Raw genomic sequence first — 96,553 nt, 5'->3', positions numbered from 1 at the left:
CAATCGATTAGATGAGCCGATCATCAGGAATTTAGAAGCGTCGATTGCTCACACACAACTGGTGCGAGTACGTATCTTCTTGGGGCTTCGTGAATGCGTCGTCGCCAGCAGCTTCTGCAAGAGACACCGTTCAAACCCCTTCGCCCAGGCGTTCGCCCATTGACGAACGCCCTTTGCACCGCTTTCACTTAACCGCTTCAATCTTCGGAAATGGACGTGGTTTGTAAGGCTTATCGGCGATTTGCCGTTGACGGCCTTCACCTACGCTAGTGACATGCCGTAAAGGCATCAGTCACGCGCCAGTCTTCGTGGTGCCCAGTTCCCTTTCTGCAAGGTTATCGTGAAGCCCGTTCTTCTTACTGTCGCGGCAAGCGCCGCGCTCTCGCTCGCTCTCGCCGCATGCGGCGGCGGCAGCTCGTCGCCGTCCACTTCAGGTGGCGTGTACATGGGTCCCGTTGCGAACGCAGCGGTGGCGGTGTATCAACTCGCCGCCGACGGCACCGTCTCCGACAAGCCGCTCGCCACTGCCACAACCAACAACGACGGCACCTTCGCGCTCAAGGGCAGCCTGCACTATCCGCTCTTCGTGCGCGTAACGGGCGGCAGCTACCAGGAAGAAGCGACCGGCACCGATACGAGCCTTTCCACCGAAATCGACGCCGTGTATCTCAACGCGCCTTCGCAGATGGTCGTCTCGGCGTATTCGAACGCAATCGTCGCCGATGCACGCGCGGCCGGCGGCCTCAGCGCCGACAACATCAACGCCGCAGTCGCGCGCGTGAACGCGTTCGCGGGCGACATCGACGTCCAGCAGACCACGCCGACGCTCGTCACCGCAGGCACGACCGGAACGGTCACGGATGGCGCCAAGATGAGTCTCGCGCTCGGCGCCGAATCGCAGAGCCGCACGACGGATGGTTCTTCCATCGATACCAGCACGCAGAACATCGTCGCACAGGCAGCCAATGGCGATACGCTCGCGTCCTGTCACGCAGGCTCGGGCGATATCGCCGATGACGGCACCGTCGCCGCGCCCTCGGGCGGCAACTGCACGATCACGCAAGGCGCCGCGACTTATGCGGGCAGCGCGGGCAACCGCTCGGGCATTACGTCGATGGCGCAGTTCGCGCCGGTCGTGCCAGGCGCGGCGCAAACGGCTATTGGCAGCGCGGCCACTTGCGGCGACCGCATCGCCTTGCTCAGGGACAACGCCGCGATCTTCGCGGGCCGTCAGAACGACGTGCAGGCAAAGCTCACCGGCGGTCTTACCAAGACCAATTGGGCGACCTATCTGACCGCCAGTAGCTGGGGGCCGCTCGCCGCTCAGTACGGCGCGATCAAGGCGCCTGCAGGATGCACCGATACCGACACGTTTTATCGCGAACTCGTGATGGCGGTGGAAAACTTCTGGGTCGATCAGGACATCAACTATTGCCATCATCATGTGCCGGGCTGGCTGCCGCCGGACGATTCGGGCGGAACCGATCCGAAGTACCGCAATTCGTCGGCGGGCAGCACATCGGGTGCGGCCGCGAGCGCGAGCGGCGCCAAGACGCCAAAGTACGGCATGACCTGCACCGGTCAACGCAGCGCGACCGGTTCGCAGCAGATCCAGGCGAGCGGTGTCACCGCCACGAACACGCCGGCTTACAAGCCTGCCGAGGTCATGTGGCATGGCGTGGATTGCTCGGACTTCACGTCTTGGGTCTACAACTTCGCGGGGCTCACGGGCAGTACGGAAGTCGAAACCGGCGTGACCACGCAAGCGTGCATGACGCCCGCGGGCGCAACCAGCACGCCTGATTGGGCGGGACCGAAGCAAGCGGGCGTTCTGCTCGATATCAACAGCGGCAACTTCGACACCACGTCGCAGTATCTGCTGCCGGGCGACTTGCTCTATATCACCGCGTCGCCGATCGTCAAAGGCAAGATGGTTCCCTTTACGCCGACGAGCACCATTGGCCTCACGCACGTCGTGACCTGGACCGGCAAGAAGTGGTCCGATTTGCGCAATGGACCGGATGCCTGGCGCTACGATCCGGCGCATATCGGCGAGCCGGGTTCGCGTCTTGGCGGCGATCTCGCGTCCATCCTCCAGAACGACAACGTGCTGGAGGCGCTCGACAAACTCGATCCGTGGATGATCATCGACAGCCACTATGCGGGGCCTTCGTATCGCCCGTTCATTGGCTGGTATCGGTCGAGCGTGTCGGATGTCCGGCGGATCATCGGTCAGGACGCGGCGCGCGCGAATCCCGATCTCAAGAATCTGATCATCGAACAGCAGCCGACTAAGGCCACGCTGGCCTCGAAGACTCAGTTGGGACAGATCGTGCTCGCCTCGAAGCAAGGGCTCGCGAACGGCTACATCATGCACTACACCCAGGTGCCGAAAAACGGCTTGCCGACGTGCGAGCGCGTGGGTATTCCGAAGTAAAAGCGCCGAAAAAAAAACGCATGATGCGATGCGCCACTCCGGCGCTTCGCATCAAGGCAGATGCCGTCCGATGGCAATCGCCACTGGCGCGGGCGGCGTCTCGCCCTGATTGACCGCGATAAAAATCGCCGCGTCTTTGTGCGGATTCACGAGAATTACCGAGCTGAATCCCGCCGTTCCACCGTTCTTCAGAATTTCCGGATGCAAGCCGGGCGAGCCGTTGCCGTTGTTCGTGACCCACGCCATGCCTTGCTGCGCGATGCCGTTCGGCAACGTGTAGCGCGGCGCTTGAGCCGCGTGCATCGCCGAGATCAGTTCGGCGGGCACCGGACGTCCGTCTATTTCACCGTGTCCGAGATTGGCCTCGCCGAAGCGCAACATGTCGGCGGCGGTGGAGCGCATGGCGCCTGCCGCGTACCACGCGTAGAGCGGCCATTGCGGCGCGCGCTGCCCGTCTCGAAGATGCCCTTCGGCCGTGCGCCCTGGCACGTCGACTGGTCCCGAGAACGAACTCGTCATGCCGAGCGGTTGCAGGATATCCGTCGATAGCTGATCGGCCCACGCGCGCCCCGTTGCCTGCACGAGCGTCACGCCGAGCACGCCGACGCCTGCGTTCGAATACATGTAGGGACGTGGCAGGGGACCGTCCGGCGACCACGACGATACCCAGCGAAAGAAGTCCGCCGATGTGTAGTGGTCGATACCGCGATAACGCAGATTGCGCGGTGCGTCGGGCGGATTGTCGGGCATGCCGGAAGTGAAGTCGGCGAGCTGCATCGGCGTGACGTTCTGCGCGGCGCTTTGCAGCGTGACGCCGTTGGGCATGTAGCGCTGTATCGACGAATCCGGAGCGATCTGATGCCGGCCGATGGCGAGCGCGAAGAGCGTGGTCGTGAAGACTTTCGTGCACGAGCCGATCTCGACGATGCTATCGGCCGTGAAGGGCGCGCCGTTGTCGTTGGCCGAGCCGTATGCGTAGTAGTAACGCTTGCCGTGCAGCGACACGCCGACGATCGCCCCCGCCGCCTGATGCGACGAGAGCAGCGGCTGCAGGTAGGTATCGACGACTTGCCGGATGGCGGCGCTGTCGTCGGCGGGTTGCTGGGCCGCGGCGGGAAGCGTGGCGCAGGCGGTGAGGAGAAGGGCGAGGGCGGTGTGGCGCATGGTCGTTGTTGTGGCTGCTTGAGGCGGTTTGGCTCGTGGGGTCAGCTCATGATCATCACGGTAGGCTGGCTCGGCACCAGCACGACGCCGATGGCGTTACTTTGATTTTGCGTCGTCGGCGAAGTAAGCCGAACGGCGGGATTGCCGGCCACCATTACCTTCATGCTGCCCTCGGTGAAGCGCGCCGGGCCCATGATCGTGCCCGAGGCCACGCCGCCTGCCACGCCGGCCTGATCGCCATTGGTCAACGGAATCTCTGAGCCGAGATTGAGTGCGGGCGCTCCGCAGATCAGCACGGTCTCGGCCGGCGGCGTGCCCATCATGGGCATGGCGATATTCGGAAACGGCGTCGGTACCGGTCCAGCGGGCGTCGGCACTTGGCAGACATCGGGTTCGGCGATCATCTCGCCAGCAGCTATGGTCACTGCAAACACGGCATACCTCCGTTTGTGCGATTGTCTCGTCGCGTCTTGTCGACTGGGGCCGGGCCTCAGCCCAGTTCTATCTTCGAGCCGTCGATGCGCGTCATCTCGTCGGAGACGAGGGTCGTGTGGCGAGTGTGCAAGTGCGCGTCGCCGCTTACGCGCCAGCGAGCCGTGCCCGCACGCAATTCGTCGTTACCCTCAATCCATCGCGAACTGTCGTTTGCACGGAAGATGGCACGTCCGACGGTCGAGAGAAAATGGCGCGCGACTAGCGTAAGACGTTCGATACCCGCGTCGAGCGACGCTATGCGCGCGCTGGCCTGGTGGCTCGTGACCGCTGTCGAAACCGCGTCGAGCGAGAACGCGCGCGTGCTGGCATCGACGGCCTCCTCGCCGTTCAGCGCGATACGCGTGGCACAAAGCCGCAAGTCGCCGTCGGCGGATTCGATCCTTGCGCCGCCCGGCAGCATCATGGTGCCGGCGTCGGGTTGGGCACGGGTCAGCACCGCGAGGAGATACGGCACCGTGGTCGTTGCCGTCACGCCGTCGGCTGCAGCCTGTGCGGGCAACGCGCCGCAGACGAGGACAAGATCGCCCGCTTGCGGTTCGAGCAGACAGCTTTGAGCCTGCAAGGCACGCTCGGCGTGACTGTCGAGCAAAAACCATGGTCCTGCGCGACCGGTCACCGTGGCGGCACGCAGGGTCGTGCTGACTGCTGGCGCGCAGCCGACGGGAACGTCGTTAGGGGTAAGTGGCAGCGTATCCATGTCGTGCTCCAAGACAGTAGAAGTCAAACACCCCAGGTTTCGGCGCGCAGCCGAACCGGATCGGTGGGACGTGTGTGGTTGCGCGACGCGCCCGCCCAATGCGTACGCGAGTCGATCAGCGCATGGAAGTCGGCATTGCCGAAATCCGCGCGTGCGCAATCGGATTCCGTCAGATCGACGTGTGACAGATCGCAGTCCGTGAAGCGTGCCGCCGTCAACGTCGAACGTTGCCAGATGGCGCGCGTGAAGACCGCCTGCGTCCAACTCGCGCCGTCGCAGCGCGACCCGGTCAGCGTCGCGCCGCTGAAATCGGCCACGACGAATTCGGCATCGGTCAGATCGGCACCGGACAAGTCGGCTTGCGCAAAGCGCGCGAATCGGCCGGATGCGCCCGCAAAGCGCGCCGCGTTGAGCTTCGCGCGATCAAAACGTGTCTGCACGAGCTCTGCACCGGTGAAATCGGAGCCGGAAAGGTTCGCATTCGTGAACTGGCACTGATGGAGGTTGCATTGGTCGAAGCGCTGGCCGGCAAGATCGCCGTTCAGAAAGAAAGCTTGTACGAGTTCAGTGCGCAAGAACGTTACCCGCGCGAGCGCGGCGTCGCGGGCCGTAAAGCGCGTGAGATCGGCGTCGGTGAAGTCGGCGCCGTCGAACTTGCAGGCAAGCGCATCGCTGCGATAGACGCGAGCGCCGGCGAAGGTCGCGGCGCTCAAATCGCAGCCGTCGAACATCGCGCGCTCGATTTGCGCGCTCGTAAAGTCGGTGCGTCCGAAGCCGACACGCGTAAAGAACACCCGTGTGGCTTGCGTCTCACGCAGACTCGCACCGGCAACTTGCGTGTTGTGCCATTGGGAACCATCGAGAACGCTGGCATTCAGATTCGCACCCGAAAGATCGCATTGGCGGATGCGCGCCCCATTCAGCTTCGTGCGCGAAAGGTCGGCGCCGCGCAAATCGACGCCCTCCAGCAGACAGCCGCTTAGGTCGCGCCCGGCGAGGTCCGCGCCTGCCAGGCTGGTTCTGGACAGCGCCGCGCCCGGCACGAGTTCGGGAAGCGCGCTCATAAGCGCACCTCACCTTCCACGCGGCCGGGAATCTGCAGCAGCGTGCGATCGACGTTGGCGCCGTCGAGCACGCTGTTGCCGACCGTTGATCCGTAGCATTGCGCACCGTAAAGATTGCTCGAGACGAAGCGCACGCCGTCGAGGCGGGCGCGTCGCAAGTTGGCGTTCATCAGGTTGGCGCGGCTGAAATCGGCACCGCTCAAATCGGCCTTGGACAGACGGATAGACACCGCGCGCGCGTTGACGAAGCGCGCGCCACGGGCTATGACGCCGCTGAAATTCACGTGATCGAGCGCGCTTTGGTCGAAGTTTGCCTGAGATATGTCAATGTCGAGCCATACGGCCGCGTTCAGCCGCGCGCCCACGAAACTCGCGCCGCTGAGGTTTGCGGCGAGGCCCGCGCGCGATTGCGAGAGGTTGGCGTTGTCGAAACGCGCGCCCGCGCCCTGAGTGCCGAACAGACGGAGAACGGAGCAGTCCGCATCGACGAAACTGGCGCCCGCGATTGACGCATGATCGAATACCGCGTTCGCGAGATTTGCCCCGGTGAAGTCGGCGCCCGCAAGGACCGCGCGCGAAAAACTAGCTTTCGCCGCGCCGCATCTGGACGCCTTCACGCCCATCATCTTCGCGTTGCTGAAGATGGCGCGGGCGAGTTGCGCGCCCTCCAGATTCGCCGCCGAAAAGTCCGCGTCCGCGAAGTCACTCGCACTTAGAGACGCGCGTTGCAACTGCGCACCGCCGAAGTTGGCGTTGCGGGCGCTGACGTTGTCGAGCTTCGCGTCGTGCAGTTGCGCCCCGACGAGATCGGCGCCAGCGAGCATCGCGCCCGACAGATCGGTGCCGGAGAGCCGCGCGCCAGTGAGACGGACGTCGTTGAGCACGGCGAGGCGCAAGTCGGCGCGCTCGAGCATCGCGCCTGACAAATCGAGGCCGCTCAGATTCAGGCTGGCAAGCGAATGACCAGCCGCGGCGCGCGCTATCACATCGTCGCGATTCAGCCGTAGCGGTAGAGGCGGCTGCGGCGCTCCGAGCACGGCGCTCGCGGGCGCTTGCGTCGCGGGCGCAGCAGCGGTCGGAGACGCGCCAAGGGTCGAAAGCGCGCCCACGATGCTCTCGAAGTCGATGCTCGCCGCTTCGTTCAGTGCGGCGACCGTCTCAGGGTCGGTGACCTGTGCGGCAAGACCGGTGATCGAACTGCCGCGCGCCGCGAGCGCCTGTTGAGTCTGTGCGAACGCTGCGCGCAACTGCCCGGCGAGCGTCGCCGCGTCGGCGGGAGCGCTGGCGCCGTTCGCGCCGAGCACGGGCGCGGTTAGTTTCTCGACATCGGCTGGCGTGAGTTCGTAGCGCTTCATCAGATCAGCGGCGCTGCTTTCTAGCGTTTGCGTCAGCGATTGAAGGTCACGCTGCATGGATGCCGCATCGCCACCCGACTTGATGTCGAACGGCGGCATGCCCGCTTGCGGTAAGTGTGCTTCGAGCTCGCTTGCTTGTATGCCGTGCTTCGACAACAGATTCTGAGTCGTCGATTCGATCTGCGCGGTGAGCGATTCGAGTTCGGCGAACGCAGCCGGATCGCTCGGTCCCGCTACGGCGGGTGCATCGGGTGCTTTCAGGGCAGGCGGGGTGGCGACGGCCGCCGCAGGGGCGGGCGACGCACTTGCGGCGGCTGGCACGGGAGGCGTCAGACTGAGCCGCGCTTGCAGGCGATCTCGATAGTATTCGGCGGGTAACGGCGCGCTTGTCATGCTCTCGAAGTCGACCATCAACTGCGCGATGTCGTCCGCGTCTTCATCGCCGAGCGCTGCAACCGCGCGATATAACACGATGCCCTGTCCGATCTCCGGCAGGATCCAGACGGTTTCCGGGCGCGCGGCGCACTCCTCGAAGCGCATATCGCCAGCAATACGACGGGTCACGAAGCAGCGCGCCCTGAGTGCCGGAAGGCGCGCCGCCAGATGCGGCTGATCGGGATGCATGTAATCGACAACAATGCGCTCGTCGCCTTGCCAGAATCCCGCGATACGCTGGTCGTGCGGCGCCGTGCAAAAGTAATCGGTCCGGGTGTCAGCCGGAAGATGCGGCCATTGCTTTGCGAGCCAGTCGTCATCGAAGGCGCCGAGCAACGCGGTCCGTTGCGGCGACGTGGCGGGCAATGCCCAATATCCGGCGGGTTCGCGGACATCGCTGGGCGAGGCGATCAGCGCGTCCGGCGTCTCGACGTTAGGTAACATGCGGTCCGAGTCGCCGGCGAACACCGCGCCGCGCCCGGCGGGATTGGCGGCGTGTTCAGGACCGCCGAACGCGCGCGTGGCATCGAGCGGCATGCGGTGGAAAGGCTCGGGGGCCGAGATCGTTCCGAGCGGGCCGAAGCGGCGATCGCCATACACAAAGAGCGATTTTTGCGAAGCGCCTACTTGCACGGTCGTTTCGACGAGTGTCGCGGTCGTGCCTGCCGGCGCGTGGGCTGCGCCATAAGCGAGCCATTCGCCGCATGGCTTCGGGAAGCCGGCATCGAGCGGGCCGTCTCCCGTCGCGCCGGCGCCCGCCTTCCACAAGTCCGGTTCGGAGGCGAGACGTGGCGGTCCATCGTGCGGCGCATCGAGAGCGAACATCACGAGCACGCCCATGGAAAGTAGATCGCGCTCGTTGAAACGCAACGTGCGATAGACGAGTCCGGCGGTATCTGGTTTGAGGATTTTCATGATCGTTCGTCGCCTAGCCGAGCTTGATGAATGCGGAATCGGCCTCGATCGCCTCGGGGCTGATTAGCATCATGGCGCCGGGCGCGGACGCGACGAACACTTCCTGAGCCATGTTGAGTGTGCAACCCGACGACTCGACGAGAAAATCTTCGGGTGTCATGTTCAGAGCGCTCGCGCCGACCTGCGCCGTCAACGTAGCGGGCGTAACGAGCACGCTGCTGTCGCCGCCGCGCAGGGTTGCCTGGTCCGGGCCCATCAGCAACGAAGATGCGCCTGCTGGTCCAGTGAAGTCGAGCGACGAAGCGCCGTCGCTGAAATTCAGCGAGCCTGTGTCGATGCCTACACGCTTGAACCCCGCAGTGGCATTCGTCAATGAGATGGAACTCTGGCCGGCCGGCGTGGTTCGTGTCAGCGTGGTTTCTGCAAGCGACATTCCGAGCGTGCTCTGGGAAGCTGGCAGAAAGTCCGTTCCGAGCGACACGCCGGTCTGTCCCAAGGTCAGGGTCGATGTCTGGCGCAGCGCCTCGCACAGTGTCGAGAGTCGCTTGACGACGACGACCAGGAGCGCGGTGAGCAGCGCATTGCTCACGCCTATGGACGCGGCCTCGGCCGCTTGCTGTTTCACCTTGTCCTTGCTGACGTCGGTGGCGTCGAGCACACCGAGCGCGGTGCCGTACACGAGATTAATCGCGACAGTCACGCCGATCAGCGCCTTGGTCGCCGTCATCGCGGCCTTGAGGATGGCGAGTGCGGACATGCCGAGAGGATGAATGCCGCCCTTGAGGGCTACGGTTCCTTGTGCCTGCGTGGAGGTGGAGTCGCTAAAATCGACCGTTGCACCGTCCTGCATGCCCAGCGTGGTCCCATAAGTCCATGTGACGTTGTTGCCGAGCACTGCAGCCAGATATGTGCCGAGCGTCACCGAATTGTTGGTCGTTGCTGTGAGTGCGGTTTGGCCGGTACAAAACGCGGAGTTGACTTCCCCGACCGCGAGGTTGTTGGTGGTTCCGACCGTCATCGTGTTGACGTCTTCCAGTGTGAACTGAGTGAAGCTCATGACTGTTATCTCCTGAAAGCGCAGATGCGTGGCTGTCGATGCAATGAAAGGAACATGGAAACGCGTGCCTATCGCGCCTTAGTCGCGCGCGCCGATAAAAATATGTGTCGCGCCGTTCGGCGAGAAAAGATGGATCGTCTGGCCACCATCCTTATCTGACATCTCCAAGATGTTTCCACCCTTCGTCACCATTCGATTCATCGCCGGGTTCCCCTGATTCACCACACTCGAATTCACCGAATTCGGCACCGTCCCGACAATCACCGGCTGATCCGGATCGCCGTCGCTGAATGCAAGCAACACCTCCGCGCCCTTCAGCAGCGGAAAATGCATGCCGTGTCCATCGCCGGAATAAGGCGTCGCCATGCGAACGCGCGCCGAGCCTTTCGCCGCCGCCTTGTCCGTGCGGTCGAACGGCAACTGCACCGTGTACTGTCCGTATTCGTCGAGCTCGGCGTATTCGCCGCTGCCCTCCGCATCGACGGTCGCGTTCAGCGTGCCCGCGATAGTCGGCCGCGCCGTGTCGCGCGGCGCGCGATACTGAACGTCCGCCTTGATCGCCGAAAACGTGTTGCGGTAGATGATCTCTTCACGCGCCGCACCGTTTTCGCTAAACGGCGTCTTGATGCCCGCGAGCAGCGCGCCCGCCTGCGATCCTTCATGCGTGATCTCGGTCACGAGATAGCGGCCGTTGAAGTCGTCGCGATAGTGATGCGACATCTGCATGAAATAGCCGCTGCGCAAGCCCACCGCGGTGGCCTGACCATGAAAACGGACGCCGCCGCAAAGAATCCCCTCTGCGCGCAGCTTCGCGTAACGCGTGCCTTCGTCGGCGTCGCGGAAGTTGTCGCCGTAGAACATCGCTTCGCCGAAACCTTGCGCGGATACATCCGCCTGCGCGACGAGCGGCAACGACGCCTTGCGATAGTTGTAGTCCTGCAGCACCACCTTCGCGGGCAGCGGCTTCGTGCGGCACACGAAGCTCTGCACCGAGTCCGGCGCGACGCCCGTATCCAGTTCGTCGGCGGGGCGGTAGTTGACCGGCAGCGCATCGGCGGCGTGCATGGCGCGGTCATCGACGATGGTCAACGTGTCCGCCTCGCCGCTCTGCGCGAAGTAGTAGTACATGCCTTCCTTTTCCATCCAGCGCGACACGAAGTCGAAGTGGCTTTCCTGGAACTGGCACACATAGCTGCGCGGACGATACTCGCCCGTCAGCTTCAGATCGACGGCGTTGCCCGTGAGTTGCGCGTCGCGCAACACGCCGCCCAGAATCTGCGGAATGGTCTGCTCGTTCAGATAGACCTCGCAGGTGCGCGTAAGCGTAAGCCGCCACGCACGCGGCACGAGCACCGCGCGATAAAACGTGTAGCCGCCCGCATGATGCAACTGGTCGAATTCGGCGAGCATGCCGGAATATGGCGTGGTGCGCGAACTGTCATCGGGTGCGCCGATGCTGAAGGTCGCGTTGTTCTGCAACATCTTCGTCAGATCGATGGCGGCGTCGTCGGCGACGAGCGTCACTTCGAAGCGAAAGAGTTGCGAGATCGCCTCGCGCCCGTGCATGCGCACCACCGAGAACGTGTCGGCCGCGTAAGCATCGGAGACGAAGCTGAAGCGCTGATTGTTGGCGAGTCGTGCGGAGAGCGAAGTCATGGCGTTTTATCTGCCGTTCAAGCGAGGAGCGCGCCGCGGTCAGGCCGCGGCGCGACGCGTTACATCAAGCCTTGGGAGCAAGCCAAGAATCTTCGGCTTCAATGCCGTCCGGCTCGTACGTCCACGTGATTTTTTCGTAGGTGAACGCGAGGTCTTCCATGTGGCCCATCTGACGGTTGTTCGGGTCCAGGCAATTGGGCGTCCACGACTGCATGTGCGTGAGGATCGCGTTTTCGAGCTTGGCCGTGTAGTACTTTTCTTCCGTGCCCTTGGGCGAAATGCGGTAGAACTCGAGCGTCACCGACTTCAATTGTTCGCCCGAAGTCAGCGCCTGATACAGCTTCGGGCTCGACTTGTCGATTTCCTTCGTCACCGTCATTGCGCCATGCACGCGCTTGCCGGTCGGCAGACCAGTTTGCGGGCTCTTCGGAATTTCGATGGTGTGATCCACGGCTTGCACGAGGATCTTGCCTTCGTGGCCTTGAACCTTGGTGGAGCCTTCGATCTTTCCTTGGTTCTGGCCTTCGAGGGTGAGGTAGCAGGGCATCGGCATGATTAATCTCCAGTTAGTTTGGGTTGGCGGCGCGCTGTTTGTTTGCCTGGCCGCTTGCGCCTTCGATCTCGTTCAGCGCATGAGTACAGATTAAGGTCGCCGCGTTGCGGCTTCGTTTCGAGTGGGGCGCGGGTTTGTTACATCCGAAACATGGCGGTGTTATCCGAGCCGAACGATCGTCGCTTCGACGTCGTCGCCTTCGGGATAAGGCATGAGCAGCAGCGTGGCCGGGCAGCCGCGCACGCGCACGAAGTACGAATCGTCCGGGCCGATCGCATTCCTCACCGCCCAGCTCACGTAATCCGTGCCGCCAATCTGCATGCCCAAACCCTCCTGTGCGTATTCGAGCGTGGTCTTTGCCGGCAGCGCGCCGCGTGCACCGACCGCCTGAAAGTCGATCGATACTTCGTCGCTGCGCGGCACGCCGAACGCGAAGCCCGCAAGCGGCCCTTCGAGCGAGCCGATCTCGAACCACTGACCGATGTTCTCGTCGCCCCACAGCGTCAGGCGATAGCCGCCGAGCGCCGCCAACGGCGCCTGCTTCGGCGCGCGTGCGAGCGCGGCGACGAGCTTCGCGGGCCACGCGGCGTTCCGATCGGCGAAGGTGAGCGCACCGGCGAACAACGGTGGCGGCACGGTATCGCCCGAAGCGGTGAGGAACAGCACCGGCGGCGCCGCGCCGCGCGATGCCTGCAGGCTCGCGTACAAAAGCGACAAGCCATAGCGCACGGATGGTTTGGCGAGCGTCGCTTCATCGACGAGGACGATCCACGCGTCGGCCGCCTGCATCGCGTCGAGCACGACACGCGCGACGGCCTTGTCCGGTTCGTCGAGCCATACGTGGCCTTGCGCCGCGATTCCGTAGCGCCTGAGCGTCGCCGCCACTTGCGCGATGCGCGCTTCGTCTTTGGCGAGCGCCGTGACCCATACCTGCTTCATTGCGCTTCTTCCTCGATGACAGCGGCTTTCGCCTCGGCAGGCTCGAAACCGAACGACACGACGAACACGCCTTCGTCGTTCACATCGAGCTCGGCGTGCGTCGGCTGCTCGGCTTCGCTCATGCGGATAAGGATCTCGTGCGAGAGCATCGGCATGACGGTGCCGCGCAGAATGAAGTCGATGTTGCGCGCGCCCGTTTCCACTTCCGTGCAGCGCGCGGCGATGGTGTCCACGACCTCGTCCGTGTACGCGAGACGAATCTTGTTGGCGCCCAGGAGACGCTTCACGATCTTGTCGAGCTTCAGGCGCACGATGCCCGCGAGCGCATCCGTCGGCAGCGTGTAGTACGGAATCACGGTCATGCGCGCGAGCAGCGCGGGCTTGAAGTGCGCGGAGAGGATCGGCCGCACGGCGGCGAGAATGGTCTCGTCGTCGGGACGCTCGCCGTTCGCCGTGAGTTCGGTGATGACATCGGTGGCGAGGTTCGAAGTCAGGAACACGACCGTGTTGGAGAAGTCGATTTCCTTGCCTTCGCCGTCCGAGAGCATGCCCTTGTCGAACACCTGGTAAAACAGGTTCATCACGTCGAGATGCGCCTTCTCGGTTTCGTCGAGCAACACGACCGAGTAAGGACGCTGACGCACGGCTTCGGTCAGAAGACCGCCTTCGCCATAGCCGACATAACCCGGCGGCGAGCCGATCAGACGGCTCACGTTATGGCGCTCCTGGAACTCGCTCATGTTGACGGTGACGGTGGACTTCTCGTCGCCGAAGAGAATGTCGGCGACAGTCAGCGCCGTTTCCGTCTTGCCGACGCCCGACGGTCCCGCGAGCAGGAACACGCCCATCGGTTGCTCGGGGTCCTTCAACCCCGCCGCCGACGACTTCAGCACTTCGGCGATCTGATGCATCGCGTGATCCTGACCGCGCACGCGTCTGGCGAGCGTCGTTTCCATGTTCAGAATGGTCTGCGCCTGATCGCGCTGCACCTTGCCGAGCGGAATGCCGGTCCAGTCGCTGACGACCTTCGCGACCACGTCAGGATCGACGTCCACGCGCACCATCGGCTGATCGCCCTGGGCTTCGCGCAAATCGGCTTCGGCGCGCTTGGCGGCGTCGCGCAGGGCGTCGATCTGCGCTTCGGGTTGCGCGGCGGCGCGTGCGGCGGCCACGGCTCCCCGTGCCGCGACGAGCGCCTCGCCCGCTTCCTTCTGCGCGAGCCAGCGCACGCGCAAATCCGCCGCGCGGGCTTCGAGCGAAGGCAGGGCATCGGCGATGGCGGCGAGGCGTTCGTCGTCCACCGGCTGCATGTTGTCGCGATCGCGTTCGAGTCCGCGCCGTTCGCGCTCCAACGCCTGAATGCGGCGCTCGGTGTCTTCGAGCACATCGGGTTTCGCGCTTTGCAGCACCTTGACGCGGGCGCACGCGGTATCGAGCAGATCGACGGCCTTGTCCGGCAACTGGCGCCCGGTGATATAGCGGCTCGACAATTCGGCGGCGGCCACGATGGCGTCGTCGCGCATCACGACTTTGTGCACGTCTTCGTAACGTTCCTTCAGGCCGCGCAGGATCAGCACGGCGGTCGGCAAGTCGGGTTCGTCGAGCTTCACGAGCTGGAAGCGCCGCGCGAGCGCCGCGTCTTTCTCGAAGTACTTCTTGTACTCGGCCCAGGTGGTCGCCGCGATGGTGCGCAACTCGCCGCGCGCGAGCGCCGGCTTGAAGAGGTTCGCGGCGTCCGACGTGCCCGCCTGACCGCCCGCGCCGATCAGCGTATGCGCCTCGTCGATGAACAGGATCACCGGCTTCACCGATGCCTTGATCTCGTTGATGATGCCCTTCAGCCGGTTTTCGAATTCGCCCTTGACGCTCGCGCCCGCCTGCAACATGCCCATGTCCAGACCGAGGATGGTCACGTCGCGCAACGACTCGGGCACGTCGCCATCGACGATACGCAGCGCCAGTCCTTCGACCACCGCCGTCTTGCCGACGCCCGGATCGCCCACGCAGATCGGGTTGTTCTTGCGCCGCCGCGCGAGAATATCGACCATTTGGCGGATTTCGGCGTCGCGTCCGAAAACCGGATCGATCTTGCCCTCGCGCGCCTTCTCGGTGAAGTTCTCGCAGTACTTGGCGATTGCGCTGCCGTCCGAACCGGCCGCCGCGCTCGCGCCGCCTTCCGATGCCGACGAAGTGCCCGCCGCCGTCTGCTCTATCGACGCCGCCGACGCCGCGCCGAATCGCGCGAGCAAGCTCTCGCGGTTGATCGGCCGCAGCATGTCGGCATAGCCGCCGGTTGCATAGAAAGTGGCGCGTGCAAGGAACGCGAGCAGGATCGCACCGGAACGCACGCGCGTTTCGAGCAAGTCCACCGAGGCGATCAGCCACGCATCCTGAAGCAGTTCGAGCAGCACCGGCGAGAACACCGGCCGGCCCGTATTGCCGCCGCGCAAATCTTCTATCGACTGATCGAGCGCGCGGCGAAAGAGCGCGGCATCGATGTTCTGTTCGCGCAGCAAAAGCGGGATATCGCTTTGCGGATCGTCGAGCAGCTTGACGAGCATGTGCTCGACGGAAATCTCGTATTGGCCGCGCGAGATGCACAGACCGGCGCTGTTTTCGAGCGCTTGCCGGCAGTAGCCGTTGAGCCGGCTTACCAGCGGTTTCAGATCGACCAGCAACATGGCTTGGGCTCCTCTCGTGTCTCTTGATATCGGTGGTTCAGATCGCGAAGCTGACCGGACGCGGCACGGCATTCGCGCGCGGCGCGAGCCACGTGTCGCGGCCCAGCGCGTTCCATTGCATGCCGCCCGTGCGGGCGTTCTCGGCGAGACCCGCGCGCAGTTCGAGAAGCACGGTCACGTCGAACGGTTCGGTCAGGTAATAGCGCGTGAAAAAACGCAGACGCTCGTACTCGCGCCGGCCTGGCTGCAACGCTTCGAACAGAGCCAGCGGCAGGCCGCGCAACTCGATTCGCACATGATTGTTGGCATCGCGGCTCTCTTGTCCGAGATAGCATTCGACGCCGAGCGCATGACGGCCATCGCCGAGCGTGAGACGCTGATCGTCGGGAATCGGCAGCCAGCTTTCCACGCAATTGACGATATGCACATCGGCGGGCGCGAAGGCATCGGCGAGCAGCGTTTTCAGGCCAAGCGCCGAATGCGGGCGCTGCGAGAAGAGGCCCGCGTAGCGCAGCATGTCGGAGACGCCGGGCGTGTCGTCGCGGCGCATGGAGCGCTCGTGCAGGCCGACGAACGCATACAGGCGTTCGAGCATCGCCGTGTCGCCTTCCTCGACCACGCGCACGTGCGGCCGGTACTTGACCCAGCTTTCGAACAACAGCGGATACAGCGTGTAATGCAGGATGTCGAGAAACTCGCGCATCCCGCTGCGGCCTTCGCGTTCTTCCTCGATCAGGTCTTCGGTATAGAAGCTCGGCAGCGGCGAGGACACGCCGTATAGCCCGAAGAAGTTCGCGGTAATTCGCGGCGTCGGCGCGGGCTCGGGCGCGTCGTCGTCGATATCGGCATGACGGCGCGGCAGATCGCGCTCGATCTGGTCGATATCGCTTTCGGGAAAGCCGAGCGCAAGACGCGGACGCACGCGCAGGCGTTCCGGATCGTCGCCCGCAAGACGCGCGCGGCGGCGCAGCAGCCGCACCGCCTGAAAATACGCAAAGCGTTCGCCTTGCTCAAATAGCGCGTCGTCTAGAGCAGAGCTTGTTGACCGAGCCGCGGCGTCCATCTGAATACCTCTCCGGAGAAAATGTCTTCCAGCTCGAATCGCGTATACGTGTTCATGCTTGCGTAGGCGCCGAGAAAACGGTCGAGCACGCTGCCGAACACGTAGAGATCGCCCGCGCCCGCGAAGTGATCCATCTCGCAGCGCACGCGGATCAGCTGACCGCGCAGCATGTTGCGCCCGAAGAGCCGCACTTCGGGCGTGACGCTCATCTCCTTCAGGCCCGCGATGCGTCTGCGGTTCGCCGCCTCGTGGCCTTGCTCCTGACGCTCAGAGAACACGTAGAGCGAGAGGAGGGCGCGCAGGTTGGCGGCATCCGCGAGCGAGAGGAAGTTGAGCGCGGCGTGACCGAGCAGCCGCCAACGCAACGCCTCGCCGACGGGCGGATTGACCACCGGTGTCATCGGCCGGATATTGCGGAACTTGAGGCGCTCGGGCGAACTGCTGGTTGGCTCGCTGAGATCGCCGTAACGCAGGCTCTCGGGCAGATAGCGGTTGGTGCAGGTCAGCTCGATGGAAAGCGTTTCGGTCTGCGGCGTGGCCTCGGGCGGATACGCCACCGAGAGATACAGCTCAGTCTCGTTGCCGACGGCGGCCGGGCGCAACGACGTGTGATAGACGAGATCGCCCGGCGCGCGCTGGTCTTCGCTCGCCGTCGCGGCGGATGCCGCGTGCCCGAGCACGCCGAATGGCCGGTACACGCGCTGCTGCGCCACGCCTTGCCGATACGACGTGACCTTGTCGACCGAATGAATCTGGTAATGCTGACGGTTCGCGCCTTCCGGGCTCACGCGATAGTCCATCTGCCGATGATCCAGCGTGATCGGATTGGCGTGATGCTCGAACAGATTGATGACGGGCGTCACGTTGAGCATGAAGGCGTCGGCGCTCAATTCGGTGAGCCATGCGGGCAAACGTTTGAGGCACAGCGTGACCGAGAACGTCGTGCCGGTGGCGCCGCGCAGCTTGTCGATCCCGTTCAGGTCGAGGAACAGGAATTTCTCCGGCTGCACGAAGAACTCTTGCAGACTGCGATACCCTGGAAACGCGTGGCTCGGATACGGCACGAGCTCGCTGTCGAAGCCCGACGGGACGAGCGAACGCGCGCCCAGTTCCGTCGATACCCCGCTAGCCGTCAGCCGCACCGACGTCACTTCGGTCATGAGCAGCATCAGGAGTTTGGACGCATCGCTGTAGCCGCCCGCCAGAAAGAGCCGCAGCGACTTCGTCTGCCAGCGCGCGAGATCGAGCCCGCGCAAGCTGAAGTCGAGATCGATGGAAGGCGTGCGTCCTTCGCCCGCCGAAAGCCGCGCGGCGAGCGTGAGCGGATGCACGTCCACGGCCTGGGTCGTGCGGAAACGGCAGGGCGTGCCGTCCACCGGCGCCGATGCCAGCTCCACGCCCGCCGCCACGCTCGCGGTTTCCGTGAGCGCGCCGCGCGGCTCGAACAGCACCATCGTCGTCGCGGGAACCGGACGCAGATAGTGCGGAAACAGCAGCGTGGAGAGTTCCTGGATGAACTCCGGGAACTCGTCGTCGAGCTTCTGGCGCGCAAGACCCGTGAGGAAGGCCACGCCTTCGAGCAGGCGTTCGACGTCCGGGTCGGTCGAGCGGCCTGCGAGCATCGGCGCGAGCGCCGGATTGGCCTCGGCAAACTCGACGGCAAGCGTCTTCAGCTTGGTGAGTTCGTTTTCGTAATAGCGATTGAGCATCGTCGGGATCGGTCGCGGGCCGTCAAGGCGTCAAAGCACGGTGACGCGGCCATCGGAATTCACGGTGGTGGACAGGCGCAGTGGAATCTCGCGATCGTTCACGGCGAGCGTGCCATCGAGACTGAAGCGGATCGACATTACGTCGCTGCGGTCGCTCAAAAGATGCACTTTCGGGTTGAGCACGCGCGGTTCGTAACGCGACACCATGCGTTGAATCTCTTCCTCGATTTCGCCCGTCGATCCGCCTTCCAGACCGCCCGCGATATTCGTGAAATCGGGCACGCCGAATTGCGGATCGAGCTGCACGCTGCCCTGTCTCGTATTGAGGATGCGCGACAGATGCTCCATCACGGATCTCACGAGCACCTCGGTGCTGGTCTCGTTGGTGCGCACCGCGCCCTGTTCCCAGCCGGATATGCGTTCCAGCAGCCTGCGCTCTCTCATCGACGGTCCCGATCGACGCAGCGGCGTAAGTCCGCCGCCGCGTCATGCGTGATTTGGAATGCGTCAGGCCTTCGGCGCGAGCCACGAGTCTTCGGCTTCGATGCCGTCCGGCTCGTAGGTCCACGTGATCTTTTCGTAGGTGAACGCGAGATCTTCCATGTGACCCATCTGTTTGTTGTTCGGGTCGAGGCAGTTCGGCGTCCAGGACTGCATGTGCGTGAGGATCGCGTTCTCGAGTTTGGCGGTGTAGTACTTCTCTTCCGTGCCCTTCGGCGAAATGCGATAGAACTCCAGCGTCACGGTCTTCATTTGCTCGCCGGAGGTGAGCGCCTGATAGAGCTTCGGGCTGGACTTGTCGATTTCCTTGGTCACCGACATCGCGCCATGCACGCGCTTGCCCGTGGGCAGACCCGTTTGCGGGCTCTTCGGGATCTCGATGGTGTGATCCACGGCCTGCACGAGGATCTTGCCTTCGTGGCCCTGAACCTTCGTGGAACCTTCGATCTTTCCTTGATTCTGACCTTCGAGGGTCAGGTAGCATGGCATCGGCATGGTGGCCTCCAGTTGCCGTTATGGTTTGTCCGCGTGTCGCTTCTTGACTTGATGCATCGACTCGATGCGCCCATTTACGTGTAGGTGTCGGAGCGCATGAACACAGTGTGAGCGCGGGCGGTTACCGCCTCGTTGCAGGTGACCGCCCGCGTGTTACGGATGAAACCTGGCCGAAGCGCCGCTTATGTTCGCGGCTGCCTCGAACCCGATGCGCGCGTCAGGCAGTTTCCAGCTTGCCGACGAGCGACAGCGTGAACGACGCGCCCATGTACTTGAAGTGCGGACGCACCTTCATGTCGACCTTGTACCAGCCCGGTTCGCCTTCCACGTCGAGCACGTTGATTTCGGCCTGACGCAACGGGCGGCGGCTGCGCACGCCCGGACTCGGGTTGTCCATGTCGGCGACGTACTGGCGAATCCAGTTGTTGAGTTCCTTCTCCAGATCGCCGCGCTCCTTCCACGTGCCGATGTTCTCGCGCTGCATCACCTTGATGTAGTGCGCCATGCGGCTCATGACGAACATGTACGGCAATTGCGTGCTGAGCTTGTAATTGAGCTCGGCCTCCTTGCCTTCTTTCGACTGGCCGAAGAACTTCGGTTTCTGCGCCGAGTTGGCGGAGAAGAACGCGGCGTTGTCGCTGTCCTTGCGCATGGTGAGCGCCATGAAACCTTGCTCGGCCAGTTCGAACTCGCGTCGTTCGGAAATCAGGATTTCGGTCGGAATCTTGTTCTGGATCTCGCCCATGGATTCGAACGAATACACCGGCAAGTCCTGCACCGTGCCGCCGCCTTGCGGGCCGATCACGTTGGCGCACCAGCGGTAGTCCGCGAAGCTTTCGGTGAGACGCGTGGCAAACGCGAAGGCCGCGTTGCCCCACAGGAACTGGTCGTTACCGCTCGACACGTCTTCCTTGTAGTTGAATTTCTTCGAAGGCGCCGTTTCCGGGCCATACGGCACGCGCAGGAGGAAATGCGGCGCGGTCAGGCCGACGTAGCGCGCATCTTCGCTTTCGCGGAAGGCGTTCCACTTGACGTACTTCGGACCTTCGAAGATGGACGACAGATCTTTCAGGTTCGGCAACTGATCGAACGAGTCGATGCCGAAGAAATCCGCGCCGGCGGCGGCGACGAAAGGCGTGTGACCCATCGCGGCGACGCTTGCCGAATATTGCAGCAGCTTGACATCGGGCGCGCTTGCATTGAACTCGTAGTTAGCGATGATCGCGCCGAACGGCTGGCCGCCGAACTGGCCGTATTCGGCCGTATAGACGTTCTTGTACAGCCCTGACTTGGTGATCTCGGGCGCGTCCTGGAAGTCGTCGAGCAGCTTCTGCTTGCTCACGCTCATCAACTGAATCTTGATGTTCTCGCGGAAGTTGGTGCGGTCCACCAGAAACTTGAGCGAGCGCCACGACGATTCCAGCTTCTGGAAGTCATCGTGATGCAGGATGGCATCGACCTGCGCGCACAGCTTGCGGTCGAGGCTCGCGATCATGTCGTCGACGGTCGCGGCGGTGACACGCTCCACCGAACGCTGCGGTTCGAGCAGTTGCGCGACGAACGCCTGAATACCCTGGCGCGTGATCGAGTACGCTTCGTCGCCCGGCTTGATGCGGGCCGACTCCACCAGTTGATCGAGCAGCGAGACTTCGCCCGCCGCGGCCTCTGCCGGCGCCGCTGCGCCGGATTGCTGTTGTTCGTCGCTCAATTCAATCTCCTTCATCTACGAAGTGCTGGTTCCGCGTTACTTGTCTTGTGCGCCGAGTTCGCCGAGCAGCCGCGCGCGCACGCCTTCGTCCTGGATCAGCTCTTGCAGACGCTTGCGGAAGTCGGGCAGATTGCCGATCGGGCTTTTCAGCGCCTTCAGGGCGTCGCGCAGTTCGAGCATCTGACGCAGCTCGGGAATGCGTTCCGCGAGCGCATCGGGCGTGAAGTCGTTGATCGAGTCGAACTTCAGGTCGAGCGAGAGCACGTCGTCGGGACCGGCTTTCTCGTCGAGCTTGTTCGGCACCGAGAGTTGCAGGCCGAGCTTTTGGCCTTTCAGCACTTCGTTGAAGTTGTCCTTGTCGACGTTGATCGGCTTCATGTCTTCGATCGGTACGTCGTCCTGACGCAACGTGAAGTCGCCGAGCACGAGCAACTTGAGCGGCAGTTCCACTTCTGCCTGCGCGTCTCCCGTGGCCGGGCGATAGACGATATTGACGCGTTCCTTCGGAGCAACCGAACCATCATTTGCCATTTCCATCTCCAGATTCACGGCGCCGCGCTGGCAGTGCGGACATCGATGAAAACGCGTCTCGCGCACCGTGCGACTGACGCGGGCCGCCGCCACTGCATACGCTCGGGCGGGCAGCCATCGCCTGAGCACGGGATAACTAACGAAATTGCGTGATACGGAATGCGGGGTGCGGCGCGGGGCGGATGTGAGCCGCTTCAGACTGTCGGATGCTCTGCCCGCGATTGAGCGAAAGGATCGGCGAGTCCGGATGGGAAACGGTCCTTGAGGCTTGAGTGCCTGTCCCGGAATTGAGTGCGAGCCATTATAAACAGACGTATCTCAAAAACCCAACGCATTTTTATCAGTTCATATGCTCTAAAGATCGTCCTCGACAAGCCGTATACGGCGGCCTCCGAAGACGCGGCTTCAGCGCTCGAAAACCCTTGTGCGACAAGGCTTTCGAGCGTATGTCCAGCGGCTGTCCAGGTGGCTCAGGCCTTCGGCGCGAGCCATGAATCCTCGGCTTCGATACCGTCCGGCTCGTAGGTCCAGGTAATCTTTTCGTAGGTGAACGCGAGGTCCTCCATGTGTCCGATCTGCCGGTTGTTCGGGTCGAGGCAGTTCGGTGTCCATGACTTCATGTTGGTCAGGATCGCGTTCTCGAGCTTGGCGGTGTAGTACTTTTCCTCCGTGCCTTTCGGCGAGATGCGATAGAACTCGAGCGTGACGGTCTTCAACTGTTCGCCGGACGTCAACGCCTGATAAAGCTTCGGGCTCGACTTGTCGATCTCCTTGCTCACCTTCATCGCGCCATGCACGCGCTTGCCGGTGGGCAGTCCGGTCTGCGGGCTTTTCGGAATTTCGATGGTGTGATCCACGGCTTGCACGAGGATCTTGCCTTCGTGACCTTGCACCTTCGTGGCGCCTTCGATTTTTCCCTGGTTTTGACCTTCGACGGTCAGATAGCACGGCATCGGCATGATTCACCTCTTCTAGGTTGTTCGGGTTGGAGCGCCGTTCTCTTCAGGTCCGGCGCATGTTTGTAGTGTCGGCGGGCGCCGTTGCAGCCGTGTTGCGCCAAGGGCGCCGCTTGTTTCATCCGTAACGAACGCGCAACTGCCTGGGTTCGCGAACGTTCGGTCGCCTGTTGCGCGATTTGTGCGCTGCGTTGTGCGTTGCTTTAGCCCGCATTACACTTGCGACCATTTCTAAGATAAATCTCAGGTCGTATCGGAATGCTTATCGCCGATGCGCTCGCTCAACCGGGGGCCACTGTGACCAATGACGTTCGTGCGGCCGCCGCCGCGCCGCACGGTCTGCCCGCTACCGGCGCGCGTCACTATGTGGCGGGCTTGCGGCGCGCCCTGTTTTTGGGCGTGGTTTACGGCGTCCTTTCGACACCGCTCGACACGCTCGGCACCGGTTCGGCGTTGGCGGCGGTGGTGTGGCCCGCCCCGGCGATGGCGGTGGCCTATCTCTGGCGTCGGCCGCTCGGCGAATGGCCGGCCGCGCTCGTCGCGATCTTCATCGCGATGGTCATCGTCGGTCAGTTCGACGTGTTCCCGCTTTGGGTCGATGCGTCCTTCGCGCTCGTCAACGTGCTCGGCGTGGGCGTGGGCGTCGGGCTTGCTTGGCGCTTCGTGAGCCGCCGCGCGCGTCTCGATACCACCGCGCGCTTCACACGCTTCTTGCTATTGCTGCCGTTTGGCACCGTTTTCGCGATGGCGCTCGCGGGTAGCGCGCTATCGCATGCGATCGGCGGTCGCGATCTCATCGATGTCTGGCGCACCATCATGGGCAGCAACGGTCTGGCGATGCTCGTCCTCGTGCCCGGTCTGCTCGCGTGGACTACGCCGCCCGATCCGGATGCGCGGCCGGTGCGCGCGTGGGTCGTCGTCGTGCCGGCGCTGTGCGGCGCGGCGCTGATGATCGAGGCGTTCCGCATCCAGCTTCCTGACGAGACCGAGCATTTGCTGCTGATTCTGCTGCTCGTCTGGGCGGCGGTCGCCGGGTCGATCCGCGCGGCGACGCTCGCGGCTTTCGTCATCGTGACGACGGGCGTGGCGCTCACGGTGACGGGCAATGGTTCGTACCATCAAAACGGCATCGTCGGCGTGCGGCAGTTGCAGATCGACCTCGCCGTGCTGTGCACGCTGGTGTTTTACGTGGCGGTCGCGCTGCTCGAACGGCGTGGTTACGAGGCGCGTCTGCAACGCGTGCAAAAGCTCGAATCGCTCGGCCTTTTGGTGAGCGGCATTGCACACGATTTCAACAATGTGCTGGGCGCCGTGCGCGGCCACGCCGAATACGCCGATGAACTTCTTCCCGCCGATGCCGATGCGCGCCGTCCGCTGCAACACGTGCTGGCGGCAGTCAGAAGCGGCACCGCGATGACCGAGCAGATGCTGCTCGCGGTCGGGCGCGGCAGTCCGCGACGTAGCGAACCGGTGTCGATGCGCGTGGTCATCGACGAGGCGGTGGGTTTGGCGACGGCGGATCATCGCGGGCCGGTGACGATTGCCGTGGAATACGACGGCGTTCGCCTGGGCGCCAGCGGTATCGATGCGTGGCCTGTCGCGGGCGATCATGCGCAGCTCGTGCGGGTGCTTTTGAACCTGCTGCGCAACGCGGCGCAGGCGGCGCGCAGCTGGGTGATCCTGCGCGTGTCGGCGGGCGTGCCGCGCGAGGAAATCGCGGATGTCGGGCGCGTGCCGGAGCGCACCGCGGTGATTCTGGAAGTGCACGACGATGGGCCCGGGATTGCGCCGGATATCGCATCGCGGATTTTCGACCCGTTCTTTTCGACCAAGCGCAAGCAGAGCGGGCATGGGTTGGGGTTGTCGATCGCGGCGGGAATCGTCGCGGATCACGACGGCGGGATTGCGGTCGGAAACGGGCCGCTGGGTGGGGCGATGTTTCGGGTGTTGTTGCCGGCGAAGCGCGTGAAGGGTGTGGCGACGGGGCCGCGCGGTGGCCTAGGCGACGGGGGAATGCATGAGGCTAGTGATGCGGATGCGGCTTATGTGACGCCGCCGCGGTCGACTATCGGAACCGATGCGTCGCCGTCGGATGGAGAAAAGGCTAACGCGGTTTATTTGGCGACAGCGCCGAGCATTGCGTCCATGTCGCGAACGATGGATGCGGCTCACGCGCCGGGCACGCCCTGCACCGAGCCCAACGCTCCCATCGGCCAAGGCGAGCCCGTCCTCCTTGTCGAAGACGACGACACCCTCCGCGCGCTCCTCGAAGACTGGCTCGCCGAATCCGGCTTCGAGCCTGCGAGCTACGCGTCGCCCGCCACCGCGCTCGACGCATTGCAAGCCGATCCGCACGGCTTCGCGTTCCTCGTCAGCGACATCGAAATGGATGACCTGCGCGGCGACGAACTCATCGTCGCCGCGCGCGAACGCAGTCCCGCGCTGCCCGCGCTCTTGATCAGCGGGGCGCGGCAGGGCGCGCATATCGCCGCGGGCGTGAGCGTGCCGTTCCTCGCCAAACCGTTTGGCCGCGCCGATTTTTCGCGCGCGGTGCAGGCGCTTTATCACTCACACGAAGCCACGCGCTAACGCCATGCCGAGTTCACCCCGCATATTGATCGTCGACGATGACCATTCCTTGCGTGTTCTGCTCGTCGAATATCTAGCCGGACACGGCATGACGACCGAAGGCGCGGCATCCGCCGCCGAAGCGCGCGAATGCCTCGCCGCCGATACCTTCGATCTCGTGTTGCTCGACCTCGGCCTGCCCGACGGCGACGGCCTCGAACTCGCGCGCGAATGGCGCGCGGGCGGCGAGGGCGGCGCCATGCCGATCATCTGCCTCACGGGCCGCACCGAGGAAGCCGACCGCGTGATGGGCCTCGAACTCGGCGCGGACGATTACGTCACCAAGCCGTTTTCGCCGCGCGAAGTGCTCGCCCGTGTGCGCGCCGTGCTGCGGCGCACGGGCGCGGGCACGGCGCAGGGCGCGCCGATCACGCGCGGAAAGCTGCCGCGCGCGTATCGCTTCGGCGGCTGGACGCTGAATCTGAACACGCGCCGCCTCAAGTCGCAGGACGACGAGACCGTTACCCTCACCAACGCCGAGTTCAATTTGCTGGTCGTGCTGCTCGGCGCGCCTAATCGCGTGGTGTCGCGCGAACACATGATCGAGCGCACCCGCGCGTTCGACGATGTCTATGACCGCGCCATCGACGTCCAGATTTTGCGGCTGCGTCGCAAGATCGAGGAAGATGCGCGCGCGCCCAAGCTGCTGTGCACGGAACGCGGCGCGGGCTACTACCTGAATGCGGAAATCGAGGAAGTGTGGTGATCGACCTTTACGTGTTTCCCGATTTATCCTCGACGAATAAGCCATGAGTCCTCCTTTCGATACGCTCGGTTCCGCGCCCATTACGCCGGACAACCCCGCTGGCGACGATGTCCGCGACGATCCCGACTTCGATCGCCTGCAGACCGAGATCGACAAACTCAACAGCCCGAGCGCGGCGGCCGGCACGGACTGGGACGTGGTGCAGCGCGCCGCCACCGTGCTGCTCGCCGAACGCGGCAAGGACTTGCTCGTCGCGTGTTATCTCGCGGGCGCACTCATGCGCCGTTCCGGCCTCGAAGGCCTTGCGAGCGGCTTGACGGTCATCGACGATCTGCTCGCCAATTACTGGGAAACGCTGCATCCGGGCCTCTCGCGCTTGCGGGCGCGGCGCAACGCGTTGTCGTGGATTTTCGAGCGGGCGGTTCAGTTCGTCGTGGACAAGGTGGACCGCGATACGCAGCAGGAGCGCGCATTGATCGATGCGTTGCAGACGCGCCTCGAAGCCATCGATACGCGTCTTGCCGAGAAAGACCCGGACGCGCCGAGCGTGCGGCCGTTGCTCAATCAGATCCGCACGTTGCCGGTTCGGGAAGCTGTGCCCGAGCCCGTGCCTGCTGTAGACGCGCCTGTCGCGTCGGCGGAGACACGACCAGCACAAATCTCGCGTCCTTCTGCGCCGGCCGCTGCCGCATCGCTTGCCGTCGCGCCGCTTTCGAGCGCGGCCATTGTGTCCGATGCCGATGCCGACCGCGCCTTCGAGCAGATCGCCGAGCGGCTGGTGACGCTGGCGGGCTTCCGGCGTGGCAATCGGGCGAGCGATGCGCAGGCGTATCGGCTGAATCGGCTTGCGGCGTGGGGCGCGATTGAAACCGCGCCGCTTGCCGAGCGTGGCCAGACGCGCATTCCGGGGCCGATCGCGGAACTGGCGATTGCGCTGGACCGCCTGCAATCCGGCGATGCGCCCGAGGACACGCTCACGTTCGCAGAGGCGAACTTGCCGGCGTTTCCGTTCTGGATGGATTTGAATCGCGCGAGCGCGCAGGCGCTTGCGAATCTTGGCGAGCCGTTCGCGGACGCGCTCGCCGAAGTGAACGCGGCGACGCTGCAACTGTTGCGCCGCGCCCCGGAGTTGCCGAATCTGACTTTCGCGGATGGCAAGCCTTTCGCGGATGGCGCGACGCTCGAATGGATCACGAGCCTGCAACGCAATGCGGCGACGGGTTCGGGCGGCGGCGCGGCGCCGGATGCGCTCGCGGTGGCGCTCGGCACGGCGCGCTCGCTCGCCGCGGCGGGCGACCTCGAAGCGGCGGCAGTGGCGCTCCAGGGCGCGACGTTGGGCACGAATCCGGAACAACGCCTGCGCGCGACCATCCACTTGAGCGAATTGATGCTGGCGCATCGGCCGAACGCGCCGCTGCGGCCGTTCGCGCAGATGATCGTCGGCGAAGTGGATCGGCATGAGCTCGACCGCTGGACGCCGCAACTCGCGCTGGAGGCGTTGAGCGCGGCGCACGCGCTGTATCAGCAAAACGATGCGCATGCCGAAGCGATTGCACTGGTCGCGCGCATTGCGAAGATCGATGCGGCTGCGGCGGTGAAGTTGGCGTTGGGGGGCGTGTAGGGGAAGGCGGTCGCGCGCGACGCGTGACGACGGCCGCCTGACAACGCCTCGTTCGCTTGCTCAACGCGCGCCACCCACGGTTCCAGTAGCCCGCCTATTCAAGCCATCGTCCAGTGAGGCAAATCCAGAGAACATAGGTTGGAAACTTGGGCGCAGGCCGCCGTTCGAAGCTGCTGTGATACTGCTTATGCCAGTTGGTTGTGCTCGCAGGAGAGCTGCTGCACTGTCAGCACCCGTTCCGCGACAGGCGAACGTGCTTTAGGATCGGCGTTAGTCATATTCAGGCCGTCAAGTGAACTGGTCAGCGGGCCGCGAGTGTTAACTCCCAGCCGCGCTCCATTTACCGCTGTGGTCCCTACCCCTTCTTACTGTCTTTACGCGCGAGCTGCTTCTCACTCTCGGTCACGCGCGTCATTGCGCGCGCCTGATTCTTGAAGATCAACGCATCGAGCACGCCGCGCACGAGTTGCTGATCCTGCTCGGGCATGCGCGCAATGGTTTCGAACTGACAACGCACGACATCATCGGGGCCGCGCTCGCCTTCATCAGAAATTAGCGCATCTAAATTAACGCCGAGCCCGATAGCGAGGCATGGCACTTCATGGCGATACCGCCGCTTCGCTCTTAGCGACGAAGAATGCCGAAGCGGACAAGGACGCGCATTAAAAATATTCAGAAAATACTGGCATTGAAAAAATCAGCGGACAGCCTGATGTCTATGCGGCAGTAAGAACTTAGTTTCCGTTAATTTAGTCGAGGAATTTATTGTGAAAAAGCACGCTTATGTTGCGCATAGGCCGTTATCAAATGAAAAGGGTAAGGGCACGACGCATCACGTGGTAATCGTTGACCGAAAAGAGGTAAAGGAAACTAAAACGCAGAAAGAGGCAGCGGATTGGGCACTGTCAATGAACTACTCGGTACACGTCGCACGAGAGCGGCATTTGCAGGATCAGGATAAGCCCGCGCATTGGCGGCAGTATCCTTGAGAAGATGTAGCAAAGCGGGAATAGCTAGGTGTAGCGGCACGGAAGTTTACTCCGTGCCGCTTGAATGGCGAGAGCGCGAGACGATGCGCGACTAAGAAAGGGAAGAACTAAGAACCAGCGTCGTTGCCGGTGTCTTAGTGTATTCAGCAATAAAGAATAGCCGGCCCGTTGCCTCATCCCAAGCCCCGCCCAGATACCAAAAAACGACGAACTCAAGACCCCGCCCCCGACAACCCCGGCACTGTCGGCAAAACCGGCAAGATCGGCAACGGCGGCACGTCCGGCGCCGTCATCGGTCCTGACTGAATCGGTGCAAACGAAGGCGCCGCCGCCGTCACCAGCGGGCCGCGCGCTTCCAGCAGACTATCGAAACGCGCCTGCAGCGTCTGCGTTCCCGCCGGAGAAGCCGGCGCATTCCAGCACATCCCGATCTGCTGTGGCAACGACACGCGTAGCGGCTGCGGCGTCGTCCCGCCACCATTACCCGCCAGCTTGATCAGCAACAACTGCTGCGTCTGCGCCGCAAGCGTATCGATCGCTTGCTCGCGCAGCTGCGTCTCTTTCTGCTGCGCGTCCTGCAATTGCGCCAGCTGCGTCGCGCCATCGATGATCGCGTCCTCGCCACGGAACTCGTAACGCACCGTGATCTGGTCGATGCCGCGCTGCGCGAGCGCCGCCGCCGACGACGGAAAATCCTGCGGCGTGAACAATCGGTGCCCATCGCGGAAGTCGCGCAGGAAACTGACCACGCCCGCATCGCCGCGATAACGCTTGGAGAGCGTCAGGCCATCGAAACGAATCAGCAAACTCACCTCGCCACACTGGCCGAGTGTCCAGTTGAAAGTGTCGCTCACCGGGAAGTTGAAGTTGGTCAACGTGCGCGCGCCCGCCGCACACTGCACCGTCAGCACGGTCGCGAATGGCCGCATGCGCGCTGAAGGATTCACGTCGATAGGCTGCGCCGTGATCGTCAACGGATACGCCTTCGCCTGCGCCGCCGCAATCTGCTGCTTAACACTCGCAATGGCCTGCTCCGCATTGGCCTGCTGCTGCTTCGCCTGCTCTTGCGCCGCCTGCGCCTGCGCTGCGTCGGCTTCGGCGCGGGACTTGGCGCGCTGTGCTTCCATCAGCTGCGCGGTGCGCTTGCCGACCGCCGAATTGAGCGTCGGCAGGAACGCGGTGGTGAAGGGCACGCTGTAATCGGCCGTCTGCACTTCAGAAATCGCGCTCGCCGAATGCGTCAGGAACGGCTTGGCCGGCCCATCGACGAAACTCCACACCGAACCCTGCGGACCGTACAACTGATCGACGACCTGCGTCATGCTGGTCGCCGCCTGCAACGGCCAATACACCTTGCTGTCCCAATCCGATTGCAACGCGCACGAAGTCTCTTCTTCCGTATAAGCCAGCACGAAATGCAGCGGCCCGCCGATCAGATGCCAGATGGCCTGATCAGCCGCGCCGTTGGAATCGACTTCGTCACGCAGGCGCAGAAGGGCGCGCGCGGCATCGTGTACAGGCGATGTCTTCACCGCCGGATCGACGCCAAAGCCATGAAACGCAGCCGATACGCCATATGCCTTCGCGGTGCCATCGGTGACGGTGGCCGCGATCTGATCGATGTCCTGAAAATAGTCGCGCATCGCGGATGCCGCGCGCGCATTGACGCGCACCGCCGCGGCGCCCGCCAGCGGACTGCTCGCGATGCTGTCGCGGATCGCCTGGCCGCCGAACGAGTTGATGCTTTGCACGATGCCACCAGCACGGCTCGCGATCAGCGCGCCGGTGGCATCGCGCCGCAGGCGGCCCATGCGTCGAGCGGTCTGCAGCCAGTCGGGCAACTGGGCGTCGGCCACGCCTTCGAACTCGTCGTTGACGCGATCGAGCGCGCGCAGATAAGGGCTCGCGTTCTGCGTGATGGTCGCGAGCCGTCCGCGCCAGGCGTCGCGGCCCGGTAGCATGCGTTCGCCCTGCGGCACGGTTTGCACGAAGCTCTGCCACGCCTGAAAGCGCTCGATCTGATAGTCGTGGTCGAAGAACGCCTGTTGCTGCACGAGTTGCGCATCGTCGACGACCGCCTGGTGAATCTCCTTCAGATAGCCGTCGATATCCACCCGTCCCGCGCGTGTGTACGCGGCCGGCACCTTGATCTCCGCGAGCCGGTTCGCTTCGGCGAGTTGCGCGTCGGTGCGCGCGGCTTCCACGGCCTTCGAATCGGGCGCCGTTGCACGGCTCGACGCCGCCGTGATGCGCCCGCCCGCGACATTGCCCGCAACCGGAGCATCCACGTTTGCCAGACGCAGGGATTGCGCGCGCGCCGAGTTCGCGTCGAGCCAGAAGTCGGCGAGCGAGACATCGTGCAGATGCGGGTCGATCGGCGCAAGCTGCGTGAGCCAGTGCATGCGGTTCTGGTACAGCGCCTGGGCAAGCGTCGCCTGCTGTTGCGCCACGCGCGTCACGATGTCGCGCGCATTCGTCGCCGACCACGCGATATAGGAAATGCGCAAGTCGTTGATCTGGTCGAAGAGTTGCGACGACCACGGCGCCATGTCGCTATAAAGCGGCTGAGGCATCGCGGCAAGTTCCGGACGATCCGCGCCCGCCACTTTCGCGCGCAGCAGATTCGTCACGCGCACTTCGTTGAGGATGCTAAGCGGCAGCGTGCCGTCGGTATCGTTGACGAGATCGCGCCGCAAATCCAGATCGAAATCGCGTTCGACGGCTGGTCGGATGTACTGCAGATATTGCTGCGTGTATTGCCGGCGCAGCCGTTCCTGCAAGCGGTCGATATGGCCGGAGATCATCCAGCGCGAACGCCAGTTGCGGTTGCGGCGATCGATCTCGCGCAGCGCGGTGTTGCTGCGCGTGAGGGTAGCGGCGTCATCGACGAGCAAGCCGTCGAAGCGCTGATGAAATGGATAGCTGCGCTCGATCTGCGTCAGCGTGTTGACGTTGCGGATAAACGACATCGTGATCAGCAAGCCGAACGCAACGGCCAACATCACCCACGCGAGCATGCCTAGATGCTGGGTCGCGGCGAACCAGCGATTGACGAGCGCGGCAGGTTTGCCGACGTTGCGGTCTTGCGGCAGGATGCGGCCGAAGAGATCGTGCAGGAACACGCCGGTCGTCGAGGGTTCGTGCGGCGGCATCGGGCGCAGCGTCTCCGGCAGCACCGCAGAGCGCGCGCCGCCGGCCTGCAGGCCGCTCGAAAAGAACAGTCCGCGCAAGAACGGCGATTCCAGATACGGGCTGTTACCAAGGCACGCCTTCACGAAGAGTTCGGTGCCCGCGCGCAGGCGGTCGAGTTCGTTCGGAAACAGCAGCAGTTCCACCGCCGATTGCGGATGCCGCGCAACCAGCGCAACCCGCATCGCGTGTAGTCGTTCGACGATGGCATCGAAGGCCAGTGAGAGGAAGCGCTCGGTCGGCGGATCGTCGGCGGTGGCGGGCGCGAGATGACCCATCGCCTGATTCAACGCGGTCTCGGGCAAGAGCGTGCTCCAGCTTTCGAAGCCATAGAGCTGATCGCACTTGGTGACGAGCACGTACACCGGAAAGCGCCGCCCGAAAAGGCGGATCAACTGTTCTATGCGCGCACGGATCACGCGCGCTTCCTGATCGATCGCCTCGCGGTCCGGCGTGACGAGCCGGTCGGCGGAGATGGCGAGCACGAGTCCGTTGATGCCTTGGCGTCCGCGATAGCGCGACAGCAGGTCCAGCACCAGATTCCACTCGCGGCGGTCGGCGTCTTCGTTGTCGGCATCGACATAACGGCCCGCGCAGTCGAGCACGATGGAGCGGTCGAAGTACCACCAGTCGCAATTTTCGGTTTGCGGGACCGGCGCGCCTTGTTGCGTGTGATCCTGCAGCGAAGTGGACAGCCGCGAGCGCGCGAGCGCCGTGGTCTTGCCCGCGCCCGGTCTGCCGATCACCATGTACCAGGGCAGCACGTAGAGCGGATTGCCGAGACGCTTCAGGCTCGAACCGCGCAGGAGCGCCGCGGCATCGCGGAACTTGCGGCGCAAGGCGCCCGTGCGCGACCCGCGCTGCGCGGCTTCCTGTTCGGCACGCCGCTGCCGCGCGATGATGCTGCGGGAACGATACGCAAGCGTCAGGCGCCGCAGGAAGATCAACATGAAGAACATGCCGAGCGCGCCGAAGAAAATCGCGGCGGACGCCCACAACGGCCATTCGAGATACAGCGTCAGCCCCCAGCTGACGAGCGCCAGCACGACGAGCGCAAGGAGCCACAGCAGAACGGTGCGCAGGACTTTCATTGGATGAGCGGAAGAAGAGCGTTCACCATCTGCACGATGATCAGGTGATAGGTGCCGTAGAGCACGGCGAGCACGACCACGGGCAAGCCGAAGCCGATGAGCGTCTGCCGGCGAAGCCGCCAGCGCACCCGGCGCGCCGCCGGTTCGACGCCGGTTTGCGCCGCGCGCGCCGATTCCTCGCTGACATACGCTTGCGGAAAGAGCACCGCGCCGGTGGCGGCCGGAACGCCGCCTTCGTCGAGCACTTTCTGAAGCGTGACGCGGCGGCGTTCGTCGAGCTGACGCGAGCTGCGCTCCTGCGCATAGCGACCCTTGAAGCCGAGCGCGAGACACAGCGCAAAGACTTCGCGCACATCGGCCTGATCGTCGCGCAGATCGTCGAGACGCGCGTAGAACGAGACGCCGGCGGTCGTCGTGTTGAAGTGGCGGCGCTGCATCAGATGGCGCTGCCAGTGCGGCGCGCCAGCCCATTCGGATGAGATCAGCACTTCGTCGGCCCAGGCGAGCACGGCGAAAAGCGCGTTGTCGAAATCCGATGGCACGAAATTGTGGATGCGCGCTTCGTGCCGTGCCTGGTCGATAGCTTCGTCGATCGCTTCGGCGAGTGCGCGTGCGCGCGCGGCGTCCTCGGCGGGCGTGCCGCTCGATGCGTTCGATACACTCGCCCGTGGCGCGAGCGAAGGAAGCGGCGCGGGCGCCGGCGGGGCATCGGCGATGGCGACGGCGTTGGCGTTGGCGTTAGCGCTTGCATTGCCATTGGCGGCCATCTCGCCGATAGGCTGCGGCGCAAACGGCGAACCGCCAGCGGAAGCAGGCTGCGATGCAACCGGACGCGGCGCGGCGGGCAAGGGCCTTGGAACGGCAGGCGCCGCCGTCGACGGCCGCAAGAAGGCCGGGGCGGCGGCCGTATCGATCGTCTGCCGCACCAGCGCGATGACGGGGATCAAAGTGTCGGTCAGATGCACGTCATCTCCGCAGGATCACGATCTCGGCGCGCAGATCGGCGGGGGCATCGAGCCAGTGAAGAGCGATATCGCCTTCGCGCTCGACGAGTTCCCACTGCTCGCTCACCTGTTCGATACGGAAGTAGAACGAATGCGCGCGACGCGGCAAACCCTGCGGCGCGTGCGGCATATGAATCAGTTCGAGGCCGGGCAGGGCATGGCGCACGAGCGTCGGAATCTCGCCGAGCGCGGACAAACGCGCGCCGTTGACGATGCCATCCACCACCCATTGCGGATCTTCCTGCGTCCGCACGACGAGATAAAAGCGGTTGCGGTTGCCGAACACGCTGCGCGGCACTTGTCCGTGATAGACGCCGTCGCGTGGCTCCAGCACGACCAGAAACTCCGGCCCGACCGTGATCTCGTTGAGCAGATGCCCGATGGTCACGCGCGCGCGCCCGAAGCAGCCGTCGAGGTCGAGGTGATCGTAAGCGGGCAGACCGGCGCCGCCGTCCATCTCGCCGAGCATGGTGAAGCGCTCCGAGAACGAGCTCAGTTCGCCGACGAGTTGCCGCAACACGCCATATGCGAGCCACGGATGCACCTGTTCGCTCTCGATCAGATGGAACAGGCTCGGCGAAAAGCGATTGAGCGATCGCAACGCGAGCAGGAACAGCATGTACGACGCGTCGAACTCGGCCTTCTGCATCTCGCGCGGATTCTTGTACTCCTGCAACTGGCGGGCGCGTCCTGCAAGCTCGTCGCGGATCTCGCGTAGCATCGTGCGCAGCGCATCGGAACCGGCGAGCGCGTAACTCGGCGGGATGAAGCGGTCGGCGAGCACGACGGTGTCGCCATCGCGCACCAGCCGCGCGATGGGAATCAGCTCGTACTGATCCAGATGATCCAGCTCCGATTCGAAGAACACCTTCAGCACATAGCGCAGCGTTTGCAGCGGCGCGTCGGGGCCTTCGGAATAGAGATCGGGCGTCTCGGGAACGGACATCACCGTGGCGAAGCGTGTGGCGACGTTCGCGGCGTCGGCGAGCGTGCTAACTTCGGTGACGTTCTTTTCCTGCTCGCTCGCGCGGCGCACGCCGAGATAGACGTTGAGCGGACGGTCGCCCTGCACCCAGCTTGCCTCGAAGGTGCGCGGCGCGATCACCGCGTTCTCGGGATACTCGACATAGTGATGATCGCGGAACAGAAGACGCGCGCGCTGCACGTCGATGGTGCGATTCGCGATGGCGCTTCTCGACAGTTCGAGCGCGCCGACGCCCCAGAAATGCGGCACGCCGGCTTCGTAAAGCGGCGTCTGCGTGAAACGGCTGTGCTGATCCGCGAGCTGAAAATGCTGCGGCTGCAGAAACATTCCCTGATGCCAGTAGACGGCTTGCTTGTCTTCCACGTCGGGCTCGTCAGTTGGGGAGTTTGATGGTGGCGGTATCGGCTGCGCCGTTCGATGGCGTGAGCGGCACTTCCTTGCCGCCGCCGTCGAGCGGCACGATCTGCTGCTTCGCCTGTGCGCGTTTTTGCGCGGCGACGATCTGCGGCGGTTCCGGATTCAGACGCGCGGCGTCGCTGATCGCATCGCGTCCGAGCGACAGGCGCAACGCAAGCGTTTGCGGTTGCGCCGCATAATCGTGGCCGACGAACGCCTGATTCGATATGGCGAGCGGAATCTCGAAGAGACGCGCGCTGGACGCCGGGTCCATCGTGTAGAAGCCCGCGATCAGCCCGACCATCTTCGCTTTCGCGGCGCGGTCGATCGAGAGGATCGTGTGACCGCCCGGCTGCACGACGTAGCGCGTGAGCTGAAGGATCGCGGGATTCGGCGCCGCTTCGCCGAGCGTCGAGGCGAGCGTGCCGGCATCGGCCGACAGTTTGCGAAACGAATCGGCGTCGGCGGTCTGCACCACGCCGAGCAGGAGCGTATGCGGCTCGTTGTTGTATTCGTTGAGTAGATCGTCGGCGTCGAGCTGCACGAGGATGGCGTCGCCCGCCGCGCTCCAGTCGACGGCCGCGACGGCCTGCTTCGCGCTCGTGCCGCTGAACATGGAGCAGCCCGCGAGTACCAAGCCGAAGGCGAGCGCGCAGACGGTGAGTACGCGTTGCGCCGCGCGTCGCAACGTGGGGGCGACGCGAATCGTCTGCTCTGCTACGCTTGCGGCAAATTCGGCTTGCCTGAGAGTCGGTCTACTCATGTCCCTCGATCTTTCCCGTCGTAATCGTAGTCGTAGTCATGGTCTGGCCAAGCGATCCTTGCCGCCGAAGCCGGGCTTGCGCCGTCTTGCCGTCGCGAGCGCATGCTTGATGACTTTCGCGATGCTTTCGGCCACCGCGCCCGGATGCAGGGCCGCCGATATGGCTAACACGGTTAACGGCAGCGACACCGCTCAACCTGAGGTGCAATCGACCGAAGTTGCGCACACGGGCCTGCCCGTCACCGTGCCGGTCGTTTCCGTCAGCACGCTCACCACGACCACGCTCGCCAGTCAGCACGAGTGCCGCCCGACGCTCACCACCGTGCGCGAGTTCGAGGTGGCGCAGGCGAATGCGCGCCCGTGGTTCGTGCGGCATATCGAAGGTCTGACTGGCGCTCCGCTCGGGGCGGCGGGCGCGGCGTGGCTCGCGGCGCATTTTCTGGCGGAGCGCATTTGGATTTTGCCGGCCGCGCTCGCGGGCGGCGCCGTGGGCTGGGTGGTCGGACCGTTCGGCATCCTGCTGGGTACGGGCGGCGGCGTGCTTGGGCACGCGCTGACGCACAAGATATCGGTGACGGTCGCCGGCGGCGTGGCGGGCGGCCTGATCGGCATGGCGCTCTGGCATTTCCTGATTCCCCCGCCGAAGCCGGCCACGCCCGATTCGCCCGTCGACGTGCCGGTGGAGCACTTCGTGACGAACGACCAATGCGGCGATGTCCAGCACGCCCGCTTTCGCGGCGGCGATCTCTACAAGGTTGATTTCATGCTCGACGGCAAGCCGATGTCCGCCGATCTGCCATACGACCCGGGCAACACGCTCGCGGTGTATCCCGATGGCCAGCCGGTCGTGCGCAACTTGCCGATTCCTTGATTCCCTGATTCCGTGACCGGATGCCAGTACTCCCTAAAGACGATTTGGCGGATCGGGCAAGAGGAATTGTCTTAAAAAAGCGAACCGAGTGTAACACGCGTTTCGCTTGATTTTTGGCGGAAATCGGCGTGACGTTGCGGCGTTGCAGCCTTGATGGGCGTGTAACGGAGCTATGTTTCAGATGAAACCCCCGTGCTTCCTTTTGCTAACGCTCGTGTAACTCTGCTGGCGCAAAGTGCGCTTCATGGAGTCATTCGAGAAGCATGAGCGGGGAACATCATGAAAAAGCGTCTGGGATGGGTGGCGGGTGTGGTGCTGGCGGCGTTGCTAATAGCGGGCTTCGCGACGGTCGGCAATGACGATTTACCGTCGGCGGGGTTCTGCGTGGTGTCGTCGGATGGAGAGGTGTTGCAGGCGCTGGATTCCATGCGCGCGGTGAAGTCGGGGGATTCCGCAAGTTGAATGGATCGCGGCGTAACGCAAAGTCCGCCGTGTTGCGGGTTCCGGCCGTGATTGCGTGCGCTGAGCTCAACGCCGTAGTGAAATCCGCTCATCCCGATGCCGCGCGGATCGTGGTTTCGGAACCGATATCCGTGGTGTGGGATCGACGGCTGTTCGCGGTCGGCGATCAAAGCACGTCGCTTTGCGATTGAAGCGGGCCTTCGTCGAAAAGCCCGCTCATCTGCTTCAAATGCTCAACCCGCCACCGGCAACGCACTCAACTTGGCGATCGTATCCGCGCAAGCATGCGCCGCTTCCGCACCCTTCACGAGAAAGTGCTCCTTGAAGAAGCCGATATGCTCTTCGCCATGATGAAAATGATGCGGCGTAAGCACGGCCGAAAACACCGGCGTGCCGATTTCGAGTTGCACCTGCATCAAGCCGTTGATGACAGCCGTCGCGACGAACTCGTGCCGATAAATTCCGCCATCGACCACCAGTCCCGCCGCGACAATGCCCGCGTATTGGCCGCTTAGCGCAAGACGTTTGGCGTGCAGCGGAATCTCGAATGCGCCAGCGACTTCGTAGAGATCGATATCGTCCGCTGTGTAACCGCGCTTCTGCATGGCTTCGATGAACGAGGTCTTGCATTGATCGACGATATCGCGATGCCAGCAAGCCTGCACGAAAGCGACGCGCGCACGAGTGGAGCCTGCAGCCGATACTGCTTGGGTTTCGTTCGAATTGGAAAAGTTCATGGACATCAGCCTGTTTGGTGTGAACAGGGCGAAGGACGGCCAATGGCCTTCGCACGCGACAAAATAAGCGCGAACGAAGCGTGACGAAGCACACTGACTGTCCTGTTCTCTTTCATCCGGACTATACCGTCGGCCCCGGAATCAAACCGGGTCTGCTGACCTCTCCGACCGTGAAAGCCGGAGAGCGCTCGCGGGCTACGTCCCTTTCGTGAAAACATCGGGAAACGATTACCGCCGGTGGGGAATCTCACCCCGCCCCGAGAACTCGCTCATCGCAACCGTGCGATGAACAGGCTGGAAGTTACCATGAAACGTGGCTTTTTGTGCGGTGCGTTTCGCACATTCAAATCACGAAAAGCGATAAGCGGCAGCAGCCCGTTCACGCCAACGCCACCACCGCGATCTCCACCAGCAACTCGGGCGTTGCCAATTGCGCTTGCACCGTCGCGCGGGTCGGCGCATGCCCTTGCGGCACCCACGCATCCCACACTTCGTTCATGCCGCTGAAATCGCGGGCGATATCCGCAAGCCACACTTGTGCCGACACGAGACGCGTCTTGTCGATGCCCGCTTTCTCCAGGAAGCCGTCGATCTTTTCGAGCACCTTGGCGGTTTGCAGTTTGATATCCGGCGAATGATCGGCGGAAGTCTGGCCGCCGATAAACACGAGACCCGCTGCCTTGACGACGCGGCTCATCCGCTGATTGGTGTCGATGCGAACGATATCGCCCATGATGTTTTTCCTTGAACGTTGAGATTGAAACGAAGTCGCCGCGCGCAAACGCGCGGCATTCAATGCGCGACGAGACGCGCGGTATTCGCATCCGAAGAAGAAGCGGCCGCGCGCCCGAAGCGATCGATGGCGAATGCATCGAGTGAAATGGACGGCGCGCCATCGAGCATGAGTTCGGAGACGAGCTTGCCGCAGCCCGGCCCGAGCTGAAAACCGCTGCCGCAATAGCCGAACGAGTAATAGAGATTCGATGCCTTGCGGCTTGCCGAGATCACTGGAAGCTCATCTTCGGTGAATGCCTCGACACCGGCCCACGCGCGATTGACGCCCAGATGGCGCAGATGCGGGAACAGATCGGTGACGGTTTTAGCGCTGCGCACGAGGCGCACGAAATCCACTTCGCCATGACGCGCAAGCAGGTCCGCAATGCCGATCAGCTTGCCGCCGATCACCACCGTGCCGTTATCGAACTGCTTGAAGGACAGCGGCCGTCCCGTTGCGCCGAGTGTCGCGCGACAGAAGGGCGCGACGCGATGCGTGACCATCAGCATCAGACCTTCGGGATGCACCGGCACCGGCTCGCCCACCTGTTTCGCGAGTTCGCCGGACCACGCGCCCGCCGTGACGAGCAGCTTTTCCGCACTGAACGTGCCGTGCGGCGTGTAGGCGAACCAGCGCGCGCCGCGTTGCTCGATACGACGCACCGGCGTGCCTTCCAGAAAGCGCGCGCCGAGTTTTTGCGCGGCGAGCCGGAAGGCCGTGGTCGTGCGATACGGCAGCGCGAAGCCATCGCGCTCGACCCAGATGCCGCCCGTGACATGCCGAGCCAGAGCGGGTTCGAGTTCGAGCACGGCCTCTCGGTCGATCACTTTCTCGTGCGTGAAGCCATGCGATTCGAGCAGGGCGACGCGCTCGCGGCATGCTTCGAGTTCATCGTCCGTCTCGGCTATCTTGAGCTGGCCCGATGGCACGAAGCCGCCATCCTCGCCAATCAGATCGCGCATGCCATGCCAGATTTCACGCGACATCAGCGCGAGCGGAATCTCGGGCAGCGCGCGTCCGAGCGTGCGTACGCCGCCCGCATTCACGCCGGACGAATGACGCGCGACGTAATCGGCTTCGAGCACGATCACCTTCGCGCCGCGCCGCGCCATGTGGAACGCGCTGCTCGTGCCGTGCAGTCCGCCGCCAACCACGAGCACATCGGCTTCCTGAACGTCGGTTGCGTCATTCACCGGCGAGTTCTCCGAGCGTGAGCGGCTTGATCGGCGGACGAATGCGGTAGTAGCCGACTTCGGCGGGCGTGACGCGCCGCGCATCCGCGATGACTTCGGTCACCGTGAGACCGCACATGCGGCCCTGACACGGACCCATGCCGCAACGTCCGAACGACTTCGCCTGATTCGGTCCGACGCAACCCATCTCGACGAATTTGCGCAATTCGCCCGCCGTGACTTCCTCGCAGCGGCACACGATAGTCTCGTTGCGCGGAATGCGGTTGATATCGCGCGGACGATAAAGGCTGTCGAGAAATGGCCGGATGCGCAGCACGCCCGCCAGCGCGCGGCGCTGCCCGGCCGCTTCGGCGTCGCGCGTGGCGGCGTTCAGCGCGCCGAGTTGCGCCGCGACCGCGAGGCCCGCGAGCGAGCCCTGCAAGGCCGCCGCCTGCGCGCCGCCGATACCCGCGCCGTCGCCCGCGACGAAGATGCCGGGCACATCCAGCTCGCCCCACGCATCGACTTTGGGCGTGAAGCAAAGCTGCGCGTCGTCCCAGCGATGCGACGCCCGCAAAGCCTGCGTGAACTGCGTATTCGGCACGACGCCCTGATGCAGCAGGATCACGTCCGCTTCAAGGCGGTGCGCCGCGCCTTGCGTCGTGAAGTGAAGCGCGGCCGCATGCTCGACGTTATCCGCGCCGATGCGCCCTTCCACGCGCAGATCGTCGGCCGCTTCGAAGATCGGCACGCCGGCGTCGCGCAAGGTGCGGATCAGTTGCAGGCCCTTGCTCAGGAACGGCCACGCGCGCAACGCGGACAGCATGTGACGCTTCGCGCGCCAGCGGTCTTCGTGACGCGTGGTATCGACGAGCGCGCGAATCGGCACGCCGGCGCGCACATATTGCCAGCCGAGCAGATACAGCAACGGCCCGCAGCCCGCGAGAACCGGTGGCGCGGCAGGCACTTCGCCCGCGCTCTTCAGAAGAATCTGCGCGGCACCCGCCGTCAGCACGCCGGGCAGCGTCCAGCCGGGAATCGGAAAGGGCCGCTCCAGCGCGCCGCTTGCGAGAATCACGCGTTGCGCGTCGAAGCTGCCGATCTTGCCGTCCTTCAGATAGTTGATGCCGCGCTCGCGCGTGACTTGCCAGACGCTCGCATTGGTCACGTGACGCGCGCCCGATGCCGCGAACGCACGGGCGATCTCCGCGCCCGCCGCGTAGTCGGGGCCAAGTATTTCCTTGCGACGCGCATCGGCGTGAGCGATGCCACGATAAATCTGGCCGCCCACGGCGTCCTGTTCATCGATCAACACGGTTTTGAGGCCCGCGCGGGCGGCGCGCGTGGCCGCGCTCATGCCGGCCGGACCAGCGCCGATCACGACCACATCGACGGCTTCGGGGGCGAAATCAGCGGCCATGCGCGTTCTCCAGCGGGGTATCGGCGAGTGTCATGGGCGGCAGATCGCGCGCGCCTTCCTGCGAGCAGATACGCATGCCCGCCTGCACTTCGACCATGCAACTCTGACGGCTCGGAATGCCGTCGATTTCGACGAGGCATTCGAAGCACGCGCCCATCATGCAATACGGCGCGCGCGGCGCACCCGACACCGGCGTCGCACGAAAGCGCGAGACGCCCGCCGCGAGCAGCGCGGCCGCGACGGAACGGCCGCCCGGCACGGACAAAGGCTGGTCGTTGAAGAAGATCTCGATGGCCGCGGCGGATTCCCCCGGCAGCGGCTTGAACAGCGTGTGAGTCGATTGGGAAGTCATGTCGAATTCAGTGTGCGGGAATCGGTTCTTGAGCGTTCTCGAAGCGGCGTGCGGAGAAGGTCGGCAATTCCTCGGGCACGGGTGCACCGGTGATCCACGGCGCCACGCGCATGGCATGTGCGGCGGCGAGCGTCACGCCGCTATGGCAAGTGACGACGAACGCGCCGGGATGCGCTTCCGACCGGTCGTAGATCGGAAAGCCGTCCGCGCTGTAGACGCGCAGCGCGGCCCACATCCGCACAAGCCGCACGTGCTGCAACATCGGGAACGCGCGCACGCCGCGCCGCGCGATATCGGCGAGCACATGCGTGGTCGTGAAATCGTTGAAGCCGACTTCTTCCATCGAATCGCCGAATTGCACGCTGCCTTCGTCGGTCTGGCGCACGTTGAGCGTCGGATAGTCGAGAAACGGCGCGACGCGTTCGCTCACCAGCACCTGCCCGCGATTCGGCGCGACCGGCGCGTTCAATCCGACGAACGGCGCGAGCATGCGGTTTCCGAGGCCAGCCGCAAGCACGACACGCCCCGCGCGATACGTTCCGCGCTTGCCATGCACGACGAAGCCTTGGCCGTTCGCGTCCGGTTCGATGCGTTCCGCGCGTTCGCCCGAGACGAGCTTCACGCCGCGCGCCTGCATCGCCGAATGAAGCGCGCGCAAGAGCTTGAGCGGGTTCACATGGCCGTCCATCGGCGTGTAGCTCGCGCCGATCACTTGCGGGCCGATCTGCGGAATGCGCTCGCGAATCTCGGCGGCATCGAGCATCTGATACGGGTAGTCGCCGATCTCGGCCTTGAGCGTCGAGAGACGCTTCTCGCGGTCGGCGAGTTCGTCGTCGTTGAAGCAAAAGTGGAAGCCGCCCGGCTGGCGCAAGGCCACGTCGATGCCCGTTTCGTTCAAGAGGCTCTCGGCGAGTCCGGGCCAGCGCGTGGCCGAACTGCGCGACCAGCGTGCGTAAGGCGAGAGGCCATAGCCCTTGCCTTGAATCCATACGAGGCCGAAGTTGCCGCGCGAGGCGCGAAAGCCGCCGTCGTCTTCGTCGAGCACGGTCACGCGCGCGCCTTCGCGGGCAAGACCGTAAGCCACGGCGGAACCGACCAGGCCGCCGCCGAGCACGAGCACGTCGGGGCTGGCGGAGGTTGAAAGTGTCATCGCGCTTCTCCGATCAGAATGCGGTCCAGTCCGACCATGCGGTCGAGCAGGATCATCAGCAACACCGTGCCGACGATCAGCACCGCCGAGACCGAGGCGACCAGCGGATCGATCGTCTGCGCGATCTGGTTGTACATGGCGACGGGCAGCGTGGTCGTGCCGGGCGTCGCGACGAAAATGGTCATCGTGAGTTCGTCGAAACTCTGGATGAACGAGAGCACCCAGCCGCCTGCCACGCCGGTGCGGATCATCGGCAGGACCACGCGGCGAAATGCGGTGAAGCGGCTCGCGCCACATGAAAGCGCGGCGCGTTCGGCATCGCGATCCAGGCCGACGGCGGACGAAAGCGCAAGCCGCAATGCATACGGCAAGACGATGATGACGTGCGCGCATACCAGCGACCAGAACGATCCCGACAGATGCAGCAGCGACAGAAAGCGCAGGAACGCGATGCCGAGCACGACGGCGGGGATCATCATCGGCGAGAGGAAAAAGCTCGTGAGCGCGGCGCGGCCGGGAAAGCGATAACGCGCGATGGCCAGCGCCGCGGGCACCGCGAGCAGCACGCCGATGGTCGCCGCCGCGAACGCGAGGCGGATCGACAGCCAGAACGCCGAAACGATGTCGCCGTTCTCGACGATCGCGCGGAACCAGCGCAGCGACGCGCCATCGAAAGGCATCGAGATGAAGCCTTTGTCGGTGAAGGCGACGAGCATCACGACCACGAGCGGCGCCATGATGAAGGTCAGGAAGAACGCGTTGTAGACGAGCCCGAGAATGCCGTTCTGTTTCATGATCGTCGTCCGCGTTAGTCGAAGATATGCCGGAACCGGCGTTCGGCGAGGCGGCTGCAACCCATGACGATTGCCACGTTCGCGATCAGCAACAACACGGCGATACTCGCGCCGAGCGGCCAGTTGAGCGTGCCGAGAAACTCGTCGTAGGCAGCGGTGGCGACGACCTTCAGGCGCCGTCCGCCGATCAGCGCGGGCGTGGCGAACGCGGATGCCGACAGCGCGAACACGATGATCGATCCCGACAGCACGCCCGGCATGATCTGCGGCAGCACCACGCGGCGGAACACCGCGAACGACGAGCCGCCGAGCGAGCGTCCGGCCCATTCCACTTGCGGGTCGAGCTTTTGCATGGTGGCCCACACGGACATCACCATGAAGGGCACCAGAACGTGCGTGAGCGCGATGATCATGCCGGTCATCGTGAAGACGAGGCGGATGGGTTCATCGGTGATTTTCAGCGCTTGCGGCACGTTGTTGAGCACGCCGTTGTTGCCGAGCAGAATCTGCCAGCCAAGCGTGCGCACCACGACCGAGATCAGGAGCGGGCCGAGCACGACGAGAAGACACAGCGACTGCCACGGCTTCTTCATGCGCGCGAGCACGATAGTTTCCGGCACGCCAAGCACGATGGAGAGCAGCGTGACCGCGAAGGCGAGGCCGGCAGTGCGCAGAAAGATGGTGTGGTAGTACGGGTCGCTCACTACTTCCCAATAGTTCGTGAGCGTGTAGGCGGCGGTGACGCCGGCCGTGTCGCTGAAAACGCGAAACGACAGCACGAGCGTGAGCGCGAGCGGCGCCAGCAGCAATCCGACAAAAAGCAGCAGCGCGGGGCCGGACAGGAGCCACGGCGCGGCGCCGGGACGGTCGTCGTCAAGCGTGGCCATGAGCACCCTCCGGAGCATCTTGCGTGAGCACGCGCAGATCGTCGTCGGTCCAGGCGAGGCCGACTTCGTGACCTTCCTCGGGCGGCGGCGCACCGTGATTCGGCTGCGCGACACGCAGCTTGCCGAGTTCCGTTTCCACTTCGAGCAGCCACTGATTGCCGACGAACACGCGCGTTGCAATACGTCCGCGCACGCGCGCTGCGCCATTGGCGATATGCACCTTCTCCGGGCGGATATAAACGTTGACCGCGCCGTTCACATGACGGCCTTCGTGCGGCACGTGCAGCGTGGTGCCGAGTACATCGACTTCGGCGCAACGCGGATTGCGCCGCAGGACTTCGCCGGAAAACGTATTGGTGCGCCCGAGAAAGGTCGATGCGAACGGCGTGGCGGGACGCTCGTAAGCGTCGTATGGCGTGCTCAATTGAGCGATGGTTCCGCGATGCATCACCGCAATGCGATCGCTCATGGTCATGGCTTCGACCTGATCGTGCGTGACGAGGATCGTCGTTATGCCGAGGCGCTTTTGAATCGCCCGCAATTCGATATGCATTTCCTCGCGCAACTTGGCGTCGAGATTGGACATCGGTTCGTCGAGCAAGAGCAGTTCGGGCTGCATGGCGATGGCGCGTGCAATGGCCACGCGCTGCCGCTGGCCGCCCGACAATTCCTTCGGATAGCGATGCCCGAGTCCCTTTAGACGCACGAGCACGAGTGCTTCTTCCACGCGCTCTTCGCGTTCGCGGCGCTTGACCTTGCGCATTTCCAGACCGAAGCCGACGTTGCCCGCCACCGTCATGTGCGGAAAGAGCGCATAGCTTTGAAACACCACGCCGATGCCGCGTTTCTCCGGACGTTCGTGCGTGATGTCGCGGCCATCGAGCAGAATGCGGCCCGTGGTCGGCGTGACGAACCCCGCCACCATTTGCAGCGTGGTCGTCTTGCCGCAACCCGAAGGTCCGAGCAGCGCGAGAAGTTCGCCGCGTTCGACATCGAGATCGAGTTGTTCGATCGCCGTGAAATCGCCGTAGCGTTTCGAGATACCTTGCAGAGTCAGGAAGGCCATGCGCCTCGCTCCTTCATGCCGGTGTGGGGTTCAACGCTCGACCGAACGGTTCCAGCGCTCCGTCCACTCGGTGCGATGCTGGTTGATCGTGGTCCAGTCCATCGCGGTCAGTTTCGCGATCTGGTCGGGACCGTAAGGCACGCGCGCGGCGATTTCCGGCGTCAGCTTGACCGTCTTGTTGACCGGACCGAGACCGATGCCTTGCGCCTGCAACGCCTGCACTTCCGGGCTCAGCAGATACTGGACGAACTGCTGCGACAACTGCGGCTGCGCGTTCTCGGCGATGGCACATGCCGCCACCTGCAACGCGACCGCGCCTTCCTTCGGGTAGACGAACTTGAGCGGAAAGCCCGTGTTCTGCAGCGCAACCGCGCGACCGCTGCCGTAGGGCGCAAGCACCACGTCGCCGGATTGCATCTGACCGTCCATTTCGCCGGGCGTGGGCGCCCAGGACAGCACGTTCGGCGCGACATCCTTGGTCATCGCCGCGAAGCCCGGCTCGATATTCTTCTCGCCGCCGCCGTTCAGACGCGCGAGCATGACGAGCGTATGCAGACCATACGTGTTGGTGATCGGCGGCACGCCGAGCTTGCCCTTGATGCGTTTGTCGGTGAGCACCTTCCACGAATCGGGCGGCGGCAGACCGGCCTTCTTGAACGCTTCCTCGTTGTAGCCGATGCCTGTCGCCACCATGCCGACGCCGATCGACGTCGCGCCGAGACGCGCAAGCGGATAGACGTCCTTCATCACGGGCGCTTCGTCGAGCTTGGCGCAGAGATTGAGCTGCATCGCCTGATACATGGGCCCGTCGTCCATCACGGCGACGTTGATCTGCTGATGGCCTTTTTGCGCTTGCAACTTGGCGAGGGTATCGCTGGAATTGCCCGCAACGTAGACGATCTTGACGTCATGCGCTTTTTCGAACGGCGGGATGATTTTCTGGCGATACAACTGCTCGTTCGAGCCGCCCACATTGGCGACATAGAGCGTGGTTTCGGCGTGAGCGAGAAGCGGAGCGGCGAAAGAAAGAGCCGCGAAGGCGGTACAAGCGGGGACGGACAGACGGCGATGCAACGCTCTTTTCATGACGACGATCTCCAGATCCGGGGTGTGGGGGCGGGCTTCATGACCCGTCGTTGAAATGCAGTTTCGCGCCGCCGGACCATATCGTCCAATACGAATAAAATACCTACCTATGCATGGATGATATGGATCGGGGTTCACCCGGAGAGGGAGATCACGCATGAATCTGAAGCACATCGAGGCGTTTCGGGCGGTCATGGTCTCGGGGTCGATGACCGCGGCGGCCAAGGCGCTCTTTACCTCGCAGCCGAACGTGAGCCGGCTGATTTCGCAGCTCGAACGCGAAACCGGCTTGCAGCTTTTTCAGCGCAGCGGCGTGCGGTTGATACCCACGAGCGAGGGCACCGCGTTCTTCCGCGAGGTCGAACGTGCGTTCGTCGGCTTGCAGGGACTGGCGAACGCGGCGGCGCAGATACGCAATCTCGGCAGCGGACGTTTGCGCATAGCGGCGATGCCATCGGCGGGCATGACTCTCGTGCCGCATGCGATCAAGCGCTTCGTCGAGTTATATCCGACGGTGACCGTGTCGTTGCACGTGAACACATCGGGTACGGTCAATCACTGGACGGCGTCGCAGTTCTGCGATCTCGGCGTGGCCGTGTATGTGAGCGAGGCGTCGGATTGCGAGGTCGAGCAGTTGTCGAACGTGGCGGCGGTGTGTGTTATGCCGGAGGGGCATCGGCTGGCGTCGAAACGCAGCATCAAGCCGCAGGATCTCGAAGGCGAGTCGTTCATCTCGCTGTGTCACGGCGACGGCACGCGCACGCTGATGGACGAGGTGTTTCAGCGTGCGGGCGTGGAGCGCGTGCTTGCCATCGAGGCGCAGTACACGGCAATGTGCTGCGAGATGGTGCGTCAGGGGATGGGCGTGACGCTCGCGCATCCGATCGTCGCGCGGGATTTCGCGGGTCCTGGAATTGTCATCAAGCCATTTTTGCCGGCTACGTTGTTTCCGACTTATTTGCTGTTTCCGCCGCATCGGCCGAGGGAGAGATTGGCATCGGAGTTCGTGAAGGTGCTGAAGGGGCTGCATGCGGAGTTGCTGGGGGAGGTGGTGAAGGGGGCGAAGGTGGCTTGAGTCTTTCAAGCAACAATCAACCGATTCACTCATGCCGCCGTGCCGTGCTCGTGACCGCTCGAACCGGCTGCGTCGTTCAAGACGCATCGACGAATGCGCGCGCTCATCGGCTCATGACGAATTGCCAGAGCGCGGCGCACTGTGCGTCAGCAATCTTGTAACGCGGCATCGCCCGACGAAGCACGATGTCCGCTGGATCGACGCCATCCTTGATCGCGCGGCAAAAAGCGATGGGATCGTAATGGCTCATCGGCCCTCCGCGACGACGCGTTTCGCCAAGCAAGGACTCGCGAGTCAGCGGCGGCGCAAAGGCCGCCGCTTTCGATGTGCCCACATGGCAATTGACGCAACGAGTCGTCCACGCAGGCAACGTGCGATCGTCATCACGCAAATGCGCGGACAGCGGATGCTCTCCGTCGAAAATCGCGCAGCCCAGGTCGCGCGGTTCACATGCGGCATGGGCAACCGTTACCATCGCAACGAGCGCGAGGCCGACCAAGCGCTGCGCCATCAATGCACGCGCATGGTACGCGAGAGGCTCGGCACGCCCTTCGCGTTCAGCGCAAAAAGCATGTAATAGCCGGGCACGACGATGCCCGGATCGGACGGAATCTTCAACTTGTACTCGCCAGCGGTGCCCACCGTAAACGTCAGCGGCACGCGTCGCTGTTCGTTGTTCACCGAATGCGTGGCCGACGATGAGCGCATCAGCGCAAATGCTGTCATGCCCTTGGTCGCCGATACGACGATGGTCGTGCCGAGCAACGCATCGGTCGGCGCGGAACTCATGGTCGGTCTGGTTGCGGCGGACCCGTCCGCGTTGAGAAGATAAGGCGGCGTCAATATTTCGACATTCGTGTGATTCGTGGCGCACGAGCCGCACAATCCGCCGCCGCCGCTGAGCACGCGTCCATCGTTCAGCAGCAGCGCCATGCTGTGATAAGTGCGCGGTACGGCTTGTGGCGCGAGCCGCGAAAACGCATTCGTGGTCGGGTCCCACAACTCGGGCGTGAGGATCGCGTTGTCGTCCGAAAACGGCACGGCGAAGGTCTGACCGCCGATCACGACGACCTGCCCATTCGGCAACACGACGCTGTTGTTGAACGCGCGCTGATAGCTCATCGGTGCGATGGTGCGCGTGATCGCCGTTCCGCTGCTGATGTCGATCAGCGTCGCATTGGAGGTGGCCGTCGATTGGTCGTAGCTCGGCGCGCCACCCACGGCAAGTATCTTGCCGACGTCGTACATGACCGCGTTGCCGTTCATCGCGTCATTGTCGCTGCCCCGGTTGCCGGCTGCGGTGACGCTGCCGTTGCCTGCCGTGTCGAACCAGTGCATGGCGCGGCTCGGGCCCGCATGAAACACGCGTCCGTTGGCGACCGCGAAGAGCCAGGCGTGGTTGTCAGCGCGGAACACGCCCGCAGCGTCGTTCGTCAGGATGTAGTCGTCGAGAATGGCGCCGTTGACTTGCCAGCCCGAGCCCGAGGTCCACGTTTCGCCCGTCTTTCCACCGAGCCCGCCATTCCACGAGCCGCCCACTAGAAACACGTTACCGTTGCTCAAGGTCACGCTGCCCTGATAGCCGCGCGAAATGTTCATCTGATTGCTCGACGTCCATGTGCCGGTCGTAGGCGAATAGATGCTGGTCTTTTTCGTGCTCGATCCGCCCGTCACGAAGATGCGGCCATCGGGAAGATTGGCGATACCCGGACAGAACATGTCGTGCCCGGTGTTGGTCACGATCATTTGTTTGCTCGTGCCGGTCGATGGATTGAAGATCGCCGTGTACGTCTTGCCCGGCGTGACTTCGCCAGAGGTGAAGTTGAGGGCGCTGTCGGCCGACCAGACCAGCACGGTTCCATCGGGAAGATTCGCGGCTTGGAGCGGCACGAGCGGCAACGTGATGGGCGCCGTCCATTTCGAAGGCAATGCAGCTTGCGGCGCGGGCAAGCCGCTGACTTTCCATGTCTGCGTGGCGCTTGCGTTACACACCTGCTGCGTCAGTTGCACGCCTTGTGAGGTCGTACTCGACGCGGTCACGCACAAGCCGCTGTGTCCCGCGACGATCGCGTAACCTCCGCCTTGCGGGATCAACGAAAACGCCTGATTCGTGCCGCCACTACAGGTCCATTGAATGATAGGACCGCCGGGATCGGGACTTTGACCCGACACGTCCATGCATAGACCGCTATTGAGATTGATGAGGTTGTAGCGCGTGCCTGTAGCAACCGGCTTCCATTGCTGATTCGCGCCGCCGGTGCAGGGCCATGTAATGACTGGCGCGTTCGGTGTTTTGGATTCGCCGCTCACGTCGGCGCACATGCTGGTGCCGCTTAGCGTGATGGGCGCCGATGTCTGCGCGCGGACTTGGTGCGACACACTCGCTAACGTTAGCGCCAACGCCAGCAGCAAGACGACGCGCGCATGGCGGGCAACGTCAAGCAACACGCTCCCGGCCGAAAGGATTCGTGGCATGGTCCTGCTCCCCGTGGATAAGTCGAATAGCTATGTCAGTGCAAGCGCGCCGAGCACATCGCAGACATCGTTCACGCGTGGAAGATCGGCGCTTCTCCAGCGCAACATCGCATTGGCATCGAAGCAATAGACCTGCGTCGAATGGTCTGCGATGTCACTTGCCGATGCCTTGCTGCCCGACAGCGCCACGCGCATCTTGTCGACATCCGCAAGCGTCGGAGTCGCTGCGATCCACGAAGGACCCGCCTCGAACTGGGCGAGCCATGCGTGCAATGCCTGAGGTGAATCGGAAAGCGGATTGATTCCAATCGATAGCAACTGCACCGCATGACGAGTACGGATGCCCGTTATGCGTTTCTGTACCGCGCTGAATAGCGCGCCCTGCAAAGGACATACCGTGCCGCAACCGGTGTAGACCGTCTGCAACGCAGTCACGCCGTGACGCAACACTTCGTTCAAGCGACGCGTCTTGCCGGTCTGATCGACAAGCACGATATCGTCGAGGCGAAGCGGCGGCGTGACGAGTCCCACCGCATCATGTTGAGCGAAGGCGAAGGGGGACGCTGCACCGAGAGCGAGCGCCGCGATGTCACCGAGCAGGGCGCGACGAGTCAACGACGGGGTGCATGCACGAATGCCGGAACGCACACGATCGGGCATCGTTTTGTGACCTGCCGAACTTGACCTTGTCCACACTTTGATGATCCCCGTATCGAGCTCTATGGCTCTGACCCGCCGTTCGAATGGCCAATGACGTACGTGCCGGGAAGCGTGATCGAGCCGCTTCGCGTTCGCGTATTGGTCATGCCATTGAAACAAAGCTTAGCAGGTCAAATCAGCGTCGAACGTTCATCGCACGAATGGAAATACTCGCGTATGTGTACTCGGACACATTGCGTTTGAGCGCTTAAACAAAGGGTCGAAATTGCGGGAAGTTCTACTCGGTCGGAATTGCTGATGTTGCGATGTGGGGCATTTAGCAGAGGCGATTCAGGGGCCTTTTTAGTGCACGCTAGGTACGCGCTTGGGAGATTTATCGAAAGCCCGAAATGAGAGGACGGCCAACTTGTCGTGTCGGCCGGAAAGAAGCGCAAGCTTTCAACGCGTCATTCCCTTGACGCCATCGAACACCAACCCAAAAAACTCCCCGGCAAACGCCGAATCCAGCCACCTCACGATAACCGCCAGCCGCGTGGAAGGTTCGATCCACATGAACGAACTTCCCGCGCCCACGCCAAAATAGCTCGACTCCGGCACCGAGGGAAACATCTTCCGCCCCGTATTGAGCCAGACAAGAAACCCATAAAACGGCGCGATATCACAAGGCGTGCGCATTTTCTCGATCCACTCGCGGGACAGCACCCGCCGCCCGGAAACCAGACCTTCGTCCAGCAACATCCGCGCGATCTTCAACTGGTCGTTCGCACTGACCGACATGCCGCCGCCCCAATGCGTCCCACCGGGAACGGACTGCATGCGCCGTCCATCGATCTCGGTCCACGCATGGTCGTAACCCACCCATTGCCAACCATCGCTCATGCCGCAGGGCTCGGCAATCGCTTCACGAAACACTTCGGGGAGTGGCCGACGAAACAGATGCATCAACGCAAGCGATAACTGGTTGATCCGCACGTCGTTGTATTCCCAAAAGGTGCCAGGCATCTGCAACGGCCGCAAGTCGCCTTTCTTGCCCGCAGGCGGCTCGCCAAATGTCACCGCGCGATAATGATCCGCCTGATCCGAAAGCCCGAAGCACTCGCCTTGCCATTCGCTCGTCTGCAGCAGCAGTTGCGCCCACGTAACCGGGGCGTTATGCGCGTCGTCGAAGCCGATACCGGGCACGCGCTCGCGCACGGGTTCATCGACATCGGGCAGCAAGCCGCGGTCGTGCGCCACGCCCGCAAGCAAGGCGAGGTACGTCTTCGCAATGCTGAAGGTAAGGTCCGCGCGATCCGGCTCGCCCCACGTGGTGATCACGTGGCCATCGAGCGCAATCGCGCCCGACACCGGACCACGATCATGTACCGGTCCAAGCAGCTTGTTCCACGGCGCGGGATCGTTGATATGCACGCCCCAGTTGCCATCGACGTTCCGGTCCCACTTCGATTCATGATCGATGGAAAACTGAATCGCACGCTTCAATGTCTCGTTCATTTTCAAAGTTCCTGGCAAAGGCTTTAGCGCAACTTGATCCGCATGCGCGCCCACACGAGCGTAAAGAGGCTCACGACCGCAGCGATCATCAGATACAGTCCCGGCGCAAGGTTGTTTCCCGTGACCGCGATCAACGAAGCCACCGCGAGCGGCGTGAAGCCGCCGAAAATGGTCGTGCCGATGTTGTAGCCGAAGGCCATGCCCGTGGTGCGCGTGGCGGTCGGAAAGAGTTCGGCCATCAATGCCGGAATCGGCGCGAAGTAGGTGGCCTTGAGTAACGCGACCCAGATCACCGCGGCGAGCAAGGTCGGCAGCGAAGGATGGGCATTCATGAGCATGAACGCCGGATAAACGGTCAGAAAGAACACGACGCCCGTCACCTGCATGATGCGAATGCGCCCGAATTTGTCCGACAGGTGTCCCACCACCGGCACGAGCACCATCATGATGAAGCCCGCCGTCAACGTGGCGATGAAGCCCGACGACGGCGACAAGCCCAACTGCCGCGTCGCGTACGTCGGCATATAAAGCAGCATGTAGTTGGCCGTGGTCGTGAGCACGAGCGAGCCGATGGAGATGAGCAAGCGTTCCTTCTGCGTCTTGAGCAACTCGCGCACGGGCGACGCCAGTTTCTCGGCCTGCTCGAACTCCGGCGTTTCGTCCATGCGTCGGCGAATATACAGCCCGATCGGTCCGATCAACACGCCGAAGAGAAACGGAATGCGCCATCCCCAGCCTTCGAGCTGCGCAGGCGTGAGCGTGCTCGTCAGCACGGCACCAAAGAGCGACGCGAGCAGCGTGCTCGCGCCTTGACTCGAAAACTGCCAGCTCGACATGAAGCCACTGCGCTCGGGCGCATGTTCGACGAGAAATGCCGTCGAACTGCCGAACTCGCCGCCCGCCGAAAAGCCCTGCAACAAACGCGACAAGAAGATCAGAATGGGCGCCGCAATGCCGATGCTTGCATACGAAGGCATGAGCGCGACCATGGCCGTGCCGACGGTCATCATCGCGATGGACAGCGTAAGCGATGCCTTGCGGCCATGCCGGTCGCTATACGAGCCGAGCACGAGCGCACCGACGGGCCGCGCGAGATACGACAGCGCGAAGGTGCCGAGGGTGAGCAGCAGCGAGACGGTGTGATCCTGCGTGGGAAAAAACAGCTTCGACAATACGCCTGCGAAGTAGCCATAGACGACGAGATCGTAAAACTCGAGCGCATTGCCTATAGACGTGGCGACGATCAGACGCGCCACGTTGCGATGCTTCGCCGGCTCATCGCGCGCGGGGGATATCGTGACGGAATCAGTGCTCATGGCGTGCTTCTCCGTTCGATCGAGGCGCTACGTTGCCATCGCGCGCGCCGAGGTCCCAGTAAAGACCCGCCATGATGCGCAAGCCTTCGCGCACCACCGGCGCGAGCATGTGTTCGTCCGGCGCATGCTGCGAGCATCCGGGATACGAATGCGGCACCCATATGGTCGGCATGCCGAGCACATCGGCGAATACATCGTTGGGGAGCGTGCCGCCGAGGTTCGGCAAGAGCACGGGCGCGCTGCCAGTCGTCTGCGTCAGCGAACGGATCGACCACTGCACCCACGCGTTGTCAGGATCGACGCGCGTGGCGGGCATGCCGCGTTCCACTTCGATATCGACCATGGTGAAACCGTGCGCATCGAGATGGTCACGCACGATCCTGGCAAGCTCGCGCCAGTTCGTGCCGACGACGAAGCGAATCTGCATGTGCGCGAACGCATGCGGCGGAATGGCGTTGACGGGCTTCTCGGGATTGCCCGCGCGAAACGCCAGCACTTCGATATTGTTCCAGCCGAACACGCGCTCGGCGGGCGTGAGACCCGGCTCGCCATAGTCGGCATCGACTTCCGGTTCGCCGGGATTGCCGCCCACGACGATCCCCTCGAGCGCGCGCCGCACCGATTCCGGCACCGGCGGCGGCCGCAATCCTTCGATGACGATCTTGCCGTTCTCATCGACCATGGATGCAATGGCGTTTGCCAGCACCACGGCCGGATTGCGCAAGAGGCCGCCCCAGTTGCCCGAGTGATGCGCGCCATCGCGCAGCTTCACATCGAGACGGAAATTGATGACGCCGCGCGATCCGAGAAAGAGCGTCGGGCGGTTGGCGGCGAGGCGCGGTCCGTCGGATGCAATCAACACGTCCGCCGCGAGTTCATCGCGCAACTTGAGACACACCGCATGCAGGCCGGGTGAACCGACTTCCTCGCCGGTCTCGAACAGCAGCTTCAGATTGAAGCCGAGCTTGCCCTCGCGCGCGACGAGCACGGCCTTCAGCGCCGCGAGATTGATGCTGTGCTGGCCCTTGTTGTCGGCGGTGCCGCGGCCGTACCAGCGTTCGCCTTCCACCGTCACGCGCCACGGCGACCGGCCTTCGGACCATTGCGCGTCGTAGCCGCGTACGACATCGCCGTGACCGTAGCCAAGCACCGTCGGCAAGTCCGCGGCTTCATGGCGATGCGCGATGAGGAATGGCCCCGCGCCCGCCACCGGATTCTCGACGATGCGGCACGCGAAGCCCCATTCCTCGAGCGTGGGCGTGAGTTCTTCTTCGAGGTAAGCGAAGAGGCGCGCGCCGCTGTCGGCTTCCTGACTATCGGTGCGCCGACCGACGCGTCGCTGCAGGTCTTCGAGGAACGCGCCGGACTCATAACGCTGAGTGGCAAGCTGGATGGCGGTATCGCGGGTCACGTCGTTCTCCCTTTAATCGTGACTCATGCTGCCGCCGCCGATATTTCTGGACAATTACAATATTTCTCAAGAACCCTTGCCTAAAAGGCAAATCGAGGGTTATCCCGGAGCGAAACGAGAAGGCAAAAATGGACGAGACGGCGTTGCGTTACTTCCTCGAAATCGCGCGAAGCGGCTCGCTTAGCAAGGCATCGGAGCGGCTGTTCGTGGCGGTGTCGGCATTGAGCAGGCAGATGGCGAAGCTCGAAGAGCAGATGGGCACACCGCTATTCGAACGGCGTCCGCGCGGCATGGTCTTGACCGATGCCGGGCGCTTGCTCGCCAATCATGCGCGCCGCAGTCATCTGGAAAACGAGCGCGTGATCGATGAAATACGCGATTTGAGCGCGGGCGGCCGCGTGACGATACGCGTCGCCGCGTCCGAAGGCGTGGCGCCGGATTTCTTGCCGCAAGCCTTTGCGCGGTTTCTGGAGACGCATCCGCGTGCGCAGTTTCAACTCGATGTCTCGCCGCCATCGGTCGCCACACAGCGCGTGCGAGAAGGCACGCACGATGTCGCGGTGTGCTTCAGCGTCGCGCCCGAGAAGGACGTGCACGTGCATTATGCGCAGCGCGCGCCGGTGTTCGCATTGATGCGCGGTGGTCATCCGCTGGCGAAACGCGAGTCGGTTTCGCTCGCCGATCTCCACGAATGGCCGATGGCCATGCACAATCAGGGCGTGACGCTGCGTCAGTTATTCGATATCTCGTGCAGTCTCGAAGGGCTCGTCTTCGAGCCGGTGTTCATCGCGAACTATCACATGGCCTTGCAGAGTTTCGTGCAACGCACCGACGCCATCACGCTGACCGGCTACCTCACCGTGCGCAGCCGTTTGCAGCGTGACGATATGGCGGCCGTGCCCATCAGCAATCCCGAACTGCATCAGCGCACCTTGCAGATTCAGACGATGGCGGGACGCACCTTGCCGCAAGCGGTGGTGGCGTTCGTCGAATTGTTGACGCGGGCGATCGAGGAGCCCGAGGCGGTTCAGTAACGATGGCGCTCCATATATAAGCGCTAATCCGTGAAAAGCGCCTTGCGGATGATCGCGTGCACGCCCCAGTTGCCATCGACCACTTGCGTCACGCCGAAGTCCACGGCCACCGACATCAACGAGATCGCTTCGTCTTCGCTCAGTCCCTTGGTCGACATGAGAAAGCGGCGCGTCTTGATGAAGGCGTCGCGCATGGCCTGATCGAGCGTGGACTTCTGATAGACCTCGCTCTGCGCGCTGGTGCCGAATTCCGCGAGATAGTCGGCGTGGCTGAAGCCGTGCAACACCCATTCGTCGGCGGTTTCGACAAGCGGATACGTGAGGTCCGCAAAGGGCTGTGAGGCGAGCGTGTGCTTCTTGTGCAGGATCAGTTCGAAGTCGCCCGTAAGCGAGCATTCGATAGCCGTGCCGCACAACTCGGAGTCTCCTTGCGACGCATGCGGGTCGCCGATGGAAAGCAGCGCGCCCGCCACGCCCACGGGCAGAAACACGCTTGCACCCGGTCCCACGCGCCAGTTGTCGAGATTGCCGCCGAAGGCCGAAGGCGGGATCGAATCGATCAGACCGTTCTGGCGAGGCGCGACGCCGATCACGCCGAAATGCGGCCGCACCGGAATGGTGACGTTCTTCAGCACGTTGTGATTTTCGACGACGGTCGAATGATCGACCGGCACGCCGGGATAATCGATGATTGGATGCATCACGCCGAACGGATCGCGTTGCGGCGTCCAACGATAGTTGTAGACGGCGCGCGCATAGGCGCTTGTGTCGACGCGTTCGGTATCCGTATGAAGCTCGTAGATCGTCACGACTTCGCGAGGCTTGGGTTCGGTCAAGAGCTCGCGATAGTGAAAGCCCCACCACGCGGCGGCGTTGCTGCCAAATGCGCGGCCATGATATTTCGGGTTCGCGCAGCGGCGCGGATGAATATCGACGATCCGCACTTCGAGCACGTCGCCCGGCTCCGCGCCGGTGACGGCAATCGGTCCCGTGCAGATATGCACGCCGAAGCCTTCGCCCGCGCCGCGTCCGTAGATCGATGCGTTCATCGGTCCCGCGCCGCGCCGGTCCACGTTCTTGCGCTCGGCGGTCCAGTGGAACACGCTCTCGGCGCCGGGATCGCCCGCGATCATACGATCCCAGTCATCCGCGGCATGTTGCGTGAGCGCTTCCACGGTCACGGTGTCGCCGCTCTGTACTTCGAGCACGGGCTTCAGATCGTGGCTGAAATAGCCCCAATGCACGGTATTTGCCGTTGCGCGCAGCAGATGATGGCGCGGCTTGTCGCGTCCGAGCCGAGGTTCGATATGCACGGCATCGAGTTCTTCACGCACGGCGACGAGCGTATCGCCCGCATGATCCTGACGCGCCTGCGCGATCAGGCTCGCCGCATTGACCGGCAAGCCGCGCGAGAGACTTCGCACCAGATGACGCGCTATTTCAAGGCTCGCCTCGTGCCTGAAGGTGCGCGGCGACGCGCCGTAACGTTCGCGAAACACGCGGCTGAAATGCGCGGGGTCGTTGAAGCCCCAGCGAAAGCAGATGTCCGAGATCGATACTTTCTCGGAGAGCGGATCGGCCAGTTCCGCGCGGCATCGCTCAAGACGGCGTGAGCGCACATAGGTCGAAAAGCTCTGTCCGGCGAGTTCGAAAAGCTTCTGCACATAGCGTGGCGACACGCGCTCGTCCTTTGCAAGCGTGGCGACGCTCAAGGTCGATTCGGCGAGATTTGCTTCGATGAAGCGGCATAGCCGCGAGAATAGCGCCGCCTGCGACGGCGTGAGTCCGTTGAACGAGCCCTTGCGTTCCTGTCCCGCAAGACACGCGACGAGCATTTCCGCGAGCGCGAGTTCGGTGGGACGCAATTCATCGGCGCTCAAGGTCTCGAGGCTCTCGACCACCGAGCGCAAGAAGCCCGAAAAGATATGGCCCATGCCCGTTGCGCCCGGCAGCAGCGCCACGCGCAACGAAAGCGGCGAGAGCAAGCGCGCGTTGATCGCGCTCTTCGGCGCACGCACGATAAAGGCGCGAAAGCGCCCCGCGAAGATCAGCGACGCGCTTTGTCCCGATGCCGCATACACGATGTCATGCGGGCTAACGCGTTCGCGCAGGCCGTCGGCGACGAGCGTGGCGTCGCCATCGATCAGCAATACGAGCATGAGACTGCCGCTTTGATCGGCGCTCAGTTCGAGCGTCTGCGCGGCCGAGGCGATCGTCGTGAACTCGATGCCGCCCGCCGATACACGCGATGTCAGCGTGCCTTGAAGACCGCGTTCGCCGCCTTCTATCTTGCCGTGCCACCCCAGGCGCGCGAGCGCCGCTTTCCATTCATGTCGACGTTCGAACTCGGGATACGACTCGGTGGTGAAGCGCGACAGGTTCAAGCGAAAACTCCACGAATAGCAGGCAAGACGCGCTTTGGAAAAGCAACTCCCGCGCCATCGCGGCCATGCGGCGACGCCATGCAAGGCGTGCCGAACCACAGTGCATGCATGCGCCATCGCGGCGCATGCATGCACTCGCGCGCGACACGGCGGTACCGGCGAAAGCGGTTCTTGGACGAGCGTGCACGTGAGGACCAGCAGTTGTGCGCAGCCAGACAAGTTAGCGGGATTTCGGTCGCCTACGCTCGGGGCATCGCAAGTCAATCGTCATCAGCGGTCAAGAGCCGCCAGGAGCGTATCGATGCAAAGGAATCTCATGGGCCGTTTAGCTCGCGTGTGGCTCGGCGCTTTGTGCGCGTCGCTGTTCGCGTTCGCGGGGCAAGCACACGCCGCTTCGCCCGCCGAATGCAGCGCGTTGCAGGCGAAGTATCCACAGTTCAAGGGCAAGACGCTCACCAACGCGATCAATCCGCACACGCCGGGCTATGAAGCGCTCGATCCGAACGATCCGAGCAAGTACGTCGGCTTCGATATCGACTTGGGCGAGATGATCGCGCAGTGTCTCGGCTTCACGATGGCGTACAAGCCCGTCACCTTCGCCGCGTTGCTCACGACGCTGCAGAGCGGTCAGGCCGACATCGTCATCTCCGACATCTACGCAACCGAGGAACGCGCCAAAGCCGCCGATTTCATCACGTATTCGAAGGTGTTCGACGGCGTGCTCGTCGCGAAGGGCAACCCCAAGAAAATTACCGGCATCAACACGTCGATGTGCGGCACGACCGCCGCTGAAAACACCGGCTACGTGGAAGTGCCGCTGGTTCAGGCGCTCGCGCCGCAGTGCAAGGCGGCAGGCAAGCCGGAAGCCACCGTGCAGCTTTACGACAACAACGCCAACTGCATCCAGGCCATTCTCGCCGGCCGCGCAGATACGTATATCAACGACGTGAACACGGTCGATCAGGCCGTCAAGGCGTATCCGGACAAGCTCGAAAAAGCGACGGCGGTGACCTTGCCGTATTTCGTGGGTATCGGCGTGCCGAAAGACAAGCCTGATTTCCGCGATGCCGTGATGGCCGCGCTCGTCGCCATTCAGAAGAGCGGCGCACAGTCGGACTTGCTCAAGAAGTGGGGCCTCGGCGTGGAGAACCTAGCCGCGCCGCAATTGATCGTCGCGAAGTAAGCACGGGAAGCATCGGCTCATGGACCTGTTCCTTCACTATCTCGGCCTGCCGTATCTTCTGGACGGCATCCGCTTCACGATCGCCGTGACCTTGCTGGGACTCGCGGGCGGCCTCGTGCTGGGACTCGTGCTCGCGGCCATGCAACTGAGCCGTATCGGGCCGCTCGCGGCGATCGCGCGCGGCTACACGGTGATCTTTCGCGGCACGCCGCTGATTCTGCAACTGGTGTTCGCCTACGACGCCTTGCCGCATATCGGCATCAAACTGAGCGCGATCGGCGCGGCGGGCCTCGCGCTCGCCGCGAACGAAGCGCCGTTCATCGCCGAGATATTCCGCTCGGGCGTGCTCGGCGTGGATCGCGGACAAACACTCGCGGGGCAGGCGCTCGGCATGACGCCGGGCGTGTTGATGCGCAGAATCATCGCGCCACAGGCGATTCGTTCGATGATCCCCGCGCTTGGCAACGAAACGGTCAGCGCACTGAAGAACTCGTCGCTGGCGTCGGTGATCTCGGTCGGCGAACTGACCTTGCGTAGCACGCAGCTTGCATCGTCCACGTTCGACTTCTTTTCGATCTTCTTCGCGTCGGGGCTTTTGTATCTGTGTCTCACGGGCGCCATCGCAGCGATTCAGTTGATGATCGAACGAGCGCTCGATCTGGATCGCGCGAGCACGGGCGGCGGTTTCTGGGGACGACGCAAACCCGCGCCCGCACCGAAACCCGCGAGTCCCGGCGACTTGCCGCCTGTCTTCGCGCCGATCACGGCTGCCGAACGCGCGCGCCGCTACGACACGCTGGCTCGCAACGGCGTGGCCGTGCAGATCAGTGGCGTTCACAAGCGTTACGGCGAACAGGCCGTGCTGAATGGCTTCGACCTCGACATCCGCTCCGGCGAAGTCGTCGCGTTGCTCGGGCCGAGCGGTTCGGGCAAGAGCACGCTGCTTCGCTGCATCAACCATCTGGAGCAATGGAGCGAAGGCGAGATACGCGTGGGCGGCCGGCGTCTCGGCTTTCGCGATGACGGGCGGCGAATGAATCCGCGCGAGCTGGCGCGAGAACGTGCGAGTCTCGGCGTCGCCATGGTGTTTCAGCAATTCAATCTGTTCAGTCATCTGACGGCGCGCGAGAACATTGCCTTGCCGCTCGTATGGGTACACGGCGCAACGCTCGCCGATGCCAACCGTCGCGCCGATGCCTTGCTCGAACGCGTGGGCCTCGTGCATCGCGCGGATGCCTTGCCGCGTCATCTGTCGGGTGGCCAGCAACAGCGTGTGGCCATAGCGCGTGCGCTTGCGCCGAACCCGCGCGTGCTGCTGCTCGACGAGCCGACATCCGCGCTCGATCCCGAACTGGTCGGCGAAGTGCTCGAAGTGATCCGCCGTCTCGCGCTCGACGACGGCCTCACCATGATCATCTCGACGCATCAGTTGCGCTTCGCCGATGAAGTGGCCGACCGCGTGGTGTTCTTGAGCGGCGGAACGGTGGTCGAGGAAGGGCCGGCGCATCAGGTGTTGACGCATCCGCATCATCCGCTGACTGCGCGCTTTCTCAACGTGATGGGCGCGGGCAGCACGCTCGAAACGGTGCATTAAAACCCTAAAGCCGAGGACGATTCAATGAAGCATTACACGCTGCCCGTTTCATCATCCACCGTGCATTGGGGATACTTCAGCAAACGGGTAGAGCCGCGTCTCACGCTGAAGTCGGGCGACCGCGCCACCATCGAAACGCTGACGCATCATGCCAACGACGACCACGAGCGCATGGTCGCGGGCGACCCCGGCGCGCAGAGCGTGTTCGAATGGACGCGCGAGCACAAGGGCGTATCGCGGCGCGGTGCTGGCCCTACAGAAGGTCCGTTCAAACTGGGCGATGGCGAAGGCGTCGGCGTGCATCTGCTGACCGGGCCTGTCGAGATAGAAGGCGCCGAACCCGGCGATGTACTCGAAGTGCGCATCCTCGATGTACGGCCGCGCCCGAGTTGCAACGCGTGTCATGCGGGCAAATGCTTCGGCTCGAACGTGGCGGCGTCGTGGGGCTTTCAGTATCACGATCTGATCGAGGAGCCGAAGCCGCGCGAAGTCGTGACGATCTTCGAACTTGATACTTCCGGCGAGCCGTATGCGCGCGCCGTCTACAACTATGTGTGGACGCCGCAGACCGACCCGGACGGCATCGTGCATGCGACCATCGATTATCCTGGCGTGCAGGTGGATCATCGGCTGGTGAAGAAGCGCGAGAACATCCTGCCCGACATACGCGTGCCGGCGCGGCTGCATTTCGGCACCATGGGCGTGGCGCCCGCCGAAGCGGACTATGTCAGCTCGATTCCTCCGAGCTATACCGGCGGCAATATCGACGACTGGCGTATCGGCAAGGGTTCGAAGATGTATTACCCGGTGGCCGTTGCGGGCGCGCTGTTTTCAGTCGGCGATCCGCACGCGGCGCAAGGCGACAGCGAACTCGGCGGCACGGCCATTGAAACGTCGCTCACGGGTGACTTCGAATTCATCCTGCACAAGCAGGCGGATCTCGAAGGCACGTTGCTCGAAGGACTGACGCATCCGCTGCTCGAAACGGATCAGCAATGGTCCGTGTATGGCTTTACGTTTCCGAACTATCTCGCCGAACTCGGCGCCAACGCGCAACTCGAAGTCGCGCAACACGCGAGCCTCGACCGTGCCATGCGCGATGCCTTTCGCAAACTGCGGCGCTTCCTGATGACGGTTCATGGACTGAGCGAAGACGAGGCCATCGCACTCATGTCCGTGGCGGCGGATTTCGGCGTGACGCAGGTTGTCGATGCGAACTGGGGCGTGCATGGCTCCATCCGCAAAGAGGTGTTTGCAAACTACAAAAAGCGCTGAGTATTCCGCGCTTTTGAATCGCGATGTGTAGATTGAATGGACGGATACACTGAGATACATCGCTCCTGATCGGCTGGGATATAAAACCGTCGAGGCCACTCTTCAAGTGGACCCACGAAAATTCCCGAACCAATCGATAAGGAGGTCTGGTCATGTCAGAACCCGTCAATCAACGGCGTCGTCTTATGCTTGGGACGACGCTTGCAAGCGTCGCCCTTGCGGACTTCGGCTTCAGCACGTTCGCGAAGGCGCAATCGTCCACTGTTAGAGCGACGAGCGCGGGCGCGTCGTTTGGCCCGATCAGGCAGATCGATGCGGGCAAGCTCAACGTCGGCTATGCGGAACTCGGGCCCGCCAATGGCACGGTCGTGTTTCTGCTGCATGGCTGGCCTTACGACATCCACAGCTATGCCGAGGTCGCGCCTATTCTGGCCGCGGCCGGTTATCGCGTGATCGTGCCGTATCTGCGTGGCTATGGCTCCACGCGCTTCCTTTCCGCCGATACCGTGCGCAACGGTCAACAGGTCGTGACAGCGGTGGATATCGTCGCGCTCATGGATGCGCTCAAGATCGAGCAGGCCATCTTCGGTGGTTACGACTGGGGTGCGCGCACGGCAGATTGCATCGCTGCATTGTGGCCGGAGCGCGTGAAGGCGCTGGTGTCGGTGAGCGGGTATCTCATCGGCAGTCAGGAGGCGAACAAAAAGCCGCTGCCGCCCAAGGCGGAGTTCCAGTGGTGGTATCAGTACTATTTCTCGACGGAGCGTGGCGCGCTGGGTTATGCGGCCAATCGCGATGCCTTCAACAAGCTGATCTGGCAGCTTGCGTCACCGAAGTGGAATTTCGACGATGCCACGTACGAACGCTCGGCCGCATCGTTCCAGAATCTGGACCATGTCGCGGTGGTCATTCATAACTATCGCTGGCGGCTCGGGCTTGTACAGGGCGAAGCGCAATACGACGCGCTCGAACAGCGTCTTGCGGCAGGACCGACCATCTCCGTGCCCACCATCACGCTGGAAGGCGATGCCAACGGCGCGCCGCATCCCGAACCTGCTGCGTATGCGAAGAAGTTCACGGGCAAGTATGTGCATCGCACGCTGGGCGGGGGTGTCGGACACAACTTTCCGCAGGAAGCGCCGAGGGAGTTTGCTGATGCGATGTTGCAGGTGACGAAGTTGTGAGACGAGTGTTGCCTGTTATGGCGCGCGTGCGAGGATCGCGTTAGGAAGTCACATGACCGCCGTCGGTGGAAGCTTTGACGGCGGCCTTCTTTGGGCGCGTGACTGACTGCAGCCTCGGTAAAGATGTGGCCGATGTATCAGCGAGAAAGCCCTTTGGGTCATCAGAAAACTCCTAAAAATAGAATACTGCGTCGATATCCAAATGGCTTGTTAAGTCGATGAATCTGCAGAAATTCTTATAGTCGAGCATCGCATTGCGGAGAGATTGGCTGCGCACGAGCAGCGATTTTTTCGGCAACAATTCCTTACTGGCCTGAATTGAGTTCGACTAGCGATTCGTCGATCTCAGGGCAAAGAACTACGCAGTGCGATCAGGATGCCGAAACGCTGGATCGAAATGTCGTGCGCATCAAAAGAGATTCATAGGAGATGTATTTAGATGTCGATGGTATTGCCAAGTCAGGCCTATACGCTACAACTCAAGCCGCAGTCCTTTCCCGTCTCCGTGCTTAGATTTTCCGGCAAAGCGAGCGTCAGTGAGCTCTATGAATATCAAATAGATTTCACGAGCCCGGTCGCCGATATTCCAATGGACCAAGTCGTCGGCCGACCAGCGACATTTACCATCGATCCTGTTGATCCCGATCAAGGGTATCTGCAAAGAATGTTCGGTGAGCGCTGGAAGGACTTTAGCAAGATGCCAAAGTCGTACGTCACGCACGGGATGATCTGCCGCTTTGAGCAACTCGGAATGTCCGCCGACGAGACGCGTTACCGCGTCGTGCTCGTCCCCAGGATCGCGGATCTCGCCCGCGCCCGCAAAAGCAGGCTGTTCCAGATGCAATCCGTCGTGGAAATCATCACCGATACATTGCGCCACTACGGCTATCGCCTTGGCGTGGATTTCGATTTTCTGAAGCTTCGCGGCAAATACAAACGCCGCGAGTACGTGACTCAATATCACGAGACGACATTCGCCTTCATTCAGCGACTTTGCGCAGAGGAAGGGCTGTGGTTTCGCTTCGAGCAGAAGTCCAATGGTACCGCCATGATTTTCGGCGACGATCTCGACGCCTACGCGCGCAAACAGCGCGTCGTTCCTTATCGTCTTCATTCCGGTTTGGAAAGCGCGGGTGCTGAATCGCTTCGTTCGCTCAAAACGATCACCCGGCGCGTGCCCGAAGCAATTCAGCTCGACGATTACAACCATCGGCAAGCGGATGTCTCATTGCTAGTCGAGTCCAATGCCGCGCCTGCCGATAAAACCACTGATGGCGTGGACAACCATTGGGGCGAACACTATGAGACGCAAGAAGAAGGCAAGACGATTGCGCTGATTCGTCATGAGGCGCATCTGGCGGAGCAGATCAGCTACTCAGGTCGAGGCAATCCGTTCTCCCTCGAGGCAGGTGAAGTAATGCGTCTGGACGTGAATCCGAAGGACGCGCCGCATGGTCTCTTTGTCACGTCGGTACGCTGCGGAGGTGGACGCGGTACGTCGTATTGGTGCGCTTTCCGGGCGATTCCCGCAGATCGGAGATGGCGCACCAGCATCGACAAGATCGAGCGACCGAAGATCGCAGGAACTCTTCCCGCGCGGATAGATTCTCCAGGCAAGTACAAGTACAGCTATCTCACGGAGAAGGGCCCGTACGTCACGAAGATGCCGTTCGATTTGGACGAGTGGAGTCCGGGTGGACGCAGTCGCCCTATCCGGATGGCACGGCCGTATGCGGGACCTAACTACGGTCATCACATGCCGCTGATCGACGGAACCGAGGTGGCGCTGGTTTTTACGGCACAAGATCCAAACAGACCAATCATCGTAGGCGCGTTGCATGACAGCCTCAATCCGGACCTCGTCAATAACCTCAATCACACGCGAAATATTATCCGCTCGGCTGCGGAGAATGAGTTGCGCATGGAGGACAAGGCGGGGGTCGAGCATATCCACCTGACCACGCCGTATCAGACCAGCGAGCTCAATCTCGGGCATATGGTCGACGAAGGGCGCAAGGAGCGCGGTCGCGGCGCAGAGTTACGCTCGGATGAGCATATAGCGGTGAGAGGCGGAAAGGGTCTGCTGCTGACGGCCGAAGTGCAAAGGAAAGCTACGGGCGCGCAACTCGACATGGCTGCGGCGCAAGAGCAGTTGAAGCGCGCGATCGAGCGCATCGAGTTGCTGAACCAGGCTGTGCAGTCGGCCGAAGCCGTAGTCGCTGACCTGCAGAAGCAGAAAGCGCTCTTTAGCGACGCACTCGACGGGCTCAAACAGTCCGTCGTGCTCATGAGCGGCCCTTCGGGCATCGGGATCACGTCGGGTGAACACCTGCAGTTGAATGCAGACCAAAACTTGATTGCTACTGCCGGTGGCAACGCCGATATCGGCGTAATGCGCAATTTCACGGTGGCAGCAGGTCGCCAGGTGTCACTCTTTGCGCAGTCTCAGGGCATGCGGCTGACCGCTGCCAAGCAGGATATCGTGGTTCATGCACGCACAGGCGGCATGGAGCTGTCCGCGTCGAAGGACATGCACTTCAACAGCATCGACGGCGCTGTTACGGCACAGTCGAAAGGCGCGCTCACGCTCACGAGCGGCGGAGCTTATATCAAGATTGAAGGCGGCAACATTGAACTGGGCGCACCAGGCAGCATTCTGCTCAAGTGCGGCAGCTTCAACTGGTCAGGCCCCGGCAATCTGTCGCTCCCCATGCCCGAAATGCCGATTGGCCCGTGCAAGCAGTGTCTGATGGATGCGCACCGCGGCGTCGAAGCAATGACCGAGGTGGCGTGATGGAAAACATGATCGCGACACCTTCCGCGCAAGATGCCGATATGGATTGGGAGCAATGGCGACATCGGCTGCTGGCTCAATTCGATTCGTTCATGCACGAGCAATCCGTCAATCTATATCTGCTCGTGGATACTCGTGGCAGCCCGGGAATCGACAAGCTATTGCCGAAAGTAAAAGGCCTCGCTTGGACTTCGCTTTGGCATGGTTCCGTGCTCGACTCCTATACGGATATCGCACCGTATTTGATTCATGTCGAACGCCTGGCGCTTGACGAGCCGCAAGAGCTGGCGGGCCGACTTGCTCGACGCATCTGGATGGAAGGCGCCTCGGGATTCATGCTCACCTGGATCTGGTCACCTCTTTCGTTGACAGAGCTGGATGAGCATTTGAAACACTACACGCGTTACGCGATACCCGACAAGCGCGAGTACTTTCTGCACTTTTACGACAACCGCATTCTCGCGCGTATTCGAAGCGTCTGGACCGACGAGCAGGCACATTGTTTTATCGCGCCCTGCAGGGAAATCTGGTTTCGAGATCGCGATCAAGGCGAGATCGTCTGGCGGAGCGATGGGGCTTCGAAGCCAGCGCGAGCGGATGCGCCATTAATTCTGTCGTCGGATCAGCACGCGCGATTATTTGCGCTTGGCCATGCGGACAAACTCGCGATGCAATTGCGCGAAATGTATGGCGTGAGGCTCGACGAGAAGAGCGATTTCGCGCTGTACCTGCTTGTCACCGAGCAACTCGAACGAGCCAGCCGCTATCGTCTAAGAGAGAAAGACGACTTCCTGAATTACGTCTCGAAGGGCATCGTGCTTTCGCCTCGTTTCGACGAGCATCCGGTGATTCAGGAGCGTCTGCAACGAGCGCGAAACGGCGAGATATCGCATCGGGAGGCTTTGAGCGGACTTACTCGTGACGTGATTAAACAGGTGGCGGAGAGTTGAGCGGTTACGGGTTTGCCGTATGGATTCCTCGACTAGTGTTCTTGATACGTGCTTGCCATCGCGACGCACACTGAATTGATGAGATAAGCCAATGGGCTACAAACGAATGAACCTATCAAGGTTGTTCTGGCATTTCCTTTTTTCGGCCCTGGCAACCGTCTCTCTCGCGGGCTGCGACTTCTTTTCTTCTGAGCCAGTGTATGGCGGGTTGAGCGCGGAGGGTATGAACTACACGCCGTACAACCTGACGGAGTTTGTGGTCCGTGACAAATATGGGAATCGAGCCAGTGGAGGCGGGGATCTGCCGCCAGGGTCAGGCGAAGGAAGTTTGAGTTGTTGTTACAAGCTAAAGGGAACGGAGTTCACGGTCGAGTGGCAAGTCTATGACATGGAAGAATTCGCTAAAGACATCTATGCACCGATAAAAGAGATCAAAAAAGTAACCACGGTTCATCTTGATCCTGTGAAGAGGTCTGACCGAGCCGGCAACGACGTCTTTGCTGTGCACTTCTATCCAGACGACCATGTCGAATTCGAGTTTCGCAATGACTTTAGCGGCTCTCGAATCGAATATGGAAAGGTCGATGAGTGGTTTCAAACGAAATACGGCAAGGCTGCAAACCCAGACGATCTTGACTGGGCTGCCGCCTACCGTCGAACCACACGTGTGGCTGTTCAAGGCTGGCTGAAATACCGCTTCACCGACTCCGTCGATCTTGAGCAGTACGTGTACTACACGTTGCTTGTCAATCCGAAGTTTGACGAACACCCGGCGGTGCAGCGCATCGTCATGGAGTCGAAGGGCAAGCCCGGAGCGTTTGGTCTTGCAATGCAGAAGCTGCCTGCAGATGTTGTGCGCGAGATTAAGAGCAACAAGTTCGATCATGTGGCAAACGGAAGCAAAGTTGGCCAAGCCGATTCAATTTGATCTTGCTAACCGCGTGCGGCGTCGCTGGTTGAACGCAGTTGTTGCAAGCAAAAGTGCTTGCCCTATCTGTCTGGTGGAATGGTGAACTAACGCAATCATGCGCATACGAATGAACCTTTCAAGTTTGATGAAACACATCTTTGTTTTGCTTGTGGCAACCGTCTTTCTTGCGGGCTGCGACTTTTTTTCTTCTGAGCCAGTGTATGGCGGGTTGAGTGCGGAGGGTATGAACTACACGCCGTACAACCTGACGGAGTTTGTGGTCCGTGACAAATATGGGAATCGAGCCAGTGGAGGAGGGGATCTGCCGCCAGGGTCAGGCGAAGGAAGAATAAGCTGCTGCTACAAGCTCAAAGGCACGGAGTTCACGGTCGAGTGGCAAGTCTATGACATGGAAGAATTCTCTAAAGACATCTATGCACCGATAAAAGAGATCAAAAAAGTAACCACGGTTCATCTTGATCCTGAGAAGAGGTCTGACCGAGCTGGCAACGATGTCCTGGCTGTGCACTTCTATCCAGACGATCATGTCGAATTCGAGTTTCGCAATGACTTTAGCGGCTCTCGATTTGACTATGCTGAAGTACATCATTGGTTTAAAACGAAGTACGGCAAGGCTGCAAACCCAGACGATCTTGACTGGGCTGCCGCCTACCGTCGAACCACGCGTGTGGCTGTTCAAGGCTGGCTGAAATACCGCTTCACCGACTCCGTCGATCTTGAGCAGTACGTGTACTACACGTTGCTCGTCAATCCGAAATTTGACGAACACCCGGCGGTGCAGCGCATCGTCATGGAGTCGAAGGGCAAGCCCGGAGCGTTTGGTCTTGCAATGCAGAAGCTGCCTGTAGATGTTGTGCGCGAGATTAAGAGCAACAAATTCGATCATGTGGCAAACGGAAGCAAAGTTGGCCAAGCCGATTCAATTTGATCCTGCTAACCGCGTGCGGCGTCGCTGGTTGAACGCGGTTGTTGCAAGCAAGAGTGCTTGCCCTATCTATCTGGTGGAATGTTGAACTAACGCAATCATGCACCTACGAATGAACCTTTCAAGTTTGATGAAACACATCTTTGTTTTGCTTGTGGCAACCGTCTTTCTTGCGGGCTGCGACTTCTTTTCTTCTGAGCCAGTGTATGGCGGGTTGAGCGCGGAGGGTATGAATTACACGCCGTACAACCTGACGGAGTTTGTGGTCCGTGACAAATATGGGAATCGAGCCAGTGGAGGCGGCGACCTGCCGCCAGGGTCAGGCGAAGGAAGTTTGAGTTGTTGTTACAAGCTAAAGGGAACGGAGTTCACGGTCGAGTGGGAAGTCTATGACATGGAAGAATTCTCTAAAGACATCTATGCGCCCATAAAAAAGATCAAAAAAGTGACCACGGTTCATCTTGATCCTGTGAAGAGGTCTGACCGAGCCGGCAACGACGTCTTGGCTGTGCACTTCTATCCAGACGACCATGTTGAATTCGAGTTTCGCAATGACTTTAGCGGCTCTCGATTTGACTATGGAGAGGTCGATGAGTGGTTTCAGACGAAATACGGCAAGGCTGCAAATCCAGACGATCTTGACTGGGCTGCCGCCTACCGTCGAACCACGCGTGTGGCTGTTCAAGGCTGGCTGAAATACCGCTTCACCGACTCCGTCGATCTTGAGCAGTACGTGTACTACACGTTGCTCGTCAATCCGAAATTTGACGAACACCCGGCGGTGCAGCGCATCGTCATGGAGTCGAAGGGCAAGCCCGGAGCGTTTGGTCTTGCAATGCAGAAGCTGCCTGTAGATGTTGTGCGCGAGATCAAGAGCAACAAATTCGATCATGTGGCAAACGGAAGCAAAGTTGGCCAAGCCGATTCAATTTGATCTTGCTAACCGCGTGCGGCGTCGCTGGTTGAACGCGGTTGTTGCAAGCGAAAGTATTGCCCTATCTGTCTGGTGGAATGTTGAACTAAACGCAATCATGCGCATACGAACGAATATTTCAAGTTTGATGAAACACATCTTTGTTTTGCTTGTGGCAACCGTCTTTCTTGCGGGATGCGACTTTTTTTCTTCTGTGCCAGTGTATGGCGGGTTGAGCGCGGAGGGTATGAATTACACGCCGTACAACCTGACGCAGTTTGTGGTCCGTGACAAATATGGGAATCGAGCCAGTGGAGGCGGGGATCTGCCGCCAGGGTCAGGCGAAGGAAGAATAAGCTGCTGCTACAAGCTAAAGGGAACGGAGTTCACGGTCGAGTGGCAAGTCTATGACGCGGACGAGGCGGTAAAGGACCTGTACGCACCCATAAAAGAGATCAAAAAAGTAACCACGGTTCATCTTGATCCTGTGAAGAGGTCTGACCGAGCCGGCAACGACGTCTTGGCTGTGCACTTCTATCCAGACGATCATGTCGAATTCGAGTTTCGCAATGACTTTAGCGGCTCTCGATTTGACTATGCTGAAGTACATCATTGGTTTAAAACGAAGTACGGCAAGGCTGCAAACCCAGACGATCTTGACTGGGCTGCCGCCTACCGTCGAACCACGCGTGTGGCTGTTCAAGGCTGGCTGAAATACCGCTTCACCGACTCCGTCGATCTTGAGCAGTACGTGTACTACACGTTGCTCGTCAATCCGAAGTTTGACGAACACCCGGCGGTGCAGCGCATCGTCATGGAGTCGAAGGGCAAGCCCGGAGCGTTTGGTCTTGCAATGCAGAAGCTGCCTGTAGATGTTGTGCGCGAGATCAAGAGCAACAAATTCGATCATGTGGCAAACGGAAGCAAAGTTGGCCAAGCCGATTCAATTTGATCTTGCTAACCGCGTGCGGCGTCGCTGGTTGAACGCGGTTGTTGCAAGCGAAACTATTGCCCTATCTATCTGGTGGAATGGTGAACTAACGCAATCATGCACATACGAATGAACATTTCAAGTTTGATGAAACACGTCTTTGTTTTGCTTGTGGCAACCGTCTTTCTCGCGGGCTGCGACTTTTTTTCGTCTGAGCCAGTGTATGGCGGGTTGAGCGCGGAGGGTATGAATTACACGCCGTACAACCTGACGGAGTTTGTGGTCCGTGACAAATATGGGAATCGAGCCAGTGGAGGTGGGGATCTGCCGCCAGGTTCAGGGGCAGGAAGTTTGAGTTGCTGCTACAAGCTTAAAGGAACGGAGTTCACGGTCGAGTGGCAAGTCTATGATGCGGACGAGGCCGTAAAGGACCTGTACGCACCCATAAAAGAGATCAAAAAAGTAACCACGGTTCATCTTGATCCCGTGAAGAGGTCTGACCGAGCGGGCAACGACATCTTGGCTGTGCACTTCTATCCAGACGACCATGTTGAATTCGAGTTTCGCAATGACTTTAGCGGCTCTCGATTTGACTATGGAAAGGTCGATGAGTGGTTTCAAACGAAATACGGCAAGGCTGCAAACCCAGACGATCTTGACTGGGCTGCCGCCTACCGTCGAACCACGCGTGTGGCTGTTCAAGGCTGGATGAAGTACCGCTTCACCGACACTGTCGACCTTGAGCAGTACGTGTACTACACGTTGCTCGTCAATCCGAGGTTTGACGAACATGCGGCGGTGCAGCGCATCGTCACGGAGTCGAAGGGCAAGCCCGGAGCGTTTGGTCTTGCAATGCAGAAGCTGCCTGTAGATGTTGTGCGCGAGATTAAAAGCAACAAGTTTATCCATGCCGCAAGTGGAAGTAAGAATGGCTAATACGAACAAAATCGATGCCGCAGATCGCACGCCTCTTGAAGTGCTGGACGCGATTGGCGCCAACACGAAGGCTTATCCTTCCGATGACTGCATCCCATGCGGTGCGGTAATTCACATTGGATTCTTTTTTGATGGATTTGGTCGACACCGTGATCACGATGACGTATCGACGTCGCGATATTCGAACATCTGCCGGCTCTGGGAGGCACATCGGGAAAACGAGGATCGGCGCCGCGAAAAGACCCCCAATCAGTTTTGGTACCGACTCTACTACTCCGGCCTGGGCACGGACCTCAACAAAGAAGCCAGAGATGGCGAAATCGTATCCGCGCTGACGAGCAAGGTCTTGAGTGCGGCTCAAGGTCAGGTATCGAACGCAAAGAAGATTGGCGAAAAAATCACCGGCATCGACCGTCTCAAGCTCGATCCGAAGAGCGCCATTACCGACGGATTCAAAAAGGGTTTGGAGGAGCATTCCTATCGCCCTGTGGTGGATGCATACGATGGACTCGTCAAAGAGGCGAAGGCGTTGCGTACCAATGCCGGACGCGTCTTGCGCTTCTTCAGGACCGGCGCCGTGCTCGACCGTGGCCGCGCGGCCGGGCGCATCCTCGCCAAGGACGCGATGAGAAGCGGCCGTCAGATCCTTTTCGATCTCAGGAAGAATCCGTTGAAGGTTGGCTGGGCAGTGGCGGGCGAGCTGTTCAAATGTTCGTTCGACGTGGTTCCTGTTCTCAGGGACAACTCAGTGGTCGCGCGGCTTTTGGGCACCGGGGTTGAGCCGCGCCTTAAGGCGGCCAAGACCCAGTTTGAGAAAGCGATTGAGGACGCGAGGGCAAGGATGCCCAAGGTCCAGCACGTCAAGGTGTCTGTGTTCGGCGCGGATCGCGGCTGCGTCCTTGCGAGGGCCTTGCTGAATGACCTGAGCGCGACATACAAACATCCGAGCGAAGCCATACTGGAATACAAGATTCCAAAGGACCCGAACGGCGCCACCATTCCTATCGAGATCGTGTTCGTCGGTTTGCTCGACGCGGTGTCGTCGTTGGTCCAGGAGAATGCGCTGATCAGCATGGTGCCCTTGATCGGGGCAATCAAACAGAATTACGGCGACCAAATGCTTGGCGTGCCGCAGGCAGTTCAGCGCTGCGTTCACTTTGCCGCCGCGCACGAACTACGCTTCTATCAACGGCTCGACAGCCTGGAAAATACACGCGGCCTGCAATATCTTTATCCCGGCACGAGCGAAGACATTACTGGCGGCGCACCGCCGGGATCGCTCGGCGCGCGCGCGGAGCTTCAGCGAGTCGTCTTGCGCGACATGCTGAATGAGGCAATTTCTTATGGCGGGGCATTGGACTGCATGGAGGATTTGGCAAAGTTTAAACCTAAGACATTCCAAAAATTCACCTTGGCAAACCCCATCACTGACGGCCAGAACACGTACAAGATCTGGGAACTGATGAAGGCCTACCGTGAGATGGTGCCCTACGTCGCGCGTCTGAATTTCGTCGATCACATGCAGGTCTTTTTACGCTGGATGGCGGTTCGCTATACGTCGTCCGAATTTCGTGCCACCGTCACCAACCAGTTCGACGCGCTGGCTGCAAAGCATGAAGCCATTCTGAAAGAGCGCAACGACGCGACTGCTGCCTATCTCGCCTTGCGCAAGCAATTTCCGGTGCCGGATTCGATCACCTTAGGCAAGGCGCAGAACCGCATGGAGGCGGCAAGGAGCGCTGAAATGGAGGCGTTGCGCGACGCCAGCGCCGAGAAAGCGAGACCGTCGGTCGGCGTGTGGGAGCGTATCCAGGCGGAGTCGACGGACATGATCCAATGCGACACCGCTTTGGCCGGCATGCGCCGCGCGGTGAATCAAGCGCGCGCCGGTGTACAGATCGGCGAACAGCCTTATGACGCGGACCCGGAGTTTGGCGCATCGATTATCGAGGAACACATGGACGCGATGATCAGCGCCGAGCAGCAAAGCCTGGTTCAGGCGTGGAAGATGGGGCTGTCGGGCAAGAACCCGCTTCCGCCCAAGGTCATGGCGCTGTTCGATCTTCTCGTGCACGACACCATGCTCACGAGCTGGCAGGACCATGTGCTGTCTTCCTCGCTTTATTTCCGGTTGCGCGGAGTCGATACGTTCGGCTCGACCGACTACGAGGCCGAGGACAAAGCGCGCAAGCGTACGGAAGAGAACGCAAGCCGCGCGTCGCAGATCAACCGTGGCATGAACCCCGCGCCGCGACCTCCCGCCCGTGTTTGAACGTGGCGGTCATGGCCATGTGTTGCGTAAGCCATGACCGCTTGATTATTTCCTCCTCGGACCAGACATGCCAGGAATTATTCGCATAGGCGACCGCCATACCGGCGACGGCGCCGTCACGCAAGGTTCAGCAACCTGCGTTTTCATGGGACGCGCGGTTGCGCGCCTGCACGATCGTGTCACGTGTCCCCGCCACGGTGACAACCGTATTGCTTCGGCAACCTCAGGGGCTTTCGATAACGGTTTGGAGATCGCGCAACACAACGACCGCTGCGAATGCGGTTGTCGTCTGATCTCCTCACTTCCAAACAGCGGCAAAAGCTAAGCATGGCGCTGGACCTGGATAACCTTCCACCGGAACGCGCCGAACCGGACGAGCCGCCATCGAGGTTCGTCTGGACGGTGGTCTTCTTCGTCCTGGCTATCGCCGGAATCTTCGGCGTGATGGCGTTGTGGCCGCGCGCGGAACCAATGCAGACGCCCTTGTTCTGGACTTGCCTTTTGCTATATCCAACGGGCCTCGCCGCGTTTGTCGTTTCACGTCGGTTCAGCATTCACGAGAGGCAGTGTCTCGATGCGCAGGACTGGAATGAGGCACGAAAGCGGTACAACGAAAAGTTGTTCGCACGCGAAAGCATTCCGATGGCCGTGCTCGCCACGGCCATCCGCGTAACGGATGACGAGACAGCGAAACTCGTGACAAAGATAGAAGAAAACGCGTTGACACTCGAGGCTCAGGCATCGGAGCTCATGGAGGACGCATCGGTAACGGCGCGGTGGCTCCAACCAGACGACGCGCTCTTTGCCGTCGACGACAAGGAGCGCCACGGCCTGCTGCTGTCCTGGCTCTTCGACCAACTTATCGGCGAACTTGCGGACCGTCTCGGGTCGCTTCCGGATGATTTTCCGCTGCGCGTCTTTCTCGATATCGGGGGCTATATCGGGGAGGCAGACGCAAAAACGACCTGGGAAGGCATATGGGCGCGTCATGAGTTGCGTCAGGCGGAAACGACGTACACGCCAGTGCCCGTTGATCTGATGACGGTCGATCAATGGCTCGACGATACGAGTGGCGCCTTGCATCTCTACGCGGTCCTGCTGATTTCGGTATCGCTTCAAACCATGTTGGATGGAGCGCCCAACGCAGGCGAGGCCGAGGCGGGCGTCGCGCTTCTCGTGGCCTCGCATGGATTAGCGGCCGAGCATCGACTCATGCCCGTCGCGCACATGCATCGCCCGTTGAATTCGGCGCGGACCCATCTCGACAGCGCGCTCACACATGCGCTGCAATGGGCAAAAGCCGACGCGCCGTCGTTGGAGTCGGTCTGGATGACCGGATTCGACGGCGAATCGGTCGGGCCTTTGCACTCATCCCTGAGCCACGTTGGCGTGCGTGAGGCAGGCGAAGATCCGCTGACGGAATTCAATCTCGACGGCACGGTGGGACGAGCGGGGAGATCGGCCGACTGGCTCGCCGTAGCGTGCGGGGCGAACAGAGCGGACCGGTTGAGCGCGCCGCAACTCGTCGCCCGTAGCGCCGGCGAACACTTTCACATGGCTGTGGTGCAAAACAGCCGTAATAAGCAGAAAGACGAATGACTCGTAAATTCAAGCTAGACTTTTTAGCCACGCTATCCCTCGTGATCTTGCCCGGCATGCTGGTCTGGGTACGGCCTCAGTGGGTCGGGATCTCAGCTGACAGTCGTGGAGCTGTCATAGCAGCACTGTGCGCTATTTTCATCGTGCTATGGCTCGTGCTCAGTTATAGCGAAGCGTCGCGTGCGGCCGTGGCTTATCGCGCGGTGAAAGACTGGATGCTCAAACACGGCGGTGCTTCCGATGACGCCGCGCAGGGGGCCACGAAGCCTGACGTTGGTGATTTCAGCGATCTCAGGCAATGGCTAGTCGAGCAGCACGGCTGGCGCTGGCGTTGGCGCGAGCGTTGGATCCTGGTTGTCGGCGACGGGGAAGTAGTTCGGCGCGTGGCGCCTACGCTCTTCAAGTTCGGGTATGCCAGCGCGGGAGGCGCGGTTCTTCTTTACGCAAAGCAGACAGACAGTGCCCCAGATGTGCAGCATCTCGCCGCGTTGCGCCGATTGCGCCGCCGCCGTCCAGTGGACGCGGTCGTTGCACTGACCGTCGCCCGTGCGACGGGCCACGATATGTTCGATGTTCAAAGCGTCTCGCAAGCGCTGGCACGTGTCGCGCGCGTGCTTCGCTGGTCTGCTCCGGTGTATTTGCTGAATGCGGAGCCATTGCAGGCGAGTCCGTCTCATACAGATGAGCCGCCGGTCGGGCTTACCTGGTCGCACTCGCGTATGGTTTCCGATTTCGTCGGCTCGGCACTACATGACCTCACCGGCGAATTGGCAAACGCCGGGGTGATGCGTCTGTCGAAGAACCCTGCAGATCGATATCTGGCGGAATTGTCGCAGCACATAAGCACAGCACGGGAATCGCTGAAGCATCTCGTGACAGGCGCTTCACGGTCGCACGATGCTATTCGCGGGCTTTTCTTCACACCGCTGGACATACCCGCGGGACCGACAGAGTATCCGCGCGAGGCCGCGCGCCACCACGCCGGTGTGCCCGAAGCGTCGAATCGAACGCTATGGCAAACCATCGCGAACCACAGTCGCAAAGCTTACGGCAGGCGCGTGGGCCTCTCGTCGTCGAGTGTGGCCGCATATCTCATAAGCGCTGTCGCCGTACTATGGTTTATCGGCTCGATAATCTCCGGCATGTCGAACCGCGCAACCATGCGGGACGTTGAATCGACGTTGAGCAAGGTTTCTTCGCCGCACGACCAGACGCAAGCCTTGCTCGCCCTGGATGCTCTTGACAAGCAACTCGACACACTTGAAATACACCGCCAGCTGGGCGCTCCGTGGCTCGCTCGTTTTGGTCTGAACCGTGACGCCGCTCTTTATGAAGCGCTTTCCCCGGTTTATCAAAGCGTCGCCTCGCGCGTACTGATCGATCCGATCAAGGCAAGACTCGAATCTCGCCTTCAGCAACTCGCTTCCCTGTCCGATGCCGAAATCGCCAGCGGTGGCAACACACAGGTCCAGGCCGCGTACGACACGCTCAAGGCGTATTTGATGCTCGCCCATCCCGAGCATGCCGACGCGTCGTTTATCGCCACACAGTTGCTGACGACGAATGCGCCAGCGCGTCCGCAGAATGCGTCAGTGACGGCGGGCACTTGGGAAGATTTGCGCCAACAGGCTGTCTGGTTTTACGCGAGGCACCTTAAGCGCGGATCGGCGTCAGCCATCGCGCCTGACATCACGCTTGTCGCGGCGACGCGGCAGACGATCATCGGCGTGCGCGGCATCCAGAATTCGACAGACGCGATCTATCAGCAGATCCTCGACGAGACGAAACCGAAATATCCGCCGATGACGTTGGCAACCTTGCTCGGCGATCACCCAAGCCGAGGCTTGTTCAACACGAGCGCGACCGTTCCGGGCGTTTTTACGCGTGCCGCGTGGGACGAACGCATCCCAAAGGCGATCGATGAGGCGAGCGAACAGCGCGCGGTGACGGGCGACTGGGTGCTGTCTGACGCGAAACTTGATAACACCGCGCCGTCAACGCTCAAAACCGAACTCCGTCAACGTTACGTCGATGACTACGCGCGCGCGTGGCAGCAGTTTTTGAACAGCATTCGCTGGCAAAACGCTTCGTCGTTATCTGGCACGGTCGATCAATTGACGCTGCTCGGCGACCCGCAACGCTCGCCGCTGGTCGCACTAATGAACGCTCTCGTTTTTCAGGCAAGTGCGGACGCATCGACGCAATCAATATCGGACGCTCTGATTTCGAAGGCGCAACATCTTGTAGGCAAGGACGAAAAGGACCCGTCCAAGCAGATGCAGCCATCACTTTTGCCGCTGGCAAGCGCGTTCGGTCCTATTCTGCGTCTGACTGGCAGCGAGTTCGCAAGCAACGCACCCGCCAATGCCAGAACCACGCTGCAACTCGTGAGCGATCTGAGCTTGGCTCGCTATCTTGAGCGTGTCACCGCAATGCGTTTGAAGACGCAACAAATGATGGCCAGTCCCGACCCCGACGGCATGTCGCGCGTCGCCGCTCAAGCCGTGCTACAGGGTAGAACGTCCGATATCGCCGATAGTCGCGATTACGCGAGCCGTCTCTCTGCGAGCTTGGGCGAACAATGGTCGGGTTTCGGCCGGCTTTTCGAAGCCCCGCTTGACCAGACGTGGCAAGTGGTCGTGCAACCGGCATCGTCCAGTCTGAACGAAGTCTGGCGCACATCCATCCTTGCTGACTGGAATCACAGCTTCGGCGGCCGCTATCCGTTTGCGGACTCCGACAACGATGCATCGCTGCCCGATATGGCGCACTTCATGCGCATGGACAACGGCGTGATAGCGCAGTTCGTCACGACGCAGCTTGCGGGCGTGATCGAACGTCAGGGCGACCACTGGGTCGCCACGCAAGGCGTGAATCAAGGCACGCTCATGCTTGATCCGGCGTTTCTCGTCGCGCTCAACAAGCTCTCGCGCGTAGCAAGGGTCGTGTTTCCCTCTGGCGATGCGCGGGCGCGGTATGAACTACGCGGCGTGCCGACGCCGGGCATCACTGATTTGACGCTGGTGACATCGGGTCAACAGTTGCACTACTTCAATCAGATGGAGCAATGGGAGCCGTTCGAATGGCCGGGGCAAGCCCTGGACAACACCGCACAACTTCAATGGCAAACGGAGGCAGGCGGTTTGCGCTCGACCATGTACGCACAAGGGCGTTTCGCGCTGATTCGTCTGCTCGAACGTGCGAAGGTCTCGCAACAAGATAACGCGCGTTATCTGCTCTCGTGGACGCCGGATCAGAGTCTTACGCCGCCGCTGTCGGTTCAACTTCGCGCGGAGACGGGCGCTGGACCGCTGGATGTGCTTGTGCTACGGCACTTCGCCCTGCCTGAGCGCATCTTTATGTCAGGCGCGGCGAAGCAAGCATCTGTATCGCCGGGGCGGACGCCACCACCGTTGCCGCCCGGCGCGCTTGCCGCCGCGCAGAAGATCGGCGTCGCGTTGCCGGACAAAGAATGACGACTTCGCTGGGATCAGGTCACGAAGCGTAAGAAGACTTCAACATGCATGGATCATACGGCGATCACGACTTCGGCGCGTTACCCGCTGCCTCTTGCTTACGCATCGGCATGCCGTCGATGGTCGTGAACAATTCGCGCGATGCAATCGGCTCGCGCGATTCGAGCTTCACGCCGCCGTCCTTGCCAACGAGCACCGCGCGAAACGCGCCGGGTTTGACGCCGTATCGTCGACGCAATGCATCGGCGGAATCGCTTGCGCCTTGCACGTCGTTGCCAATTACTTCGATCACTTGCAGGTCGCGTTGCGTGTAGCCATCGCTCGCATCCTGAACCGATGCGCGTTGCTTCGCGAGTGCGGCGGAACTGACATCATCGGCGAAAACGACGAGCAGACGCTTATGCCATGTGTACTGTTCGATGGAAGATATTGCAGCGCTTCCGGCTGCTTGCGAGGTATTGATCACGCCCAAGAGCAGGCTTGCAGCTACGGTTGCGGGAATGAGATAGCGGTTCATTAGCGGCTTCCTGTGCGGTTTATTTCCGTGCACGCAGGAAGCGCGCCAACGACGTTACAGCCTTTCAAGCGTGCGCAAGCACTTGACCAGAAATCTACTTAACCGCGAGCTTGTCCTGCGTCTTCGTTTCAAAGTCGCCAGCATCATGCCGCTCATGCAACTGGCTCGAAAGCTCGCCGAAGGTCCGGTTCACCATGCGGCCGCGTTGCACGGCGGGACGCGCGCCGATCGCATCGGCCCAACGTCGCACATGCTCGTATTCATGCACGGCGAGAAACTCGGCGGCACTGTAAATCCAGCCATTCACGAGACCGCCGTACCACGGAAAGATGGCGATATCAGCGATGGTGTATTCGTCGCCCGCAATGTACCGGCTCTCCGCAAGCCTCCGGTCGAGCACGTCGAGCTGACGCTTCACCTCCATGGCGAAGCGGTTGATCGGATACTCCATCTTGCTCGGCGCATAAGCATAGAAGTGACCGAAGCCGCCGCCAAGATACGGCGCGCTGCCCATCTGCCAGAAAAGCCACGAGAAACACTCGGCGCGTTCCGCCGCGCTGGTCGGCACGAATGCGCCAAACTTGTCCGCGAGATACAGGAGGATGGCGCCGGATTCGAACACGCGCACGGGCTTGGGGCCGCTGTGGTCAATCAGCGCGGGTATCTTCGAATTGGGATTGGCTTGGACGAAGCCGCTGCCGAACTGGTCGCCGTCGCCGATCTTGATGAGCCAGGCATCGTATTCCGCGCCACTGTGACCCGCGGCGAGCAGTTCCTCCAGCATCGCCGTGACCTTGACGCCGTTGGGCGTGGCAAGCGAATAAAGCTGCAGCGGATGCTTGCCGACCGGTAGATCCTTGTCATGCGTCGGCCCCGCGATTGGACGGTTGATGCTTGCAAACTGCCCGCCGCTTTCCTTGTCCCAGGTCCAGACCTTGGGCGGTACGTATTCGGGTGAATCGCTCATGCTGCAGCCTCCTTCGCGTCAGGTTTTCAATGTCGCCCGAGGTTAGCAGGTCGGGTAAAAACCTGCTCGACACGAAGGAGGCTCGGCCGTTCAAGCGTGCAAGAAGCGGTGCGCTTGCAGCGCTTTCCAGTACGTGATGAAGCGTCCCGCGAACATCCCGGCGACGACGCCCGACACGAGTGCGTCGATGGATGCATAGGTTCCGAGGAGCGCCGTATCCGTCACCGTTGCCATCTCGAAGCCGAGCCAGAACTTGGCGGCGAAGATGGCGAGGATCAGCAAGAGCGGCACGACCGAACCCGGCAGCGTGACGGTGCGCGCCACCATATCGACGGAAAAGCGCGTGCGCGTCGCGTTGAACACGCCCGCCGCGATGCCCGCAAAAATCCCGACGATCCACGCGCTCACCGCAAAGAGGCTCGCGTGCGGATTGTGAGCCAAATGCACGAGGCCGAAGCCCGCAAAGATCAGCGGGATGATCGCCAGCTTGGACAGCGGCGTGGTACCGCCTTTCATTGCCTTCACGCCGCGCGAAACCAGATAAGCCAGCAGCAGCCAGACCCAGACCGGCGTGCCATGAACGATCATTTGCAGTGTCATTTTCGTTTCTCCTTCAGTCGGATGATTCGTTGTCGAGCAGATGAAGGCATCGTAAAGCGGCTGAATTAGAGAAGAATGAGAGCGCGCGAGCGTTCGCGGCGCGGTCGTTTAACATGATCGCCATCGCTCGAACGCGTCAAGGAGACTGCCATGAAGAAGCTCATCAACAATCCCGCCGATGTCGTGCGCGAGATGCTCGAAGGCGTCGCGCGGCAGTCGCCGCATTTAGCCATCCTCGGCAATGAAAACGTGCTCGTACAGCGCGCGCAGCACGAGGCGAAGGACCGGCAGGTCGCCGTCATCTCGGGCGGCGGCAGCGGTCACGAACCCGCGCACGGCGGGTATGTCGGCGCGGGCATGCTGAGCGCGGCGGTATGCGGTGAAGTCTTCACCTCGCCGCCCACGGATGCCGTGCTCGCCGCGATCCGCGCTTGTGCCGGTCCGCGCGGCGCGGTGCTGATCGTGAAGAACTACACGGGCGACCGCCTTAACTTCGGTCTCGCGGCGGAACTGGCGCGCGCGGAAGGCATTCCGGTCGAAGTGGTCATCGTGGCCGACGATGTCTCGCTGCGCAAACAGGCCGCGCGCAATCAGCGGCGCGGTATCGCGGGAACCGTGCTCGTCCACAAGGTCACAGGCGCGGCCGCCTCGCGCGGATCGTCGCTCGAAGAGGTCGCGGCGATCGCGCGCCATGCGGCGGCCAATCTCGGCACCATGGGCGTCGCGCTCGATGGCTGCACGCTGCCGGGCGTCGAAAAGTCCAGCTTCACGCTCGCCGACGACGAGATCGAACTCGGTCTCGGCATCCACGGAGAAAAGGGCGTGGAGCGCACCGCGCCGCTTCCCGCCGACCAACTGACCGACGTTCTGCTCACGAATATCGTCGACGATCTCGCGCTCGAAAGCGGCGAGCGCGTCGCACTGCTCGTGAACGGCCTTGGCGCGACGCCGCAAATGGAACTGGATGTCGTGTTGCGCGCCGCCTTCGACAATCTGTCGCGGCGCGAGATTCACGTCGAGCGTGCATGGTCGGGCACGCTGCTGTCGGCGCTCAATATGCCGGGCTGCTCCGTTTCGCTGTTGCGTGTCGATGACGCGACGCTCGGTCTTATCGATGCCGCGACCGAATCGCGCGCGTGGCCGGGCGGCGGCGCGGTCGGACGGGAAATCCGTATCGCTATGGCGGCGGATACCGTCGCGGAGGGGCACGGAATCGCGCGGGAAAGCGACGGCGGCCGGGCGCGGGTCATCGAGCCGGCGCTTCAGTCGGTGGCGCGTGCGCTGATCGACAACGAACCGCGCCTGACCGAACTCGATTCCCTCGCCGGCGACGGCGATCTCGGTGCGAGCATGAAACGCGCGGCGGACGCGATCCTCGGCGTGCCGGGATCGGCGCTCGGCACGCCGGACGGCGCGCTTGCCGCGCTCGGGGCGTCCTTGCGCCGGGCGATAGCGGGAAGCTCCGGCCCGTTCTACGCGACGGCGCTCTTGCGCGCGTCGCGCCATCTCGCGGGAGTCGCGCAACCGAAGCCGGCCGATTGGGCCGCCGCGTTCAGGGAAGCGGTGCAGGCCATCAGCGACCTGGGCGGCGCGAAGGCGGGCGACCGCACCATGCTCGACGCGCTGTTCCCCGCATCGGCGACATTCGAAGCGGTATTGAACGAAGGAAAGTCCGCGCGAGACGCCTGGGAAGCGGCTTTATCGGCCGCTGAAGAGGGCGCGCAGGCCACGGCGAGCATGACGCCTCGGGCGGGTCGCGCAAGCTATCTGGGCGAGCGCGCCGTGGGTTCGCCCGATGGCGGCGCGGTCGCGGTGACGTACTGGCTCCGCGCGCTCGCGCCGCATATCGGCGTGCGGTGATCCGCCGCGCGCGGCCGTAACGCGAGGTCCGCGTAACGTAGCAAGCGCCCATTGCTTTGGTTTCCTCATGCCGCCCGAGCCTTGCCCGGCGCGGCTTGCAGGCAATCGGCGACCCGTGCGCCGCAATTGGCACGGTCTCTGCATTGTCTGGTGTGCACCGTAGCGCTAGCAACCTGAGAGGCTTGGCGCTAATAAAAACCAGACAACGCACGGATAACAAGATGATTGCCGCCACCCTCCCGAGCCTCGACGCCGACCGTACCGCGACCCTTATCGACGAATGCTATGCGCAGCGCCATCCGTTGCAGATCGCGCTTTGCCTGCGCAGCCTTCTGTCGCGCGGCGACTTTCTCACCGTGGAATTCGAAGGCGGGCAGATCGTGACGCAGGTCCTTGACGTCGATTCGCGCAGTGCGCGCTTTGTCTTCGATCTCGGCTGCTCGGATTCCAGCAATGCCGCGCTTGCCCGCGCGGACGCCCTGACGTTGCGCAGCCAGCCATCGGGCATCCAGACGGAATTCACGACCGGGCCGGCCGTAAAAGTGCTTTTCGATGGCCGTCCCGCGTTCGAAGCGCCGATGCCCACGCTGCTGTATTACGTGCAGCGGCGGCAGTATTACCGGGTCGAGACGCCGCTCGTTAATCCGTTCGTCGCGCACGGGCGTGACGAAGCGGCGATGCCTTCCACTTCGACGTAAAGAACCTTTCGCTCGGCGGCGTGGCCTTGCGTGTCTCCGATGATCGCTTCGAAACCGCCGAACGTGGCGGCGTCTGGCGAGGCGTCACCCTGCGGATGGGCGCATTCGGCGAAGTGAGCGTCGACCTCGAGATCGCCGCGCCGCGTTACGAACTCATGCAGACCGGCGAGCGCCGCGCGATTCTCGGTTGCCGCTTCGTCGACCTGAGCGGCTGCGCTGAACGCGCCTTGCAGCGAACCATTACGCAGCTCGAACTGAAGCATCTCGGGCGCGGCGTCTGAACCCGTGACACACCGATAGCCGACTGTCACCTGACGGCACGCTTGCAAAGTGGCAAGCCTGCTCGTTGTCTAATCGATCATGTAAGCGTTCCCCAAAATCGGGCATGTGATGTGCTGTTCATACGGAGTCAGAAGGCAATGCACGCCGCCTTCCGCAACCGATGCACGGCCCACTGCCTAATCTTTTTTTGGGGTACTCACTCATGAGCACGACCAGCCTGAGATATCGATCGCGGACGGCGACAGCCCTCTTCGATTTACTCAATCCCATTCCCTACGGACTCTTCGTCGGGACGCTGATTTTCGACATCATCTTCGTCATCACCGCCAACGTGTTCTGGGCGAAGGGCGCCGCGTGGCTCGTCACGACGGGGCTCATCCTCGCGATCATTCCGCGCTTCATCAATCTCGGGCATGTGTGGTTCGGCTCACGCCACGTCGTCACGCGCACCGAGAAGCTCGACTTCTGGCTCAACCTGCTCGGCATCATCGCGGCGGTCGTCAACGCGTTCGTGCATAGCCGCGACGGTTATGGAATCGTGCCGCTCGGCGTGATTCTTTCGGTTATCACCGTGGTGCTGTTGAGCGTTGGACATATCGCGCTTGCCTTCGATAAATTCGGCTTCCAGGAGGCGGCTCGTGACTAAGCAAACCACTTTGACGAGCGTTATCGCGCTCTCTATTGCAGCACTCTTTGCGGGATGCAACGAGCACGCCGAATACGACAGCGCGCATCAGGCTGGCGCGAATCCGCCACTGCCTACCGCCAAGAGCTTCTTTACTCCGCCGATGCAAGTCCCGAAGTTCGCGGGCTGGAAAGACAACGAAACGCCCAAGGTCGCGGACGGACTGAAGATCGAGAAGATCGCGTCTGACCTCGAGCATCCGCGGCAGGTGTATGCGCTTCCGAATGGCGACATTCTCGTGGCCGAATCGGGCAGCCCGAACGCGGAGCCGGTCACCACGCCGAAGCAGTTGATCGCGGGCATGGTCCAGAGCCGCTCAGGCAAGGAATCGAAGGGCGCGAACCGCATCACGTTGCTCAGAAAGCGTGGCGATGGCAGCGGGGAATGGGAAAAGCACGTGTTCATCGACCATCTGCATTCGCCCTTCGGCATGCAGTTGATAGGCGACACGCTCTATGTCGCCGATACGGACGCGCTGCTCAAGTTCCCGTACACGACGGGCGAAACGAGCATCTCGGCGGAAGGCGTCGAGCTCGCCGATCTGCCTGATCGCGTGAACCATCACTGGACCAAGGCGCTGCTCGCGAGCCGCGATGGCAAGAAACTTTATGTGGGCGTCGGGTCGAACAGCAACGTCGGCGAGAACGGACTCGACGTGGAGTATCGGCGCGCGAACGTGCTCGAAGTGGATGTCGCGACCGGCGCGAGCCGTATCTTTGCGGCAGGCATTCGCAACCCGACCGGCTTGCAATGGGAACCGAAGACGGGGCAACTCTGGACCGTGGCCAACGAACGCGATGAGATTGGCGCGGACCTCGTGCCGGACTATCTGACTTCGGTAAAGGATGGCGCTTTCTATGGCTGGCCTTATAGCTACTACGGCCAGCATGTCGATACGCGCGTCAAGGAGCAGCGTCCCGATCTCGTCGCAAAGGCTATTCCGCCGGATTACGCAATCGGTTCGCACGTCGCGCCGCTCGGGCTGATGTTCTATACGGGCAGCAATTTGCCGGCGCAGTATCGCGGTGGCGTGTTTATCGGCGAGCATGGCAGTTGGGATCGCTCGCCGCTGTCGGGGTATGCGGTGACGTATATCGCGTTCGAGAACGGCAAGCCTGTAGGCACGCCCAAGCCCGTGGTAACAGGCTTCGTTTCCGATGATGAGAAGGAACTGCGCGGCGCGCCTGTCGGCCTGACTCAGGACAAGGACGGCGGACTCGTCTTTGCGGACGATGCCGGCAATACCGTTTGGCGCGTGACGGGCGCGGGCGGCTAGCCTGCGAGCTTGTTGCAGAGACGCCGCATGCCGTTGAAAATCGCTTCGGCAATGTCCATCGGGAAGTCGCGGGGCAGCACGCTCGCGACTTCATCGACGACTTGTTCGGTGCGCGCCGTGACTTCGGCGATCAGCGCTTCGACTTCCGGCGCGGCGAGTCCGACTGTGCGCCCTTGCGCGATCCAGTGACGCGGCAAAATCTCGGCGATGACGTAATGAATGTTCTTGCCATGCACGGCCATGGCGAGTTTCGCGCGCTGCGCGGCAAGCTGATTGCGTCCCCGTCCGATGATCGGATGCGCGGACAGCACGTCATAAAGCGGCGTCGATTCGTAACGATTGCCGGGCAGATGCGCGATGCTGAAGTTCTTCGCGTGACCATCGGTGGCGGCGAGCAGCCAGAAAACCAACTGCGCCATGAAGAAGTCGCGCCGGTCGTCGGCCGCGCGCCCCGAGCCCGACAGCACTTCCATGACATGGCCGATTCCCGGTCCGCCATCCGCTTCGTACTTTTGTAGCGCGGGCGTGCCGGTGGCCTGACACATATCCTCTTGCGGGAGCCGCAAAATCCAGCGCTTGTCGCTCGACAGACGGCGATCGAACCGTTCGACGACGAGCACTTTCTGATCTTCGAAGACTTCGATCTCGCACCGCGCGATAGCCAGCCCGAATGCCGCGACGATCTTCGAGCAAAGCCATTCGTTCTCCACCGATGTCCGCATGTCCGCTCGCATGTTGCCGACGAGCCCAAGCGGCAATTTGAAAATGTGCGTGGTCGGCGTGCTGCCCTCGGGCAATAGCCACTGCTTGCCGCGCCGAAGCAGGGCGGTCTTTTCTTGCGCGCCTGCTATCGAGAGACGCAGGTCATCGAGCGGTTCGTGTTGTCCGAGTTGCGGCGTGGCGGTCGTCTCGCGCAGCAGCCGGGCGATCTGCGATTCGCTCATCGCGCGTCCCGTTATGCTTTCGAGATCGACCGGCGTCTCTCCGGGCGGCAGCATTTGAAGGGCGCCGACGCAGTCGCGACCCAACTGCGCGAGCAGCTGAAACGGCGCCGTGCCGCCCGTTCGATAACGCATGGCAATGCGACGGCGGATTGGCTCGCTGTCGGGCAGAAGGTTGTCGAAAAAGTTCGCGACGACTTGCCCGCGATACGGCTGGTTGCCCGGCGTGAACGGCAGCGACAGCGAGAGCGGACGGCCTTGCGGGTCGGCAATCCACTCATCGCGATAGACGAGGCGCTCGCCACCAGTGCTGGATTCCCAGTGGCCTACGGGCAGTCCGTTCATCCAAAGGTCGAGCCGGTTCGAGTCGGTGCGGCGCGCCATGCTTACCAGTTCTCCCGCTTTTTCGCGGCTCTGGCCCGCGCCGACGTTGCCTTCGCCGCGATTTTCTTCGTGATGGGCGGGACTTTGTCCGCTATGACGCCATCCGTCAGCATCATCTCGACGCCCAGCACGCGCAAGACTTTGAACATGCGCTCCATGCTTGCCGCAGCGGGATTGGCTTCCAGTTGCGCATAGGTCTGCTGCGTCACGCCCAATTGCGCGGCCATGCTTGCCTGAGTCAGCCCGGCGGCTTTGCGAAAGCCTTTGAGGATGGGCCGCAATTGGCTGAGCGTCTTTACCGGATAGTCCACGAAGATCCCTACAGTCTTAAGACTGTTAAGCGTTTATACAGTTTATGACCTGTTAAAGCAAAAAACAAGTTTTAGACTGTAAATAGTAAAAACAGCCTAAAACCTGTTTTTCGAAAAAGTCTGACCCAATTAAGCATTTTCAGAAAACCTTAGCCCGTGCCGGTTAAAATTCGACGTTTTTCGCCCGCATCGACAGACCACGACACGCCACGACATTCAAGGACCGCCTTTCATGCTTGCCCGCATCACCCGCCTGTTTCCGCTCTGGGCCGTTCTGGTCTCCGTTGCCGCCTACTATTCGCCTTCGTCCGTCACGGGCATTGCGCCGCATGTCACCACGCTCCTGACCATCATCATGCTGTCGATGGGCGTAACGCTCTCCGTCGACGACTTCCGGCGCGTCTTCACGCGTCCCGCGCCGGTAATCGCGGGCATCGTGCTGCATTACCTCGTCATGCCGCTTGCCGCGTGGGCTATCGCGAAGGCGTTGCACATGCCGCCCGATCTGACGGCGGGCATGGTCCTGGTTGGCAGCGTGGCGAGCGGCACGGCGTCCAACGTCATGATTTATCTGGCGCGCGGCGACGTCGCCTTGTCGGTGACCATCAGCGCGCTCTCGACACTCGTCGGCGTGTTCGCGACGCCGCTGCTCACGCGCCTTTATGTCGATGCGTCAATCTCGGTCGATGTCCACGGCATGTTGATGAGCATCCTGCAGATCGTCGCGCTGCCTATCGTGGTCGGACTTATCGTGAATCATCTGTTCGAGAAGTTCGTGCGCAAGATCGAATGGCTGCTGCCGCTCGTGTCGATGGTATCTATTCTGCTCATCATTGCCGCCGTGGTCGGCGGGACGCAGAAGAGTATTGCGTCGGTCGGGCTCGTGGTCGCGTTCGGCGTGGTGATGCATAACGGCATCGGGCTCCTGAGCGGCTATTGGGGCGGTCGCTTGCTCGGCTTCGACGAGGCCGTGTGCCGCACGCTCGCTATCGAAGTGGGCATGCAGAATTCGGGGCTCGCGGCTACGCTCGGCAAGCTTTATTTCACGCCGATAGCGGCCTTGCCCGGCGCCCTGTTCTCCGTGTGGCACAACCTCTCGGGCTCGATGCTCGCGGGTTATTGGGCCGGCCGTCCGGCGAAGGGTTCGACACGCGATACGGATACGGCCGCGGTCGTCGCTGCAAAACGAAACTGACTTGCACGATGCGTGGTGCGCTTCGAGGCGCGCTAGTTTTTGGCGCCCCGACCTTTCCACGTCGCGATGGCCACACCGAGAACGGCGACGCCCATCGCCCACCAGGCCATTGTCGGCAACACTTCGCCGAGAATGAAGTACGACATGATTGCCGCGCCGGGCGGCACGAAGAAGAACAGCGCCGCTACTTGCGACACCTTTCCGGCGCGTGTCAATGCGAGCAGCAGCGTGATCGCGATCAGCGAGTTGCCGATCACGAGATAAGCGAGCGTGACGGCGAGCGTCGGGTTCCACTGCACTTCCGTGCGCTCGAAGAAGAACGCCATCGGCGCACAGCACGCGAAGCCCACTGCATATTGAACGAGGTTCGACGTGAGCGGGTCCTGCGCGGTGCCCGCGCGTTTCTCGTACAACATCGCGGCCGTGATGCCGATTAGCGCGCCCACCGCGAGCAATACCGGCCCGAGTGCCGATGCGTGCAGCGTGCCGCGCGACAGGATCACGCCGGCCGAGCCGCCGAGCGCGAGTATCAAGCCCAGCCATTGCCGCACGCCAATACGCTCACCGGTCAGCGATGGCGCAAGCACGCTCACGAGTATCGGCTGCAACGAAACGATCAGCGCAAGCCATGACGTTGCAATGCCCGCTGTCATCGACAGATAGCTGAGGCCGAAGTACATCACCTGCACGAGCAGGCCCATGACGACCAGGTAACGCCAGCTTCGCATGTCGCTTGGCCAGAGCGGCCGTCTGAACACGCACACGCCGATGAGCACCGCGATGCTGAGCGCAAAGCGTATCGAGAGAAACGTGAGCGGCGAGGCGTAGTGCAGGCCGGTCTTGGCGACGGGAAAGCCCGCGGACCACAAAAGCAAAAAGACAATCGGACCGCCGATGGCAAGCCAGCGTCCGCCATCTTGTGCTGCTTCCTGCGTGACGCGATGCGCGTTCGGCCCCTGTGCCATGTCTCGCTTCCCTTTAGGTTTTGATCGTCTTGCGACCGGAGCAAACGCGCGTTCGACAAGACGTGGACGGTTCAATGCCTTCCACGTATGGCTTTGCCGGGAACAACGTCTGCTCTTGCTTACGAGCTAAGGCACTGTTGAAAGCCTTCGCATGACGAGCACTTTCTCTCACAAAAATAGCATTAGCCGCGTCTTGCACATTCGCGAAGACATTCTCGCGAACCCACGCGCGGACTGCCTACGGAGCCCACCTATGCGTGACCTCGACCTCGATCATAACGTCCGACCCGCCCTTCGAACGCCCGCCCCGAAACTCATGCGTCGTGCCGCATTCGGTGTGGCTGCTTGCTTGTCGTTCTCTCTTGCAGCATGCAACAGCGCACCGGACAAGCCGTCACCCGTGGCGAACGCGGTCGCCAATGCAACCGCGGCCGTGCGCGCGGACGACGACATGAAGACCGTGCTCGACGCTTATGCGGCACTCGATCCGAAGGCCATCGAGAAGGTCGATGTGCCGACGGCGCGCGCTCAACCTACTATCGCCGATGCTGTCAACTCCGTGTTGAAGACGCAGGGTCGCAGCACTTCGCCGCAAGCGTTGGTACCGGGCGTCACGAGCCGCGACATTACCGTGCAGGGCGCGGCCGGCAGCTTGCCCGCGACGGTGTACAAGCCCGCAGGCAATGGCCCGTTTCCCGTCGTGACGTATTTTCATGGGGGCGGCTGGGTAATCGCGGATCGCAAGGTCTATGACGGCGGCGCGCGCGGACTTGCGAAGGCGGCCAATGCAATCGTCGTATCGGTCGATTACCGGCGTGCGCCCGAGGCGCGCTTTCCCGCCGCGTGGGATGACGCCTTCGCGTCGTACAAGTGGGTGGCAAGCCACGCCGCTTCGCTTGGCGGCGACCCGAAGAGGCTTGCGCTCGCGGGCGAAAGCGCGGGTGGCAATCTCGCGGTCGCGACGGCCATCGCCGCACGCGATGCGAATGCGCCGAAGCCGCTTGCCGTGATCGCCGTGTATCCGGTGGCGCAAACGGGCAGCATGAACACGGAGTCGTATATCGAGAACGCAGTGGCCAAGCCGCTCAACAAGCCGATGATCGCGTGGTTCCTCGACAAGCTCTTGCGCACGCCGGCCGACAAGCAGGACACGCGTCTCGACCTGGTTCACGCCAATCTCGCGGGCTTGCCGCCGGTCACCATCATCAACGCGCGTATCGATCCTTTGCGTGACGATGGCGCGCAGTTGCAGAAGGCGATTGCAGCGGTGAACGGGCCGGTCGATCGTCGCGTCTATGACGGCGTGACGCACGAGTTCTTCGGCACGGCGGCTGTGGTGCAGAAGGCGAAAGATGCGCAGCAGTATGCGGGGACGCGCTTGCAGCAGGCTTTTGGCACAGGTCAGTAAGCGCGGGTGATGTGATTCGCACGCGGGACGGCTTCGATGTTTCCCGCGTGCGCCTCGTGGCTCATGGGTTGAATGTCATTCCTCGCACGGCACGTTGCAAGCCGCGGCAACAGGCCGTGCCTCCGCGCCGATGCCTGCAAGCGTCGCAAGTCCCAGCAACGCCAGCGCACCGCCCACCATGAAGTCCGTCGGAATGCTCGCGCGATCGACGACCGCGCCGCCGACGAACGAACCCATCGCAATCGCCACTTGGATGATGCTCACGAAAAGCGCCGATCCCGCCTCCGGATGCTCGGGCGTCGCGCGCTGAATCCACATGCTGAAGCACAGCGGCAGCGCGCCGAATGCAATACCCCACGCCAGCACAACCGCGCTGACCGCGAGCGACGAATGCCGCAGGATCGGCATCAGCAGCAGCGCGAACATAAGGAGCGACACCATCGTGAGAAGCGTGCCCTTGAGATTGCGCTGCACGGCGGACGACGCCGCGAAATTCGAGAAGAACCCGATGATGCCAAAGCCGAGCAGAAGCCACGTGACCGTCGCCATGTCGAGGTGTGCATCGCCGAGCAAGAAGGGCGTTACATACGTGTAGGAAGAAAAGTGCGCGCCGAAGACGAGCGCCACCATCAAAAGACTTCTGCGCGGATGCGAGTGCTTGAGAAGCGCCGTCAGATCGCCGAAGCGCAAAGCCGCAGCCGATGGCAACGAAGGCACGAGCAACCACTGCGCGACGAGCGCGACGGCAACGAGCCCTCCCGTCGCCAGAAACGACACGCGCCAAGACGCCACGCTCGCGATGAACGTACCGAGCGGCACGCCAATGACCGTCGCGCACGTCACGCCGGTGAGAATGGCGGCCATTGCGCGTGCACTGTCTTTCGCCTCGACGAGCCTTCCCGCCGCCGATGTCGCGAGCGTCCAGAAGCCGCCGAGCGCGGCGCCCAGAAGCGCGCGGCCAAGCAGCATGACAACGAGATTCGGTGCGAACGCCGACAGCAGGTTCGAGCACAAGAGCAACGCGGTGAGCAACAGGAACACATGCCGCCGGTCCATGCGTCCCGCGCCGAGCATCAAAGCGGGTGCCGAAATGGCCGCGACGATGCCGGGAATGGTCACCATCAATCCCGCCACGCCGGGGAGAATGTTCAAGTCGTGCGCGACGTGAGGAAGCAATCCAACGGGTAAAAATTCAGTGGTGACGAACGCGAACGCGCCAATCGTCACGGCGGCGACCGCGAGCCACTGACGCAGCGACGAGTTTTTGTCGTCGGTCAGGGGCGTGGCGCGTTCGAGCGTCGAGTCTTCCATCAGCATGGCGTTTTTCGATCCGGATTAGAAGTGGGTGCGGGCTTATCTTCAAGCATCTTTGCCGGCAACATAACACTGCCTTTCATCTTCTGCACAAGTGACCCAAACGCGGCTTATGGGGCCGGGTTAGCAATGCCATGCATGTTCTTAGCAGAAGTGCTTGGTTCTATTTTTGGCGGCGCTGCGCTACTTTCGAGGCTTTGGCTTTTATCCGCGTCTCATGCCCAGCAACTCCACTTCTCCGCTTCTTCAAGTGCGTCACCTCGATGTCGACTACGGCGCGCATCGCGCGGTGCGCAAGCTGTCGTTCGACATCGCGGCGGGGCAGGCGGTGGCGCTCGTCGGCGAATCGGGCTGCGGCAAGTCCACTACGGCGATGTCGCTCATGCGCCTTCTGCCGAAGCATGCGAAGACCGGCGGCGCAGCGCTCTTCGATGGCATCGATCTTTTGTCGGCGCCGGAACGCAAGCTCGCGGACCTGCGTGGCCGCCGCATGTCGATGATCTTTCAGGAGCCGATGACTTCGCTCAATCCCGTGCTGACTATTGGTGCACAAGTCGCCGAGGCGCTGATTCTTCATACATCGATGTCGCGTGCCGCTGCGCGCAAGCGTGCCGTCGAACTGCTCGATCTTGTGCGCATTCCCGAACCCGCGCGCCGGGCGGACGACTATCCGCATCATCTTTCCGGCGGACAACGCCAGCGCGCGATGATCGCCGCAGCCATCGCTTGCGAGCCCGCGCTTCTTATCGCCGATGAACCCACCACCGCGCTCGATGTCACCGTGCAGGCCGGCATCCTGCGTCTGCTCGATAACTTGCGGCGCGATCTTTCGATGGCATTGCTGCTCATCACGCACGATCTGGGTATCGTGTCCGACTGGGCGGATCGCGTAGTCGTGATGTATGGCGGCGAGGCGCTCGAACAGGGTTCGGCGCGCGACGTGCTCGATCATCCGCGTCATGCCTATTCACGTGGATTGCGCGGCGCGGCGCTGCATCTCTCGGCCGACAAGCATTATCGTGAGGCGCGCTTGCCGGAAATTCGCGCGCTCGCTTCGGCCACGGGCACGACGGATTTCACGCTACATGTGCCGACGCGTGCGGCGCATTCGGCACGGCCCATCGACCACGATGCAAGACCGCTGCTCTCGCTCGACAAGGTCGACACGGCTTACGCGACAGCGCGTGGCACGCGTCATGTGCTGCACGATATTTCCTTCGATATCGCGCGTGGCGAGACGGTGGGTCTGGTCGGCGAATCGGGTTGCGGCAAGTCCACGCTCTCGCGCACCATCATGCGGCTTTTGACGCCGGATGCCGGACGCATCGTGCTCGATGGCGTCGATATCGCGCGGCTGACGCGGCGTGAGCTGGCGTCGCATCGGCACAAGATGCAGATGGTGTTTCAGGACCCTTATGCATCGTTGAACCCGCGCAAGACGGTAGGGCAGATTCTGCATTTCGCGCTCGATGTTCAGGGCACCGTTCCTACCCGCGATCGCGACGCAAGGATCATGAAGATGCTCGATGCAGTCGGTTTGCCTTCGGGCGCGGCGCGTCGTTATGCGCACGAGTTTTCGGGCGGGCAGCGGCAACGCATCGGCATTGCGCGGGCGTTGATACTCGAACCGGCGCTTCTGATCTGCGACGAGCCGGTATCCGCGCTCGATGTCTCTATTCAGGCGCAGATACTGAATTTGCTCAGCGATCTGAAGGATGAATTCGGTCTGTCGATGCTCTTCATCTCGCACGATCTCGCTGTCGTTCGCTACATGGCGGATCGCGTGCTGGTGATGAAAGATGGACGCATCGTCGAAAGCGGCGGGCACGACGAGATCTGGGACGCGCCCAGGCACGCTTACACGCGCACGCTCATTGCATCGGTGGCGGGGCAGCGGCAGCGTGCGGGCAGCGATTCCATCGCCGCATAAACAGTTAAGCGCTCAACGCTCCGCATGCAAGCCGAACAAGGAAGCAAGACCATCGCCGAGCAGATTGAGCGCAAGCACCGTAACGACGATAGCAAGACCCGGCAAGGTCGCGATATACCAGTCCGTGCGCAGCACTTCGCGGCCCGCGCCGACCATGTTGCCCCAGCTCGCCACGTTTGGGTCGCCAAGCCCGAGAAACGCAAGCGCGGACTCCGTGAGAATGGCGGTGGCAACCAGCAATGTCGATGACACGAGCACGGGCGTCATCGTATTGGGCAAGACATCCGACACGATGATGCGCAGGTCGCTCGCCCCAAGCGCGATGCTTGCCTGCACCATCTCGCCGTGCCGCAGCTTTTGCGTTTCCGCGCGCACCAGCCGCGCGAGGTTCGGCCACGAAGTCACGCCGATAGCGAGCGCAATCGTCATCACCGAAGGCTGCACGATGGCGACGATGGCGAGCGCGAACAGAAACGGCGGCACCGTCTGAAAGAACACGGTGACGCGATTGATTTCACGATCGAGCCAGCCGCCGAAGTACCCAGCGAAAAGGCCCGCCACCACGCCGATGACGACGCTGATGAACGTCGAAGCCGCGGCGATCACGAGCGAGGCGCGTGCGCCATACAACAATCCCGAGAGGATATCGCGGCCCAGCATGTCGGTGCCGAGCGGAAACGCCGCATCTTGCCCCGGACGCAAAAATGGTTCGGCGACGAGTTCTAGTGGATCTCCGGGACGCAGCCACTGCGCACAGAGCGCGACCGCGATGATCGCCGCGAGCAGCACGCCGCCGATCAACGCGGAAGGCGCGCGCAGAAAGCGCAGAGCGGCATGCCAGCGGCGAGGCTTTTGCAGCGCGGAGAGTTGGGACATGGTGCGGTTCTCAGGAGATGCGCGGGTCGAGCCAGCGGTTGATGGCGTCGGTGGCCCAGTTGACGAGGACGACGAGAATCGAGCTGCACAGCAGCACGCCGAGCAGCACGTTGAGATCGCGCCGCACGAGCGCATCGAAAGCGAGCCGCCCGAGCCCCGGCCACGAAAACACCGTTTCGACTACCACCGCGCCGCCGATCACCGAGCCGATCTGCATGCCGAGCATCGTCACGAACGGAATGAGCGCATTGCGCAGCACGTGCACGCGAAAGAGCCGCAACGGCCGCACGCCGCGCGCAATAGCGGTGCGCACATAATCCTCGCGACGTACTTCGATGACGGTCGCGCGAATCAAACGCGCATACGTGGCGACGTAGAAAAGCGCGAGCGTGACAGCGGGAAGAATAAGATGATGTGCGACATCCAGCACATGCGCCCAGCCTGTGAGCCCGGAGGAAATGGTCTGCATACCCCCGACCGGCAGCCAGTCGAGCCACACCGAGAACACGACCACCAGCATGAGCCCGGTCCAGAAAAGCGGCGTGGCGAAACAAAGCAGCGAAAGCGTGGAGATGACGACATCGACGAAACGTCCCGCGTACCATGCAGCGAGCGCGCCGAGCAGCAGTCCGACGATGGCCGCGATCAGCACTGCGCTGCCCATCAGCAAAAGCGTGGCGGGCACGCGGTTCCAGATGAGCTGCGCGACGGGCATGCCTTCGCGGAACGAGTAGCCGAGATCGAAGCGCGCGAGATGTCCGAGGTACTTTGCAAACTGCACCCAGAGCGGTTGATCGAGCCCGAACTGCTGACGCAACGCGGCGACGTATTGCGCCGACGCGCCGCCGGATTCGCCCGCGATGACCTGCACGGCATCGCCGGGGGCGAGCCGAAGCAGGAAGAAGTTGACGACCGCAATGCCGAGCACGACGCCCACGAGTTGCCCGAGCCGACTCAACGCGATGGAGAGCCATCGC

Annotated in this window: 79 protein-coding genes, 1 pseudogene and 1 riboswitch (1 of these 81 cut by a window edge); of the genes and pseudogenes, 31 read left to right on the top strand and 49 right to left on the bottom strand. The window is 62.1% G+C overall.

Annotated features, from left to right (window positions below; translation table 11 throughout):
- The first annotated feature begins 445 nt into the window (after window positions 1-445).
- Window positions 446-2,437 (top strand): hypothetical protein, encoded by a 1,992-nt coding sequence (locus QCE79_RS17490; protein WP_404989380.1) that lies wholly within the window; start codon window positions 446-448, stop codon window positions 2,435-2,437.
- A 51-nt stretch (window positions 2,438-2,488) separates the two neighbouring features.
- On the opposite strand, the gene QCE79_RS17485 is transcribed toward QCE79_RS17490, so the two are convergent.
- The 17 genes from QCE79_RS17485 to QCE79_RS17405 form a co-directional block, all read right to left on the bottom strand.
- Window positions 2,489-3,601 carry a serine hydrolase gene (locus tag QCE79_RS17485; RefSeq protein ID WP_309846353.1) on the bottom strand — a complete coding sequence of 371 codons (1,113 nt, stop codon included), beginning with the start codon at window positions 3,599-3,601 and terminating at the stop codon, window positions 2,489-2,491.
- 41 nt (window positions 3,602-3,642) lie between these two features.
- A complete protein-coding gene (locus tag QCE79_RS17480; RefSeq protein ID WP_244831876.1) occupies window positions 3,643-4,035 on the bottom strand; it encodes a DUF4150 domain-containing protein in 393 nt (130 codons plus the stop codon).
- Between the two features lie 56 nt (window positions 4,036-4,091).
- Window positions 4,092-4,793 (bottom strand): DUF3540 domain-containing protein, encoded by a 702-nt coding sequence (locus tag QCE79_RS17475; protein WP_250528573.1) that lies wholly within the window; start codon window positions 4,791-4,793, stop codon window positions 4,092-4,094.
- Window positions 4,794-4,816: 23 nt separating this feature from the next.
- A complete protein-coding gene (locus QCE79_RS17470) occupies window positions 4,817-5,857 on the bottom strand; it encodes a pentapeptide repeat-containing protein (RefSeq protein ID WP_309846351.1) in 1,041 nt (346 codons plus the stop codon).
- Complete coding sequence (locus tag QCE79_RS17465) at window positions 5,854-8,562, bottom strand: DUF2169 domain-containing protein (RefSeq protein WP_309846349.1); 2,709 nt, start codon at window positions 8,560-8,562, stop codon at window positions 5,854-5,856. Before QCE79_RS17465 ends, QCE79_RS17470 begins: the two co-directional genes overlap by 4 nt.
- A gap of 13 nt (window positions 8,563-8,575) precedes the next feature.
- On the bottom strand, window positions 8,576-9,619 hold the full coding sequence (locus QCE79_RS17460) for a hypothetical protein (protein WP_250469934.1): 1,044 nt from the start codon (window positions 9,617-9,619) through the stop codon (window positions 8,576-8,578).
- Window positions 9,620-9,697: 78 nt separating this feature from the next.
- On the bottom strand, window positions 9,698-11,275 hold the full coding sequence (locus tag QCE79_RS17455; protein WP_250511754.1) for a type VI secretion system Vgr family protein: 1,578 nt from the start codon (window positions 11,273-11,275) through the stop codon (window positions 9,698-9,700).
- Between the two features lie 64 nt (window positions 11,276-11,339).
- Complete coding sequence (locus QCE79_RS17450) at window positions 11,340-11,828, bottom strand: Hcp family type VI secretion system effector (RefSeq protein ID WP_244831870.1); 489 nt, start codon at window positions 11,826-11,828, stop codon at window positions 11,340-11,342.
- Window positions 11,829-11,987: 159 nt separating this feature from the next.
- A complete protein-coding gene (locus QCE79_RS17445) occupies window positions 11,988-12,767 on the bottom strand; it encodes a hypothetical protein (RefSeq protein ID WP_309846347.1) in 780 nt (259 codons plus the stop codon).
- Entirely contained in the window at window positions 12,764-15,448 is a 2,685-nt protein-coding gene (tssH, locus tag QCE79_RS17440) for a type VI secretion system ATPase TssH (protein WP_309846345.1), read from the bottom strand. The genes QCE79_RS17445 and tssH overlap by 4 nt, the downstream gene beginning before the upstream one ends.
- 37 nt (window positions 15,449-15,485) lie before the next feature.
- Entirely contained in the window at window positions 15,486-16,511 is a 1,026-nt protein-coding gene (gene tssG, locus QCE79_RS17435) for a type VI secretion system baseplate subunit TssG (protein WP_250470203.1), read from the bottom strand.
- Window positions 16,475-18,220: a type VI secretion system baseplate subunit TssF gene (gene tssF, locus QCE79_RS17430; protein ID WP_250495213.1), complete on the bottom strand. Its 1,746-nt coding sequence runs from the start codon at window positions 18,218-18,220 to the stop codon at window positions 16,475-16,477. The genes tssG and tssF overlap by 37 nt, the downstream gene beginning before the upstream one ends.
- 30 nt (window positions 18,221-18,250) lie before the next feature.
- Window positions 18,251-18,664 (bottom strand): type VI secretion system baseplate subunit TssE, encoded by a 414-nt coding sequence (gene tssE / locus QCE79_RS17425; protein ID WP_244831865.1) that lies wholly within the window; start codon window positions 18,662-18,664, stop codon window positions 18,251-18,253.
- A 63-nt stretch (window positions 18,665-18,727) separates the two neighbouring features.
- Window positions 18,728-19,216, bottom strand: a complete 489-nt coding sequence (locus tag QCE79_RS17420) for an Hcp family type VI secretion system effector (protein WP_244831864.1) — start codon at window positions 19,214-19,216, stop codon at window positions 18,728-18,730.
- A gap of 217 nt (window positions 19,217-19,433) precedes the next feature.
- On the bottom strand, window positions 19,434-20,939 hold the full coding sequence (tssC, locus tag QCE79_RS17415; RefSeq protein WP_370652288.1) for a type VI secretion system contractile sheath large subunit: 1,506 nt from the start codon (window positions 20,937-20,939) through the stop codon (window positions 19,434-19,436).
- A 21-nt stretch (window positions 20,940-20,960) separates the two neighbouring features.
- Window positions 20,961-21,455: a type VI secretion system contractile sheath small subunit gene (gene tssB / locus QCE79_RS17410; protein ID WP_244831862.1), complete on the bottom strand. Its 495-nt coding sequence runs from the start codon at window positions 21,453-21,455 to the stop codon at window positions 20,961-20,963.
- A 470-nt stretch (window positions 21,456-21,925) separates the two neighbouring features.
- On the bottom strand, window positions 21,926-22,414 hold the full coding sequence (locus tag QCE79_RS17405; RefSeq protein WP_250527492.1) for an Hcp family type VI secretion system effector: 489 nt from the start codon (window positions 22,412-22,414) through the stop codon (window positions 21,926-21,928).
- Window positions 22,415-22,708: 294 nt separating this feature from the next.
- Between QCE79_RS17405 and QCE79_RS17400 the strand changes: the two genes are divergently transcribed.
- From QCE79_RS17400 to tssA, 3 genes are read left to right on the top strand one after another with little or no spacing between them, the layout of a single operon-like run.
- Entirely contained in the window at window positions 22,709-25,000 is a 2,292-nt protein-coding gene (locus QCE79_RS17400; protein WP_309846341.1) for an ATP-binding protein, read from the top strand.
- Window positions 25,001-25,004: 4 nt separating this feature from the next.
- A complete protein-coding gene (locus QCE79_RS17395; RefSeq protein ID WP_250495312.1) occupies window positions 25,005-25,745 on the top strand; it encodes a response regulator transcription factor in 741 nt (246 codons plus the stop codon).
- A gap of 43 nt (window positions 25,746-25,788) precedes the next feature.
- A complete protein-coding gene (gene tssA / locus QCE79_RS17390; RefSeq protein WP_309846340.1) occupies window positions 25,789-27,366 on the top strand; it encodes a type VI secretion system protein TssA in 1,578 nt (525 codons plus the stop codon).
- Window positions 27,367-27,721: 355 nt separating this feature from the next.
- Here the strand turns inward: tssA and QCE79_RS17385 are convergent, their stop codons facing one another.
- From QCE79_RS17385 to QCE79_RS17360, 6 genes are all read right to left on the bottom strand, one after another.
- Window positions 27,722-27,883 carry a hypothetical protein gene (locus QCE79_RS17385; protein ID WP_309846338.1) on the bottom strand — a complete coding sequence of 54 codons (162 nt, stop codon included), beginning with the start codon at window positions 27,881-27,883 and terminating at the stop codon, window positions 27,722-27,724.
- Window positions 27,884-28,567: 684 nt separating this feature from the next.
- Window positions 28,568-32,635, bottom strand: a complete 4,068-nt coding sequence (locus tag QCE79_RS17380; protein WP_309846337.1) for a type VI secretion protein IcmF/TssM N-terminal domain-containing protein — start codon at window positions 32,633-32,635, stop codon at window positions 28,568-28,570.
- Entirely contained in the window at window positions 32,632-33,600 is a 969-nt protein-coding gene (locus QCE79_RS17375) for a DotU family type IV/VI secretion system protein (protein WP_309846335.1), read from the bottom strand. Before QCE79_RS17375 ends, QCE79_RS17380 begins: the two co-directional genes overlap by 4 nt.
- A gap of 1 nt (window position 33,601) precedes the next feature.
- Window positions 33,602-34,987, bottom strand: coding sequence for a type VI secretion system baseplate subunit TssK (tssK, locus tag QCE79_RS17370; protein ID WP_309846333.1), 1,386 nt, complete (start codon window positions 34,985-34,987; stop codon window positions 33,602-33,604).
- 10 nt (window positions 34,988-34,997) lie between these two features.
- Entirely contained in the window at window positions 34,998-35,783 is a 786-nt protein-coding gene (locus tag QCE79_RS17365; protein ID WP_244831854.1) for a type VI secretion lipoprotein TssJ, read from the bottom strand.
- A 36-nt stretch (window positions 35,784-35,819) separates the two neighbouring features.
- Complete coding sequence (locus QCE79_RS17360) at window positions 35,820-35,954, bottom strand: hypothetical protein (protein WP_284503931.1); 135 nt, start codon at window positions 35,952-35,954, stop codon at window positions 35,820-35,822.
- Here QCE79_RS17360 and QCE79_RS17355 point away from each other — a divergent pair.
- Window positions 35,944-36,654, top strand: a complete 711-nt coding sequence (locus QCE79_RS17355; RefSeq protein WP_250511764.1) for a hypothetical protein — start codon at window positions 35,944-35,946, stop codon at window positions 36,652-36,654. The two genes, QCE79_RS17360 and QCE79_RS17355, sit on opposite strands and share 11 nt — an antisense overlap.
- A gap of 279 nt (window positions 36,655-36,933) precedes the next feature.
- Window positions 36,934-37,116, top strand: a complete 183-nt coding sequence (locus QCE79_RS17350; protein ID WP_250527485.1) for a hypothetical protein — start codon at window positions 36,934-36,936, stop codon at window positions 37,114-37,116.
- A gap of 233 nt (window positions 37,117-37,349) precedes the next feature.
- On the opposite strand, the gene QCE79_RS17345 is transcribed toward QCE79_RS17350, so the two are convergent.
- From QCE79_RS17345 to QCE79_RS17300, 10 genes are all read right to left on the bottom strand, one after another.
- Window positions 37,350-37,853 (bottom strand): 6,7-dimethyl-8-ribityllumazine synthase, encoded by a 504-nt coding sequence (locus tag QCE79_RS17345; protein WP_309846329.1) that lies wholly within the window; start codon window positions 37,851-37,853, stop codon window positions 37,350-37,352.
- A gap of 100 nt (window positions 37,854-37,953) precedes the next feature.
- A riboswitch (FMN riboswitch) is annotated at window positions 37,954-38,122 on the bottom strand.
- A gap of 110 nt (window positions 38,123-38,232) precedes the next feature.
- Entirely contained in the window at window positions 38,233-38,586 is a 354-nt protein-coding gene (locus QCE79_RS17340; protein ID WP_309846327.1) for a RidA family protein, read from the bottom strand.
- A gap of 59 nt (window positions 38,587-38,645) precedes the next feature.
- Window positions 38,646-39,821, bottom strand: a complete 1,176-nt coding sequence (locus tag QCE79_RS17335; protein ID WP_309846325.1) for an FAD-binding oxidoreductase — start codon at window positions 39,819-39,821, stop codon at window positions 38,646-38,648.
- Complete coding sequence (locus tag QCE79_RS17330) at window positions 39,814-41,220, bottom strand: FAD-dependent oxidoreductase (protein ID WP_309846324.1); 1,407 nt, start codon at window positions 41,218-41,220, stop codon at window positions 39,814-39,816. The genes QCE79_RS17335 and QCE79_RS17330 overlap by 8 nt, the downstream gene beginning before the upstream one ends.
- The gene (locus QCE79_RS17325) at window positions 41,210-41,572 is read right to left on the bottom strand and encodes a (2Fe-2S)-binding protein (protein ID WP_250468063.1); all 363 of its coding nucleotides are present in this window, start codon (window positions 41,570-41,572) and stop codon (window positions 41,210-41,212) included. The genes QCE79_RS17330 and QCE79_RS17325 overlap by 11 nt, the downstream gene beginning before the upstream one ends.
- A gap of 7 nt (window positions 41,573-41,579) precedes the next feature.
- Window positions 41,580-42,722: an FAD-binding oxidoreductase gene (locus QCE79_RS17320; protein ID WP_244831845.1), complete on the bottom strand. Its 1,143-nt coding sequence runs from the start codon at window positions 42,720-42,722 to the stop codon at window positions 41,580-41,582.
- Window positions 42,719-43,516: an ABC transporter permease gene (locus QCE79_RS17315; RefSeq protein ID WP_250468062.1), complete on the bottom strand. Its 798-nt coding sequence runs from the start codon at window positions 43,514-43,516 to the stop codon at window positions 42,719-42,721. Before QCE79_RS17315 ends, QCE79_RS17320 begins: the two co-directional genes overlap by 4 nt.
- A 14-nt stretch (window positions 43,517-43,530) precedes the next feature.
- A complete protein-coding gene (locus QCE79_RS17310; protein ID WP_309846318.1) occupies window positions 43,531-44,403 on the bottom strand; it encodes an ABC transporter permease in 873 nt (290 codons plus the stop codon).
- Window positions 44,390-45,469 carry an ABC transporter ATP-binding protein gene (locus tag QCE79_RS17305; RefSeq protein ID WP_309846316.1) on the bottom strand — a complete coding sequence of 360 codons (1,080 nt, stop codon included), beginning with the start codon at window positions 45,467-45,469 and terminating at the stop codon, window positions 44,390-44,392. The genes QCE79_RS17310 and QCE79_RS17305 overlap by 14 nt, the downstream gene beginning before the upstream one ends.
- Window positions 45,470-45,499: 30 nt before the next feature.
- Window positions 45,500-46,555, bottom strand: coding sequence for an ABC transporter substrate-binding protein (locus QCE79_RS17300; protein ID WP_244831842.1), 1,056 nt, complete (start codon window positions 46,553-46,555; stop codon window positions 45,500-45,502).
- 157 nt (window positions 46,556-46,712) lie between these two features.
- On the opposite strand from QCE79_RS17300, the gene QCE79_RS17295 reads away from it, so the two are divergent.
- Window positions 46,713-47,630 (top strand): LysR substrate-binding domain-containing protein, encoded by a 918-nt coding sequence (locus QCE79_RS17295; RefSeq protein WP_309846313.1) that lies wholly within the window; start codon window positions 46,713-46,715, stop codon window positions 47,628-47,630.
- Between the two features lie 103 nt (window positions 47,631-47,733).
- Here QCE79_RS17295 and QCE79_RS17290 read toward each other — a convergent pair whose 3' ends face one another.
- The 6 genes from QCE79_RS17290 to QCE79_RS17265 all read right to left on the bottom strand — a co-directional run bounded on the left by QCE79_RS17290 (window position 47,734) and on the right by QCE79_RS17265 (window position 54,986).
- Window positions 47,734-48,141, bottom strand: coding sequence for a hypothetical protein (locus QCE79_RS17290; RefSeq protein ID WP_244831840.1), 408 nt, complete (start codon window positions 48,139-48,141; stop codon window positions 47,734-47,736).
- Entirely contained in the window at window positions 48,141-50,105 is a 1,965-nt protein-coding gene (locus QCE79_RS17285; protein ID WP_250468059.1) for an RICIN domain-containing protein, read from the bottom strand. Before QCE79_RS17285 ends, QCE79_RS17290 begins: the two co-directional genes overlap by 1 nt.
- A gap of 30 nt (window positions 50,106-50,135) precedes the next feature.
- Window positions 50,136-50,765 (bottom strand): SCO family protein, encoded by a 630-nt coding sequence (locus tag QCE79_RS17280; RefSeq protein WP_244831838.1) that lies wholly within the window; start codon window positions 50,763-50,765, stop codon window positions 50,136-50,138.
- A gap of 438 nt (window positions 50,766-51,203) precedes the next feature.
- Window positions 51,204-52,259, bottom strand: coding sequence for a serine hydrolase (locus QCE79_RS17275; protein ID WP_309846307.1), 1,056 nt, complete (start codon window positions 52,257-52,259; stop codon window positions 51,204-51,206).
- A gap of 23 nt (window positions 52,260-52,282) precedes the next feature.
- Window positions 52,283-53,575: an MFS transporter gene (locus tag QCE79_RS17270; protein ID WP_309846305.1), complete on the bottom strand. Its 1,293-nt coding sequence runs from the start codon at window positions 53,573-53,575 to the stop codon at window positions 52,283-52,285.
- Window positions 53,565-54,986 carry a M20 family metallopeptidase gene (locus tag QCE79_RS17265; RefSeq protein WP_309846304.1) on the bottom strand — a complete coding sequence of 474 codons (1,422 nt, stop codon included), beginning with the start codon at window positions 54,984-54,986 and terminating at the stop codon, window positions 53,565-53,567. The genes QCE79_RS17270 and QCE79_RS17265 overlap by 11 nt, the downstream gene beginning before the upstream one ends.
- A gap of 128 nt (window positions 54,987-55,114) precedes the next feature.
- Between QCE79_RS17265 and QCE79_RS17260 the strand changes: the two genes are divergently transcribed.
- Complete coding sequence (locus tag QCE79_RS17260) at window positions 55,115-56,020, top strand: LysR family transcriptional regulator (protein ID WP_244831834.1); 906 nt, start codon at window positions 55,115-55,117, stop codon at window positions 56,018-56,020.
- Window positions 56,021-56,043: 23 nt separating this feature from the next.
- Here the strand turns inward: QCE79_RS17260 and QCE79_RS17255 are convergent, their stop codons facing one another.
- Window positions 56,044-58,404 (bottom strand): acetamidase/formamidase family protein, encoded by a 2,361-nt coding sequence (locus tag QCE79_RS17255; protein WP_309846302.1) that lies wholly within the window; start codon window positions 58,402-58,404, stop codon window positions 56,044-56,046.
- A 301-nt stretch (window positions 58,405-58,705) separates the two neighbouring features.
- Between QCE79_RS17255 and QCE79_RS17250 the strand changes: the two genes are divergently transcribed.
- From QCE79_RS17250 to QCE79_RS17180, 15 genes are all read left to right on the top strand, one after another.
- Window positions 58,706-59,587, top strand: coding sequence for an ABC transporter substrate-binding protein (locus QCE79_RS17250; RefSeq protein WP_244831832.1), 882 nt, complete (start codon window positions 58,706-58,708; stop codon window positions 59,585-59,587).
- Between the two features lie 19 nt (window positions 59,588-59,606).
- Window positions 59,607-61,181, top strand: coding sequence for an amino acid ABC transporter permease/ATP-binding protein (locus QCE79_RS17245; protein WP_284503553.1), 1,575 nt, complete (start codon window positions 59,607-59,609; stop codon window positions 61,179-61,181).
- Window positions 61,182-61,205: 24 nt separating this feature from the next.
- Window positions 61,206-62,456, top strand: a complete 1,251-nt coding sequence (locus QCE79_RS17240; protein ID WP_244831831.1) for an acetamidase/formamidase family protein — start codon at window positions 61,206-61,208, stop codon at window positions 62,454-62,456.
- Window positions 62,457-62,608: 152 nt separating this feature from the next.
- Entirely contained in the window at window positions 62,609-63,640 is a 1,032-nt protein-coding gene (locus tag QCE79_RS17235) for an alpha/beta hydrolase (protein ID WP_309846296.1), read from the top strand.
- A 439-nt stretch (window positions 63,641-64,079) separates the two neighbouring features.
- A complete protein-coding gene (locus QCE79_RS17230; protein ID WP_309846294.1) occupies window positions 64,080-66,434 on the top strand; it encodes a type VI secretion system tip protein VgrG in 2,355 nt (784 codons plus the stop codon).
- A complete protein-coding gene (locus QCE79_RS17225; RefSeq protein WP_309846292.1) occupies window positions 66,434-67,384 on the top strand; it encodes a DUF4123 domain-containing protein in 951 nt (316 codons plus the stop codon). The genes QCE79_RS17230 and QCE79_RS17225 overlap by 1 nt, the downstream gene beginning before the upstream one ends.
- A 91-nt stretch (window positions 67,385-67,475) precedes the next feature.
- Entirely contained in the window at window positions 67,476-68,312 is an 837-nt protein-coding gene (locus QCE79_RS17220) for a DUF3304 domain-containing protein (RefSeq protein WP_309846291.1), read from the top strand.
- A gap of 109 nt (window positions 68,313-68,421) precedes the next feature.
- On the top strand, window positions 68,422-69,243 hold the full coding sequence (locus tag QCE79_RS17215; RefSeq protein ID WP_309846286.1) for a DUF3304 domain-containing protein: 822 nt from the start codon (window positions 68,422-68,424) through the stop codon (window positions 69,241-69,243).
- 109 nt (window positions 69,244-69,352) lie between these two features.
- Window positions 69,353-70,174, top strand: a complete 822-nt coding sequence (locus QCE79_RS17210) for a DUF3304 domain-containing protein (protein ID WP_309846283.1) — start codon at window positions 69,353-69,355, stop codon at window positions 70,172-70,174.
- Window positions 70,175-70,301: 127 nt separating this feature from the next.
- Window positions 70,302-71,105, top strand: coding sequence for a DUF3304 domain-containing protein (locus QCE79_RS17205; protein WP_309846582.1), 804 nt, complete (start codon window positions 70,302-70,304; stop codon window positions 71,103-71,105).
- 108 nt (window positions 71,106-71,213) lie between these two features.
- Window positions 71,214-72,020, top strand: a complete 807-nt coding sequence (locus QCE79_RS17200; RefSeq protein WP_309846282.1) for a DUF3304 domain-containing protein — start codon at window positions 71,214-71,216, stop codon at window positions 72,018-72,020.
- Window positions 72,013-74,292 carry a hypothetical protein gene (locus tag QCE79_RS17195; protein ID WP_309846279.1) on the top strand — a complete coding sequence of 760 codons (2,280 nt, stop codon included), beginning with the start codon at window positions 72,013-72,015 and terminating at the stop codon, window positions 74,290-74,292. The genes QCE79_RS17200 and QCE79_RS17195 overlap by 8 nt, the downstream gene beginning before the upstream one ends.
- Window positions 74,293-74,359: 67 nt before the next feature.
- Window positions 74,360-74,617 carry a PAAR domain-containing protein gene (locus QCE79_RS17190; RefSeq protein WP_284503508.1) on the top strand — a complete coding sequence of 86 codons (258 nt, stop codon included), beginning with the start codon at window positions 74,360-74,362 and terminating at the stop codon, window positions 74,615-74,617.
- A 2-nt stretch (window positions 74,618-74,619) separates the two neighbouring features.
- The gene (locus QCE79_RS17185) at window positions 74,620-75,891 is read left to right on the top strand and encodes a hypothetical protein (protein ID WP_309846275.1); all 1,272 of its coding nucleotides are present in this window, start codon (window positions 74,620-74,622) and stop codon (window positions 75,889-75,891) included.
- Window positions 75,888-79,367, top strand: a complete 3,480-nt coding sequence (locus QCE79_RS17180; protein WP_309846273.1) for an ImcF-related family protein — start codon at window positions 75,888-75,890, stop codon at window positions 79,365-79,367. The genes QCE79_RS17185 and QCE79_RS17180 overlap by 4 nt, the downstream gene beginning before the upstream one ends.
- Before the next feature lie 64 nt (window positions 79,368-79,431).
- Here QCE79_RS17180 and QCE79_RS17175 read toward each other — a convergent pair whose 3' ends face one another.
- The 3 genes from QCE79_RS17175 to QCE79_RS17165 all read right to left on the bottom strand — a co-directional run bounded on the left by QCE79_RS17175 (window position 79,432) and on the right by QCE79_RS17165 (window position 81,451).
- Complete coding sequence (locus QCE79_RS17175; protein ID WP_309846269.1) at window positions 79,432-79,884, bottom strand: DUF4174 domain-containing protein; 453 nt, start codon at window positions 79,882-79,884, stop codon at window positions 79,432-79,434.
- A gap of 94 nt (window positions 79,885-79,978) precedes the next feature.
- Entirely contained in the window at window positions 79,979-80,851 is an 873-nt protein-coding gene (gene yghU, locus QCE79_RS17170) for a glutathione-dependent disulfide-bond oxidoreductase (protein WP_250511426.1), read from the bottom strand.
- Window positions 80,852-80,941: 90 nt separating this feature from the next.
- Window positions 80,942-81,451 (bottom strand): DUF6622 family protein, encoded by a 510-nt coding sequence (locus QCE79_RS17165; protein WP_250494892.1) that lies wholly within the window; start codon window positions 81,449-81,451, stop codon window positions 80,942-80,944.
- Between the two features lie 150 nt (window positions 81,452-81,601).
- On the opposite strand from QCE79_RS17165, the gene QCE79_RS17160 reads away from it, so the two are divergent.
- The 5 genes from QCE79_RS17160 to QCE79_RS17140 all read left to right on the top strand — a co-directional run bounded on the left by QCE79_RS17160 (window position 81,602) and on the right by QCE79_RS17140 (window position 86,252).
- The gene (locus tag QCE79_RS17160; protein ID WP_309846265.1) at window positions 81,602-83,311 is read left to right on the top strand and encodes a dihydroxyacetone kinase family protein; all 1,710 of its coding nucleotides are present in this window, start codon (window positions 81,602-81,604) and stop codon (window positions 83,309-83,311) included.
- A gap of 221 nt (window positions 83,312-83,532) precedes the next feature.
- Entirely contained in the window at window positions 83,533-84,009 is a 477-nt protein-coding gene (locus QCE79_RS17155; RefSeq protein ID WP_309846262.1) for a flagellar brake protein, read from the top strand.
- Between the two features lie 26 nt (window positions 84,010-84,035).
- Entirely contained in the window at window positions 84,036-84,290 is a 255-nt protein-coding gene (locus tag QCE79_RS17150; RefSeq protein ID WP_309846259.1) for a hypothetical protein, read from the top strand.
- Between the two features lie 203 nt (window positions 84,291-84,493).
- On the top strand, window positions 84,494-84,937 hold the full coding sequence (locus tag QCE79_RS17145) for a DUF2231 domain-containing protein (protein ID WP_244831820.1): 444 nt from the start codon (window positions 84,494-84,496) through the stop codon (window positions 84,935-84,937).
- A complete protein-coding gene (locus QCE79_RS17140; protein ID WP_309846255.1) occupies window positions 84,930-86,252 on the top strand; it encodes a sorbosone dehydrogenase family protein in 1,323 nt (440 codons plus the stop codon). The genes QCE79_RS17145 and QCE79_RS17140 overlap by 8 nt, the downstream gene beginning before the upstream one ends.
- On the opposite strand, the gene QCE79_RS17135 is transcribed toward QCE79_RS17140, so the two are convergent.
- Window positions 86,249-87,577: a type II toxin-antitoxin system HipA family toxin gene (locus tag QCE79_RS17135; RefSeq protein WP_309846253.1), complete on the bottom strand. Its 1,329-nt coding sequence runs from the start codon at window positions 87,575-87,577 to the stop codon at window positions 86,249-86,251. The two genes, QCE79_RS17140 and QCE79_RS17135, sit on opposite strands and share 4 nt — an antisense overlap.
- Window positions 87,578-87,698: 121 nt before the next feature.
- Window positions 87,699-87,888, bottom strand: a pseudogene (locus tag QCE79_RS39350) (helix-turn-helix transcriptional regulator); the annotation flags it as partial.
- Window positions 87,889-88,120: 232 nt separating this feature from the next.
- On the opposite strand from QCE79_RS39350, the gene QCE79_RS17125 reads away from it, so the two are divergent.
- Complete coding sequence (locus QCE79_RS17125) at window positions 88,121-89,083, top strand: bile acid:sodium symporter family protein (protein ID WP_309846250.1); 963 nt, start codon at window positions 88,121-88,123, stop codon at window positions 89,081-89,083.
- Window positions 89,084-89,115: 32 nt separating this feature from the next.
- On the opposite strand, the gene QCE79_RS17120 is transcribed toward QCE79_RS17125, so the two are convergent.
- Window positions 89,116-90,048: a DMT family transporter gene (locus QCE79_RS17120; protein ID WP_250511432.1), complete on the bottom strand. Its 933-nt coding sequence runs from the start codon at window positions 90,046-90,048 to the stop codon at window positions 89,116-89,118.
- 253 nt (window positions 90,049-90,301) lie between these two features.
- Here QCE79_RS17120 and QCE79_RS17115 point away from each other — a divergent pair, with 253 nt between their 5' ends.
- Window positions 90,302-91,456, top strand: a complete 1,155-nt coding sequence (locus QCE79_RS17115) for an alpha/beta hydrolase (protein ID WP_250469874.1) — start codon at window positions 90,302-90,304, stop codon at window positions 91,454-91,456.
- A gap of 75 nt (window positions 91,457-91,531) precedes the next feature.
- Here QCE79_RS17115 and QCE79_RS17110 read toward each other — a convergent pair whose 3' ends face one another.
- Window positions 91,532-92,773, bottom strand: coding sequence for an MFS transporter (locus tag QCE79_RS17110; protein ID WP_250469873.1), 1,242 nt, complete (start codon window positions 92,771-92,773; stop codon window positions 91,532-91,534).
- A 214-nt stretch (window positions 92,774-92,987) separates the two neighbouring features.
- Here QCE79_RS17110 and QCE79_RS17105 point away from each other — a divergent pair, with 214 nt between their 5' ends.
- Window positions 92,988-94,700, top strand: a complete 1,713-nt coding sequence (locus QCE79_RS17105; RefSeq protein ID WP_309846579.1) for an ABC transporter ATP-binding protein — start codon at window positions 92,988-92,990, stop codon at window positions 94,698-94,700.
- Window positions 94,701-94,712: 12 nt separating this feature from the next.
- Here the strand turns inward: QCE79_RS17105 and QCE79_RS17100 are convergent, their stop codons facing one another.
- Window positions 94,713-95,576, bottom strand: coding sequence for an ABC transporter permease (locus QCE79_RS17100; RefSeq protein WP_250469872.1), 864 nt, complete (start codon window positions 95,574-95,576; stop codon window positions 94,713-94,715).
- 10 nt (window positions 95,577-95,586) lie between these two features.
- Window positions 95,587-96,553: the 3' portion of an ABC transporter permease gene (locus QCE79_RS17095; protein ID WP_250527457.1), read on the bottom strand. It continues 38 nt past the right edge of the window; only the last 967 of its 1,005 coding nucleotides appear in the window; its start codon lies beyond the right edge, outside the window — the gene reads right to left on this strand; its stop codon occupies window positions 95,587-95,589.

The sequence above is a fragment of the Caballeronia sp. LZ003 genome, assembly GCF_031451465.1.
Classification (GTDB): domain Bacteria; phylum Pseudomonadota; class Gammaproteobacteria; order Burkholderiales; family Burkholderiaceae; genus Caballeronia.
The sequence above is the reverse complement of the archived record's forward strand: the minus strand, read 5'-3'. Positions and strand labels throughout refer to the sequence as shown.

Coding starts and splice junctions, on each gene's coding strand:
- QCE79_RS17115 (WP_250469874.1), top strand. CDS start 90,302: ATGCGTGACCTCGACCTCGATCATAACGTCCGACCCGCCCTTCGAACG.
- QCE79_RS17365 (WP_244831854.1), bottom strand. CDS start 35,783: ATGAGTAGACCGACTCTCAGGCAAGCCGAATTTGCCGCAAGCGTAGCA.
- QCE79_RS17350 (WP_250527485.1), top strand. CDS start 36,934: ATGAAAAAGCGTCTGGGATGGGTGGCGGGTGTGGTGCTGGCGGCGTTG.
- tssF (WP_250495213.1), bottom strand. CDS start 18,220: ATGCTCAATCGCTATTACGAAAACGAACTCACCAAGCTGAAGACGCTT.
- QCE79_RS17230 (WP_309846294.1), top strand. CDS start 64,080: ATGTCGATGGTATTGCCAAGTCAGGCCTATACGCTACAACTCAAGCCG.
- QCE79_RS17465 (WP_309846349.1), bottom strand. CDS start 8,562: ATGAAAATCCTCAAACCAGATACCGCCGGACTCGTCTATCGCACGTTG.
- QCE79_RS17165 (WP_250494892.1), bottom strand. CDS start 81,451: ATGACACTGCAAATGATCGTTCATGGCACGCCGGTCTGGGTCTGGCTG.
- QCE79_RS17240 (WP_244831831.1), top strand. CDS start 61,206: ATGAAGCATTACACGCTGCCCGTTTCATCATCCACCGTGCATTGGGGA.
- QCE79_RS17475 (WP_250528573.1), bottom strand. CDS start 4,793: ATGGATACGCTGCCACTTACCCCTAACGACGTTCCCGTCGGCTGCGCG.
- QCE79_RS17420 (WP_244831864.1), bottom strand. CDS start 19,216: ATGCCGATGCCATGCTACCTGACCCTCGAAGGTCAGAATCAAGGAAAG.
- QCE79_RS17175 (WP_309846269.1), bottom strand. CDS start 79,884: ATGAACCGCTATCTCATTCCCGCAACCGTAGCTGCAAGCCTGCTCTTG.
- QCE79_RS17235 (WP_309846296.1), top strand. CDS start 62,609: ATGTCAGAACCCGTCAATCAACGGCGTCGTCTTATGCTTGGGACGACG.
- tssE (WP_244831865.1), bottom strand. CDS start 18,664: ATGAGAGAGCGCAGGCTGCTGGAACGCATATCCGGCTGGGAACAGGGC.
- QCE79_RS17445 (WP_309846347.1), bottom strand. CDS start 12,767: ATGAAGCAGGTATGGGTCACGGCGCTCGCCAAAGACGAAGCGCGCATC.
- QCE79_RS17250 (WP_244831832.1), top strand. CDS start 58,706: ATGCAAAGGAATCTCATGGGCCGTTTAGCTCGCGTGTGGCTCGGCGCT.
- QCE79_RS17290 (WP_244831840.1), bottom strand. CDS start 48,141: ATGGCGCAGCGCTTGGTCGGCCTCGCGCTCGTTGCGATGGTAACGGTT.
- QCE79_RS17330 (WP_309846324.1), bottom strand. CDS start 41,220: ATGGCCGCTGATTTCGCCCCCGAAGCCGTCGATGTGGTCGTGATCGGC.
- QCE79_RS17305 (WP_309846316.1), bottom strand. CDS start 45,469: ATGGCCTTCCTGACTCTGCAAGGTATCTCGAAACGCTACGGCGATTTC.
- QCE79_RS17185 (WP_309846275.1), top strand. CDS start 74,620: ATGGCGCTGGACCTGGATAACCTTCCACCGGAACGCGCCGAACCGGAC.
- QCE79_RS17220 (WP_309846291.1), top strand. CDS start 67,476: ATGGGCTACAAACGAATGAACCTATCAAGGTTGTTCTGGCATTTCCTT.
- tssC (WP_370652288.1), bottom strand. CDS start 20,939: ATGAAGGAGATTGAATTGAGCGACGAACAACAGCAATCCGGCGCAGCG.
- QCE79_RS17200 (WP_309846282.1), top strand. CDS start 71,214: ATGAACATTTCAAGTTTGATGAAACACGTCTTTGTTTTGCTTGTGGCA.
- tssG (WP_250470203.1), bottom strand. CDS start 16,511: ATGGACGCCGCGGCTCGGTCAACAAGCTCTGCTCTAGACGACGCGCTA.
- QCE79_RS17270 (WP_309846305.1), bottom strand. CDS start 53,575: ATGAGCACTGATTCCGTCACGATATCCCCCGCGCGCGATGAGCCGGCG.
- QCE79_RS17295 (WP_309846313.1), top strand. CDS start 46,713: ATGAATCTGAAGCACATCGAGGCGTTTCGGGCGGTCATGGTCTCGGGG.
- QCE79_RS17315 (WP_250468062.1), bottom strand. CDS start 43,516: ATGAAACAGAACGGCATTCTCGGGCTCGTCTACAACGCGTTCTTCCTG.
- QCE79_RS17160 (WP_309846265.1), top strand. CDS start 81,602: ATGAAGAAGCTCATCAACAATCCCGCCGATGTCGTGCGCGAGATGCTC.
- QCE79_RS17380 (WP_309846337.1), bottom strand. CDS start 32,635: ATGAAAGTCCTGCGCACCGTTCTGCTGTGGCTCCTTGCGCTCGTCGTG.
- QCE79_RS17190 (WP_284503508.1), top strand. CDS start 74,360: ATGCCAGGAATTATTCGCATAGGCGACCGCCATACCGGCGACGGCGCC.
- QCE79_RS17205 (WP_309846582.1), top strand. CDS start 70,302: ATGAAACACATCTTTGTTTTGCTTGTGGCAACCGTCTTTCTTGCGGGA.
- QCE79_RS17145 (WP_244831820.1), top strand. CDS start 84,494: ATGAGCACGACCAGCCTGAGATATCGATCGCGGACGGCGACAGCCCTC.
- QCE79_RS17275 (WP_309846307.1), bottom strand. CDS start 52,259: ATGAACGAGACATTGAAGCGTGCGATTCAGTTTTCCATCGATCATGAA.
- QCE79_RS17110 (WP_250469873.1), bottom strand. CDS start 92,773: ATGCTGATGGAAGACTCGACGCTCGAACGCGCCACGCCCCTGACCGAC.
- QCE79_RS17300 (WP_244831842.1), bottom strand. CDS start 46,555: ATGAAAAGAGCGTTGCATCGCCGTCTGTCCGTCCCCGCTTGTACCGCC.
- yghU (WP_250511426.1), bottom strand. CDS start 80,851: ATGAGCGATTCACCCGAATACGTACCGCCCAAGGTCTGGACCTGGGAC.
- tssB (WP_244831862.1), bottom strand. CDS start 21,455: ATGGCAAATGATGGTTCGGTTGCTCCGAAGGAACGCGTCAATATCGTC.
- QCE79_RS17155 (WP_309846262.1), top strand. CDS start 83,533: ATGATTGCCGCCACCCTCCCGAGCCTCGACGCCGACCGTACCGCGACC.
- QCE79_RS17345 (WP_309846329.1), bottom strand. CDS start 37,853: ATGAACTTTTCCAATTCGAACGAAACCCAAGCAGTATCGGCTGCAGGC.
- QCE79_RS17405 (WP_250527492.1), bottom strand. CDS start 22,414: ATGCCGATGCCGTGCTATCTGACCGTCGAAGGTCAAAACCAGGGAAAA.
- QCE79_RS17355 (WP_250511764.1), top strand. CDS start 35,944: ATGGCTAACACGGTTAACGGCAGCGACACCGCTCAACCTGAGGTGCAA.
- QCE79_RS17125 (WP_309846250.1), top strand. CDS start 88,121: ATGCTTGCCCGCATCACCCGCCTGTTTCCGCTCTGGGCCGTTCTGGTC.
- QCE79_RS17310 (WP_309846318.1), bottom strand. CDS start 44,403: ATGGCCACGCTTGACGACGACCGTCCCGGCGCCGCGCCGTGGCTCCTG.
- QCE79_RS17340 (WP_309846327.1), bottom strand. CDS start 38,586: ATGGGCGATATCGTTCGCATCGACACCAATCAGCGGATGAGCCGCGTC.
- tssA (WP_309846340.1), top strand. CDS start 25,789: ATGAGTCCTCCTTTCGATACGCTCGGTTCCGCGCCCATTACGCCGGAC.
- QCE79_RS17210 (WP_309846283.1), top strand. CDS start 69,353: ATGAACCTTTCAAGTTTGATGAAACACATCTTTGTTTTGCTTGTGGCA.
- QCE79_RS17225 (WP_309846292.1), top strand. CDS start 66,434: ATGGAAAACATGATCGCGACACCTTCCGCGCAAGATGCCGATATGGAT.
- QCE79_RS17135 (WP_309846253.1), bottom strand. CDS start 87,577: ATGGCGCGCCGCACCGACTCGAACCGGCTCGACCTTTGGATGAACGGA.
- QCE79_RS17260 (WP_244831834.1), top strand. CDS start 55,115: ATGGACGAGACGGCGTTGCGTTACTTCCTCGAAATCGCGCGAAGCGGC.
- QCE79_RS17450 (WP_244831870.1), bottom strand. CDS start 11,828: ATGCCGATGCCCTGCTACCTCACCCTCGAAGGCCAGAACCAAGGAAAG.
- QCE79_RS17120 (WP_250511432.1), bottom strand. CDS start 90,048: ATGGCACAGGGGCCGAACGCGCATCGCGTCACGCAGGAAGCAGCACAA.
- tssH (WP_309846345.1), bottom strand. CDS start 15,448: ATGTTGCTGGTCGATCTGAAACCGCTGGTAAGCCGGCTCAACGGCTAC.
- QCE79_RS17105 (WP_309846579.1), top strand. CDS start 92,988: ATGCCCAGCAACTCCACTTCTCCGCTTCTTCAAGTGCGTCACCTCGAT.
- QCE79_RS17280 (WP_244831838.1), bottom strand. CDS start 50,765: ATGCCCGATCGTGTGCGTTCCGGCATTCGTGCATGCACCCCGTCGTTG.
- QCE79_RS17100 (WP_250469872.1), bottom strand. CDS start 95,576: ATGTCCCAACTCTCCGCGCTGCAAAAGCCTCGCCGCTGGCATGCCGCT.
- QCE79_RS17470 (WP_309846351.1), bottom strand. CDS start 5,857: ATGAGCGCGCTTCCCGAACTCGTGCCGGGCGCGGCGCTGTCCAGAACC.
- QCE79_RS17485 (WP_309846353.1), bottom strand. CDS start 3,601: ATGCGCCACACCGCCCTCGCCCTTCTCCTCACCGCCTGCGCCACGCTT.
- QCE79_RS17460 (WP_250469934.1), bottom strand. CDS start 9,619: ATGAGCTTCACTCAGTTCACACTGGAAGACGTCAACACGATGACGGTC.
- QCE79_RS17285 (WP_250468059.1), bottom strand. CDS start 50,105: ATGCCACGAATCCTTTCGGCCGGGAGCGTGTTGCTTGACGTTGCCCGC.
- QCE79_RS17320 (WP_244831845.1), bottom strand. CDS start 42,722: ATGACACTTTCAACCTCCGCCAGCCCCGACGTGCTCGTGCTCGGCGGC.
- QCE79_RS17195 (WP_309846279.1), top strand. CDS start 72,013: ATGGCTAATACGAACAAAATCGATGCCGCAGATCGCACGCCTCTTGAA.
- QCE79_RS17395 (WP_250495312.1), top strand. CDS start 25,005: ATGCCGAGTTCACCCCGCATATTGATCGTCGACGATGACCATTCCTTG.
- QCE79_RS17325 (WP_250468063.1), bottom strand. CDS start 41,572: ATGACTTCCCAATCGACTCACACGCTGTTCAAGCCGCTGCCGGGGGAA.
- QCE79_RS17180 (WP_309846273.1), top strand. CDS start 75,888: ATGACTCGTAAATTCAAGCTAGACTTTTTAGCCACGCTATCCCTCGTG.
- QCE79_RS17215 (WP_309846286.1), top strand. CDS start 68,422: ATGAACCTTTCAAGTTTGATGAAACACATCTTTGTTTTGCTTGTGGCA.
- QCE79_RS17455 (WP_250511754.1), bottom strand. CDS start 11,275: ATGACTTCGCTCTCCGCACGACTCGCCAACAATCAGCGCTTCAGCTTC.
- QCE79_RS17490 (WP_404989380.1), top strand. CDS start 446: ATGGGTCCCGTTGCGAACGCAGCGGTGGCGGTGTATCAACTCGCCGCC.
- QCE79_RS17245 (WP_284503553.1), top strand. CDS start 59,607: ATGGACCTGTTCCTTCACTATCTCGGCCTGCCGTATCTTCTGGACGGC.